Source organism: Streptomyces sp. NPDC043738, from assembly GCF_056436545.1.
In genome coordinates, this window is record NZ_JBWKCJ010000035.1 from 2,202 (window position 1) to 83,109 (window position 80,908).

At 72.0% G+C, this 80,908-nt stretch carries 67 protein-coding genes and 1 tRNA gene; 22 read left to right on the plus strand and 46 right to left on the minus strand.

Annotation, left to right across the window (positions count from 1 at the left end; genetic code table 11):
* Positions 1-122: 122 nt before the first annotated feature.
* The 23 genes from atpD to AC0680_RS32645 all read right to left on the minus strand — a co-directional run bounded on the left by atpD (position 123) and on the right by AC0680_RS32645 (position 25,706).
* On the minus strand, positions 123-1,565 hold the full coding sequence (gene atpD, locus AC0680_RS32535; RefSeq protein ID WP_384434153.1) for a F0F1 ATP synthase subunit beta: 1,443 nt from the start codon (positions 1,563-1,565) through the stop codon (positions 123-125).
* 5 nt (positions 1,566-1,570) lie between these two features.
* Positions 1,571-2,491 (minus strand): F0F1 ATP synthase subunit gamma, encoded by a 921-nt coding sequence (locus AC0680_RS32540; RefSeq protein ID WP_384488109.1) that lies wholly within the window; start codon positions 2,489-2,491, stop codon positions 1,571-1,573.
* A gap of 20 nt (positions 2,492-2,511) precedes the next feature.
* The gene (atpA, locus tag AC0680_RS32545) at positions 2,512-4,104 is read right to left on the minus strand and encodes a F0F1 ATP synthase subunit alpha (protein WP_384434147.1); all 1,593 of its coding nucleotides are present in this window, start codon (positions 4,102-4,104) and stop codon (positions 2,512-2,514) included.
* 213 nt (positions 4,105-4,317) lie between these two features.
* Positions 4,318-5,133, minus strand: coding sequence for a F0F1 ATP synthase subunit delta (locus AC0680_RS32550; protein ID WP_478635999.1), 816 nt, complete (start codon positions 5,131-5,133; stop codon positions 4,318-4,320).
* The gene (locus tag AC0680_RS32555; protein ID WP_384434224.1) at positions 5,130-5,678 is read right to left on the minus strand and encodes a F0F1 ATP synthase subunit B; all 549 of its coding nucleotides are present in this window, start codon (positions 5,676-5,678) and stop codon (positions 5,130-5,132) included. Before AC0680_RS32555 ends, AC0680_RS32550 begins: the two co-directional genes overlap by 4 nt.
* A gap of 58 nt (positions 5,679-5,736) precedes the next feature.
* Complete coding sequence (atpE, locus tag AC0680_RS32560; RefSeq protein WP_030414140.1) at positions 5,737-5,988, minus strand: ATP synthase F0 subunit C; 252 nt, start codon at positions 5,986-5,988, stop codon at positions 5,737-5,739.
* 77 nt (positions 5,989-6,065) lie between these two features.
* Positions 6,066-6,863 carry a F0F1 ATP synthase subunit A gene (gene atpB, locus AC0680_RS32565; protein WP_384434221.1) on the minus strand — a complete coding sequence of 266 codons (798 nt, stop codon included), beginning with the start codon at positions 6,861-6,863 and terminating at the stop codon, positions 6,066-6,068.
* A 279-nt stretch (positions 6,864-7,142) separates the two neighbouring features.
* The gene (locus AC0680_RS32570) at positions 7,143-7,580 is read right to left on the minus strand and encodes a hypothetical protein (protein WP_478636003.1); all 438 of its coding nucleotides are present in this window, start codon (positions 7,578-7,580) and stop codon (positions 7,143-7,145) included.
* Positions 7,581-7,868: 288 nt separating this feature from the next.
* On the minus strand, positions 7,869-9,206 hold the full coding sequence (locus AC0680_RS32575) for an MraY family glycosyltransferase (RefSeq protein WP_478636005.1): 1,338 nt from the start codon (positions 9,204-9,206) through the stop codon (positions 7,869-7,871).
* Between the two features lie 99 nt (positions 9,207-9,305).
* A complete protein-coding gene (locus AC0680_RS32580) occupies positions 9,306-10,694 on the minus strand; it encodes a serine hydroxymethyltransferase (RefSeq protein WP_478636008.1) in 1,389 nt (462 codons plus the stop codon).
* A gap of 119 nt (positions 10,695-10,813) precedes the next feature.
* A complete protein-coding gene (locus tag AC0680_RS32585) occupies positions 10,814-11,497 on the minus strand; it encodes an arsenate reductase/protein-tyrosine-phosphatase family protein (RefSeq protein WP_478636011.1) in 684 nt (227 codons plus the stop codon).
* Positions 11,494-12,141 (minus strand): L-threonylcarbamoyladenylate synthase, encoded by a 648-nt coding sequence (locus AC0680_RS32590; protein WP_393493337.1) that lies wholly within the window; start codon positions 12,139-12,141, stop codon positions 11,494-11,496. The genes AC0680_RS32585 and AC0680_RS32590 overlap by 4 nt, the downstream gene beginning before the upstream one ends.
* A 70-nt stretch (positions 12,142-12,211) precedes the next feature.
* Entirely contained in the window at positions 12,212-13,051 is an 840-nt protein-coding gene (gene prmC / locus AC0680_RS32595; RefSeq protein ID WP_384434218.1) for a peptide chain release factor N(5)-glutamine methyltransferase, read from the minus strand.
* Between the two features lie 113 nt (positions 13,052-13,164).
* Entirely contained in the window at positions 13,165-14,244 is a 1,080-nt protein-coding gene (gene prfA, locus AC0680_RS32600) for a peptide chain release factor 1 (protein ID WP_384434128.1), read from the minus strand.
* A 165-nt stretch (positions 14,245-14,409) separates the two neighbouring features.
* A complete protein-coding gene (gene rpmE, locus AC0680_RS32605; protein WP_136742604.1) occupies positions 14,410-14,631 on the minus strand; it encodes a 50S ribosomal protein L31 in 222 nt (73 codons plus the stop codon).
* Between the two features lie 164 nt (positions 14,632-14,795).
* Positions 14,796-15,920: an LCP family protein gene (locus AC0680_RS32610; RefSeq protein WP_478636018.1), complete on the minus strand. Its 1,125-nt coding sequence runs from the start codon at positions 15,918-15,920 to the stop codon at positions 14,796-14,798.
* Between the two features lie 390 nt (positions 15,921-16,310).
* Positions 16,311-18,353 (minus strand): transcription termination factor Rho, encoded by a 2,043-nt coding sequence (gene rho / locus AC0680_RS32615; protein WP_478636021.1) that lies wholly within the window; start codon positions 18,351-18,353, stop codon positions 16,311-16,313.
* Positions 18,354-18,727: 374 nt separating this feature from the next.
* A complete protein-coding gene (gene thrB, locus AC0680_RS32620; RefSeq protein WP_478636023.1) occupies positions 18,728-19,645 on the minus strand; it encodes a homoserine kinase in 918 nt (305 codons plus the stop codon).
* 342 nt (positions 19,646-19,987) lie between these two features.
* Positions 19,988-21,073: a threonine synthase gene (gene thrC / locus AC0680_RS32625; protein WP_468974526.1), complete on the minus strand. Its 1,086-nt coding sequence runs from the start codon at positions 21,071-21,073 to the stop codon at positions 19,988-19,990.
* Between the two features lie 8 nt (positions 21,074-21,081).
* Positions 21,082-22,374 carry a homoserine dehydrogenase gene (locus AC0680_RS32630; protein WP_384434112.1) on the minus strand — a complete coding sequence of 431 codons (1,293 nt, stop codon included), beginning with the start codon at positions 22,372-22,374 and terminating at the stop codon, positions 21,082-21,084.
* A gap of 160 nt (positions 22,375-22,534) precedes the next feature.
* A complete protein-coding gene (gene lysA, locus AC0680_RS32635) occupies positions 22,535-23,926 on the minus strand; it encodes a diaminopimelate decarboxylase (RefSeq protein ID WP_478636026.1) in 1,392 nt (463 codons plus the stop codon).
* A gap of 29 nt (positions 23,927-23,955) precedes the next feature.
* Entirely contained in the window at positions 23,956-24,984 is a 1,029-nt protein-coding gene (nrtL, locus tag AC0680_RS32640; protein WP_478636029.1) for an ArgS-related anticodon-binding protein NrtL, read from the minus strand.
* A 212-nt stretch (positions 24,985-25,196) separates the two neighbouring features.
* Positions 25,197-25,706, minus strand: coding sequence for a response regulator (locus AC0680_RS32645; protein WP_478636148.1), 510 nt, complete (start codon positions 25,704-25,706; stop codon positions 25,197-25,199).
* 245 nt (positions 25,707-25,951) lie between these two features.
* Between AC0680_RS32645 and AC0680_RS32650 the strand changes: the two genes are divergently transcribed.
* A tRNA-Arg gene (locus tag AC0680_RS32650) sits at positions 25,952-26,023 on the plus strand.
* 423 nt (positions 26,024-26,446) lie between these two features.
* On the opposite strand, the gene AC0680_RS32655 is transcribed toward AC0680_RS32650, so the two are convergent.
* The 4 genes from AC0680_RS32655 to AC0680_RS32670 form a co-directional block, all read right to left on the minus strand.
* A complete protein-coding gene (locus tag AC0680_RS32655) occupies positions 26,447-28,684 on the minus strand; it encodes an ATP-binding protein (RefSeq protein ID WP_478636032.1) in 2,238 nt (745 codons plus the stop codon).
* A gap of 189 nt (positions 28,685-28,873) precedes the next feature.
* Positions 28,874-29,497, minus strand: a complete 624-nt coding sequence (locus AC0680_RS32660; protein ID WP_478636035.1) for a DUF6879 family protein — start codon at positions 29,495-29,497, stop codon at positions 28,874-28,876.
* Positions 29,490-29,759: a hypothetical protein gene (locus AC0680_RS32665; RefSeq protein ID WP_478636039.1), complete on the minus strand. Its 270-nt coding sequence runs from the start codon at positions 29,757-29,759 to the stop codon at positions 29,490-29,492. Before AC0680_RS32665 ends, AC0680_RS32660 begins: the two co-directional genes overlap by 8 nt.
* A gap of 215 nt (positions 29,760-29,974) precedes the next feature.
* Complete coding sequence (locus AC0680_RS32670; protein ID WP_478636042.1) at positions 29,975-31,270, minus strand: cytochrome P450; 1,296 nt, start codon at positions 31,268-31,270, stop codon at positions 29,975-29,977.
* A gap of 875 nt (positions 31,271-32,145) precedes the next feature.
* Between AC0680_RS32670 and AC0680_RS32675 the strand changes: the two genes are divergently transcribed.
* From AC0680_RS32675 to AC0680_RS32700, 6 genes are all read left to right on the plus strand, one after another.
* Positions 32,146-32,526, plus strand: a complete 381-nt coding sequence (locus AC0680_RS32675; protein ID WP_478636045.1) for an SH3 domain-containing protein — start codon at positions 32,146-32,148, stop codon at positions 32,524-32,526.
* An 83-nt stretch (positions 32,527-32,609) separates the two neighbouring features.
* On the plus strand, positions 32,610-34,013 hold the full coding sequence (locus AC0680_RS32680) for an FtsW/RodA/SpoVE family cell cycle protein (protein WP_478636048.1): 1,404 nt from the start codon (positions 32,610-32,612) through the stop codon (positions 34,011-34,013).
* Positions 34,010-35,461, plus strand: coding sequence for a penicillin-binding transpeptidase domain-containing protein (locus AC0680_RS32685; RefSeq protein WP_478636051.1), 1,452 nt, complete (start codon positions 34,010-34,012; stop codon positions 35,459-35,461). Before AC0680_RS32680 ends, AC0680_RS32685 begins: the two co-directional genes overlap by 4 nt.
* A 51-nt stretch (positions 35,462-35,512) precedes the next feature.
* A complete protein-coding gene (locus AC0680_RS32690) occupies positions 35,513-36,001 on the plus strand; it encodes an HD domain-containing protein (protein ID WP_478636054.1) in 489 nt (162 codons plus the stop codon).
* Between the two features lie 78 nt (positions 36,002-36,079).
* Positions 36,080-36,967, plus strand: coding sequence for an ABC transporter ATP-binding protein (locus tag AC0680_RS32695; RefSeq protein ID WP_478636057.1), 888 nt, complete (start codon positions 36,080-36,082; stop codon positions 36,965-36,967).
* A 24-nt stretch (positions 36,968-36,991) separates the two neighbouring features.
* Positions 36,992-37,303, plus strand: a complete 312-nt coding sequence (locus AC0680_RS32700) for a hypothetical protein (protein ID WP_478636060.1) — start codon at positions 36,992-36,994, stop codon at positions 37,301-37,303.
* A 67-nt stretch (positions 37,304-37,370) separates the two neighbouring features.
* On the opposite strand, the gene AC0680_RS32705 is transcribed toward AC0680_RS32700, so the two are convergent.
* The gene (locus tag AC0680_RS32705; RefSeq protein ID WP_478636063.1) at positions 37,371-38,480 is read right to left on the minus strand and encodes a ferritin-like domain-containing protein; all 1,110 of its coding nucleotides are present in this window, start codon (positions 38,478-38,480) and stop codon (positions 37,371-37,373) included.
* 185 nt (positions 38,481-38,665) lie between these two features.
* Between AC0680_RS32705 and AC0680_RS32710 the strand changes: the two genes are divergently transcribed.
* The 3 genes from AC0680_RS32710 to AC0680_RS32720 all read left to right on the plus strand — a co-directional run bounded on the left by AC0680_RS32710 (position 38,666) and on the right by AC0680_RS32720 (position 40,707).
* Positions 38,666-39,592: an AurF N-oxygenase family protein gene (locus AC0680_RS32710; RefSeq protein WP_478636151.1), complete on the plus strand. Its 927-nt coding sequence runs from the start codon at positions 38,666-38,668 to the stop codon at positions 39,590-39,592.
* 73 nt (positions 39,593-39,665) lie between these two features.
* Positions 39,666-40,406: a TetR/AcrR family transcriptional regulator gene (locus AC0680_RS32715; protein WP_478636066.1), complete on the plus strand. Its 741-nt coding sequence runs from the start codon at positions 39,666-39,668 to the stop codon at positions 40,404-40,406.
* Between the two features lie 37 nt (positions 40,407-40,443).
* Positions 40,444-40,707, plus strand: coding sequence for a hypothetical protein (locus tag AC0680_RS32720; RefSeq protein WP_478636068.1), 264 nt, complete (start codon positions 40,444-40,446; stop codon positions 40,705-40,707).
* 13 nt (positions 40,708-40,720) lie between these two features.
* Here the strand turns inward: AC0680_RS32720 and AC0680_RS32725 are convergent, their stop codons facing one another.
* The 5 genes from AC0680_RS32725 to AC0680_RS32745 all read right to left on the minus strand — a co-directional run bounded on the left by AC0680_RS32725 (position 40,721) and on the right by AC0680_RS32745 (position 46,660).
* Positions 40,721-41,971 (minus strand): styrene monooxygenase/indole monooxygenase family protein, encoded by a 1,251-nt coding sequence (locus tag AC0680_RS32725; RefSeq protein ID WP_478636071.1) that lies wholly within the window; start codon positions 41,969-41,971, stop codon positions 40,721-40,723.
* Positions 41,972-42,068: 97 nt separating this feature from the next.
* Positions 42,069-42,644 carry a GTP-binding protein gene (locus AC0680_RS32730; protein ID WP_478636153.1) on the minus strand — a complete coding sequence of 192 codons (576 nt, stop codon included), beginning with the start codon at positions 42,642-42,644 and terminating at the stop codon, positions 42,069-42,071.
* A gap of 79 nt (positions 42,645-42,723) precedes the next feature.
* Complete coding sequence (locus AC0680_RS32735; protein ID WP_478636073.1) at positions 42,724-43,122, minus strand: DUF742 domain-containing protein; 399 nt, start codon at positions 43,120-43,122, stop codon at positions 42,724-42,726.
* A complete protein-coding gene (locus tag AC0680_RS32740; RefSeq protein WP_468974488.1) occupies positions 43,119-43,610 on the minus strand; it encodes a roadblock/LC7 domain-containing protein in 492 nt (163 codons plus the stop codon). Before AC0680_RS32740 ends, AC0680_RS32735 begins: the two co-directional genes overlap by 4 nt.
* A complete protein-coding gene (locus AC0680_RS32745; RefSeq protein WP_478636155.1) occupies positions 43,610-46,660 on the minus strand; it encodes a sensor histidine kinase in 3,051 nt (1,016 codons plus the stop codon). Before AC0680_RS32745 ends, AC0680_RS32740 begins: the two co-directional genes overlap by 1 nt.
* 482 nt (positions 46,661-47,142) lie before the next feature.
* Here AC0680_RS32745 and AC0680_RS32750 point away from each other — a divergent pair, with 482 nt between their 5' ends.
* Positions 47,143-47,988 carry a hypothetical protein gene (locus AC0680_RS32750; protein WP_478636077.1) on the plus strand — a complete coding sequence of 282 codons (846 nt, stop codon included), beginning with the start codon at positions 47,143-47,145 and terminating at the stop codon, positions 47,986-47,988.
* A gap of 462 nt (positions 47,989-48,450) precedes the next feature.
* Here the strand turns inward: AC0680_RS32750 and AC0680_RS32755 are convergent, their stop codons facing one another.
* Positions 48,451-48,954 carry a MarR family winged helix-turn-helix transcriptional regulator gene (locus tag AC0680_RS32755; RefSeq protein ID WP_478636080.1) on the minus strand — a complete coding sequence of 168 codons (504 nt, stop codon included), beginning with the start codon at positions 48,952-48,954 and terminating at the stop codon, positions 48,451-48,453.
* Positions 48,955-49,232: 278 nt separating this feature from the next.
* On the opposite strand from AC0680_RS32755, the gene AC0680_RS32760 reads away from it, so the two are divergent.
* Positions 49,233-50,093 (plus strand): lysozyme, encoded by an 861-nt coding sequence (locus AC0680_RS32760; protein WP_478636083.1) that lies wholly within the window; start codon positions 49,233-49,235, stop codon positions 50,091-50,093.
* 122 nt (positions 50,094-50,215) lie between these two features.
* Here the strand turns inward: AC0680_RS32760 and lon are convergent, their stop codons facing one another.
* Positions 50,216-52,672, minus strand: coding sequence for an endopeptidase La (gene lon, locus AC0680_RS32765; protein ID WP_478636086.1), 2,457 nt, complete (start codon positions 52,670-52,672; stop codon positions 50,216-50,218).
* 163 nt (positions 52,673-52,835) lie between these two features.
* The gene (locus AC0680_RS32770; protein ID WP_478636089.1) at positions 52,836-53,681 is read right to left on the minus strand and encodes a pentapeptide repeat-containing protein; all 846 of its coding nucleotides are present in this window, start codon (positions 53,679-53,681) and stop codon (positions 52,836-52,838) included.
* 182 nt (positions 53,682-53,863) lie between these two features.
* Here AC0680_RS32770 and AC0680_RS32775 point away from each other — a divergent pair, with 182 nt between their 5' ends.
* A complete protein-coding gene (locus AC0680_RS32775; RefSeq protein WP_478636092.1) occupies positions 53,864-54,367 on the plus strand; it encodes a YfbM family protein in 504 nt (167 codons plus the stop codon).
* A 101-nt stretch (positions 54,368-54,468) separates the two neighbouring features.
* On the opposite strand, the gene AC0680_RS32780 is transcribed toward AC0680_RS32775, so the two are convergent.
* Entirely contained in the window at positions 54,469-55,284 is an 816-nt protein-coding gene (locus AC0680_RS32780) for a rhomboid-like protein (RefSeq protein ID WP_478636095.1), read from the minus strand.
* A gap of 248 nt (positions 55,285-55,532) precedes the next feature.
* On the opposite strand from AC0680_RS32780, the gene AC0680_RS32785 reads away from it, so the two are divergent.
* The 4 genes from AC0680_RS32785 (at position 55,533) to AC0680_RS32800 (ending at position 62,271) form a co-directional block, all read left to right on the plus strand.
* Positions 55,533-56,285: a spermidine synthase family protein gene (locus AC0680_RS32785; RefSeq protein WP_478636098.1), complete on the plus strand. Its 753-nt coding sequence runs from the start codon at positions 55,533-55,535 to the stop codon at positions 56,283-56,285.
* A 73-nt stretch (positions 56,286-56,358) separates the two neighbouring features.
* Positions 56,359-57,099: a response regulator transcription factor gene (locus AC0680_RS32790; protein WP_238575264.1), complete on the plus strand. Its 741-nt coding sequence runs from the start codon at positions 56,359-56,361 to the stop codon at positions 57,097-57,099.
* On the plus strand, positions 57,096-58,208 hold the full coding sequence (locus AC0680_RS32795; RefSeq protein ID WP_478636103.1) for a sensor histidine kinase: 1,113 nt from the start codon (positions 57,096-57,098) through the stop codon (positions 58,206-58,208). Before AC0680_RS32790 ends, AC0680_RS32795 begins: the two co-directional genes overlap by 4 nt.
* A gap of 250 nt (positions 58,209-58,458) precedes the next feature.
* The gene (locus tag AC0680_RS32800; RefSeq protein WP_478636106.1) at positions 58,459-62,271 is read left to right on the plus strand and encodes a multifunctional oxoglutarate decarboxylase/oxoglutarate dehydrogenase thiamine pyrophosphate-binding subunit/dihydrolipoyllysine-residue succinyltransferase subunit; all 3,813 of its coding nucleotides are present in this window, start codon (positions 58,459-58,461) and stop codon (positions 62,269-62,271) included.
* A gap of 78 nt (positions 62,272-62,349) precedes the next feature.
* Here AC0680_RS32800 and fxsT read toward each other — a convergent pair whose 3' ends face one another.
* From fxsT to AC0680_RS32835, 7 genes are all read right to left on the minus strand, one after another.
* Positions 62,350-65,400: an FxSxx-COOH system tetratricopeptide repeat protein gene (gene fxsT / locus AC0680_RS32805; RefSeq protein ID WP_478636108.1), complete on the minus strand. Its 3,051-nt coding sequence runs from the start codon at positions 65,398-65,400 to the stop codon at positions 62,350-62,352.
* A gap of 112 nt (positions 65,401-65,512) precedes the next feature.
* Positions 65,513-66,688 carry an FxsB family cyclophane-forming radical SAM/SPASM peptide maturase gene (locus AC0680_RS32810; protein ID WP_478636111.1) on the minus strand — a complete coding sequence of 392 codons (1,176 nt, stop codon included), beginning with the start codon at positions 66,686-66,688 and terminating at the stop codon, positions 65,513-65,515.
* Between the two features lie 201 nt (positions 66,689-66,889).
* Complete coding sequence (locus AC0680_RS32815; RefSeq protein ID WP_478636113.1) at positions 66,890-67,108, minus strand: YxD-tail cyclophane-containing RiPP peptide; 219 nt, start codon at positions 67,106-67,108, stop codon at positions 66,890-66,892.
* Between the two features lie 109 nt (positions 67,109-67,217).
* Positions 67,218-70,634: an SAV_2336 N-terminal domain-related protein gene (locus AC0680_RS32820; RefSeq protein WP_478636116.1), complete on the minus strand. Its 3,417-nt coding sequence runs from the start codon at positions 70,632-70,634 to the stop codon at positions 67,218-67,220.
* Between the two features lie 5 nt (positions 70,635-70,639).
* A complete protein-coding gene (locus AC0680_RS32825) occupies positions 70,640-71,683 on the minus strand; it encodes an AAA family ATPase (protein ID WP_478636118.1) in 1,044 nt (347 codons plus the stop codon).
* Positions 71,684-72,069: 386 nt separating this feature from the next.
* Entirely contained in the window at positions 72,070-74,220 is a 2,151-nt protein-coding gene (locus tag AC0680_RS32830; RefSeq protein ID WP_478636121.1) for a VMAP-C domain-containing protein, read from the minus strand.
* Positions 74,220-74,639: a CU044_2847 family protein gene (locus AC0680_RS32835; protein WP_478636124.1), complete on the minus strand. Its 420-nt coding sequence runs from the start codon at positions 74,637-74,639 to the stop codon at positions 74,220-74,222. The genes AC0680_RS32830 and AC0680_RS32835 overlap by 1 nt, the downstream gene beginning before the upstream one ends.
* A gap of 153 nt (positions 74,640-74,792) precedes the next feature.
* On the opposite strand from AC0680_RS32835, the gene AC0680_RS32840 reads away from it, so the two are divergent.
* From AC0680_RS32840 to AC0680_RS32860, 5 genes are all read left to right on the plus strand, one after another.
* Positions 74,793-74,972 (plus strand): DUF6104 family protein, encoded by a 180-nt coding sequence (locus tag AC0680_RS32840; RefSeq protein WP_384434017.1) that lies wholly within the window; start codon positions 74,793-74,795, stop codon positions 74,970-74,972.
* A 182-nt stretch (positions 74,973-75,154) separates the two neighbouring features.
* A complete protein-coding gene (locus tag AC0680_RS32845) occupies positions 75,155-76,030 on the plus strand; it encodes a DUF4097 family beta strand repeat-containing protein (RefSeq protein ID WP_478636128.1) in 876 nt (291 codons plus the stop codon).
* A 1-nt stretch (position 76,031) separates the two neighbouring features.
* Positions 76,032-77,180: a PadR family transcriptional regulator gene (locus AC0680_RS32850; RefSeq protein WP_478636131.1), complete on the plus strand. Its 1,149-nt coding sequence runs from the start codon at positions 76,032-76,034 to the stop codon at positions 77,178-77,180.
* 448 nt (positions 77,181-77,628) lie between these two features.
* Positions 77,629-78,510: an SCO6745 family protein gene (locus tag AC0680_RS32855; protein WP_478636134.1), complete on the plus strand. Its 882-nt coding sequence runs from the start codon at positions 77,629-77,631 to the stop codon at positions 78,508-78,510.
* A 288-nt stretch (positions 78,511-78,798) separates the two neighbouring features.
* Entirely contained in the window at positions 78,799-79,002 is a 204-nt protein-coding gene (locus AC0680_RS32860; RefSeq protein ID WP_478636137.1) for a hypothetical protein, read from the plus strand.
* Positions 79,003-79,067: 65 nt separating this feature from the next.
* Here AC0680_RS32860 and AC0680_RS32865 read toward each other — a convergent pair whose 3' ends face one another.
* Positions 79,068-79,709: a HutD/Ves family protein gene (locus AC0680_RS32865; protein ID WP_478636140.1), complete on the minus strand. Its 642-nt coding sequence runs from the start codon at positions 79,707-79,709 to the stop codon at positions 79,068-79,070.
* Positions 79,710-79,712: 3 nt separating this feature from the next.
* Complete coding sequence (locus AC0680_RS32870) at positions 79,713-80,675, minus strand: zinc-binding dehydrogenase (RefSeq protein ID WP_478636142.1); 963 nt, start codon at positions 80,673-80,675, stop codon at positions 79,713-79,715.
* Positions 80,676-80,908: the final 233 nt, after the last annotated feature.

Genomic DNA, 80,908 nt, shown 5'->3' on the forward strand with positions numbered 1-80,908 from the left:
GTACAACCAACCCAAGGTGGCCCCTTGGGTCTCCACCTGCCTGTTGGGGGAGGTTTTGGGTCAAACACCAGTGGTCGCAAGGACGGGGGCCCCCCAGGGCCCCCCCCGATACCGTGCCGGGGTCAGGAGACGCCCAGCTCCTTGGCATTGGCCTTGAGGTCCTCGATGCCACCGCACATGAAGAACGCCTGCTCGGGGAAGTGGTCGTAGTCACCGTCCGCGATCGCGTTGAACGCGGTGATCGACTCGTCGAGCGAGACGTCCGAGCCGTCGACACCGGTGAACTGCTTCGCCACGTGGGTGTTCTGCGACAGGAACCGCTCGATACGACGGGCGCGGTGGACGGTGAGCTTGTCCTCCTCGCCCAGCTCGTCGATACCCAGAATCGCGATGATGTCCTGGAGGTCCTTGTACTTCTGCAGGATCGTCTTGACGCGCGAGGCGCAGTTGTAGTGGTCCTGCGAGATGTAGCGGGGGTCCAGGATCCGGGACGTCGAGTCCAGCGGGTCCACCGCCGGGTAGATGCCCTTCTCCGAGATCGGGCGCGACAGAACGGTGGTCGCGTCCAGGTGGGCGAAGGTGGTGGCCGGCGCCGGGTCGGTCAGGTCGTCCGCGGGGACGTAGATCGCCTGCATCGAGGTGATCGAGTGACCGCGGGTCGAGGTGATGCGCTCCTGCAGCAGACCCATCTCGTCCGCCAGGTTCGGCTGGTAACCCACCGCGGACGGCATACGGCCGAGCAGCGTGGAGACCTCGGAACCCGCCTGGGTGTAGCGGAAGATGTTGTCGATGAAGAAGAGCACGTCCTGCTTCTGCACATCGCGGAAGTACTCCGCCATGGTCAGACCGGCCAGGGCGACGCGCAGACGGGTGCCCGGCGGCTCGTCCATCTGACCGAAGACCAGCGCGGTCTTGTCGATGACGCCGGAGTCCGTCATTTCCTCGATGAGGTCGTTGCCCTCACGGGTGCGCTCGCCGACACCGGCGAACACCGACACACCGTCGTGGTTGTTCGCCACGCGGTAGATCATTTCCTGGATCAGAACGGTCTTGCCGACACCGGCACCACCGAACAGACCGATCTTGCCGCCCTTGACGTACGGGGTCAGCAGGTCGATGACCTTGACGCCGGTCTCGAACATCTCGGTCTTGGACTCGAGCTGGTCGAAGCCGGGGGCCTTGCGGTGGATGGGCCAGCGCTCGGTGACCTCGGCAGCCGCCTCCGGCTTGTTGAGGATCTCACCGAGGGTGTTGAACACCTTGCCCTTGGTGATGTCGCCGACCGGGACGGTGATCCCGGCGCCGGTGTCGGTCACCGCGGCCTGGCGGACCAGCCCGTCGGTGGGCTGCATGGAGATGGCACGGATCAGGCCCTCGCCCAGGTGCTGGGCGACCTCGAGGGTCAGGACCTTCTTGGCGCCGGCCTCGGCCGGGTCGGCGACCTCGACGGTCAGCGCGTTGTAGATCTCCGGCATCGCGTCGACGGGGAACTCCACGTCGACGACCGGGCCGATGACCCGGGCGACGCGGCCCGTTGCCGTGGCCGTTTCAACAGTGGTGGTCATAGTGGTCAGTCACTCCCCGCGGTCGCGTCGGCCAGAGCACTGGCGCCACCGACGATCTCGCTGATTTCCTGGGTGATTTCGGCCTGTCGGGCCGCGTTGGCAAGCCGCGAGAGCGACTTGATGAGCTCTTCTGCGTTGTCGGTCGCCGACTTCATCGCACGCCGCGTGGCGGCGTGCTTGGAGGCGGCGGCCTGCAGGAGCGCGTTGTAGATCCGCGACTCGACGTACCGCGGAAGCAGGGCGTCGAGGACGTCCTCGGCCGACGGCTCGAAGTCGAAGAGCGGAAGGATCTCGCCCTTGGACGACTCCGCCGACTCCGCGGCCGCCTTGTCGAGGGACAGCGGCAGCAGCCGGTCGTCGAGCGCCGTCTGCGTCATCATCGAGATGAACTCGGTGTAGACGATGTGGAGTTCGTCCACGCCGCCCTCGGCGGTGTCCTTCTGGACGGCCTCGATCAGCGGCGCGGCGATCGCCTTGGCGTCCGCGTACGACGGGCTGTCGGTGAAGCCGGTCCACGACTCCACGACCTTGCGCTCGCGGAAGCTGTAGTACGACACCCCCTTGCGCCCGACGATGTACGCGTCGACCTCCTTGCCCTCGGCCTTGAGCCGCTCGGTGAGCTGCTCCGCGGCCTTGATGACGTTGGAGGAGTAGCCGCCGGCCAGACCGCGGTCGCTCGTGATGAGCAGCAGCGCGGCCCGGGACGGCTTCTCCGCCTCGGTCGTCAGCGGGTGCTGGGTGTTCGAGCCCGTGGCAACCGCCGTCACCGCGCGGGTCAGTTCACTCGCGTACGGCGTCGACGCCGCCACCTGGCGCTGCGCCTTGACGACGCGCGAGGCGGCGATCATCTCCATCGCCTTGGTGATCTTCTTGGTCGCGGTGACGGAGCGGATGCGACGCTTGTAGACCCGGAGCTTGGCTCCCATGGATCAGGTCCCTTCCGTCGTCACTTGCTCGTGCCGGCCTGGGCGTCCTCGCCGAGCAGCTTGCCGTCCGAGGTCTCGAACTGCTGCTTGAAGCCGTCGACGGCCTCGGCGATGGCACCGATGGTGTCGTCGGACATCTTGGCGCCCTCGCGGATGCTGGTCAGCAGGTCCTTCTTCTCCCGGTGGAGGTGGTCCAGGAGCTCCCGCTCGAAGCGGCGGATGTCCTCGACCGGCACGTCGTCCATCTTGCCGTTGGTGCCGGCCCAGATGGAGACGACCTGGTCCTCGGTCGCGTACGGGGAGTACTGCGCCTGCTTGAGCAGCTCGGTCATGCGCTTGCCGCGCTCCAGCTGCTGCTTGGAGGCCGCGTCCAGGTCGGAACCGAAGGCGGCGAACGCCTCCAGCTCGCGGTACTGGGCGAGGTCCACGCGGAGCCGGCCGGAGACCTGGCGCATGGCCTTGTGCTGGGCGGAACCACCGACACGGGAGACGGAGATACCGACGTTCAGCGCCGGACGCTGGTTGGCGTTGAAGAGGTCCGACTCCAGGAAGCACTGGCCGTCGGTGATGGAGATGACGTTGGTCGGGATGAACGCCGACACGTCGTTCGCCTTGGTCTCGACGATCGGGAGGCCGGTCATCGAGCCGGCACCCATCTCGTCGGAGAGCTTGGCGCAGCGCTCCAGCAGACGCGAGTGCAGGTAGAAGACGTCGCCCGGGTAGGCCTCACGGCCAGGCGGACGGCGCAGCAGCAGGGACACGGCGCGGTAGGCGTCGGCCTGCTTCGAGAGGTCGTCGAAGATGATCAGGACGTGCTTGCCCTGGTACATCCAGTGCTGGCCGATGGCCGAGCCGGTGTAGGGCGCCAGGTACTTGAAGCCCGCCGGGTCGGACGCCGGGGCGGCGACGATGGTGGTGTACTCCAGGGCGCCGGCCTCCTCCAGCGCACCGCGCACGGACGCGATGGTGGAGCCCTTCTGGCCGATGGCGACGTAGATGCAGCGGACCTGCTTCTTCGGGTCGCCCGAGCGCCAGTTGTCGCGCTGGTTGATGATCGTGTCGACGGCCAGGGCGGTCTTGCCGGTCTGGCGGTCACCAATGATCAGCTGACGCTGGCCGCGGCCGATCGGCACCATCGAGTCGACGGCCTTGTAGCCGGTCTCCATGGGCTCGTGGACCGACTTACGGACCATGACGCCCGGGGCCTGCAGCTCCAGGGCGCGGCGGTCCTCGGACTCGATCTCGCCGAGGCCGTCGATCGGGTTGCCCAGCGGGTCGACGACGCGGCCGAGGTAGCCCTCGCCCACGGCGACCGAGAGCACCTCACCGGTGCGCTGCACCGGCTGGCCCTCCTCGATACCGCTGAACTCACCGAGGACCACTGCACCGATCTCGCGCTCTTCCAGGTTCAGCGCCAGACCGAGCGTGCCGTCCTCGAACTTCAGCAGCTCGTTCGCCATCGCCGAGGGAAGGCCCTCGACCTTCGCGATGCCGTCTCCGGCCTCGCTTACCGTGCCGACCTCCTCGCGCGAGGCCGCGTCCGGCTTGTACGCCTGGACGAAGTTCTCCAGCGCGTCCCGGATCTCCTCCGGCCGGATCGTGAGCTCCGCCATCTGGGTTCCCTGCTCTCCTTGTTGGGCCCGAAGTTACTTGCGGGGGTCTGGGGGATGTCCCCAGGGGGTTTCCGCCTACGGCCCAACTCGGGCCGCCGTCATGCTTGTGCTGGTCCCCGGGGCTTCTTTCCGGACCGCAGCCGGACCTCTCGGTCCGGCCGGCTGGCCCGGCGCCTGGCCGCCGGTTGTGCAGCTCTTGAGTTGGTGGCTGGGTCAGCCGGCCATCCGCCGGGCCGCCTCTTCGAGGCGCTCCGCGATGGTCCCGTTGATGACCTCGTCGCCGATCCGTACCTGGACGCCGCCGAGGACCTCGGGGTCCACGTCGAGGTTCAGGTGGATCTGCCGTCCGTACAGCGAGGACAGGGAGGCGCTCAGCCGCTCCCGCTGCCCGTCGCTGAGGGGCACCGCGGAGGTGACCACCGCGACCATGCGGTCCCGGCGGCTCGCCGCCAGCTTGGAGAGGGCGTCGAGCCCCGCTTCCAGGCTACGGCCCCGCGGCTGTGCGACAAGACGGATCACGATCCGCTCGGTGACCGGGTTGGCCCGGCCGCCCAGCAGCGAACGCAGCAGCTCCGTCTTGGCCGCGACCGTCGCGTTCGGGTCGGTCAGCGCACGACGCAGCTCGCCGTTGGAACCGACGATCCGGCCGAACCGGAACAGCTCGTCCTCGACGTCGTCGAGCCCGCCGGCCCGCTGGGCCGCGACGAGGTCGGCGCTGTAGGCCAGCTCCTCGATCGCGTCCGTCAGGTCGCGCGAGCGCGACCAGCGGGAGCGGACCATGCCGCTGACCAGGTCGAGGGCCGGTCCGCCGATCTGGCTGCCGAGCAGCCGTCCGACCAGTTCGGCCCGCGCCTCGCCGGCCTGCGCCGGGTCGGTCAGGACCCGACGCAGCGACACCTCGCGGTCGAGCAGAGCGGTGACGGCAGCCAGCTCCTCGGCGAGCTTCGCCGCGTCGACGGCAGTGTCGTCCGTCAGCGCGTTGAGCTGCTCGCGTGCGGAGGCGAGTGCCTCGCGGCTCGCTCCGTTCATCGGCCGGCCTCAGCCTTCGTCGTGTCCGACGCCGCCTGGGCCTCGAGCTCGTCGAGGAAGCGGTCGATGGTCCGGCTCTGCCGGGCGTGGTCCTCGAGGGACTCGCCGACGAGCTTGCCGGCCAGCTCGGTGGCGAGCGTGCCAACGTCCTGACGCAGTGCCTGCGCGGCCGCCTTACGGTCCGCCTCGATCTGGGCGTGACCGGCAGCGATGATCTCCTCACGCTGCCGCTGGCCCTCGGCGCGCATCTCAGCAATGAGAGTCGCACCCTGCTCCTGCGCCTCCTGGCGCAGGCGCGCGGCCTCGTGGCGGGCGTCGGCCAGCTGGGCCCGGTAGTCCGCGAGCACCTGCTGGGCCTCGGCCTGAATCGCCTCGGCGTCATCGATCCGGCCTTCGATCAGCTTCCGACGCTCGTCCAGAACCTTGTTGATGGTCGGGAGGAGCTTCTTGGCCAGGATGCCGAAGACGATGAAGAACGCGATCAGGCCGATGACCAGCTCCGGAATCGGCGGGACCAGGGGGTTCTCGGGAACCTCCGCCGCCATGTTCACCAGGGGCTTCACATCAGTGCCTTCCGTCTAAATGGGTGTCGATGTGGTTCGTTTACTTGAAAACGAAGCCCATGACGATGCCGATGAGGGCGAGCGCCTCACAGAAGGCGAAACCCATGATCTGGTTGGTGCGGATCAGGCCGGCGGCCTCGGGCTGACGAGCCAGGGCCTGGGTGCCGTTACCGAAGATGATGCCGACGCCGACGCCGGGGCCGATCGCGGCGAGGCCGTAGCCGATGGCGCTGGCACTGCCGGTGAAGGCGGTCGCGGAGGCGAGGTTGACAGTCTCGAGAGCAGCGGACATGCCGTTACTTCCTTCTCATTTCACGGACCGGTGGGGGTTGGCCACCGGACAGCTGTTGGGGCTGGGAGGCGGGGTGCTCAGTGGTGCTCGGCGAGCGCGCCCTGGACGTAGTTGCAGGCCAGGAGGACGAAGACGTACGCCTGGACAGCCTGGATGAAGAGCTCGAAGGCCGTCATCGCGAGGGTCATGGCGAACGAGGCGCCGGCGTAGACGATGCCGATGCCGTTCAGCAGGTACCAGCTGGCGATGGTGAACATCAGGATCAGCAGGTGGCCGGCGAACATGTTCGCGAAGAGCCGGACCGCGTGGGTGAAGGGCCGGATGATCATGTTCGACAGGAACTCGATGACGACGATCAGCGGCAGCACCCAGCCGAGCGACTTGTCATAGCCCGTGATGTTCTTCAGGCCGCCGACGAATCCGTGCTTCTTGAAGGTCAGGTAGACCCACAGGATGTAGACGATCGCCGCGAGGCCGATGGGGAAGGCGATGACCGACGTCACCGGGAACGCCATGACCGGGATGATCGACCACAGGTTCATGATCCACACGAAGAAGAACAGCGAGACCATCAGGGGGACGTACTTCTCGCCCTCCTTCTTGCCCAGCGCGTCATAGACCAGACCGCGGCGCACGAAGTCGTAGCCCGCCTCGCCGATCATCTGGAGCTTTCCGGGCACGACCTTGGCCTTGCCGAATGCGGCCCAGAAGAACCACACCACGACGACCGTGCTGAGCAGAGCCAGCAGCATCGGCTTGTTGAACTCGAAGCCGCCGATCGTGAAGAGGGGTTCGAATACGAACGAATGAAGACCCGGGGCCTCGAAGCCACACCCCGGAATGAGGAGGTGGCACTCCGTGTTGAAGGCGAGCATCGTTTCAGCACTCACCGCGGGCTCCTTCAGCGTGGCGCATGGGTACGGCAACCTCGTTGTGTCGGCGCGGCGTTGAGCCACGGAGCGGCACTGGACTGGTCTTACGGATTTGGGGGCGGACGGCCGGCGCTGGGCCGGGCCGGATCACAGGCATCGGCCGCGAGAACTGCCCGTTTCCTCGAGTGGAACTCGGGAGCTCAGCCGCCTGCGCCATCTGTGCCGCAGTTGGCACCGGACGATAGCAGGCCCGCATGAGGGCATTTATTTCGGCCCTACGTGTCACGTCGGCGACCCCGCCGTCTCCGCCTTCTTCGCGTCGGCAGAGTCGGGATCCACGTAAAGAATCTTCGCCTTCATATGGCCGCGGGTCTGCGCCGCGATCCACACGAGGGTCGTGCCGAGCAGGGTGAACGCAAATGCCTTGGTGTCGAAGAGGGTTGTGTCCTTGAAGACGATCAGGAAGACCAGCACGAACAGGATCTGCGTCGTGTAGAGCAGCAGCCCCATCATCTGGAACAGATCGGGGAGGTTCTTCGCGGTCTTCTGCAGGACAACCAGGCCCGCTCCCATGACGAGCATCACCAGCGCGGTGCCGACGACGGCGCCGATCGCTCCCTGCGCGCCCGCGACCACGGCGCTCACGACAACGGCGAGGACGCCGATGGCGAGCGTGGGCACAACGGCGTGAAGGAGTAGTCGGGCGTCATTCGACTGCATGGCGGCGCTCCGGCAAGGGGTGGGGGTGTGTCGTCAGGGACGAGCGTAGACCCGGCCTGAGGCGGAACCTGAGGCCCAAGGACAGTCGCACTACGGTCCTTCGGCTCTGTCGCCGGGTTTCGTGAACGGTATCACAAACTATTTGATGAGGTCTTTACCTGGTTCGTGTGGACCCTGTCACACCTGAGCGTGAACCTGCGCGTTGGTGCACTGACGGCTGGCTTTTTGTCTGGTATGGGGTCAACCGCCCCGGTTTTCGATGCCCGTTCGGGCGACCGGACGGCGGGATCAGCGGTGACTCCCCGCCCTCCGGCGATCCACGAAGCGTGATCGGTCGCCGATCGCGGTGGCCCCGTTGATGCCCGCCGGGACCGGCTCGCGCTCCTCCTCCGGCGCGTCGGCGCTCCCGCCGTCCGCCGCCGTCGCCGATGCCGCCGCCGTACGGGTGACCCTGCGGTAGCGGGGCGGAACCATCCGCTCCGCCCAGCGCGGCGCCCGCGGGGTGAAGCGCGGCAGCAGAAGCAGCACCAGGCCCACCGCGCTCAGCAGCACGATGCCCAGCACGATCCACATGCTGGCGTTGTTCGCCGAGTACGCGACCGCGCCGAACGCGATCAGCGCCGACCAGAAGTACATGATCAGCACGGCCCGGCTGTGCGAGTGCCCGATCTCCAGCAGCCGGTGGTGCAGATGCCCGCGGTCGGCCGCGAACGGCGACTGCCCCTTCCACGTACGGCGCACGATCGCCAGGATCAGGTCGGCGACCGGCACCGCGATGACCGTCAGCGGAAGCAGCAGCGGGATGTAGACCGGCACCATCGCGTGGGTGGCCTCGCGCAGACCGCCCGCCTTCAGGTTGAGCAGATCCGGGTCGACCTGGCCGGTCACCGAGACCGCGCCGGCCGCCATGACCAGGCCGATCAGCATCGACCCCGAGTCGCCCATGAAGATCCGCGCCGGGTGCATGTTGTGCGGCAGGAAGCCCAGGCACATGCCCATCAGAACGACCGAGAACAGCGTTGCGGGTGCGGCCGCCTCGATGCCGTAGCCGAACCACATCCGGTACGCGTACATGAAGAACGCCGCGGCGGCGATGCACACCATGCCCGAGGCCAGGCCGTCCAGACCGTCCACGAAGTTCACCGCGTTGATGGTGATCACCACCAGCGCGACGGTCAGCAGCGTGCCCTGCATCGGGGTCAGCGAGACCGTGCCGACACCCGGGATCGGGATCCACAGGATCGTCAGGCCCTGCAGCACCATCACACCCGCGGCGATCATCTGGCCGCCGAGCTTGACCAGCGCGTCCACGCCCCACTTGTCGTCCAGCACGCCGAGGATCCAGATCAGCGCCGCGCCCGACAGCAGCGCCCGCGGCTCGTTGGAGTTCTCGAAGACGCTCTTGAGGTTGGTCAGGTGCGAGGCGACCAGCAGGCCGGCGCACAACCCGCCGAACATCGCGATGCCGCCGAGCCGCGGTGTCGGCTCGCGGTGCACATCGCGCGCACGGATCTCCGGCATCGCACCGGCCGCGATCGCGAACTTCCGCACCGGCCCGGTCAGCAGGTAGGTGACCGCGGCCGTGACGCACAGCGTCAGCAGGTATTCACGCACGGGCTGCCCCATTGGTATAGCTGGCCATCACAGCCCCACACCCTATGCGTGTCCGCCCCCTGGCCGTGAATACAGGAGAAGACGTCACGCGTCAGCGGACGGTTCCCGCCATCATCCGTGATCGGGATAAGGCGGAAAGCCCCGGACCAATGCGACGGTCCTGGAGCGGGCCCCGCCGTCCTCCCACAGCGCCGCCACGATCAGCTCCGCGACCTGCCGCATCTCGGCCTCGCCCATCCCCTGGGTCGTCACCGCGGCGGTGCCCAGCCGCAGCCCGGTCCGGCGTGTCGAGGGCGTATCGGCGCAGGGCAGCGCGCAGGTGTCCAGCACGATCCCGGCGGCCGCCAGCCGGCCCCGGGCGGTGCGGGCGTCCAGGTCCAGGGGCGTGGTGTCGGCGGTGATCAGATGGGTGTCGGTACCGCCGGTGGTGATCGCCAGGCCCTGCTCGGCCAGCGCCCCGGCGAGCGCCCGGGCATTGGCGACGACCTGGCGGGTGTACCCGGCGAAGGCGGGCGTGGCGGCCTCCGCGAAGGCGACGGCCTTGGCGGCGATCGCGTTCATCTGTGCACCCCCTTGAGTGAAGGGGAACACCGCGCGGTCGATCCGTTCGGCCAGCTTCGCCCCGCACAGGATCAGCCCGCCGCGCGGCCCGCGCAGCACCTTGTGCGTGGTGCCGCACACCACATGCGCGTACGGGACCGGGCTGGGCGCCGCTCCCCCGGCGATCAGCCCGAGCGGGTGCGCGACGTCCGCGATCAGATACGCGCCGGTCTCGTCGGCGATGTCGCGGAAGGCGGCGTAGTCGATGTGCCGGGGGTAGGAGATCGAGCCGCAGACGATCGCCTTGGGGCGGCGGGCGCGGGCCAGCTCGCGGATCACGTCGTAGTCCAGCAGCCCGGTCTCCTCGTCGAGGCCGTACCCCGCGAAGTCGAACCAGCGGCCGGAGAAGTTCGCGGGCGATCCGTGGGTGAGGTGTCCGCCGTGCGGCAGGGACAGGGCCAGGACGGTGTCTCCCGGGCGCAGCAGGGCGGCGTAGGCGGCCAGTACGGCCGAAGACCCGGAGTGGGCCTGGACGTTGGCGTGTTCGGCGCCGAAAAGGGCCTTGGCGCGCTCCACCGCGATCCGCTCGGCGAGGTCGACGATCTCGCAGCCGCCGTGGTGCCGGGCGCCCGGATAGCCCTCGGCGTACTTGTTGCCCAGCGGGGAGCCGAGGGCGGCGAGGACGGCCGGTGAGGTGAAGTTCTCCGCGGCGATCAGCTGCAGCCCGTCGCTCTGCCGGGCGCTCTCACCGAGCAGTACGCCGGCGATCTCGGGGTCCTGGCTCAGCAGCGCGGCGAAGTCCGGCGCGCCGGCCGGGTGGGTGACTCCCTCACGGGCCGCGGCCCGGGCCCGCTCCTCGGCCGCCTGGGCCCCGCCGGCACCGGGGCCGGCGGCGGGCTCGGCCGCCGGCGCACGACCGGCCGGGGACTCGCTGCGGGGTGACGCGGTGGTAGCGGGCATCGCTGGCTCCGGGCCTCGTACGGGGACGTAGTCCCAATGTAGGCGCGGCACGGCGATCGGGCGCGGTGTGCGGTCACGTCGGGGCCGCTGCGGGCCCGGCATCCGCGCCCAAGGACCTGCTACGCCCGTGCGGGGACTCCCGTCAGGGCGGTGACGACCGGGTCCAGCGCCTGGTTGATCTCGTCGCCGATGGAGCGGAAGAAGGTGATGGGGGCGCCGTAGGGGTCGTAGACCTCGTCGGACTCCGGGGTGGGCGCCAGCAGCCAGCCGCGCAGCGCGGCGGCGGCGCCGACCAGCGCACGGGCCCGCTCGACCAGCCCGCCGTCCGGGAGGTCCGGGTCGGGCTCGGGCAGCGTGGCGGGATCTATCGCCCGCACCAGCCGGTTGAACTCCTTGAGCGTGAAGGTGCGCAGTCCCGCGGAGTGGCCCATCGAGATCACCTGCGCGCGGTGGTCGCGGGTGGCGGTGAGCACCAGGTCGGCACGGATGACGTGCTCGTCGAGCAGCTCCCGGCCGATGAAGCCGGCCGGGTCCGCGCCGTAGTCCGCCAGCACCGTGGCGGCGTGCGCCTCCATGGGGGCGCCTTCATGGCCCCAGGTGCCGGCGCTCTCGACGACCAGACCGCCGCTGTGGGCCCCGCCGAGGCGCAGTTCCAGGGCATGGCGGTGCAGCCGCTCGGTGATCGGCGAGCGGCAGACGTTGCCGGTGCTGACGTGGAGGATCCGGAAGGGGGGTGAGGGGGGTACCGGAGGGTGGGTGTCGCCGCCTGGTCCCGCTATGCCACGCCCCAGGGGCGCCATCAATTGGCCACCTCGAGCTCGGGTACCACCTTGCGCAGCTCGTCCGCGCTGATCGCGCCCTCGCGCAGCAGCACCGGGACCTTGCCGGTGACGTCGACGATCGAGGACGGTACGGCGGCGGGCGTGGGGCCGCCGTCGAGGTAGACGGAGACCGAGTCGCCCAGCATCTCCTGTGCGGCGTCGCAGTCCTGCGGGGACGGGTGGCCGGTGAGGTTGGCGCTGGAGACGGCCATCGGGCCGAATTCGGTGAGCAGCTCGATCGCGACGGGGTGCAGCGGCATCCGCACCGCGACCGTGCCGTGGGTCTCGCCCAGGTCCCAGGTCAGCGACGGCTGGTGCCGGGCGACGAGGGTGAGCGCGCCGGGCCAGAAGGCGTCGACCAGCTCCCAGGCCTGCTCGGAGAAGTCGGTGACCAGCCCGTGCAGGGTGTTGGGGGACCCGACGAGGACCGGGGAGGGCATGCCGCGGCCGCGGCCCTTGGCCTCCAGCAGGTCGCCGACGGCCTCCGCGCTGAAGGCGTCCGCGCCGACCCCGTACACGGTGTCGGTCGGCAGCACGACCAGCTCACCGCGGCGGACGGCCGAGGCGGCTTCGCGCAGACCGGTCGCGCGGTCCGTGGCGTCGCTGCAGTCGTATCGCCGTGCCATTACGGGACCTCCTCGTGCGGAACGAATACATCGGATGCGTCGGCTGCATCAGGCGTCAAGGCGGGACGCGTCATGGCGTCGCCCGGCGTGCGGTGGCGAAGCGGGGCCTGTTGTTGAGGTCGGGGTGGTCGGCCGCGTCGGCCCAGCCCCGCTCCTCGGTGAAGATCCACGGCACTTGTCCGCCCTGGGTGTCGGCGTGCTCGATGACGACCAGGCCACCGGGCCGCAGCAGGCGGTGTGCGGTCCGCTCGATGCCACGGATGGTGTCCAGGCCGTCCTGGCCCGAGAACAGCGCCAGCTCCGGGTCGTGGTCGCGGGCCTCGGGGGCGACGTACTCCCACTCGGTCAGCGGGATGTACGGCGGGTTGGAGACGACCAGGTCGACCTGCCCGTCCAGTTCGGGAAGCGCGGTCAGCGCGTCGCCGTGATGGAGAACGACGCGGGACCCCTCGACGTTCTTGCGGGCGTACTCCAGGGCCTCTTCGGACAGCTCCACGGCGTGCACCCGCGAGCGCGGCACCTCCTGCGCGAGCGCCAGGGCGATCGCCCCGGAGCCGGTGCACAGGTCGACGATCAGCGGCTCGACGACGTCCATGGCCCGTACCGCGTCTATCGCCCAGCCGACCACCGACTCGGTCTCCGGCCGGGGCACGAAGACCCCCGGCCCGACGTGGAGTTCGAGGTACCGGAAGAACGCCCGGCCGGTGATGTGCTGGAGCGGCTCACGTGCCTCGCGGCGGGCGATCGCCTCCCAGTAGCGGGCGTCGAAGTCCGCGTCGGGGACGGTGTGCAGCTGGCTCCGCTTGACGCCGTGCACATGCGCGGCGAGCTCCTCGGCGTCGAAGCGCGGCGAGGGCACGCCGGCGTCGGCCAGCCGCTGGGTGGCCTGCGCCACCTCGGCGAGCAGCAGAGACCGGGGGCTCGGCCCGCGGCGGGGCCGCTGGGGGTCGCTGTGCCCCCCGGGGGATTGCTGCACTGGGGTCCTCCAGCCGGTTCGTGCAGGGTCTTACGGGTGGTGCCGCCTTACTGGGCGGCGGCGAGCTTTGCGGCCGAGTCGGCGTCGACGCACGCCTGGATGACCGGGTCGAGTTCGCCGTCGAGCACCTGGTCCAAGTTGTACGCCTTGAAGCCGACGCGGTGGTCCGAGATGCGGTTTTCCGGGAAGTTGTACGTGCGGATCCGCTCGGAGCGGTCGACCGTGCGGACCTGGCTGCGCCGGGCGTCGGACGCCTCGCGCTCGGCCTCTTCCTGGGCGGCGGCCAGCAGCCGGGAGCGCAGGATGCGCATCGCCTGCTCCTTGTTCTGCAGCTGGCTCTTCTCGTTCTGGCAGGAGACGACGATGCCGGTGGGCAGGTGGGTGATGCGCACCGCGGAGTCGGTGGTGTTGACGGACTGGCCGCCGGGGCCCGAGGAGCGGTAGACGTCGATCCGCAGGTCGTTGGCGATGATCTCGACCTCGACCTCCTCGGCCTCGGGCGTGACCAGCACGCCGGCGGCGGAGGTGTGGATCCGGCCCTGCGACTCGGTGGCGGGCACCCGCTGGACGCGGTGCACCCCGCCCTCGTACTTCAGCCGCGCCCAGACGCCCTGTCCGGGCTCGGTGGCACCGCCGCCGCCCTTGGTCTTCACGGCGACCTGGACGTCCTTGTAGCCGCCGAGGTCGGACTCGTTGGCGTCCAGGATCTCGGTCTTCCAGCCGACCCGCTCGGCGTAGCGCAGGTACATCCGCAGCAGGTCGCCGGCGAACAGCGCGGACTCCTCGCCGCCCTCGCCGGCCTTGACCTCGAGGATGACGTCCTTGTCGTCGCTGGGGTCGCGCGGGACGAGCAGCAGCCGCAGCTTCTCGGTCAGCTCCTCGCGCCGGGCGTCGAGCTCCTTGACCTCGTCGGCGAAGTCCGGGTCGTCCACGGCGAGTTCGCGCGCGGTGTCGATGTCCTCGCCGGTCTGCTTCCAGTCGCGGTACGTCGCGATGATCGGGGTCAGCTCGGCGTAGCGCTTGTTGAGTCGCATGGCCTCGCGCTGGTCGGCGTGGACCGCGGGGTCGGCCAGCCGCTTCTCGAGATCGGCGTGCTCGCCGATCAGTTCTTCGACCGCCTCGAACATCGTGGGTTCCTCTGCTGGCTGGTGGCTGTGTCTCCCGGGGACTGCTGCTGCGGCTTCGCCGCGCCGCCCCCGGACCCCCGGCCGGACGGCTGGGACGACGAAACAAAGACGCCGGTCCGGTCACCCCAGGACAGGGGCGACCGGATACCGGCGCCTTGAGAGTCGCTACTTCTTGGCAGCGGCGGCCTTGCCGAAGCGGGCCTCGAAGCGGGCCACGCGACCGCCCGTGTCCATGATCTTCTGCTTGCCGGTGTAGAACGGGTGGCACTCGGAGCAGATGTCGGCGCGGATGCTGCCGCCGGCAACGGTGCTACGGGTGGTGAAGGACGCGCCACAGGTGCAGCTGACCTGGGTCTCGACGTACTCCGGGTGGATGTCGCGCTTCAAGGGATTCTCCTAGGTTTGGGAGTGCACCGGGTCGTGTCGCGGGTTACGTCACGTGAACCGGGGCCGACGGTCCAGTCTGCCAGGACTAGCCGTATCTCCCAAAACCGGGGTACGTGCCCGGCTATTCCCCGGCCGCTCCCGGGCCCCTCGAACGGCCCGTGCGGCTACTTCACGTAGTTGTCCGTGCCGCCCTTGTCGCCGGCCGAGCCCTTGATCGCGGACTTGGGGATGTCCCGGTCCTGCCGCAGCGCGTCCCAGACCTGCTTGCCCTGCTTGGTCAGCGGCACCACGCGGTCGGGATTGGCGGTGTCGTACGTCACCGGCAGCGTCACCATGTCGATGCTCTCGGACCCGATGGAGCCCAGGCTCTTGGCCAGCCCGGTCAGCTCACCGACCGAGTTGAGGTCGGTGTCGGTGGTGATGGCCTTGGTGGCCGTGTCGGCGACGTCGTAGAGCTTGGCGGGGTTGGTGAGCAGGCCGACGTTCTTGACCTGGTTCATCAGGGCCTTGAGGAACGTCTGCTGCAGCTGGATGCGGCCCAGGTCGCTGCCGTCGCCGCCGGGCACACCGTGCCGGGTGCGGACCAGGCCGAGCGACTTCTCGCCGTCGAGGGTGTGCTTGCCGGGCTGCAGATGCAGATGGCTGCTGTTGTCGTCGATCGCCTTGCTGGTGGTGATCTCCACCCCGCCCAGCGCGTCGATGAGCTTCTTGAAGCCGGTGAAGTCGACCTCGATGAAGTGGTCCATCCGGATCCCGCTGATCGACTCGACGGTCTTGACGGCGCAGGCCGGTCCGCCGACCTCGAACGCGGTGTTGAACATCGCCCGCTGCTCACCGGGGACGGTCTTGCCGTCCTTGGTGCTGCACTGGGGCCGCTCGATCAGGGTGTCGCGGGGGATGCTGACGACGCTGGCCTTCTTGTGGCCCTTGTAGACGTGGACGACCATCGCGGTGTCGGAGCGGGCGCCGCCCTCGTCCCTGCCGTAGTCGCCGTTCTTGCCGGCGCGGGAGTCGGAGCCCATGACGAGGATGTCCATCGATCCGTCGTCGACGTTCTTGGGCCGGTCGTGGCCCAGGGCGGCGTTGATGTCGACGCCCTTGAGGTTGCCGTTGAGCTTGAAGTAGACGTATCCGAGTCCGGCGCCACCGAGCAGTACGGCGCTGGTCAGCGCGCACAGCGAGATGGTCAGTACCCGGCGGCGCCGGCTGGGCGCCTTGCGCCGGCGGCCCGTGGCACGTATGCCGCGAGCGCGGCTTTCGGCCGTCGCGGTCCCGTTGCTGTCCGCCATCTGCTCCTCAGTCCTTGGTCGCTCGGCTACCCCTCGCCGCCGCCGTGCTGCGTGCTGTCACGGCCCGTTGCTCCTTGTCAGACGGGAGGTCGACGGGAAGGGTTGCACAGCGTTCGGTGAGCGAATTCTTAGAAAATCGCCGGGGCGCTCACGGACGGGGCGCGATGGCCGCCCCTCTCACCTGGCCTTTCGTCCTGTTTTCGGCCATGGCTGAAACGTTGCCTCGGGAGCGGATCTGTGCCGAAGGTCTCAGGCGGGGCCTGCGCGCGGGCCCCCGGACGCGACGCGGCTCACAGATCACCGGCCGCGGCGCACGCCGTACGGGGCACCCAGCACACAGCCCCCCTCACCCGTATGGGCGAGGGGGGCTGTGGCTACGGCGCCAGGGCGTCAGTCGTTGCCGTTGCCCGCGGTCGGCGTCGTCTTCTGGATCTGCAGCAGGAACTCCGCGTTGGACTTGGTCTGCTTCATCTTGTCCAGCAGCAGCTCGATCGCCTGCTGCTGGTCCAGGGCGTGCAGCACCCGGCGCAGCTTCCAGACGATGGCCAGCTCGTCGCTGCCCATGAGGATCTCTTCCTTACGGGTGCCGGACGCGTCCACGTCCACCGCCGGGAAGATCCGCTTGTCGGCGAGCTTGCGGTCGAGCTTGAGCTCCAGGTTGCCGGTGCCCTTGAACTCCTCGAAGATCACCTCGTCCATCCGCGAGCCGGTGTCGACCAGCGCGGTGGCCAGGATGGTCAGCGAACCGCCGTCCTCGATGTTGCGCGCGGCACCGAAGAAGCGCTTCGGCGGGTAGAGCGCGGTCGAGTCGACACCACCGGACAGGATGCGGCCGGAGGCGGGAGCCGCGAGGTTGTACGCACGGCCCAGACGGGTGATCGAGTCCAGCAGCACGACCACGTCGTGGCCCAGCTCCACCAGGCGCTTGGCGCGCTCGATGGCGAGCTCGGCGACGGTGGTGTGGTCCTCGGCCGGGCGGTCGAAGGTCGAGGAGATGACCTCGCCCTTGACCGACCGCTGCATGTCGGTGACCTCTTCGGGACGCTCGTCGACCAGGACGACCATCAGGTGGCACTCGGGGTTGTTGCGGGTGATCGCGTTGGCGACCGCCTGCATGATCATGGTCTTGCCGGTCTTCGGCGGGGCCACGATCAGACCGCGCTGGCCCTTGCCGATCGGCGCGACCAGGTCGATGATCCGGGTCGTCAGACCGCCCGACTCGCCCTCCAGGCGCAGTCGCTCCTGCGGGTAGAGGGGCGTCAGCTTCCCGAACTCCGGCCGTCCGCGGCCCTGTTCGGGCGCCACGCTGTTGACCGTGTCGAGCCGGACCAGCGCGTTGAACTTCTCGCGCCGCTCGCCGTCCTTGGGCTGGCGGACCGCGCCGGTGACGTGGTCGCCCTTGCGCAGGCCGTTCTTGCGGACCTGGGCGAGCGAGACGTAGACGTCGTTCGGGCCGGGGAGGTAGCCGGAGGTACGGATGAACGCGTAGTTGTCGAGGATGTCCAGGATGCCCGCGACCGGGATCAGGACGTCGTCCTCGGACACCTGCGGCTCGTTGCCGAAGTCCTCGCGGCCACCACGGCGGCCCCGGCGGTCGCGGTAGCGGCCGCGACGGCCCCGGCGGCCGCCCTCGAAGTCGTCGTCGTCGTCCCGGCGGTCCCGCTGGCGCTGGCCGCCCTGACCGCCCTGGCCGCCGTCGCCGGCGTCGCCCTTGCGGCCTCGGTCGCCACGGTCACCGCGGTCGCCGCGGTCGCCACGGTCACGCTGGCGCCGCTCGCCGCGCTCGCCCTTCTGCCCGCGGTCCTGGCGGTCGCCCTTGCCGGGCCGGCCCTCGCCGGTCTCCTGCGGGGCCACCGCGGTCTCGGTCTTGGCGTCCGCCTTGAGCTCGGTCTTCGCCTCGACCTTGGTGTCGGTCTTGACGTCGCCCGCGGTCTCGGGGCTGCCCGCGGCGGCGGTCGCCCGGCGCCGGCGGCGCTCGCCGGCCGGCTGCTCGTCGCTGACCGGCTGACCGGGGATGTCGATCTGCTGCTGGGCGCCGGCCTTGTCCGCGGCCTTGTCGGCCTTGGCGCCCCGCTCGGCCTTGTCCGCCTTGGCGGCGGGCTCCGCGCCGTCGTCGCCGGTGCGTGCCTTGGAGGTCGTACGGCGCTTGGGCTTGGTCTCGGTGTCGGCGGGCGCGTCGGCCTTGGCGCCGGCGCCCGAGCCGCCGGCCTGCCTCTCCTTGATGACCTCGATCAGCTGGCTCTTGCGCATCCGCGCGGTGCCCTTGATACCGAGGCCGGAGGCGACCTGCTGCAGCTCTGCCAGGACCATGCCGTCAAGGCCGGTGCCGGAACGGCGGCGCCGCGTGGTGGCAGGCGCGGCGGGAGCGTCCGTGGCGGGCGTGGTGGCACTGCCATCGGTGCGCGCGCCCATCAGATCGGTGGTGTCGCTCACGAAGGGTCCTTCCCTGGAGCGGGCGTCGGCCTGTCTGGCTCGGCGACCGGTTGTGCTGTCCGGCTGGGTCCTTGGTCTCGTGGACTGGGCCGGGGCGGTGGTCCCGCCGGAAGTGGCGGAGAAATCGATTCATTGGTTCCGGCGCGATGAGATGCAGAGTGACTCATGTCGTCACGCCGATTCCGGAGCAAGCTCGCTTCTGCTCAGGCAACTGCTCCAAGCAGTTTGGGAGGCTCCCGGAAGAAAGGTGGTCCCGAATGGGGACACGAAGCACAGCGCCACTGCGGCGTCTCGTACTCACTTGAGGTTAACACTACCGGATCCAACAAACATTCCCCCTCTCCAAGACCGGCAATCGTCGATCACCCGTGTGATCACCCGGCGAGCGGCAGCACACAGGCCCCTGCCGCGTCGAGGGTCAGCCGGTTGGCCGCCCACCCCTCACCCGCCAGCGCCGCGACCTTCTCGGCCGCCGCTTCCTCGACCAGCGCGAGCACCGTGGGGCCCGCACCGGACACGACTGCAGGGACGCCGTCCGCGCGCAGTCGGTTCACCAGGGCCACGCTCTCCGGCATCGCGGGGGCGCGGTACTCCTGGTGGAGTCGGTCCTCGGTCGCGGCCAGCAGCAGCTCGGGGCGCCTGGTCAGGGCCTCGACGAGCAGTGCGGCGCGGCCGGCGTTCGCCGCGGCGTCCACATGCGGGACGGTACGCGGCAGCAGTCCGCGGGCGGTCTCGGTGAGCACCGGTTTCCCGGGCACGAAGACCACCGGAACGATGGAATCGGCGGGATCCATCCGGATCGCCCGCGCGGTTCCGGTGTCCATCCAGGCGAGCGTGAAGCCGCCCAGCAGGCATGCGGCGACGTTGTCGGGGTGGCCCTCGATCTCGGTGGCCAGCTCCAGCAGCGCGGTGTCGTCGAGCTTCTGCTCGCCGCCTATGGTCACGGCGCGGGCGGCGACGATGCCCGCGCAGATGGCGGCCGAGGAGGAGCCCAGGCCGCGGCCGTGCGGGATGCGGTTGGCGCAGACGATCTCCAGGCCGCGCGGCTGGCCGCCGAGCAGCTCGAAGGCGGCGCGCATCGACCGTACGAGCAGGTGGCTCTCGTCGCGCGGCAGGGTGTCGGCGCCCTCACCTGCGATGTCGATGTGCAGCCCGGAGTCGGCCACCCGCACCACGACGTCGTCGTACAGGCCCAGGGAAAGACCCAGGGCGTCGAAGCCGGGACCGAGATTGGCGCTGGTAGCGGGGGTGCGCACCCGGACGGCGGCGGCGCGGAACGCGGGACCGGCCATCGCTCGATGACTCTCCTTGATTGATGCTGCGGTACTGCCCCGGAGCGCCGCGGCACCGAGATGCCCGGCCGGCTCATGGGGACTGTTCTGACCTGCCCTGAACACCACTGCGTTATGCCGTGGGGAGGGGAGTTGGCTGCCAGCCTATCGAAGGAAGGTTCTGTCGCGACATAGGGCGCACAGGAGGCGCACGATGCGTGTCGCGCGCCTTCCTGCGCCCCGGCACTGCCTTCGCCGGGCTTTGCAGCCTTTGCACAATTTGCAATGTGTGGGGTGACGGGACGCCGAGCGCCCCGTCACCGGGTGCCGTATGCGCAGGTCAGCGCCGTACGGCGGGAGGTGCTACGCGAGGCCGAGCCGCTCGGCCGCGGCGTCCGCGTCGATCGGGACCGTCACCGGCTGCGGCGCTCCGGCCACCGCCCAGTCCGGGTCCTTGAGGCCGTTGCCGGTCACCGTGCAGACGATGCGCTGGCCGGGGTCGACCTTGCCCTCCTCGGCGGCCTTGAGCAGGCCGGCGACGGACGCGGCCGAGGCGGGCTCCACGAAGACGCCCTCCTGTGCGGCCAACAGGCGGTAGGCGGCCAGGATTTGACGGTCGGTCACGTCGTCGATGAAGCCGCCGGACTCGTCCCGGGCGCGCTCGGCGTTCGCCCACGAGGCGGGGTTGCCGATGCGGATCGCGGTGGCGATGGTGTGCGGGTCCTTGACGACCTCACCGCGCACGATCGGCGCACTGCCGGAGGCCTGGAAGCCCCACATGCGCGGGGTGCGGCTGGCGATGCCGTCGGCCGCGTACTCCTGGTAGCCCTTCCAGTACGCCGTGATGTTGCCGGCGTTGCCGACGGGCAGCACATGGATGTCGGGTGCGTCGGCGAGCATGTCGACGATTTCGAAGGCGGCGGTCTTCTGCCCCTCGATGCGCACCGGGTTCACGGAGTTCACAAGTGCGACCGGGTAGTTCTCGGACAGGCCCCGGGCGAGCGTGAGGCAGTCGTCGAAATTCCCGTCGATCTGCAGGATCTTCGCGCCGTGCACCAGCGCCTGACCCATCTTGCCGAGCGCGATCTTGCCCTGCGGGACGAGCACCGCGCAGACCATCCCGGCCCGGACCGCGTAGGCGGCGGCCGAGGCGGAGGTGTTGCCGGTGGAGGCGCAGATGACGGCCTTGGCGCCCTCCTCCTTGGCGCGCGTGATGGCCATCGTCATGCCCCGGTCCTTGAAGGAGCCGGTGGGGTTGGCACCCTCGACCTTGAGGTGGACCTCACAGCCCGTGCGCTCGGAGAGCACCTGGGCCGGTACGAGGGGCGTGCCGCCCTCCCGGAGGGTGACGACCTCGGTCGTGTCACTGACCGGAAGCCGGTCACGGTATTCCTCGATGATTCCGCGCCACTGACTGCTTGTCTTGGTCACGGTGGAATTGGCAGACATGGGTTCCTTTACTCCCCTTCGACCCGCATGATGCTGGCGACACCGCGGACGGTGTCCAGCTCGCGCAGTGCCCCGACGGTCGACGACAGCGCCGCGTCGGCCGCCCGGTGGGTGACGACGACGAGGGAGGCCTCGCCGTCCTTGCCCTGCTGACGGACCGTATCGATCGATACGCCGTGTTCGGCGAAGACCGTCGCGACCTGCGCAAGAACGCCGGGCTTGTCGGCCACGTCGAGACTGATGTGGTACCGCGTGACGACCTCGCCCATGGGGCTGACCGGCAGCGCCGTGTAGGCCGACTCCCCGGGGCCGGTGGAGCCGGCGAGCTTGTTGCGACAGACCGCGACGAGGTCGCCGAGGACCGCGGAGGCGGTCGGCGAACCGCCCGCGCCCGGGCCGTAGAACATCAGCTGACCGGCCGCGTCGGCCTCGACGAAGACCGCGTTGTACGCCTCGCGGACGGAGGCGAGCGGATGCGTCAGCGGAATCATCGCGGGGTGCACCCGGGCGGTGACCGAGCCCCCGTCGGCGGCCCGCTCGCAGATGGCCAGCAGCTTGACCGTGCAGCCCATCCGCTTGGCGGAGGCGATGTCGGCCGCGGTGACCTCCGTCAGCCCCTCGCGGTGCACATCGTCGATGGTCACCCGCGTGTGGAAGGCGATACCGGCCAGGATCGCGGCCTTGGCGGCGGCGTCGAACCCCTCGACATCGGCGGTCGGGTCGGCCTCGGCGTACCCCAGGGCGGTCGCCTCGTCCAGCGCCTCGCTGTACCCCGACCCCGTCGAATCCATCTTGTCGAGGATGAAGTTGGTGGTGCCGTTGACGATGCCGAGCACCCGGTTGACCTTGTCGCCGGCCAGCGACTCGCGCAGCGGCCGCACCAGCGGGATCGCGCCCGCGACGGCGGCCTCGTAGTACAGATCCGCGCCGTTGGCCTCGGCCGCCGCGTGCAGCGCCGCGCCGTCGGCCGCGACCAGCGCCTTGTTGGCGGACACCACGCTCGCGCCGTGCTCGAAGGCGGTGGTGATCAGCGACCGCGCGGGCTCGATCCCGCCGATGACCTCGATGACGACGTCGATGTCACCGCGTTTGACGAGCGCGGTCGCGTCGGTGGTGACCAGCTCGGCCGGAACGCCGGCGCGCACCTTGTCCGGGCGGCGCACGGCGATCCCCGCGAGCTCCACGGGCGCGCCGATGCGGGCCGTGAGGTCGTCCGCGTGCGTCGTCATGATGCGTGCCACCTCTGAGCCGACGACACCACAGCCCAGGAGCGCCACCTTCAGCGGACGCGTACGCATCATTCGACCTCTGCTTCTCATCGATAAGCGATTTTCGGCTTGCTCGTGCACCAGCAGCCAGCCTGCTCATGCACCAGTCTCACGCACCGGACGGCAGATTCCGTCCGTCGTCCGGATGCCGAGACATTTATTTCATCCGGGGCCGGGCCCCGGCGATCCGGCCCTACCCGACATCCAACCGCAGGAGATCTTCCTCCGTCTCCCGCCGGACGATCACCCTGGCCTCGCCGTCCCTGACCGCCACGACCGGCGGCCGCAGCGCGTGGTTGTAGTTGCTCGCCATGGACCGGCAGTACGCGCCGGTGGCCGGCACCGCGAGCAGGTCCCCCGGCGCCACGTCGGCCGGCAGGAAGGCGTCGCGTACGACGATGTCGCCGCTCTCGCAGTGCTTGCCGACCACCCGCGACAGCATCGGCTCGGCGTCGGACGTGCGCGACACCAGGGCCACGCTGTACTCCGCGTCGTACAGGGCGGTGCGGATGTTGTCCGACATCCCGCCGTCCACGGACACATACGTCCGCAGGCCTTCCAGCTCCTTGACCGTGCCGACCTCGTACAGCGTGAAGGCCGTCGGCCCCACGATCGCGCGCCCGGGCTCGACCGACAGCCGCGGCACGCCCAGCCCCGCCGCCGCGCACTCCTTGCGCACGATCTCGCTCAGCGCCTTGGCGATCTCGTGCGGCTCGCGCGGATCGTCGTCCGAGGTGTAGGCGATGCCGAGCCCGCCGCCGAGGTCGATCTCGGGCAGTTCGATGCCGTGCTCGTCGCGCACCTCGGTCAGCAGCTGCACCACGCGGCGGGCGGACACCTCGAATCCCGCCATGTCGAAGATCTGCGACCCGATGTGGCTGTGGATGCCGATGAGCTCCAGACCGTCGAGCTTCAGGGCGCGGCGTACGGCCTCGGCGGCCTGCCCGCCCGCCAGCGCGATCCCGAACTTCTGGTCCTCGTGGGCGGTCGCGATGAACTCGTGCGTGTGCGCCTCGACACCGACCGTGACCCTGATCTGCACGCGCTGGCGCTTGCCGAGCCGCTCGGCGATGTGCGCGACGCGCACCATCTCCTGGAAGGAGTCCAGGACGATCCGCCCGACCCCGGCCTCGACGGCCCGGGTGATCTCCTCGGTGCTCTTGTTGTTGCCGTGCAGCGCGATCCGCTCGGCGGGCATCCCCGCCGCCAGCGCCGTCGCCAGCTCGCCGCCGGAGCAGACGTCGAGGTTGAGCCCCTCCTCGTGCAGCCAGCGCACGATGGCCCGGGAGAGGAACGCCTTGCCGGCGTAGAAGACGTCGGCGTCCGGCCCGAAGGCGTCCTTCCAGGCCCGGCAGCGCGCCCGGAAGTCGTCCTCGTCCAGGAAGTAGGCCGGCGTGCCGAACTCCTCGGCGAGCGAGGCCACGTCCAGCCCGCCGACGGTCACCACACCGTCGGCGTCGCGCCGGACGGTACGGGACCAGACACGCGGGTCAAGGGTGTTGAGATCGGCGGGCGGCCCGGCGTAGTGCCCTTCGGGCAGCACGTCGGCGTGCCGGGGCCCTGCGGGATGCGCGGAACGACTCATGGCGTGGAGATCCCCTCAAATTTCGTTCATCAGAGGTGTTCGGGAGCGGAGATGCCGAGCAGGCGCAGGCCGTTGGCGAGCACCGTTCCGCAGGCCTCGGCAAGGGCCAGGCGGGCGCGGTGCACGGCCGAGGGTTTCTCGTCCCCGACGGGCAACGGCACGAAGGCGTCGTGCCACCGGAAGAACGCGTCCGCCGTCGCCTCCAGATGCCGCACCACCCGGTCCGGCGCCCGCAGCCGCGCGGCGCTCTCGATGGCGGAGGGGTAGGTGGCGAGGAGGGTGTGCAGCGACTGCAGGCAGTGATCGGCGGGCCCGTCCGCGACGGTGACGGCCGCCGGGGCGCCCACCTCCCCCGGCTCGCCGGTGAACCCCAGCTCACGCGCGCCGCGCACCAGCGCCCGGGTCCGCGCATGGGCGTACTGCACCCGGAACCGCGGATTGCTCTCCCGCTGCACCACACGCTCGGGCACCCGCACCGGGTCATGGGCGGCGGGCCGCAGCAGGACCCAGCGGGCCTCGTCGGAGCCCAGCCGGCCGATGAGGTCGGCCAGCTCCCCGGGGACGGCGGACCGCGCACCGGCGTCGACGCCGGCGGCCGGACCCCGCGGCCGGCGCCCCGCCGCCGCCTCGATCCGCGCCAGCGCGTCGGCCACGACCACCTCGCGGGCACCGCGGCCGGTCGCGGTACCGCCCGTGACCGGGCCGTCCTCCGCGCCGCGGTCCCCGTACCGTTCCCCCTGCGCCAGCACATCCCGTACGAGCGCGGTCTGCGCGCCCTCGCCCAGCGTGAAGTTCAAAAAGCCCGGCCCGGCGATCTCGACCCGGGCGATCCCGGCGCTCCCGGCCAGCCGCTTCCGCAGGATCTCGGCGACCTCCCGGGCCGGCCGCCCCGCCGGCTTGGCGAGCTGCAGCGCGACGTTGGAGGCGTAGTCCCCACACCCTGGCCGCGGCGGCGGCTGCACAACGATCCGCGCCGGCACGGGCACGGAGAGCTCCTGCTCCTCCACGGCACCGCGCACGGAGCGCAGGACGGTACGGGAGAGCTCAGCGGGGGTCACGGGACAAGCGTATGGGAGAACAGGGGCATCCACGCGACCCGGTTTCGCCCTGTGGACACTCCGCGGGACCCACCCGCCCCCGCGAACACCGCGCGGCCGCCGTGCTGGGCCGGTACTCAGCCGCCGGGCCGGCCGGACCGAGCCGGGTCGGTACTCAGCCGCCGGGCCGGGCTTGCCCGATACTCAGCCGCCGGGCCGAGCTGGGTCCGTACTCAGCCGCCCGGGCAGACCACCGGTCCCGCTTCGCCGCCCCCCGCCTCCACCATCCCCGCCCGGCCCCGATCGCTCTCCCCGTCCTCGCCCCCGCCGTCTTCCTTGCCCATCCCGCCGCCCTCGGGCCCGCGCTCGCGCTGCCGGCCCTCGCGAACCAGCTTCCCCACGGTCCGCACCAGCTCGGTCGGCTCGAACGGCTTGGCCAGGAAGGCGTCCACCCCGACCGACTCACCGTTGTTCACCTCGCCCTGCGTGCACGCACTGACGATGGCGATCGGGATGTCCCAGGTCCGAGGATCGGAGCGCAGCCGGGCCGCGGTGCGCAGACCGTTGAGCCGCGGCATCACCACATCGAGGGTCACGACATCGGGTCTTACGTGGTGCACGACATCCAGACATTCGGCACCATCAGCCGCGGTCACGACCTCGAAGCCCTCCAGCTCGAGATTGACCCTGATCAACTGCCGGATCACCTTGTTGTCGTCGACAACCAGGATCCGACCGGACAAGCCAGGCACACCATGAGACTAGGGGCGCACCTGCGGCGCCGTCCCGGTTTTGCCCACTTCCGCCCCCATGCGAGGGACCTTTCCCCGACCCCCACCGGCACACCCCGCGCATGCGCTAGGGCCCCACCCGTCGGACCGCCTCCGGCCCCCTCCCCCACTCCCGCTCCCACTCCCGCAAATCCTGTTCATGAACACCCCATCAGAGCTGGTAGGGTTCTACCCGTCGCCGCACAAACAGCGGCAACGCCCCCGTAGCTCAGGGGATAGAGCAACGGCCTCCGGAGCCGTGTGCGCAGGTTCGAATCCTGCCGGGGGCACTCGCCACATCACCTACGAAAATCCGTAAGTGACCGGGGCGGATGCCGAAAGAAAAGGGCGGGAGTCAGTCTCACTGACTCCCGCCCTTTCTCGTTCCCGGTCGCCTTTCGCTTGATTGTCGGCCTGGAATGCGAAGATCCACTGCACTGCCTGGCGCCATCTGCCGGCTTCTTTCGGATAGAGAGCGGGTCGGCGACGTCCGTCACGGACGGCCACCTCGACATCCTGGGTCCTGCCCCTGGTGGACGCAGTCGGCCGAACGGAGAAATGGTCGCTCTCGCGCTCCAGTCCGATGTGCAAGAAATGAAGGAAGCGCTACGTCGCTTTCAGGCTGCCGTTGGATTTGGGCGGAGCTATATCGCCGTCGTCGATACGGCCCGCCTAGCGACGGGGATGGCTCCTGGCGAGTTGCGGCAATGTGTTCAGTCGTCGATGTCCGCGAGCTGCCTTTCCAAGCGTGCGCGTAAGTCCGCGGCTCGGGGATCGCCGTACGGCGTCAGGTGGATCAGGGCCTCGGCCCGGTGGGCGCGGGCTGCCTCGGGATCTCGTGGGTGGAGGGCGCTGGCCAGGTGGTCCAGCTCCACGGCGAGCTCCCACCCGGCACCGAGGTCGCGGTGGACGGCTGCGGCCTGACGGTGGAAGGCGGCGGCCTCGCCGTGGCGGTCCATCGCGGCGTATGTCCGCCCCGTGCCTCGCCAGGCCAGGGCTTCGCGACCGCGATCCCCAAGGCGCCGGTGGAGCATGGCCGATCGCTGGTAGGAGGCCAACGCGTCGCCGTGCTGCCCGGTGGCACGCTGGATGTCGCCGAGGCAGAGCAGCCAGAAGCCCTCCAGTCCACGATTGCGCAGGCTCAGCGCGATCTTGAGAGCCTCGTCGATGGCCTCACGGGCCGCCTCGTTCTCGTCCCGCTCTCGGTGGAGTTCCGCGGTGAGCCACAGGGCGTTGCCGACGCTCTGGCGGCTGTCCAGGGCGCGGTGAGCGGCCAGGGCCGCTCGGATCGCGACCTCTGCTTCCCGGAGGCTTCCCGCTTCCAGGTGGGCTCCGGCCAAGTTGGACAGGGCGGAGGCGGCCCAGCGGTCGCCGCTCATTTCGCGGAAGATGCTCAGGGAGTGCGCGAAGTGTGCGGCGGCAGCTTCGAGTCGACGGGTACGCAGGTGGATGAGGCCCAGGAGGTTGAGGGCGTGTGCCTCTTCCATGCGGTTCCCGGCTGTGCGGGCAAGAGCGAGGGCGCGGCCCAAGTAGTCCACCGCCTGGTCGAGTTGGCCGACCGATCGGTGGGACATGCCGAGCTGGTTGAGCAGCAGAAGCTGCCCGTTCGTGTCGTTCATGTGCTCGGCGGAAGCCAGGCCGGCGGGACCGAAGCCGAGCCAGTCCGCAAAGGCAGCGGAGGCGGACAGGGCATTCCACAAGGTGGCGGTCAGTTGCCAGGCGTGCTGGTGCAGTCCGGCCGCGGCGGCGACTCGTACGAGGTGCGGGAAGACGGCACGTTCACGCTCTGCCCAGTCGGCGGCGTCGTAGTCGGCGAAGGCCAGTGGCGGCAGGGATGCGGTCGTCCCGGGTAGCGGCAAGTGGTCCTCGCCGGGCTGGAGCCAGGTCTGTGCCGCGTCCGCTGTGTGCAGATACCAGTCCAGTGCGCGGCGCAGGGCGGCCTCGCGTTCCTCCGCCGGTTCCTCGTCGTGAGCCTGGTCGGCTGCGTAGGCGCGCAGGAGGTCGTGGAACTGGAAGCGGTCGGGGCCGCTCTGCTCCAGCAGATGGGCCCCGACGAGATCGTCCAGGAGCTGCCGGGCACGGCTGGGGGTGAGGCCGGCTAGGGCAGCGGCCGCGTGGAGCCCGAACTCCGGTCCGGGGTGCAGGCCGAGGAGCCGGAAGAGGCGACCGGAGTGCGGCGGCAGCGCACGGTAGGACCAGGCGAAGACCGTCCGGACGGCCTCGGGGTCCTCCTCGATGCCTGTGCTGAGCGCGTCCCAGAGCGCGGCCTCGTCGTGCAGGTCGGCAAGCAGGTCGTCGAGGCTCAGGTGCGGATGGCTTGCGGCGCGCTCGGCGGCTATCCGCAGGGCGAGCGGGAGGTGTGCGCACAGCCGGGCCAGTTCCGTGAGCTGGTCCGGGTCGTCTCCCGGGCGGTAGTCCCGTGTGACGGCCCGCAACAGTGCGACGGCTTCCGGTTCGGGGAGCGTACCGAGAGTGATCCGACGAGCGCCGTCCCGCACGGTGAGACCCGCCAGGCGGTTGCGGCTGGTCACCAGGACCAGGCTGTCCCCGCTGCCCGGAAGCAGCGGTCGCACCTGACCCACCGTGGCAGCGTTGTCGAGCACGATGAGCATCCGGCGCTCGGCGAGCAGGGAACGGTAGAGCGCGACTGCGTCGTCCACGTCCTGCGGTACGTCGGCCGAGGCCACGCCGAGTGCGCGCAGAAAGCCGCGTAACGCCTGCTCGGCGGTGACGGGTTCGCGCGGATCGTAGCCCCGGAAATTCACGAAGAGCTGGCCATCGGGGAAGCGGTCCTTGACCTGGTGGGCCCAGTGCAGGACCAGGGAGGTCTTGCCTGCCCCGGCTGTGCCGGCCACCACGTGCACGGACACCACGAGCCGACCGCCGCCCCGTCCTGTCAGGACGGCGTTCAGCTGACCGAGTTCGTCGGTCCGGTTGACGAAAGCGTGCACGTCGGCGGGGAGCTGCCGAGGAACAGTTCGGGAAGGGGCAGGTGCTCTCGACGTCTCATGGAAGTGGATGCCACCGGAGACACTCCCGGCCTGTACGACATCGCGGGACTCCCCGGAGAATTCATTGGTCGAGTCTCCGGACCGCCCGTTGGCTCCTGCCGGCGTGCCGGTGGCTGCGTCCCCTCTGGGTCAGGCCGCCGGGGGCGGCGGCAGCGGTGCGACGGCACGGTCGAAATAGGACGCGATGTCCTCCGCAGCCGCGTAGGCGCTGCGCACATATGCCGTCCACGGGTCGACGAGGTCCGGGTCGGTGAAGCGGATCGCACCGGCCGGTGCCCCGGTAGGGGTGTAGACGACGTGGAAGAGCACCCTGTCGTCCTGAATGGTCAGTTCCGGGAGCAGTCCGCCGACCTCCGCCGCGGCGACCGCCTCGGCGGGCAGGATCCGCACCCGCTCTCCGTACTCGGCGCTGATCCGAAGCGAATGCAGCTCCCACTGCACGTAAGGCGTCAGCGGCTCCTCCACCACGCGTACGCGGTGGAACGCCGAGCCGCGGGCCTCTTCGTCCGCTTGGATCCCGCGCAGGTTGTCACGGCCCTCCTCGAACAGGCGCAGCGCCGTGACCCAGTCGCCGCGCCGCAGCGCGTCACGCGACGGACTGCCCACCTCCTCGAAGTGCTGCAGCCGTTCGAGTTTCCATGAATTTCCGTTGCGGATGGCGGCATCCCGGGCACGGAAATCGCGCAGATACTCCTCGTTGTCGAGGCGCCGGCCGCGGTCCGCGGGGAGAGGCGGAATGTGGACGTCAGACATCGGGGATGTCCGGTTTCGCGGCGGAGAGCATGGTGCCGGGGATGACGACGAGTCGTTCGTCGGGGCCGATGGTCACGCCTTCGGGCAGGATCGGGGCGTAGTGGTCGGTCATATCGCGGCCTATGACGGCGATATCGCCGTTGCTGAGCTGCCAGATGTCCGGGCACTGCTCCCTGCCCTGGGAATTGCCCAGTTCTTCCGCCGACTTCCCCAGGCGTCTGACGAATAACGCCGACGGGTCGGATTCCCAGGCTCGGGCCACGACGTGCCACCTCCAGCTCCGCTGTCACGGAACGCCACCGGCACGATACCGTGCGGGACCGGGCGCGGGGAGTCTGCATTCGCGCCGCACGCGGACCACGGGGAGGACGCGCCGCCGGCCGCCCGCGGGCGGCCGTCGAGAGCGGGTGGTGATCCGGGGGAAGGGCGGCGGCGGCCGGGCCGAGCAGCCCGGGCGTCAGCCGACCAGCCCCGGCGTCAGCCGTCCAGGCGGACCGGGAGCGACTCGATGCCGTAGACGATCGACAACTTGCGGAAGGCCAGGTCCTCCGGCTTGGCGTCGAGGCGCATGTGCGGGAAGCGGCGGACCAGGGCGGGGTAGGCGGCGCGGAGTTCCATCCGGGCGAGTTCGGCGCCCACGCAGCGGTGGATTCCGTAGCCGAAGGCCAGGTGGGACGGGACGTTGCGGGAGGGGTCGAACTGCTCCATGTCCGGACCCAGTTTGCCGTCCCGGTCGGCGCCGCTCAGGGAGCACAGCACGACGTCTCCCGCGGCGATCTGCACCCCGCCGATCTCCAGGTCCTCGCGGGCGAAGCGCGGGAAGGCGACCTGTACGACGGTCAGGTAGCGCAGCAGCTCCTCGACATAGCGGTCGACGACGTCATCGCCGTCGTGGAGGGCCGCGAAGTGCTTGGGGTCCTGGAGGAGGACCAGGGCGCCGAGCGCCAGCATGCTGGCCGTGGTCTCGAAGCCTCCGGTCAGCACGCCGTCGGCCAGGCCCGCCAGTTCCTCGTCGCTGACCGAGTCGCCGTGCTCCTTGACGATCATGCCGAGCAGGCCGTCACCCGGATTCTCCCGCTGCTTCTTGACGATGTCCCGGAAATAGGAGAGCGATTCGGATATGGCGCCGAAGGACGCGTTCGCGCCGCTGAAAAGGTCGAAGCGAGCCGCGCTGAGGCGTTCGAAGTCGTCGCGGTCCTCGTAAGGGACGCCGAGGAGTTCGCAAATGACGAGGGAGGGGATGGGCAGGGCGAAAGAGTGGACGATGTCGACCGGGTCACCGTTTTTCCCCGCCGCTTCCATGGCGTCGAGGCGCTCCTCGACGATCTCGTGGATGCGCGGGGTGAGCCGGCCGAGGCGGCGCATGGTGAATTCGGGGGTCAGGAGCCGGCGGAGCCGGGTGTGCACCGGCGGGTCGGCGAATCCGAGGCCCCCGGGGTTCTGTTCGACGCCGGCGCCGGCCTTGCCGACGAGGTTGGTGAAGTCCGAGCTGAAGGCATTGGCCTTTCCCAGCACCGCCTTGACCTCGTCGTATCCGGTGACCAGCCAGACGTTGGCGGCTATCGGCACCGGAAGCTTGCTGATCGGCTCCTTGTCCCGGACGGTCGCCAAATCGCCTACGGGGTCGAGCCCCTCGCGACGCAGGGGCATCAGGACAGACTCGGGCAAGAAAGACATTCGAGACAGGTCGAAGCCTTTCTTCTGTGTTCTCGCCAGATACATGCGGCCGGCCCAGGCGATGATCCGGGAACGGAGAGTCGTCATGACGCTCATACTGCCTTTCGTCGAGGGGGACGGTCACCCGCACTCGGCGTCCCAAGGCGGCCGGGACAGCACGGGACCCACTCGGCGCGGACGGGTGTGTCGTACGCCATAGCCCCTCGCTTGCGGTGGTCATGGCGCGGGTCCATGCCATCAACCGGTGCCTTAGGTCGTCCGCATCAGCGTGACGAGTTCGGCCTTCTTCTATTCGGTCGGGAAGAGTTTACAAACTGCCATTGGCCGCGTTCACGGAACAACCCGGGTCGCCCCTGGGAGACCCCTGAGGCGACCCTGATTCCTCCCTTGGTCCGGCGTGGAGGGCGGGGCGGTGCCCGACGTGAACGCGCCGGGTGTGCGGAGCGCACGCGTGGCGGCGCTCGACGGCCGCGCCGGATGCGGGCGGTGACCACTCTTCGTGTCCGGCGGGCCGGGGCGTACGCGCCCGGGCGGGGATCCGGACCGCGGGCCGGGCGGTGATCCGGGTCCCTTCCGGACCGCGGGCCGGACGGCGCACCGGGCAGCGAGCCGGACGGTGGGCGGTGCCGGCCCTGTGCGCGCTCCGCATGACGAGAGAGATGCGTGAAGGCTGAACGGCGCTTCCGGCAACCGGACGCACGCCGGGCCGGGTGCGTCAACCGGGCGCTCGCGGGGGCGGGTTGACACGGGGACCGGGGCGCTACCCCCGAGTGCGACTGCTACGTACCGTGACAAGTTGCGGACCCTTCGGAGTCTCCTTAGCGTGAGATGAGTGCGAGGTAGGCGACAGGACGCGGCGCGCGACAGCGGTCCGCAGGCACCGATCCGTCCGTCCCGTTGACGCCCGGTAAACCCCACTCGTTTTCGACTCCCCCTTTTCGCAGGACTCTCCCTTTCGCAGGAGGAAGCGCATGTTTCCGAAGCGCATGTTTTTGAGGTCGAAGTCCGGCAGCTTCGCTCTGTGTGCCCTTTCCGGGGCGCTGGCCGGCGCCCTCACGGCAGGACCGGCACTGGCGGCGGGCTCCGACGGGGGTGACGGCGAGGGCTCCACCGTCCCCATGCGCATGGGCCGGGTCGTCGCCAAACAGGGCCTGGTGGTGCGTACGGGCCCGAGCACCCATTACCGCATCATCGGCTCGAAGCAGTACGGGACGGTCGTGGAGATCGCCTGCCGGGTCAACGGGCAGCGCGTCAAGGGCAACCCCGTCTGGTACAAGCTCGGCGACTCCTCGTACGCCTGGTCCTCGGAGCGCGACATCGTGCACGACGGGGACGAGCCCCGCTGGTGCTGAAGCGGGGCGGCCCGGCGTCGACGCCCCGAACGCCGTATCCGGCATAACGGAAATAGCGGCCGCCGCTTGCTACGTTGCCAGACATGACGGCAACGGCAGGGGCGGCCGCCACGGCGCGCCCGGCGGACACTCCTCCACCCTTGCCGCCACCGCCCGGACGGCGGGGAATCGAACTGGCCCTCCTCGTAGGCGCCGTGCTGATCAGCGTCTGCGGCTACGCCGTGGTGGGGCTGGCCAGGGGCCACGCCCTCCCGGGCGGTGCGGTCCGCTACGGCGCCGGGCTCGGCGGACTCGCGCTGCTCGCGCACTTCGCGGTACGCCTGCGCGCGCCGTACGCCGACCCGCTGCTGCTGCCCACCGCCGTGCTCCTCAACGGGCTCGGGCTGGTGCTGATCTTCCGGCTCGATCTGGAGACCCCGGCCGACCACGCCGCGCCCACCCAGCTGATGTGGTCGACGGTGGGAGTCCTGCTGTTCATGATGGTGGTGGTGCTGCTGCGCGACCACCGCACGCTGCAGCGGTACGCCTACCACTGCGCGGCGCTGGCGCTGCTCCTGATGGTCGCGCCGATCGCCTTCCCCGCCGTCAACGGGGCGAAGATCTGGATCCGTGTCGCCGGATTCTCGATTCAGCCCGGCGAGTTCGCGAAGGTGCTCATCACGGTCTTCTTCGCGGCCTATCTCGCCGCCAACCGCGGTGCGCTGGCGCGCGCCGGCCAGCGGGTGGCCCGGCTCCAGCTGCCCGCCGGCCGGGTGCTCGGGCCGATCGCCGCGATCTGGCTGATCAGCGTGGCCGTGCTGGTCCTGGAGCGCGACCTGGGCACCTCGCTGCTGTTCTTCGGGATCTTCGTGGTGCTGCTGTACGTGGCGACGGGACGGACCGGCTGGATCGCGCTGGGGCTGCTGCTGGCCGGGGTCGGGGCGGCGGCCGTCGGCACGCTGGAGCCGCATGTGCACGGCCGGGTCGAGGACTGGCAGCACCCGTTCGCCGGCATCGCGGCGGGCGAGGGGCCCGGTCAGCTCGCCCAGTCGCTCTTCGCCTTCGCCGCGGGCGGGGTCCTCGGCACCGGCCTGGGCCAGGGCCACTCGTCCCTGATCGGCTTCGCCATGAAGTCCGACTTCATCCTCGCGACCTTCGGCGAGGAGCTGGGCCTGGCCGGGCTCACCGCGCTGTTCCTGCTGTACGCCCTGCTGGTGGCGTGCGGCTACCGGGCCGCGCTGGGGCTGGGCGACGCGTTCGGCAGTCTGCTGGCCGTCGGACTCGCGGCGCTGCCGGCCCTGCAGGTCTTCGTCATCGCGGGCGGGGTGATGGGGCTGATCCCGCTGACCGGCATGGCCATGCCGTTCCTCGCGCAGGGCGGGTCGTCCGTCGTCACGAACTGGATCATCGTCGCGCTGCTGCTGCGGATCAGCGACCGGGCGCGGGCGCCCCGTCCGGAGGGGAGCGGGGTGGCGAGCGGCAGCGGCGACGGGGAGGCCGTCCGTTGAACCGCTGTATCCGGCACACCGCCGCGTTCTGCCTGCTGCTCCTGCTCGCCCTGCTGGTCAACGCCGCACGGGTGCAGATCGTCGAGGCGGAGCACTACGGCGCCAGCCCGGCCAACCGGCGGCTGCCGATCGCCCGTTACGCGGAGCCGCGCGGTGAGCTGCTCGTCGACGGCAGGCCGGTCACCGGGTCCCGGGACAGCCGGGGCCGGCTGCGTTACGAGCGCACCTACACCGACGGCCCGCTCTACGCCCCGGTCACCGGCTACTCCTCGCAGACCTACGGGACCTCGCTGCTGGAGCGGGCCGAGGACGGCATCCTCTCCGGCGCCGATGCCCGGCTCGCCGCCTTCCCCTGGTGGGACCAGCTGACCCGCAGCCGCCACCGGGGCGGCGATGTGCACACCACCATCAACCCCCGGATGCAGCGCGCCGCCTACGCCGGGCTGGGCGGCAAGAAGGGCGCGGTGGCCGCGATCGAACCGCGCACCGGGCGCATCCTGGCGCTGGTCAGTACGCCGTCGTACGAACCGGGTGCGCTGTCCGGCAACGGCGTGCCGGTCGGCGAGGCCTGGCGCCGGCTCAACGCCGCCGCCGAGCGGCCGATGCTCAACCGGGCGCTGCAGCAGACCTACCCGCCCGGCTCCACCTTCAAGGTCGTCACCGCGGCGGCCGCGCTGGAGAGCGGCCTGGTCACCGACATCGAAGCCCCTACGGACTCCCCCGACCCCTATCCGCTGCCCGGCAGCTCCACCCTGCTCGGCAACGCGGCCGAGGACTGCGAGGACGCCCCCCTCGTCTACGCCTTCCGGGCCTCGTGCAACACCGTCTTCGCGCGGCTGGGGACCGCGGTCGGGCTGCGCGGCATGGCGGCGACGGCCCACCGGTTCGGCTTCAACGACCGGTGGCTGCGCATCCCCTCGCCGGTCGCGCCGAGCACCTTCGACACGCGGATGGATCCCGCGCAGCTCGCGCTCTCCGCCATCGGGCAGTACGACACCGCCGCCACCCCGCTCCAGATGGCGATGGTCGCGGCGGTGGTCGCCAACGGGGGGCAGCTGACGCCGCCGTACCTCGTCGACAAGGTGACCGACGCCGGCGGTGTCATGGTCTCGGCCGGTCCGCAGCGGCCCACGCGCCAGGTGGTCGGCCCGGCCACCGCGCAGCAGCTCCAGGAGATGATGATCGACGTCGTCGAGCACGGCAGCGGCCGGCGCGCCGCCGTCGAGGGCCTGACGGTCGGCGGCAAGACGGGCACCGCCCAGCACGGTGCGCACAACGAGGGCACGCCGTATGCCTGGTTCATCTCCTGGGCGCGCGAGCGGGACAGCTACGAGCCGACGGTGGCGGTGGCCGTGGTCGTCGAGGACGCGGCCGCCGACCGCGCGGACATCAGCGGCGGGGGGAGCGCGGCGCCGGTCGCCCGGGCGGTGATGGCGGCGGCGCGATGAGGCGCGGCCCCGGCTGCGGCGCGGCCCCGGCAGCCGCGCCACAATGGCCGTATGGCCGACGCTCCCCCGCCCTCCTCCTCCGCCGCACCGGGCCCCGCCCCGCTGCTGTCCCTGGCCGAAGTGGAGGCGCTGGCCCGGCGGGCGCACTCGGGGCAGACCGACAAGGCCGGCCGCCCGTACACCGAGCATCTGGCGGCGGTCGCGGCGGGCGTGCGGGCGCGGGGCGGCAGCGACGAGCAGATCGCCGCGGCCTGGCTGCACGACGCGGTCGAGGACGGCGCGCTGAGCCGTGAGTGGCTGGCCGGCGCGGCGCTCGGCGAGGCGACCAAGGCGATGGTCCTGGCGGTCACCAAGCGGGCCGGTGAGCCGGTCGAGGAGTACACCGCGCGGATTCTGGCCACGCCCGGCGCGCTGCTGGTCAAGGAGTCCGATCTCGCGCACAACGCCGATCCGGCCCGGCTGGCCGTACTGGACGCGCCGACGCGGGAGCGACTGACGGCGAAGTACGCCCGGGTGCGGGGCCTGTTGGGACTTCGCTGAGCCGGCTGCCCTCCGGGCCGCGGGTCCGCACAGCGGACGCCCGGCCAAAAAGATGCCCTACGCAGCTACTCTGCGGCGATGACCCCTACAAAACCCCCGCGGCCCTCCCCCTCCCACCCGCGAGCGGCGCGCGTGATCGCCGCCCTGGAGGGCGTCGGCGTCCGCCGCCACACCACCGACCAGGTCATCCTCGACGCCGTCGACTGGACCGTACGGTCCGGTGAGCACTGGGCGTTGCTCGGCGCGAACGGGGCGGGCAAGACCACCGTCCTGCGCCTCGTCGGCGCGCTGATGTTCCCCACCGTCGGCACCGTCGAGGTGCTCGGCCACCGGCTCGGCTCGGTGGACGTCCGCGAGCTGCGCGCCGTCATCGGCCTGGTCTCCGGCGCGCAGAAGGTGCCGCAGGACGCGACCGGCCACACCGTCGTACTGACCGGCGCGACCGGGACCGTGCAGCCGCTGTGGCGCAAGTACGACGCAGCCGCCCGCGAGCGGGCGCACGAGCTGCTCGCCGAACTGGACTGCAAGGAGCTGGCGGACCGCCCCTACGGGGTGTGCTCGGGCGGTCAGCGGGCCAGGATCCTGATCGCCCGCGCGCTGATGGCCGACCCCTCGCTGCTGCTGCTCGACGAGCCGTTCAACGCGCTCGACCTGCCCTCCCGCGAGGATCTGATCGACGCCCTGCACCGGCTGGCCCTGGGGCGCCCGGAGTTGGCGACCGTGACGGTCACCCACCATCTGGAGGAGCTGTCCCCGGCCATCGGCCACGCCCTGCTGCTGCGCGACGGCCGGGTGCAGGCACGCGGCCCGGTGGAGGAGGTCCTGACGGGCGCGCGGATGACGGCCTGCTTCGGCCGCCCGATCGAGGTGTCCCGCCACGAGGGGCGGTGGCTGGCCCGGTCGGGGCGGCGGGGCCAGGGCCAGCTCCCGGTACCCGGCTCGGGCTACGGCAATCGGGCCGTTTAGAGGGCAGTGAGCAGGGAGGACCGCATGACCGCACCAGAGCTCCCCGATATGGGCGATCCGATCCCGCGGGAGGGGCTGCCGCCCTGGAAGCAGCGCTTCTACGAGCACGCGCTGGTGGTCATCGGGCTGCTGGCACCGTGGGTCTTCCTCTGGGTCGCGGCGGCGAGGAATCCGGGGCTGCTGTGGATTCCGGTGCTGAATCTCCTCGGTACGTATGCGGGGCTGTATGTCATGGCCCGGGGGTGGCGGGGCCAATCTCGCCGGATGTTCGCGGTGCTGGCCGCAGTGGTGGTGTGCTGGATCGTCTGCACGGAGTTGTTCCGGCGTCTGAATTGAGGGGCCGGAGAACGGGGCGTCGTCATCGACGCGGGGCGTCGGTGGGGCGCGCCCCGGCCCCGGCCCGTCAGCTCTCCGCCTCGCCCCGCGCGATCGCCTCCGCGACCTCCGCCGTGCGGGCCGCCTCCTCGGCGGCGAACCGCTCCGCGTCCAGCTTGTCGGCGAGCTCCTCGTCCTGGGCCATCAGCAGATCGAGGTTGGCGTCGCCCAGGTCGAAGACGCCCAGGTCCACATAGGCGCGCTGCAGGCGTTCGCCCCACAGCCCGATGTCCTTCACGCAGGGCACGATGCGGCTGAAGAGCAGCTTCCGGAAGAGGTGCAGGAATTCGGAGCGCTCGGTGAACTCCGCGGCCTCCTTGGGAGGAATGCCGAAGTTCTCCAGGACTTCCAGGCCGCGCAGCCGGTCGCGCATCAAATAGCAGCCCTCGATGACGAATTCCTCGCGTTCGCGGAGTTCGGCGTCGGTGAGCTGCTTGTAGTAGTCGCGCAGGGCCATCCGGCCGAAGGCGACGTGGCGGGCCTCGTCCTGCATGACGTAGGCGAGGATCTGCTTCGGCAGCGGCTTGTCGGTGGTGTCGCGGATCATCCCGAAGGCGGCCAGCGCGAGGCCCTCGATCAGCACCTGCATGCCGAGGTACGGCATGTCCCAGCGGGAGTCCTCGAGGGTGTCGGAGAGCAGCGTCTGGAGGCTGTCGTTGACCGGGTAGAGCATCCCGATCTTCTCCTGGAGGAAGCGGCCGTAGATCTCGGCGTGCCGCGCCTCGTCCATGGTCTGGGTGGCGGAGTAGAACTTCGCGTCGAGGTCGGGGACGGACTCCACGATCCGCGCCGCGCAGACCATGGCGCCCTGCTCGCCGTGCAGGAACTGGCTGAACTGCCAGGCGGTGTAGTGCTGGCGCAGATCGCCGCGGTCCTTCTCGGTCATCTTGCCCCAGTACTTGGTGCCGTACAGGGACATGGACTCGTCGGGCGTACCGAGCGGATCCTTGGGGTCCACTTCCAGGTCCCAGTCGATCCGCAGCGTGGCGTCCCACTGCTTGTCCTTGCCCTTCTGGTACAGCGCGAGCAGCCGGTCGCGACCGTCGCCGTACTCCCAGCTGAAGCGGGCCGCGCCGGAGGCGGGGACCTGCCACAGCGGGTCGCCGGGGTCCTGCACGTAGAGCTCTCGGGTCGACACGGACGCCTCCTCGGCTCGCCGAACGCCTTGCCCTGGACGGTGGTTGGCAGGCTCACACGTTCCTTACTCGCGGGTCAATAACTCGCGCACAGGGGATTGACGCCCTTGCTGACACGCAGTCTCATAAGAGCTGACCGCGGGTAACCCACTAGCGAGGTAGCCAGATGACGAGCGCGCCCAACGCCATGACCGCGACGGACACCGAAGTCCTGCGGGACGCCCTCGGCCTGCTCAAGGACCGGGAACAGGTCGCCGAGCGACTGCTCGACTCCTCCGCCAGGCACTCCTTCGACCCCGACACCGAACTCGACTGGGAGGCGCCCCTCGAAGAGGGCAAGTGGTTCTGGCCGCCGGAGCTGGTCTCGCTCTACGACACCCCGCTGTGGCGGAGGATGTCGCTGGAGCAGCAGCAGGACCTCTCCCGGCACGAGGCCGCCTCGCTCGCCTCGTTGGGCATCTGGTTCGAGATCATCCTGATGCAGCTGCTCGTACGGCACATCTACGACAAGCCGGTCACCAGTGCGCATGTCCGCTACGCGCTCACCGAGATCGCCGACGAATGCCGGCACTCCAAGATGTTCGCCCGCATGATCCAGCGGGGCGGTGCGCCCACGTACCCCGTCTCGCGCCTCAACCACAACCTCGCCCGGATCCTCAAGACGGTCTCCACCACCCCGGGCTCGTTCGCCTGCACCCTGCTCGGCGAGGAGATCCTGGACTGGATGCAGCGGCTGACCTTCCCGGACGAGCGGGTGCAGACCCTGGTGCGCGGGGTGACCCGGATCCATGTCGTCGAAGAGGCCCGCCATGTCCGCTACGCACGCGAGGAGCTGCGCCGCCAGATGGTCACCGCGCCGCGCTGGGAGCGGGAGTTGACCCGGATCAGCTCCGGCGAGGCGGCCCGGGTCTTCTCCGTCGCCTTCGTCAACCCGGACGTCTACACCAACGTCGGGCTGGACAGGCGGGAGGCCGTCGCCCAGGTGAAGGCCAGCGGCCACCGCCGCGAGGTGATGCAGTCCGGCGCCCGGCGGCTGACCGACTTCCTCGACGAGATCGGTGTGCTGCGCGGTGTGGGCCGCAGGTTGTGGCGCAGCTCGGGGCTGCTGGCCTGAAGCGCTCGGCATGCCCTGTCCGCGACCCGAGCAGGTGTACGAGCCGACCCCCGGGCCGGTTACGCTGCTGTTCATGAACGGCAGCGGCACCGCCCCAGCAGTACCCCGACCCGCCTATCGCAGGCTCAGCGTCGAGCAGCGCCGCAGCCAACTGCTCGCCGCCGCCCTCGGGCTGTTCGCCCAGCGCGCGCCCGAGGACGTCTCGTTGGACGACGTCGCCACCGCCGCCGAGGTGTCGCGGCCGCTGGTCTACCGCTACTTCCCCGGCGGCAAGCAGCAGTTGTACGAGGCCGCGCTGCGCAGCGCGGCCGACATCCTGGAACGCTGCTTCGCCGAGCCCGAGACCGGGCCGCTCACCCGGCGGCTGTCCCGCGCTCTCGACCGCTACCTGGCGTTCGTCGACGAGCACGACGCCGGCTTCAGCGCGCTGCTCCAGGGCGGCAGCGTCGTGGAGACCTCCCGTACGTCCGCGATCGTCGACGAGGTGCGGCGGGCCGCGGCCGACCAGATCCTGCGGCATCTGGGCGAGCCGGAGCCGGGCGTCAGGCTGCGGATGACCGTGCGCATGTGGATCACCGCCGTCGAGGGCGCCTCGCTGATCTGGCTCGACGAGCACAAGCAGCCCGCCCTCGACGAGCTGCGGGACTGGCTGGTGGACCACTTCATCGCGCTGCTGACCGCGACCGCGGCCCGCGACCCGCAGACCGCGCGGGTGACCCGGGCGGCGCTGAAGCTGGAGACCTCCGACGGCCCGGTCGGTGATCTGTCCCGGCGCATCCTGCCCATCGTCAGCGACGCCGCGCACCTCCTGTGACCAGCGGTTCCGCTCCGGTGGTGGAAGACTTAAGGGCGTGCGAAGCGAGAACACGCCCTTCGTCGGCGGACCCTTGGACGGCCGGGTGCTGCCGGTGCTGGTCGGCATGACCGGCCAGCCACCGAAGACCTATGAGATCCCGGTGCCCAACGACGACGGGCGGCCGCCGACGCTGCACCTCTACCGGCGCGTCCCCGCCCGTGTGAGCCGCCTGGGCCTGCCGAGCGGCTGGAAGTACGAGTACGTCCCCGAGGGGGGGCGGGAGGTCCAGGGCCGCCGGAAGTGGCCCTGGACCAAGTAGGGGCCCGCCGACGTCACCCGTGCGAGGCGAGGTAGGCCCGTGCGGCGTCCGGGTCGTAGAGGAAGTTCTCGAAGTCGGACGGGTCGTCGAAGCCGTTGGCGAAGCGGTCGGCGACGGGCTGGATCTGGCCGGCCGCGCCGATGACGTCCAGTACGTGCTCCGGCGGCGGGGCCAGCATCGCGTTGGTCCACTTGGTGACGTGCCGGGCGGTGTCCCAGTAGCGGTCGAAGGTGGCGCGCATCCAGTTCTCGTCGAACGGCTCCTCGCCGCGCTCCTCGATGGCGGCGAGGTAGGACGCGGCGCACTTGGAGGCCGAGTTGGAGCCCTGGCCGGTGATCGGGTCGTTGGCGACGACCACGTCGGCGACGCCGAGGACCAGGCCGCCGGAGGGGAGCCGGCCGATGGGGTTGCGCACGGTCGGGGCGTAGCGGCCGGCCAGCGTGCCGTTGGCGTCGGTCAGTTCGACCTTGGTGGCGCGGGCGTACTCCCAGGGCAGGAACTTCTCCATCAGCTCCAGCGTCGTGGCCAGGTGCTCGTCGGGGTCCTTGACCGACTGGAAGACGTCCAGCGGGCCGCCGGGGATGCCCTCCCAGAACAGGATGTCGGCGCGGCCGGAGGTGGTGAGCGTCGGCATGACGAAGAGCTCGCCGACGCCGGGGACGAGGTTGCAGCGCACCGCGTCGAAGTGGGGGTGCTCGGGGCGCGGGCCCAGGCCGTGGACGTAGGCGACGGCCAGTGCGCGCTGGGGGGTGTCGTAGGGGGAACGCGCCGCGTCCCGGCCGAACATGGACACCAGCTCGCCCTTGCCGGCCGAGACCAGTGTCAGGTCGTAGCGGCCGGCGAAGAAGTCCAGGTCGGAGACGGCCGCGCCATGGATGACCAGTTGGCCGCCGCGCTGTGCGAAGGTCTCCATCCAGCCGGCCATCTTGACCCGCTGGTCGACGGACTGGGCGTAGCCCTCCAGCGTGCCGACCCAGTCGACGGCGCGCTGCGAGCCGCCGGGCTCGGCGTGGCTGCCGGGCGCGGCGACCGAGACGCCCAGGCCCTCGATGCGCGGCGCCTGGCTCTCCCAGAAGTTGATCTCCAGGTCGCGCTCGTGCTGCAGGGCGGTGTCGAACATGCACTGGGTCGACATGACCCGGCCGGAGCGGATCTCGTCGGCGGTGCGGTTGGACATCAGGGTGACCTCGTAGCCCTTGGACTGGAGGCCGAGGGCGAGCTGGAGCCCGGACTGGCCGGCTCCGACGACGAGTATTTTCCGCATGGCGGCACTCTTCTCTGTTACTGCGGTGTTCGGGGGTGAGGCGTGGGGGGTGGGGCGGGGCCCGGCCCTCGGGGGTGGGTCCCGGGGCCGGGCCCGGTTACTCCGGCGCTTCCTCCAGCGCATGGCCGACCAGCGTGAGCAGCGAGGTGACCACCGTGGCCCGCCGGCGCGCGTCCATGATCACGACGGGTACCCGGGGCGGTACGGTCAGCGCCTCGCGGACGTCCTCGACGGCGTACTCCTCGGTGCCCTCGAAGTGGTTGACCGCGACGATGTACGGAAGTCCGCAGCTCTCGAAGTAGTCCAGCGCCGGGAAGCAGTCCTCCAGGCGCCGGGTGTCGGCCATCACGATCGCACCGATCGCGCCGCGCACCAGGTCGTCCCACATGAACCAGAACCGCTGCTGTCCGGGCGTGCCGAACAGATACAGCACCAGGTCCTGGTCGAGGGTGATCCGGCCGAAGTCCATCGCGACCGTGGTCGTGGTCTTCTCGGGGGTGGCGGTCAGGTCGTCGGTGTCCTCGCTGGCGCGGGTCATCACCGCCTCGGTCTGCAGCGGGGTGATCTCCGAGACCGAGCCGACGAAGGTGGTCTTGCCGACGCCGAAGCCGCCCGCCACCACGATCTTGGTGGCGACCGGCGCCCGCGAGCGGTCGGTCTGCCAGCTGTGCAGCCCCGCCTCGTCGGTTGCCGCCGCGGGCTCGGGCCGGTCCGCGGAAGGGACCGTCGCCGTCGAACCGGCCGATGTCGTGTCAGAGCCTGTGAAGTCCACCCAGCACCCTTTCCAGCAGCGCGCGGTCGGGCCGGCCGGTGGGGTGCCCGGTGCCGTAGACGCGAATCCTTCCCTGGTCGGCGAGGTCGCTGAGCAGGACCCGCACCACGCCCAGCGGCATCTTCAAGAGCGCGGAGATCTCCGCGACCGAGCGCATCCGGCGGCACAGTTCGACGATCGCCCGCATCTCGGGCATCACCCGCTCGGCCCAGCCGCCGCCGGTCAGCTCGCGCCGCTGTTCGGGGGCCTCCAGCGCGGCCACGAACGTCTCGACGAGCAGCACATGGCCGAAGCGGGTCCGTCCGCCGGTGAGCGAGTAGGGCCGCACCCGCGCGGGTTTGCGGTCCCCGCCGCGTATGGGGAGTTTGGGGTTGCTCACTGGGCGCTCTCCATCGACTTGCGCAGTTCGCTGCGGAGTTCGGGGGTGAGGACATGGCCGGCCCGGCCGACGAACAGCGCCATGTGGTAGGCGATGACGTTCATGTCGCAGTCCGGGGCGGCGTGCACACCGAGCAGCGAGCCGTCGCTGATCGACATGACGAACACGCTGCCCTCGTCCATGGTGATCATCGTCTGCTTGACGGCACCGCCGTCCATCAGCTTCGCGGCGCCCTGGGTGAGGCTGCCCAGCCCGGACACGATGGTGGCCAGGTCCGCACTGGAACCCCTGGGCCCTTCATCGCCGTCCGGCTGCGCCTTGGCGGCCGCGCGGTCCGGGTCGGAGCTGAGCAGCAGCAGGCCGTCGGAGGAGACCACCGCGACCGAGCGGATGCCCGGCACCTCGTCGACCAGGTTCGTCAGCAGCCAGTGCAGGTTCTGTGCCTGACTGCTCAGTCCTTTTCCTTGAGCAGTGGGCGCTTGCGCCATCAATCGCGTGCCTCCTCGGCAATCCGGCTCTCTCCCGGGGCCCCCGCTCCGTCGGTGTCGGTCTGTGGGATGGTCTGCTTCGTTGTGCGCTCCGCGATCTCGGTCTCGACCTCGCGCCGGCCGTCCCTCGCCCCCTGCTGGAATCCGCCCAGCCGGCGCCGCAGCGCCTCGGCACCGGCCGCACCGCTCTTGCGCGGGGCGGCGGGCGCCGGGCGCTGCGCCACGATGTGGGGCGTGCGCTTGGGCAGCCCCTTGGCCGTCCGCGGCTTCTCCGGCGCCGCGGCGGGTGCCGAGTCGGCGGCCTCGGCTGCCGCATCGTCCGCCTCGGGTGCCGGGTCCTTGGCTCCCGCGTCCTCGGCTGCCGGGTCCTTGGCTGCCACGTCCGTTCCGGGGCCCGTGTGCTGGTCCGGGCCGAGGGCGTACGGGTCGGCGGCCACCGGCTCGGGGCCGGACGCATCGGACGGCGCCGGCGGCTCGGCGGCCGGGCTCGCGTCGTCCTCGCTCCGGGTCTGCTCGTCGTCGCCGGCGCCGCCCTCGGCCGCGTCGATGGCCCGCTCGGCGGCGGCGACCAGCGGGTCGATGTCGGGGGCGGTGACCGGGTCCTCGGTGTCGGCGTCGGCGGCGGGCGCGGCCGCTGCCGGGTCCTTGCGCGGCACCCTGGTCTGCAGGGTGTTGGAGTTCGCCTCGGCGGCCGAGCCGGGCAGCGCGGGGGTGTGCACCGCCTCGCGCGGCGCCGTCGTGGCGGGCGACGGGGCCGGGCGGGTGGGCAGGATCGAGCCGGGCAGTACGACGACGGCCGTGACGCCGCCCTGCTTGGCGTCCCGCAGCTGGACCCGTACGCCGTGCCGGGCGGCCAGCCGCACCACCACGTACAGGCCAAGTCCCAGGGCCTCGTCGACGGTCTCGGAGGACGAGGCGGCCTCAACGTCCGCGAGCCGCTCGTTGAGCTCGGCCAGCCGCTCCCCGGTCATCCCTATGCCCTCGTCCTGGACCGAGAGCATCAGCTCGCCGCTCTCCAGCAGCCAGCCGGACAGCTCGACATGGGCGTCCGGCGGTGAGAACGCGGTGGCGTTCTCCAGGAGTTCGGCGACCAGGTGGCTGAGGTCGTCCGCGGCGAACCCGGCGACCTGCGAGTGCGGCGGCAGCGACTCGATGCGCACCCGGTCGTACCGCTCGATCTCGCTGACCGCGGCCCGCAGGACGTCGAGCAGCGGTACCGGGCCCTGGTGGCCGGTGCCGTGCTGTTCCGCGCCCGCCAGCACCAGCAGGTTCTCGCTGTTGCGGCGCATCCGCGCGGCGAAGTGGTCCAGCTTGAACAGCGTCTCCAGCCGCTCCGGGTCCCGCTCGCTCTCCTCCAGCGACTCGATGACGGCGAGCTGGCGCTCGACCAGGCCGAGGGTGCGCAGCGAGAGGTTGACGAACCGGCCGTGCACACCGGTCTGCGCGGTGGCCAGCCGCTCGGTGAGGTCGGCGACCTCCGCCTTGAGCGACGCGCTCTGCTCCTGAAGCACGTCTCGCTCGGCGACCAGCCGCTGCCGGCCGCCGACCAGCCGCTTGCGCTCGCCCTCCAGCTCGGCGGTGCGCCGCGCCATTTCGCCCACCTGGGCGTGCAGTGCGTTGACGGACCCGACGACGGCGGCGAACTCGTCGTTGCGGCCCTTGTAGCCGATGGGCTCCTCCTGCGCGGGGTCACCGGCCACCCGCTTGGCGCCGATCCGCAGCGCCGCCAGGGGCTGGGTCAGGGTGCGGGCGGCCCAGACGCCGGCGCCGACGGCCAGCAGCAGGCAGAGCGCCTCCAGGCCGATGCGGATCTCCAGTTCGGTCACATCGTCGTCGCGCAGGGCACCGAGCCGCTCGATGTCGGCGGTGGCCATGGCCGACTCCACGCCCCGCATCAGCCCGATGCGGGTGGTGAGGGTTTCGGCCACCTTCTGGCGGTTGAGCCGCAGGTCCGCGGCGTCCAGGCGGGGCTGGTCGGTCAGCCGGGTCAGATAGCGCTCGGCGGCGTCGACGTCGGCGCCGGTGACGGTGCGTTCGAAGCGGTCCCGGGCACCCTGGCCGGCGGTCTGCCGGAAGTCGCCCAGCGCGCCCTGGGCGCGGAGGTGCGCGACCTGGGCGAGGGCGGTCAGCCGGGGCTGGCCGCCGCCCGCGTCGAGCCCGGCCAGCAGCAGGGCGCGGGTGCCGGCGGCCTGGTCGGTGAGGCGGCCGAGGGCGGGCAGCGCGCGGGTGTCGGCGTCGGCGGAGTCCGCGCGGGCGGGGAGGTGGCGGGCGATGGTGTCGCCGATCGCGGCGAGCGCCTGGATGACCTCGGTATAGGAGTGGTAGACCCGCTCGGCCGATTCGGTACCGGACAGCGCCCTTTGACGGGTTTGCGGGAGGGCGGCCAGGAGCTTGGCGGCCGCCGCGTAGACCTCGGTGTCGCCCGAGGCGTCCTGGGCCTCGGTGCGCAGCTCGCCGATCTGCCGGTCGACGCGGGCGCGCTGGGGCTCGGTGGCGGCGGAGGCGTCGGCGGACACGGCGGAGTTGGCGGACACGGCGGCGTCGGCGTGGGGAGCGGCGGCGTTCCCGGTGCCGTTGGTAGCAGCGGCGCCGTTCCCCGTGCCGCCGGCTCCCGTGCCGTTGGCTCCCGCGCCGCCGGTTTGCGCGCCGTTGGGCTGGGCGCCGGCGGCCCCGCGGGTCCGGCTGCCGTTGACGCCGGATGCGCCGGGCTCGGCACCCGCGCGGCCGGCCGGGCGGGCGGCGCCCGCGGTCAGCGCGTCGCGCTCGTCCGCGAGGGAGTGCGCGAGGGCGATCGCCCGGGCGTTCAACTCGGCGAGGTCGACCAGCTGCTGGCTGTCGTGGGCGTTGTCGGCCGTGGCGGCGAGGCCGGGGGCACCGGCGCCGAGGACCGCGGCGGCGACCACGGCCACCGCCCCGACGAGCCGGTTGCGCACCCGCGCGGGACGCCGCCCCGAGAGGTCCTCCCCGCCCGTCGTGCCCGGACCCTTGCCCGGTCCCGAGACCGAACCGGCCGGTGAACCCGGCTTCCCCGCGCCGCCCCGAAGCCGCATCTTCCGCACCGCTGCTCGCATTCCTGTCTCGCCTGCCCACGCCGTATGGCGTCGCGGACCCGGTTCGCTCGCCGCTCGCGGGGCGGACCTGCGCGCACACCGCAGCAGCACACACTTCCGCGAGGGTAAACAGTCCGGCTCTGCGCGTCGCGATGGATGTCCTGGTCCCGCCCCTTGACCGGGCAACGACCCTTCCACCGGCGCCGCACAGTGGCCCGGCAACACATGCCTGGCCACCTGAACGAGTGAACATCACTCGGAGTTTGACCATCAACTTCCCGGCGCCGCCGATTTTCGCGGCAGACCCGCGCACCGGCCGGACGGGTTTGGAGATGCGTGCCGGTCCTGGAAGGATGCCCGCCCGCACGCCGCCGGCCCGGTGGTCCATACCTTCTGTACGCCGCTGACCTGCCTGTACGCCGACACCGCCGGCAGCGCCCGGTCAGCGGGGCGCCGACGGGCCCTCCGGCAGACTTGCGGCCATGCGCATCGAACTCGCCACCGAGCCGGGCGATCCCCAACGGCCAAACGAGGACTACGCATCGGTCGCCCTGCCGGCCTTTGGCCAGGGCGGAGTCATGGTCCTGCTGGACGGTGTGACGCCGCCCGCCGAGGACTACGGATGCGTGCACACGGTGCCGTGGTTCACCGCGCGGCTCGGCGGCGCATTGCTCGAACTGTCGGTTTCACGCCGGGATATGACACTCGCTGAGGTGCTGGCCGCCGCCATCTCGCGGACGGCCGAGGACCACCGCGACACCTGTGACCTTTCTCACGCTCGCACTCCGCAGGCAACCGTGGTGGCCGCACGGTGGTCCGAGGACACCGTCGAGCATCTCGTCCTCTCCGATTCGGTCCTGCTGCTGGAGCGGGTGGACGGCTCGGTGCACCCGGTGCTGGATCGGCGGCTGGACGAACTGCCGCCCGCGGTCCGCGCCCAGCGGGCCGCCGTGCGGGCGCTGCCCCGCGGCTCGGCGGAACGGGCCGCGGCGGGCCGCGCGTACGGCCGCGCGGTCGAGGCGCTGCGCAACGCCGAGGGCGGCTTCTTCACCGCGGCCGCCGATCCGTCGGTGGCCGCCCGCGCGGTGACCGGGAGCACCCCGCGCGCCGAGGTCCGCTCGCTGACCGCGCTCACCGACGGCGCGGGCCGCTGGGTGGAGGTCTTCCAGCAGGGTTCCTGGAAGGACTGCGTCGACCTGGTGGCCGAACGGGGCCCGCAGTCCCTCATCGACCGGGTCCGGGCGGCCGAGGCGGCGGACCCGGGGTGCGGGACCCATCCACGCGGCAAGGCCAGGGACGACGCGGCGGTGATCTACGCGGCGCCGTGAGCGGGGGCGCCGTGGGCGGGGGCGCCGTGAGCGGGGGCGCCGTGAGCGGGGGCGCCGTGAGCGGGGGCGCCGTGAGCGGGGGCGCCGTGAGCGGGGGCGCCGTGAGCGGGGGCGCCGTGGGCAGGGGCGCCGTGAGCGGGGGCGTCCTGAACGCGACGGCCCGAGCGGTTACGCCGTGAACCGTGGTGCCCTGCCCTGGAGCACCTGAACCGCGACGTCCCGAGCAGTGGCGCCGTGAGCCGTGATGCCCTGCCCTGGTGCACCGTCCGGGCATGCCCCTCGCCCGCACCACGTCCCGGAACTACCCACCGTCTCCCCGGCGTACGGGAATACCCCTCGCCCCCACCACGTTGTGGCCCCGCAGGGGGCGTTCGCATCCCCTACGGAATGCGTTCGACCACCCCTACCCCCTCAGGCCCCGTCTCCCTACCCTCGGGCCCCGCGCCCCCGCCCCGCCCTCGCCTACCCCTCCTCGCCCTCCTGCTCCGTGTTCAAGCGGTGCAGCAGCCGCGCCAGTTCGGCCACCTCCGCGCGGTCCCACGAGGCGAGCCGGCGCGCGTACTGGGCGCGGCGCCCGTTGCGGACGCGGGTGAAGCGGGCGCGGCCTTCGTCGGTGATGCGGACGAGGACGGCGCGGCCGTCGGCCGGGTCCGGCTCGCGGGCGACCAGCCCCAGCTTCTCCAGCGCGTGCAGCTGGCGGCTCATCGTGGCCTTGCCGACGCCGAAGAAGCCGGCGAGGTCGGTGGCGCGCTGCGCGCCGGCGTCGGCCAGCCGGAGCAGCAGCCCGTACGCGGAGGGCTCCAGATCGGGATGCACCTCGCGGGCCAATTCGCCGGACGAGGCCCGGGCGCGGCGGAGGAATACCGCCAATTCCCTTTCCAGGGCGAGAAATACGTGGTCCACACCAGTCGGCTCGCCGTCCGCCGCGGTACCGCCGGCTCCGGTGTTGTGCACGTCAGCGCCCATTCCCGCTTTCCTCATCTGAAAGTTTCCGCCCTCGGCGGCCGAAGCCGCAGCTCGGCCAGTATTTCGCAGGATTAGACCAACGGCAGCCCGGCAACCCTCTTTTGCCCCATCGGTCTACGCGCGTATCGTGATTTCTGGCATGGCCATACCAAGCGGCCCGGTCGGCGACAAGGGTTCCGCCGCGCGTCATGCACACCGCACCTCCGTGTCATCGCGTCTGCGTCATGCCGTCAGATCATCCCCCCTCAGGTCACCCACCGAGATCTCCGGAGACACGTATGACCGTGCTCAGATCCGGCCTCCCCCACCGCCCCGCACGCTCCCTCGCGACCGTGGCCGGGGCCCTTCTCGCGATCCTCGCCCTCCTCCTCGGCCTGCCCTCCGCCGCCGGCGCCCAGGCCCCGCGGCGCGCACCTGAACCCACCCACCCCGGACAGGACTGGGCCGGCTCGCAGATCGCCAGGCACGAAGGCACCGCGGTCGGCACCGCCCCGCCGGCGTCCTCGCTCGCGGCGTCCGTCGAGGGCGTGGACGTCAGCAGCCACAACGGCAACGTCGCCTGGTCGACGCTCTGGAACAGCGGCGTCCGCTTCGCCTATGCCAAAGCGACGGAGTCCACCAGCTACACCAACCCGTACTTCGCGCAGCAGTACAACGGCTCCTACAACGTGGGCATGATCCGTGGCGCGTACCACTTCGCCACGCCCAACACCTCCAGCGGCGCCGCCCAGGCCAACTACTTCGTCGACCACGGCGGCGGCTGGTCCAGGGACGGCAGGACGCTGCCCGGCGCGCTCGACATGGAGTACAACCCCTACGGCGCGACCTGCTACGGGCTGAGCGCGGCCGGTCTGGTCAACTGGATGAAGGACTGGTTCGCCACCTACAAGGCGCGCACCGGCCGGGACGCGGTCGTCTACACCTCCACCAGCTGGTGGAAGCAGTGCACCGGCAACTCGTCCGCCTTCGGGGCGATCAACCCGCTGTGGATTCCGCGCTACGGCTCCTCGGCCGGCGAACTCCCGGCCGGCTGGGGCTTCCACACCATCTGGCAGTACACCTCGACCGGCCCGACGGTCGGTGACCACAACCGCTTCAACGGCGCCTACGACCGGCTCCAGGCGCTGGCGAACGGCTGAGCACACCCGGCCGAGGGACCGGCGCGGGCGCAGGGCCCCGCCCAGGCCCGGGCCGGACGCGCGAACGGGCCCCTGCCGCACGGTCGGTGCGGCAGGGGTCCGTCCCGTTGGCCCCGCGCGGCTCAGGCCGCGAGGGGGATCTCCGGCACGGCGCCGTTGGACGCCGGCGTCAGCGCCAGCTGGAGGACCTGACGGACGTCCGCGACCGGGTGGACCTCCAGGGAGTCGAGGACCTCGGCCGGGACGTCGTCCAGGTCCGGCTCGTTCCGCTTGGGGATGATCACCGTCGTGATCCCGGCCCGGTGCGCCGCGAGCAGCTTCTGCTTGACGCCGCCGATCGGCAGCACCCGCCCGGTCAGCGAGATCTCACCGGTCATCGCCACGTCCGGCCGGACCTGCCGGCCCGACAGCAGCGAGGCCAGCGCCGTCGTCATCGTCACGCCCGCGCTCGGCCCGTCCTTGGGGACGGCGCCCGCCGGTACGTGCAGATGCACTCCGCGCTCCTTGAGGTCGGCGACCGGCAGTTCCAGCTCCGCGCCATGGGAGCGCAGGAACGACAGCGCGATGTGCGCGGACTCCTTCATCACGTCGCCGAGCTGGCCGGTCAGCTGGAGCCCGGACGCACCGGTCTCCGGATCGGCGAGCGAGGCCTCCACGTAGAGCACGTCGCCGCCGGCGCCGGTGACCGCGAGGCCGGTGACCACACCGGGTACGGCCGTCCGCCGCTCGGCCGGGTCCTGGGCGGACTCGGGGGTGTGGTGCGGGCGCCCCAGCAGCGGGCGCAGCTGCTCCGCGCCGACGGTGAACGGCAGCTCCCGCTCGCCCAGTTCGTGCTGGGCGGCGACCTTGCGCAGCATCCGGGCGATGGCCCGCTCCAGATTCCGTACGCCCGCCTCGCGGGTGTACTCGCCCGCCAGCTTGCGCAGCGCGTCGTCCTCCAGCGTCACCTCGTCCGGCTCCAGGCCGGCCCGCTCCAGCTGGCGCGGCAGCAGGTGGTCCCGGGCGATGACGACCTTCTCGTCCTCGGTGTAGCCGTCCAGCCGGACCAGCTCCATCCGGTCGAGCAGCGGCTCGGGGATGGCTTCGAGGACGTTGGCGGTGGCCAGGAAGACGACGTCGCTGAGGTCGAGTTCGACCTCCAGGTAGTGGTCGCGGAAGGTGTGGTTCTGCGCCGGGTCCAGTACCTCCAGGAGGGCGGCGGCCGGGTCGCCCCGGAAGTCGGAGCCCACCTTGTCGATCTCGTCGAGGAGGACGACCGGGTTCATCGAGCCGGCCTCCTTGATGGCGCGGACGATCCGGCCGGGCAGCGCGCCGACGTACGTACGGCGGTGGCCGCGGATCTCCGCCTCGTCGCGGACGCCGCCGAGCGCGACCCGGACGAACGTGCGGCCCATGGCGCGGGCGACGGACTCGCCCAGCGAGGTCTTGCCCACACCGGGCGGGCCGACGAGCGCGAGCACGGCGCCGCCCGCCCGGCGCCCGCCGCCCTTGCCGGAATCGCCGGGCGAGGCCGACTTCGCCCCGCCGCCGACCAGCCCTAGGCCGCGCTCGGCCCGCCGCTTCCTGACGGCCAGGTATTCGGTGATCCGCTCCTTGACCTCCTCCAGGCCGGAGTGGTCCGCGTCCAGCACCTGCTTGGCGCCGGCGATGTCGTAGGCGTCCTCGGTCCGTTCGTTCCACGGCAGTTCGAGGACGGTGTCCAGCCAGGTGCGGATCCACGATCCCTCGGGGCTCTGGTCGCTGGCCCGCTCCAGCTTGTCGACCTCCTTGAGGGCGGCCTTGCGGACGTCGGCGGGCAGATCGGCGGCCTCGACCCGGGCGCGGTAGTCGTCGCCCTCGTCCTCCGGATCGCCGTTCAGCCCGGCGAGTTCCTTGCGGACCGCCTCCAGCTGCCGCCGCAGCAGGAACTCGCGCTGCTGCTTGTCGACACCCTCCTGGACGTCCTTGGCGATGGACTCGGCGACGTCCTGTTCGGCGAGGTGGTCGCGCAGCGCCTCGGTGGCGAACTTCAGGCGGGCGACCGGGTCGGTGGTCTCCAGCAGCCGGACCTTCTGCTCGGTGGTCAGGAAGGGCGAGTAGCCGGAGTTGTCGGCCAGCGCCGGCACGTCCTCGATCTGCTGGACGCGGTCGACGACCTGCCAGGCGCCGCGCTTGCGCAGCCAGCTGGTGGCCAGCGCCTTGTACTCCGTGACGAGTTCGGCGACGGCCCCGGGCAGCGGATCGGGGACCTGTTCGTCGACGGTCGTGCCCTCCACCCACAGCGCGGCGCCGGGCCCGGTCGTGCCGGAACCGATCCGCACCCGGCCCAGGCCCCGGATCAGCGCTCCGGGGTCGCCGTCGGACAGCCGCCCGACCTGCTCGATCCGCCCGAGCGTGCCGATTCCCGCGTAGGTGCCGTCGATGCGGGGCACAAGCAGCACCCGCGGTTTGTTACCCGAGGTGGCGGCGGCCTGTGCGGCCTCCACCGCGGCGCGGACGTCCGCGTCGGACAGGTCCAGCGGCACCACCATGCCGGGGAGCACGACCTCGTCGTCGAGCGGCAGCACGGGCAGGGTGAGCGATGTGGACGTCGAAGCCATGATCTCCCCTTCGGCAATCAAGTTGAGCTTTACCCACTCAATGCAGGGAGGCGGGGAGTTGTTCCCCCGCACGCGTTCGCTGTGAGCGATCGGGACGGGGAGGGTGGCGGGGAGTGCCCGGCGCCTGCCGGTGCGCGGGACGGGGTGCCCGGGGAGCGTCCGGCTACCAGTGCGCGGGGCGGGTCAGGTTCTCGGGCAGCTTGGTGGCGGCGTTCCCCCGGGCCGCGTTGAGCTGGGACTGGGTCAGGAAGAGGGCGCCGGTGAGGTCGGCACCGCTCAGGTCGGCGTCGCGCAGATCGGCGCCGATCACATCCGCCCGGCGCAGATCGGCGCCCTTGAGGTCGGCGGCGATGAGGTACGCGCCGCGGAGGTTGGCGCCCTGGAGGTCGGCGCCCTTGAGGCGGGCTCCCATGAGGTCGGCGCCCCGCCGCTCCTTCTTGCGGCCCGGGACCTTGGCCCGTACGAGCTCGCTGGTGCGCAGCAGCAGGGCGTTGACCTCGCCCCGGTGGGCCGGTATGTCCAGCGCGGCGAGGTCCTCGGCGCTGCCACGGGTGAGGCGTTCGGTCTTCTCCAGCGCGGTCCGCAGGTCGGCGTGCACGGGGCGGGCGGCCCGCAGGGTGAGCGCCTCGGCCAGGTACCAGAGCAGTTCGTGCAGCTGCCGCATGACGGGGAACACGTCGAACATCTGCCGGGCGGTGCCCGGAGCCTGCCGCCAGTCCCGCCCGCCGAAGGTGACCTGGGAGACCTTCTGTCCGGCGCCGAAGCAGTCGAAGACGGTGCAGCCGGAGAAGCCGCGCTTGCGCAGATCGGTGTGGATGCCGCAGCGGAAGTCGGTCCGCAGGTTGGGGCAGGGCCGGCCGGCCTCCTTGTCGAGGGCGAAGTCCGCGGAGGCCGCGAACGGCAGCGCGACGCAGCACAGCCCGAAACAGCTGCCGCAGTCGGACTGCAGGCCCAGCTCGACAGTGTCCGGATTCGATTGCTTGCGCTCGGGCGCGCGGTCTGGGGACAAGGTGCGGTTACTCCTGCGGCCGGTGTGCGCCGCACGGGGCGGCGCCGGGAAAGGACGTCCATTCTCCCAGGCCCGGACGGGTGGCGCGGCTGGCCGGTTTCGCTCGCCGCGAGCCGCCGGCGGACCGCCAACGCGGCGCCGGCCGCCGGGCGTTGTCAGTGGTCGCCCCTAGCCTCGGGTCCATGAGCATGATCGGACAGTACGCACGTGTCACGCCCGCCGAATTCGACCGCGCCCTCGGCGATCCGGAGTGGGCGTTGAAGCTGGTCATCGGGCGGATGGAAGCGGAAGCCGGACAGCCGGCGGAGCCGGCCGCCGCGCGCTGCCTGGACGTCGACAAGGCCTGGGACGCCCTTGGATTCCTGCTGCGCCGGGCGGCCTTCCCGGTGGACATCGTGCACGGCGAGGGGGACATCCCGGCGGCGGAGGACTGGGGCTACGGCCCGCCTCGCTACCTCACCGCCGAGCGGGTGCGGGTCGCCGCCGAAGTGCTCGCGGGGATATCCGGCGCGGATCTGACGGCCGGCGTCGGCCCCGAGGACCTCGCCGAGGCGGAGGTGTATCCGTCGATCGTGTGGGAGCGCGGCGAGTCCCTGGACTACGTGCGCGAGCACTACGACGCGCTGCGCCCGTTCTTCCGCACGGCGGCGGACCAGGGGGACGCGGTGCTGGTCTGGCTCGGCTAGGCCGGGTCCGCAAAGTCCCGTTCGTCCGCCCGCAGGGGCGGGTCCGGTGGTCCGGCGCGGGCCGGCCCACCGGATGGGCGCGGGGCCCGGCGCGCCGGGGGTCAGTACGTCCGCACGCCCCGTACGCCCCGCAGCGCCGGATGCCCCAGGTCGCCGAGGAGCGGCCGGGGGCCGGTGCGGCCGGCGCGCCAGCGGCGCAGCAGGGGCCAGCAGGCCGTGCCCAGGGCGAGGGACAGCAGATGCCCCCAGTCGGTCATCGGGTCCAGGTAGGCGAGCAGATCGGTCAGTGCCAGGTAGCCCGTCCCGGCCAGCAGGGGCCAGCGCGCCCAGGCCGGCAGCAGGCCCGCGAGGGCTCCGGTGCAGGTCATCACGCCGAAGCTGATGCCGTAGTCGAGGCGGTGCAGGGAGCTCTCCGGCAGCTGCCCGGCGGCGACCGAGAAGGCCACCGGCACCTCGGTGGCGAGGGTGGCCAGCGCATGGCCGCCGAAGAAGACCGCGGCGGCGCGCAGCCCGCCGATGCGCCGCTCCAGTGCCGTCAGGACGAAGAGGAAGGCGAGGGCGTAGGCGGAGGTCACTCCGCCGGCTATCCACAGGGCGCTGGCGGCCAGCACCAGCAGGGGGGCCTTGGTCAGGTGGACGACGTCCGTGCTGGAGCCCCGCAGCAGTTCGGATACCAGCCGCGGGTCGGCGTGTTCGGCGAAGAGGGAGGTGGCGACGAGCAGGACGGCGTAGCCGAAGGTGAAGGGGGTGGCGGTGGGGGTGGGCAAGAGCCGCCACACCCGTCGGCGCAGCCGCTCGAAGGCGGGCCCGGCGCTCGCTCGGCGCAGCCGCTCGGCGGCCGGCCCGGCGACGGCTCCCGCGGCGTCGCCGGGGGCCCGGTCGGCCCGTGTCCCTCCGGCGGTTCCCAGCCAGCTCACTTGGCGGTCCCTCCCGTCCATGGCTCATCCGGTGAGCCACGCCCCATCTCCCCCCGGGCGGTGCGTGCTCGTTCTGCTGTGCACAACGTCGCGGACCACCCTGCCTGCTCAATCCATGAGGAAGCTGTGAGGGTGATATGCATCACATAAGGCAACTGCCGCCGCGGCCTCCGCGTCAGGGTTCCCGGCGCTCCACCCGCCCCGTAACGCGTTGCTCGGCGCGGCCCGGATTGGCCACCATGGGCGCCATGGCATCCGTTACTCCGCCGCAGACGACGGCCGGCCCCTCAGCAGCCCCCCGCACGATCGACCGGCGCGAGGGCCCGTACGGCGAGGTGGTGCTGCGGCAGCGGGCCGGGGCTTCCACCGGACCGGAAGGACCGGCGACCCCGGTGGTCTACGAGATCATCGCCAACGGCTGCTTCCTGATGGACACCTCCGACGGCCGGTCCGAGCGGCTGCTGATCGACGCCGCGCTGGACGCGCTCCCCGCCGACCGCGAGCGCCCTTCGGTACTGATCGGCGGCCTGGGCGTCGGCTTCTCCCTGGCCAGGGCGGCCGAGCAGCCCCGGTGGGGCCGGATCACCGTCGTCGAGCGCGAGGAGGCGGTCATCGACTGGCACCGCACCGGCCCGCTGTCGGCCGTCTCCGCGGCCGCGCTGGCCGATCCGCGCTGCGCGGTCCTGCACACCGACCTCGTCGCCCACCTGCACGGCGGGACCGGCCCCCGGGCCACCTACGACGCGCTGTGCCTGGACATCGACAACGGCCCGGACTGGACCGTGACCGACGACAACGGCAGCCTCTACTCCCCCACCGGACTCGCCGCCTGCCGCGACCGGCTCTCGCCCGGCGGAGTGCTCGCCGTATGGTCCGCGCAACCCTCGCCGGCCTTCGAAGCGGCCCTGCGAAATGCCGGATTCCACGAGGTACGTACGGAAGAGATCCCCGTTGTCCGAGGCGTCCCCGACGTGGTCCACCTCGCGCGGAAGGGCGCGTAGCCGACAGTCACACCATGCCCGTACGCTGCTGCCCAGCAGTACGCGACCACGCAGGGACATGCAGGGGCGGGCGATGGACCAGACTCAGACAACGCAGGGCGGCGCCGCCGCTGCCACGCCGGGCGCCCAGCGCCGGGTACTGGTCGTGGAGGACGACCCGACGATCGTCGATGCCATCGCGGCCCGGCTGCGCGCCGAGGGCTTCCAGGTGCAGACGGCCACCGACGGCCCGGCCGCCGTGGACACCGCCGAGGCCTGGCAGCCCGATCTGCTGGTCCTCGATGTGATGCTGCCGGGCTTCGACGGCCTGGAGGTGTGCCGCCGCGTCCAGGCCCAGCGCCCGGTGCCGGTGATGATGCTCACCGCCCGGGACGACGAGACCGACATGCTGGTCGGCCTCGGCGTCGGTGCCGACGACTACATGACCAAGCCGTTCTCGATGCGCGAGCTGGCCGCCCGGGTGCACGTCCTGCTGCGCCGGGTCGAGCGCGCCGCGCTGGCCGCCCACACCCCCCGCAGCGGCATCCTGCGGCTGGGCGAGCTGGAGATCGACCACGCCCAGCGCCGGGTCCGGGTGCGCGGCACGGACGTCCATCTGACGCCCACCGAGTTCGATCTGCTGGTGTGCCTGGCGAACACGCCGCGCGCGGTGCTCTCCCGTGAGCAGCTGCTGGCCGAGGTGTGGGACTGGGCGGACGCCTCCGGGACCCGTACGGTCGACAGCCACATCAAGGCGCTCCGCCGCAAGATCGGCGCCGAGCGCATCCGCACGGTCCACGGTGTCGGCTACGCGCTGGAGACCCCGCCCGCATGAAGCGGTGGCAGCAGCCCCTGCGCGGGCTGTGGCAGCAGGTCTGGGAAGCGTTGCGGCCGCTGGATCCGTACCGCTCCGTCAAGGCGGCGCTCGGTGCGCTGGTCAGCGTTTCGGTGATCATCACCACCCTGCTGGTGTTCGTCGCGATGCACTCGGCCACCGAGCTGCGAGTGATCACGATCTTCTCGATCATCGCCTCGCTGCTGCTCACCCAGTTCGTGGCGAACAGCCTGACCGCCCCGCTCGGGGAGATGACGGACGTCACCCGTTCGATGGCGCACGGTGACTACAGCCGCCGGGTGCGCTCGGCCCGCCGCGACGAGTTCGGCGACCTGGCGAACGCCTTCAACAGGATGGCGGCCGACCTGGAGGCGGTGGACACCCACCGCAAGGAGCTGGTCGCCAATGTCTCGCACGAGCTGCGCACCCCCATCGCGGCGCTGCGCGCGGTCCTGGAGAACGTCGTCGACGGGGTCTGCGAGCCCGATCCGGAGACGATGCGTACGGCGCTGAAGCAGACCGAGCGGCTGGGCCGCCTGGTCGAGCACCTGCTGGACCTGTCCCGGCTGGACAACGGCGTGGTGCCGCTGCACGCCCGGCGCTTCGAGGTCTGGCCGTATCTTTCCGGGGTGCTCAAGGAGGCCAACATGAGCCGGGGAGCCTCCACACTGGCCGGCTCGGGCACCCACACCCGAACGGACGTACACCTCCATCTCGACGTCTCGCCGCCGGAGCTGACCGCGCACGCCGACGCCGAGCGGCTCCACCAGGTCGTGGCGAATCTCATCGACAACGCGATCAAGCACAGCCCGCGCCACGGCCGGGTCACGGTGCACGCCCGGCGCGGCGAGGGTCCCGAGAGCCTGGTGCTGGAGGTGCAGGACGAGGGGCCCGGCATCCCCGAGTCGGAGCGCTACCGGGTCTTCGAGCGGTTCAACCGCGGCGGCCCGGCCCCCTCGGGCCCCGGCAGCGACGGCGGTACGGGCCTGGGCCTGGCGATCGCGCGCTGGGCGGTGGATCTGCACGGCGGGCGGATCGGCGTGGCCGAATCCGCACGGGGTTGCCGGATCCGGGTCACTCTTCCGGGGCGGGAGTCGACGCGCAGCTGACGCCCGCGTTGACGTTCGGTGACGTAGGGTCGGTGGTAGGAGCACTCATCCCATGGGTGCGACGGCGGTGAGTCCTACCCGCACACGGGCAAACTCCGTGTGTTTCCCGCCAAGTCATGCCCCGAAACCCCTTCGGGAATGTGACGTGCGCGACGAGTGGCCCTCCCGGACTGCACCAAAGGTCACAAGAGGCGTAGCCTTTATTCCCGCTGTCCACCACCTTAGGAAGCGGAAGAGGGCGGTTGCCGCCGTGTCGCTACAGTCCCCCAACAGCTCGAGCATCTCGACCGACCAAGAGGGGCAGGGCAAGAGCCCTGCTGCCGCGTTCGGTCCCAATGAGTGGCTCGTCGACGAGATCTACCAGCAGTACCTCCAGGACCCGAACTCGGTAGACCGAGCCTGGTGGGACTTCTTCGCCGACTACAAGCCGGGCGGCGCCACCGCGCCGAGCAAGCCCGCGGAGGGCACCGCCCCCGCGCAGGCCGCCCCGGCGCCGTCTGCCCCGGTCACGCCGCCGGCCCCCGCCGCGGCCGAGCCGAAGCCCGCGGCCCAGCCGGCCACCCCGGCGAAGCCGGCCGCGAGCGCTCCGGCCCCCGTCAAGCCGGCCCCGGCCAAGGCGGCTCCCGCCAAGCCCGCCGCGAAGCCGGCCGCCAAGCCGGCCGCCGACGGCGAGGCCCCGGCCGGGCCCGAGTACGTCCAGCTGCGCGGCCCCTCGGCCGCCGTCGCGAAGAACATGAACGCCTCCCTGGAGCTGCCGACGGCCACGTCCGTCCGCGCCGTCCCGGTGAAGCTGCTGTTCGACAACCGCATCGTCATCAACAACCACCTCAAGCGCGCCCGGGGCGGGAAGGTCTCCTTCACCCACCTGATCGGGTACGCGATGGTGCAGGCCCTCAAGGCCATGCCGTCGATGAACTACTCCTTCGCGGAGAAGGACGGCAAGCCGACGCTGGTCAAGCCGCCGCACATCAACCTCGGCCTGGCCATCGACCTGGTGAAGCCCAGCGGCGAGCGCCAGCTCGTCGTCGCCGCCATCAAGAAGGCCGAGACGCTCTCCTTCTTCGAGTTCTGGCAGGCTTACGAGGACATCGTCCGCCGGGCCCGCGACAACAAGCTGACGATGGACGACTTCACCGGAGTCACCGCGTCGCTGACGAACCCCGGCGGCATCGGCACCGTCCACTCGGTGCCCCGTCTGATGCCCGGCCAGTCCATGATCATGGGCGTCGGCGCGATGGACTACCCCGCGGAGTTCCAGGGCACCTCCCAGGACGCCCTGAACAAGCTGGGCGTCTCCAAGGTCATGACGCTGACCAGCACCTACGACCACCGGGTGATCCAGGGCGCCGCCTCCGGCGAGTTCCTGCGGGTCATGAGCCAGCTGCTGCTCGGCGAGAACGAGTTCTTCGACGACATCTTCAAGTCGCTGCGGATCCCCTACGAGCCGGTCCGCTGGCTGCGGGACATCGACGCCTCGCACGACGACGACGTCACCAAGGCCGCCCGGGTCTTCGAGCTGATCCACTCCTACCGGGTCCGCGGCCACGTCATGGCCGACACCGACCCGCTGGAGTACCACCAGCGCAAGCACCCCGACCTCGACATCACCGAGCACGGGCTCACCCTGTGGGACCTGGAGCGCGAGTTCGCGGTCGGCGGCTTCTCCGGCCGGTCCATGATGAAGCTGCGCGACATCCTGGGCGTGCTGCGCGACTCGTACTGCCGCACCACCGGCATCGAGTTCATGCACATCCAGGACCCCAAGCAGCGCCAGTGGATCCAGGACCGGGTCGAGCGCTCGCACAAGTCGCCGGAGCGCGACGAGCAGCTGCGCATCCTGCGCCGGCTGAACTCCGCCGAGGCGTTCGAGACGTTCCTGCAGACCAAGTACGTCGGCCAGAAGCGCTTCTCGCTGGAGGGCGGCGAGTCCGTCATCCCGCTGCTGGACGCGGTCATCGACTCCGCGGCCGAGTCGCGCCTGGACGAGGTCGTCATCGGCATGGCCCACCGCGGCCGGCTCAACGTCCTCGCCAACATCGTCGGCAAGTCCTACGCGCAGATCTTCCGCGAGTTCGAGGGCAACCTCGACCCGAAGTCGATGCACGGCTCCGGCGACGTGAAGTACCACCTGGGCGCCGAGGGCACCTTCACCGGCCTGGACGGCGAGCAGATCAAGGTCTCGCTCACCGCCAACCCCTCCCACCTGGAGGCCGTGGACCCGGTCGTCGAGGGTGTCGCCCGCGCCAAGCAGGACATCATCAACAAGGGCGGCACGGACTTCACCGTCCTGCCGATCCAGCTGCACGGCGACGCCGCGTTCGCCGGCCAGGGCGTGGTCGCCGAGACGCTGAACATGTCCCAGCTGCGCGGCTACCGCACCGGCGGCACGGTGCACGTCGTCATCAACAACCAGGTCGGCTTCACCGCCGCCCCGGAGTCGTCGCGTTCGTCCATGTACGCCACCGACGTGGCCCGCATGATCGAGGCGCCGATCTTCCACGTCAACGGCGACGACCCCGAGGCCGTCGTCCGCGTCGCCCGTCTGGCCTTCGAGTTCCGCCAGGCGTTCAACAAGGACGTGGTCATCGACCTGATCTGCTACCGCCGCCGCGGTCACAACGAATCGGACAACCCGGCCTTCACCCAGCCGCTGATGTACGACCTGATCGACAAGAAGCGCTCGGTGCGCAAGCTCTACACCGAGTCCCTCATCGGTCGCGGCGACATCACGCTGGAAGAGGCCGAGCAGGCGCTGCAGGACTTCCAGGGACAGCTGGAGAAGGTCTTCACCGAGGTCCGCGACGCCACGACGGCCCCGGCCGTCCCCGAGGTGCCGCAGCCCAAGGCCGAGTTCCCGGTCTTCGTGGACACCGCGATCTCCCAGGAGGTCGTCAAGCGGATCGCCGAGTCCCAGGTCAACATCCCCGACCACATCACCGTCCACCCGCGTCTGCTGCCCCAGCTGCAGCGCCGCGCGGCCCAGGTCGAGGACAACACCATCGACTGGGGCATGGGCGAGACCCTCGCCGTCGGCTCGCTGCTGATGGAGGGCACCCCGGTCCGGCTCGCCGGCCAGGACTCCCGCCGCGGCACCTTCGGCCAGCGCCACGCGGTCCTCATCGACCGCGAGACGGGCGAGGACTACACCCCGCTGCTCTACCTCTCCGAGGACCAGGCCCGCTTCAACGTCTACGACTCGCTGCTGAGCGAGTACGCGGCGATGGGCTTCGAGTACGGCTACTCGCTGGCCCGCCCGGAGGCGCTGGTCATGTGGGAGGCCCAGTTCGGTGACTTCGTCAACGGCGCCCAGACGGTCGTCGACGAGTTCATCTCCTCGGCGGAGCAGAAGTGGGGCCAGACCTCCGGCGTCACCCTGCTCCTCCCGCACGGCTACGAGGGCCAGGGCCCGGACCACTCCTCGGCCCGGATCGAGCGCTTCCTGCAGCTGTGCGCCCAGAACAACATGACCGTCGCCATGCCGACGCTCCCCTCCAACTACTTCCACCTGCTGCGCTGGCAGGTGCACAACCCGCACCACAAGCCGCTGGTCGTCTTCACCCCGAAGTCGATGCTGCGTCTGAAGGCCGCGGCGTCGAAGACGGAGGAGTTCACCACGGGCGGCTTCCGCCCCGTCATCGGCGACACCCAGGTCGCCTCCGGCGCGGTGGACGCGAGCGCCGTCCGCAAGGTCGTCTTCTGCTCCGGCAAGGTCTACTACGACCTGGAGGCCGAGCGCGCCAAGCGCGGTGCGAACGACACCGCGATCGTCCGCATCGAGCGCCTCTACCCGCTCCCCGGCAAGGAACTCCAGGCGGAGATCGCCAAGTTCCCGAACGCCGAGAAGTACCTGTGGGCGCAGGAGGAGCCGGCGAACCAGGGTGCCTGGCCGTTCCTCGGTCTCAACCTGATCGACCACCTCGACCTGGCCGTCGGCGCCGACGTGCCGCACGGCGAGCGCCTGCGCCGCATCTCGCGGCCGCACTCCTCGTCGCCGGCCGTCGGCTCCGCCAAGCGCCACCAGGCAGAGCAGGCCCAGCTGGTCGCGGAGGTCTTCGACGCGTAGGCGTCGCCGGCCGCCGGACCCACCGGTGACACAGTGGAAGGGCCCGTCCCCTCGGGGGCGGGCCCTTCCGCGTACCTCCTAGACGGGCTGCGGTTCGAAGTCCCAGTACGGGCGGCGGCGGCGCCGGGCGGACAGGGTGTGCGGGTGCTCGGCGCCCAGCGTCTCGGAGAGCTGCTGGATCGCCTCCTGCTCCAGCTTCGCCGCCTCCTGGCCGCGGCGGCGCAGCGCGCGCAGGTCCTCGGCCAGTGCCGTCTTCGCGGAGAGGGTCATCGGGTGGGTGTCGCCCAGCGTCGCCTTGGCCCGCTCCAGGGTGTCGCGGCCCAGTTCCACCGCGCCGTCCTCGTCGTCGACCCGGCTGCGGGCGGCGCCGGCGTTCAGCGCGCAGCCCAGCGTCCAGGGGTGGTCGGGGCCCATCACCTGGGTCATGCCGTGCAGGGCCCGTTCCGCGATGTCCAGCGCCTCGGCCGTCTCCCCGAACTCCCCGCGGACCAGTCCGACGTTCCCGCGGGTGCCGATGGTGTACGGGTGCCGCTCGCCGGCCAGTGCCTGATAGCGCTCGGCGACCTCCTCGGCCAGGTCCCGGGCGTGGCCGAGGTCGCCGTGCTCGCGCAGGAAGGTGGCGTGGTCGGCGCGGACCATCAGCGTCTCGGGGTGGCGCGGGCCCTGCACCCGGCGGGAGCGTTCGACGAGGTCGGCCATCAGGGTGCCGGCCCTGGCCACCTCGCCGGTGCGCCGCAGGCACAGCGCGAGGTTGTGCTCGGCGCGCAGGGTCTGCGGGGTGTGCGCGCCCATCACCTGCAGATGCAGCCGGGCGTTGAGTTCCTGGCTGGAGGTGGCGTCGCGGTAGCGGCCCAGCAGGCGCAGGGTGCGGGCGTGCGCGGTGCCCGCGTTGAGGGTGAGGTGGTGCCGTGCGCGCAGCTCGCGTTCCCGGAAGGCGAGCACCTCGCGGTGGGTGACCAGCGCTTCCTCGTAGCGGCCGAGCAGCGCGAGGACGTTTCCGAGGTTGTGCCGCGAGGAGAGGGTGCGGGGTGCCTCGGGGCCGAGCAGCTCGGTGTAGGCCCGCCAGACGGCGTCGAAGAGTTCGTGGGCCTGCTCGTACGAGCCCAGTGCGATCAGTGTGCCCGCGAGGCCGTCCTGCGCGCGCAGCAGGTCGGCGTCGGAGGCGTCCCGCTCGGCGGAGAGCTGGTCGACGACCGAGCCGCCGACCGCCTCGGCCTCGCGGTAGCGGCCGAGCCGGCGCAGCATGTTGGCGTGCTGGTGGGTGAGCACGAGCATGGTGCGCTGGGTGGGTTCGAGGCGGGTGCGCCAGCGGGACATGAACTGCTCGCACAGCCGCAGGCCGATGCGGTACTCGCCGCGGACCCGCAGGTATTCGATGCAGTTGAGCAGCAGCTGCTGGACTGCGGCGTCGGGGCTGTCGAGGACGCCGGCCGGCTCCAGATGCGGGATGAGCTCGGCGTAGCGCTCCCAGTAGCGGGTGTCGGAGGGGTTCTGCGGGTCGGCGGTGACCAGCACCCGGCAGGCGGTCGCGGCCATCAGGTCGCGCTCGTCCTCGGTCATGTCGCTGCGCAGGAACCGGTGGTAGAGCCGGTGCATCTGCGCGGTCTCCACGGCCGGGTCGGAGTCCTGGGAGACCTGGTAGTCCAGGCGTACGGCGGTGGATTCGGTCAGCCGGCGCAGCGCGGTGTTCCAGCTGATCGGCTCGGCGGCCAGATCGGCGAGGTGTTCGGGCAGGTCGCCGCGGCGGGCCTTGGCGAGCATCGGGACGGGGATGGCGTCCGGGGCGAAGAAGGCGAACAGCTTGAGGAGTTCGACCGCCGCGGGGCTGCGCTCGCGCAGGGTGTTGAGAGTTATGGCCCAGCTGGTCTGGAAGGCCATGGGGTAGTCGGAGGAGATCCGGATGCCGACGAGGCTGGGCTCGCCGCGCCGGATCAGTTCGATGTACTCCTTGGGGGACATCGGGTTGGCGTCGAGCCAGGCGGCGGTCTGGGCGAGCAGCAGCGGCAGGTCCTGGACGGCTTCGGAGAGCATGTCGGCCTCGACCGGCGTGAGCCGGGGGGCGCGGCGTCGGGCGTAGGCGACGGACTCGATGCGGGTGAAGGGCAGCACCTCGATCTCCTGGGCACTGCCGGACCCCGACCAGTCGCGGGTGAGGGTGGTGATCAGGACGTGGCCGCGGCCGTCGGGGATCAGGTCCTCGATCTGCTCCATGTCGTCGGCGCTGTCGAAGATCAGCAGCCAGCGGCGGTAGGGGCGGCCGACGCGCAGCGCTTCGTGGACGGCGCGGATGCGGTCGCCCAGTTCCCGGCCGACGGGCAGGCCGAGCCGGGTGGCGAGTTCGGCGAGCTGTTCGCGGGCGGCGCCGCGGTTGGTGGCGCTGATCCACCACACCACGTCGTAGTCGTTGCCGAAGCGGTGGGCGTACTCGGCGGCGATCTGGCTCTTGCCGACGCCGGAGGTGCCGTAGAGCGCGATCCGGGTCTCCAGCGGCGGGGCCGAGCCCACCCCGGGGCCGGCGAGCTTGCCGTACAGCTCTTCGAGTACGTGGTCGCGGCCGGTGAAGCGGTTGTTGCGCCGGGGGATGTTCCAGACCTCGGGCGGGTTGTTCGGGAAGCGGGGCTCGCCGGGGGCGTCCTCGTCCACGGTCCGGGCCGGTGCGGCGATGCCCAGCCGGTGCAGCACCCGGCGGTTGGCCTCGCGGGCGTCGAGGTCGCGCAGGTCGGCGGGGCGCAGCAGGGAGGCGGTGGCCGGCAGGCTCTGGGTGGCCACGCTCACCGCGGCGAACCGGTCGGCGTGCGGGGGCACCACCTCCCGCAGCGCGGCCGTCCACTCCTCCTGTGTCTTGGGGCCCAGCCGGAAGTACCAGTCGTCGAGCACGATCAGCAGCCGGCCCTCGGCCTCCAGCAGCCCCGACAGCTCCGCGGCCAGTGCCGTGTCCACCTGCGGGTCCCAGCGGAGCAGGGTCGTGCCGTGGCCCTGCTGCTCCAGCTGGTGGGAGATCCAGGCGGCCCACGGCCGGGCGAAGCCCGCGTAGCTGATGGTGATGTGCTCGCGGGAGCCGATGGGATGGGACCGACCAGAAGTGCCAGCAGAACCAGAAGAACCAGAAGAAATGGACTGATCGACCATGCGACCGTCTCCCTGAGATGCGATGGTGCGCGCGTGCGGAGGCTGATTCGTCGGGCACGCCCTGGCTCTTTCGCACGATAGCCCAAGTATCGCTCCAGATGACGACAGTGCGTCAGGTCATGTCACTGGCAGGCCAGTTGAGTGAAACGGCGGCGTCCAGGCGGGCGGCGACATGCCGGATCAGGCGTTCCAGGTCGGCGCAGTAGACGGACGGGTTGGCGAATCCCCCGGTGTCCGCGCGATAGCGGTGGGCGTAGTTGCCGCCGCCGCACACCTCCACCAGGGCGCAGGCCCGGCACTGGGCGGCGAGCCCGTCCCGGCCGCGCTGGCGGGCGGCCATGCCGGGGTGCGCCAGGGCCTGGTCGAAGGTGTGGTGGAAGACGTCGAGGCCGGTCGCGGCGGCGCCCTCGTAGGTGGACTTGAGCGAGTCGACCTGTTCGATGGCGCCGTCGGTGTCGACCACCAGGGCGACGACCGGCGAGAGGCCGACCGCCTCGCTGGAGCTGGGGCGGCCCAGGAGCAGGCCCAGGATCTCGGTGAACACCCGCACCCGGGGGCCGGGCCCGCCGTCCCACCACAGGTCGAAGACCGTGCACAACCAGTCGCCGTACGGCGTGCGGCCGGCGGGGCCCAGTGGGGCGGGCGGAGGGCTGGACCAGTTGGCGTGCGGCAGCAGGAAGTCGAGCGTCGGCGGGTCCAGTGCCCGCAGCGAGCCGTAGACCTCGGCCGGGTCGGCGGTGACGTCGATGGTGCACAGGATGCCGGCGAAGACGTCGGGCCGGTCGTGGAGCAGGCGCACGGCCCGGGAGGCCGCGGGCCAGGAGGGCCTTCCGGCGTGGTCGAGGCGGCGGCGGTTGAGGCCGGGGGTGCCGCCGTCGAGGCTGAGGCCGATCCGGATGCCCGCGGTGCCGAGCGCCTCGATCGTGTTCCGGGTGAGCAGGGTGCCGTTGGTCTGCACGCCGAACGCGGCGGTGCAGCCGGCGGGCAGTGCGGCGCGCAGGGCGGCGGCCTGGGCCAGGAGCGGGCCGGGGCCGGTGAGCAGCGGTTCCCCGCCGTGCAGATCGATGCGCACCTCGCGCAGCCGGTGGGTGCGGGCGTGCTCGGCGATGCGCAGGGCGGTCTGCCGGACGGTGGCCTCGGCGACGGTCCGCGGGCGCTCGCGCCAGCTGTGGTCGGGGCCGGTGTAGAGGTAGCAGTAGGTGCAGGCGAGGTTGCAGCGACTGTGGATCTTCAGTACGAACTGCCGGAAGGGCACGGCAGCGCTACGGCCGGTCTGCTCCCCCGCCACGGCGTCGCCCCCTGCCCCCGTCGGCCTTCGTCGAGGTACGGTCGGCGGCTTCCGATCGCCCGCTTCCGCCCGTTGTCTGGTTACTTGGCTCCGCGATCGATCGAGGAACCGAAATGCCCCGACAACTGGCCGGTTTCCTTGCGCGTTTGCCCAAAAACAACCTCCCGCGCGGCTGAACGGGGCGGGGACTCGCCCCGCCCGTCACCGCAGGAGTGCGCCCGGGCCGTCCTCGTAATAGGCCACGGCGTCCTTGCCCGTGGGCCAGTTGCGCAGCAGCAGCGCCGCCACCTCTCCCAGCACCGCGTGCTCCGTCCGGGCCGCCAGGGCGCCCACATCGATCCCGGAGAAATCCGGCAGCAGCTCGGCCGACGGCCCGAACGGGGCGGCCGCAGCCGGTTCGGTGCGGGGGGTAGTCGCCACGCTGCTCTCCTCTGGCCTGCTGGACGGTGGTGTTCCCGAACTGCTGTCCACAGAAACACGTCGGTCGGTGGACGGCCAGACGGCCGGCCGGGGTGGCGCCACCGGGCGCTCAGGCCGGGTCGGCGAGGGCACGCATCCGGGCGCGGGTGCGCTGGGCCTCGGGGCCGGCGGACTCGGCGGCGCGCTGCCACTGCTCCCAGCTCTCGCGGTAGGCGTGCAGCGCGGAGCGGGGGCCCGCGGTGACCTCCAGGACCTCGCCGCGGCGGTGGTGGGCGCGGGCGGCCAGCAGGGCGCTGCCGGCCCGGCCGGCGGCCGCGGCGGCGCGGCGGTAGCAGGCGGCGGCCCGGTCGTGCCGTTCCCGGGAGTCGAAGCGGCGGTCCAACAGCAGCTGGACATCGCCCACTTCGAGCCAGGCCTCGGCGCAGACGGCGTCCGGCACGTCCGCGCCCCGGGCGGCCAGCTCCAGGATCCAGTCGGCCTCGTGCAGATCGGCGAGCGAGGGCTGGCGTTCGTGGCGCAGCCGCAGGGCGCGGCCGAACAGCAGCCGGTGGTTGCCGAGGTCGGGGTCCTGCGGCCCGACCCTGGCCAGCGCCTCGCGCAGCACGTGGACCGCCTCGTTGGCCAGCCGCTTGCCGGGATCAGAGGGCGGCGCGGCGCCAGCCGCTCCAGTGGAGCCGGTGCTCGCACCGGGAGGCTCCAGCCGGGCGCGCAGCAGCAGCGCCGCGCCGCGTTCGGCGAGCAGCGCACTGTGCTCGGGCGAGTCGGGGGCGGTCAGGCGCAGCGCGGCCGCCAGGGCGGCGATCGCGGCGTCCAGGGCGGCCGGCGCGCCGGTACGGGTGTGGACGGCACGCTGGGCGGCGGCCGTCCGGCGCAGGCTGTCGGCCTCCAGGGCTTCGTCGCCCAGTGCGTGGGCCATCTCGCGGGCGCGTTCGAGGGTGGGCAGCACGGACGGCAGGCCCGCGCGGCCGTTCATCTGACGGGCCTCCGCCAGGTCGAGCAGGGTCTCGCAGACCAGTCGGTCGGCTCCGTCGCCGCGGCGGCGGAGCAGGACGGTGGCGGTGTCGAGGTCGTCGGCGGCGCGGACCGCGAGCGCGTCGGCGGGGCGTGCCCCTTCGGGGTCGTCGGCGGCCCGGCGGGCCTGGTCGAGCAGCACCCCGCCGCGGGCGGCGTAGACCTCGCCGGGGACCTGCTCGCCGCTGGGCCACTGGTCCAGCAGCGTGGTCAGGGAGCGTTCGGCCGTATCGAGGGGGTCCTCTGACGCGGGCTCCGCCTCGTCCACCGGGGTGCCGGGCACCTCGGGCAGGGCGGCCAGGCGGCGCAGGACTTCGGTGCGCAGCACCATGCTCTCCAGGACGCGGGGATCGAGCAGGCTCATCAGCCCGCCGGCGGTGTGCAGATGGTGGGCGGCGTCGGTGAGCGCGGCGCGTTCGCCGACCGGGTCACCGGCCAGGCGGCGCTCCCGGGCGCGGGCGTGGGCGACCCGGCCGAGCACGATCAGCGCCCGGGTGCGCTCGGCCTCCCCGGTGTCGTCGCCGTCGTCCGCCCCTTCCGCCGCCCGGGCGGCCCGCTCGGCCTCCTCCAGGGCGTCCGGCTGGCGCCACTTCGCCCAGGCGTGCAGCAGGGCGCGGGCGAGGTCGGTGCCGGCCTGCGGCCGGCGTTCGGCGGCGGCGCGCAGCAGGCGGACGGCCTCGACCAGATCGCGGACGGCGCGGTCGTGTTCGTAGCGCTCCAGGAGGGCGGCGCCTTGTGCGGCCGGGCCGTCGGGGACGTACGGCCGCCGGTCGGGCGGGCGCAGCGCGGGTTCGAAGCGGCGCAGTACGCGTTCGGAGACCCGGGCGAAGGGTTCGGGCACGGCGCGCTGGCCGGTCTCCGGCTCGCGGCCGCTGCCGGAGAGCATGGCGACCGCGACGGCCGGGAAGTTGCGGGCGCTGCGGCCGAAGGTGCGCTCGATGTAGAGCGAGCAGTGCTTGAGGACCAGGGCGGCCTCGCCCGCGCTGAGCCGGCCGAGCAGCTCGTCGCGCACGCCGGGCACGAAGTCGTACCACGGGCCGCCGGCGGCCTGCTCCCCCGAGGGCAGCTGCTCCGGCGCGAGTTGCGTCACCAGGCCGCTGAGCAGCACCTCCGCCAGCTCCGCCGGCCCGGTATGCGGCAGCATCGCGCGCTGGACGAGCTGGATGACGGGCAGGGCGAGCGGTACGGCCGAGAGGTGGACGGCCAGCAGCCGGGCGGCCGGCGAGGCCTGCCGTTCGAACTCGCCGACCATACGGGAGGGTGCGTCCCGCTCGGGCGCCGGCGGCGGTCCGGCCGGGGGCTCGGCGCCGTGGTCGGCACGGACGACACAGGCCGCGCCGCGCAGCGACAGACCGGCGTCGGCGGCGGCGAGCCGGGCCCAGGAGCCGAGGGCGGAGGGGGTGGCGGACAGGACGGGGACGGCGCGTTCGCGGGGCGTCGCGGACGGCGCGCCCGGTGCGGCGGCGGGCCGTCGGCGCCGTCGGGCGGGGGTGAAGTCGAGTGCCTGGTAGGGGCCTTGGCGGCGGACGAGGGTCCCGGCGACGGCGGGCAGCAGCGTGCGCGCCCACATCCGCTGGGGCAGCGGCTGGACGACGGCGAGCGGGGCGTCGGCCGCCCAGCGGTAGAGCAGCCGCTGCATCCGGCCGTCGCGCCACAGGGGGCCGGCGCAGTCGCTGATGACGAGGGTGAGGTGGTGGCCGGTGGGGTCGTGCAACTGGTCGGCGGGGCGCAGCCGCCGGCCGGGGCCGGGGGCCGCGGCGACGCCCACGTCCGGGCCGTGCGGGTGCAGGTAGTGCACCGTGACGTCCCGGAAGGCGCCCACCCGCTCACAGACCTGGCGCAGGTCGTGCAGCATCTGCTCCCAGACGGCCATTGAGGAGGAGCCGTCCATCAGCAGCCGCAGGGCGGCCGTGCGGCGGTGCACGCCGCGCAGCACCGGGATGATCATTTCGGCGTGGGCGGAGAGCTCGGCGGTGGCGGGCTCGTCCAGCCTGTGGCGCAGGGGGGCGGCCGGCGGGCGGTAGCGCTGGACGGGCCGCAGTGCGCGCTGGAGGGGCAGCAGCCCGGGGAAGGCTGAGGCGATCGGGACGGCGACCTCGCCGAGGCGCTGGTGGTCGGGGTCCGGCGGGCTCCCCCACTGCCCCAGGGGTGTGGGGGGTTCCCCCGTGTCCAGAGGGGGCCGCAGCTCCGCGACGCGCTGCCGGGCGGCTTCCTGGCTCGCGCCCCCGGTCGGCACCGCGAGTCCGTCCGCCGGCGCCGGCGCGCCGCCGTCCACCGCGCGGGGCGCCGATCCGGCCGGTCCCACCCGGAAAGTGGCCGGATCTGTGCGGTCGGGGTGGTCCGTGCGGTCGGCGCCGGCATCGGTCCGACCCTCGGCCGATGCCTCCTGCGGAGTGATCCACTGGGCGAGCCAGAGCGCGTCGGCCATCTGGCGGGCATCGGCGGGCAGCCCCGCCGCGGTCAGCCGGGCGACGAGCTCGTCGAGGGGACCTGGGCCGGGTTCCCCGGGGGGCACCGCACTCACCTCGTCCGATCGAGAGGCCGCATCAGCTCCGCCGTCAGGCGCCGTCGGGTCTCCTCCTCGTCCTGGTCCGTCCAGCCGGCCTGCTGTGTGAGGTGGATGGCGTTGAAGAGCTGGTCGACGGCGCGGACGTCGCCGGGCTCGCGGTCCAGGAAGCGGTCGATCACCGCTTCGTAGCGCTCCGCGGCGCCCTCGCCGAAGTGTGCCCGCACCATGGCGGCGAGCCGCTCCTTGTCGGGGACGGGGATGTGGAGGTGGATGCAGCGGCGCAACAGGGGTGCGGGGAAGTCCCGTTCGCCGTTGCTGGTGAGGACGATGAACGGGAAGGCGCGGCAGCGCACCCGCCCGTCGCGCACCGTCACCCGCGCACCGTCGTCGCTGAGCACCTGCACCTCGGGGGCGGATCCGGCCAGTCGCTCCAGCTCCGGGATCCTGAACTCCCCTTCCTCCAGGACGTTCAGGAGGTCGTTGGGCAGATCGATGTCGCTCTTGTCGAGCTCGTCGACGAGCAGGACGCGGGGCCGGTCGGCGGGCAGCAGGGCCGTACCCAGCGGGCCGAGGCGGATATAGCGGCCGATACCGCCGCCGGGTTCGTCCTCGGCGGCGGCCGACGACGCCGGCTCGGCCAGGCTCTGCCGGGCTATCTGGAGGTCCTGCAGGCGGCCGATGGCGTCGTAGTCGTACAGGCCGTCGCGGAGCGTGCTGCGGCTGACGACCGGCCAGCCGAGCACCCGGCCCAGGCCGAGTTCATAGGCGACCGAATGGGCCAGGGTGCTCTTGCCGCTGCCCGGCGCGCCGGTCACCAGCAGCGGTCTGCGCAGATAGAGCGCGGCGTTGACCAGCTCGCGCTCGGTCTCGCCGGGGCGGTGGTGGCTGGCTTCCCGATGCTGTACGCCCAGCCTGCGCTCGGAGGCGGGATCGAGGGCCGCGGGCGGCGCCACGGGAGGGCCGCCGTCGAAATCACGCCAGGGGGGTGGCGGCGGAAGGTGCTCAATTCCGTCGTGCGGTGCCCCCGCCCCACGGTAGATGAGCCAGTCGCTCACGTCGGAACTCCTCGTCGCCGGCCCGGCATCGGTCAGGAGCAAGGGTCAGGGAGGACCACCGGAGACGTCGGCATCCGCCCCGGCCTCACCCCGCGTCCGCCACGCACACTCACGCCATCACGTCTTCACGTCTTCACGAACAAGTCTTCCACGACGCTATGACAGTACCCATCCGTACGGAAGCGCACGGGGCGGTTTCCGGTCTCACGCTGGTGCGTCGGGGGGCGCCAAGTGCCACGTACAGGGCGGGACTTGCGGCGGCCGCCGCCAACGGGCCGATGCGTGACGACGCGAGCGGGGGCGCCCGGGGGCGGGCGCCTGGCGCGTGCGCGGCACACGCGCCGCACGGAGCGTCGCGCCGCCCCCGGGCGCGGCCCGGCACCGGTTCATCGCGGCGACGTCTGGGGCCGGTCGGTGAACAGTTGCGGTATCGGGTCCTCCGGATCGTCGTAGAGGAGCACCAGGTCCCGGGCCCAGTGCGCGCCCTCCTCGGCGGCCTCCGCGGCCTTCGCGCGCAGCTGCCTGACGAGCTCGGGGAGGCGGGCCACACCGCCGGACCCCTGGAGCAACTCCCTTACCCCGCGGTGGAACTCCTCGCAGGCGGCGTCGCACTCCCGCTCCTGCCCGTGGCCGCGGGCCGGCCACAGCCCGGCCGGGAAGCCGGTGTCCAGGGCGACGCCGACCGCGTCCCGCCCGACCCCGTCGGCGACCGTGTGGCACAGCGCGGGCAGCGCACCGTCGTCCGCGGTCTCCAGCAGCCGCCAGACCGCCTCGGCGGAGCCGGCGCCGGGGCGCGCGCCGGCGCCCGTGGGCGGCGGGATGCGCAGCGCCCGCAGCTCGGGGGCGGCGGTGATGCCCTGCCAGCGGCGCAGCCAGGCCGGATCGACCTGCTCGCGCCGCCCCTGGTCGCGCAGGACGACCGCGCGCCCGGGGCCGACCGGCCGCAGCCGGGCGGTGCGCCGGGTGGAGGCGGCGACCTCCCACTGGCCGACGGCGGTGTGCCAGCGACCCTCGGGGACGGCGACCTCCAGGCGTACGCGGGCGCCCGGTCCGGCGTCGCCGTCGGCGCGCAGCAGCCGCCCGCCGAGCCGGCGCAGCACCTGCTCCCGGGCCTGCTCGAAGGGCACTCCGCCGGCCGACTCCTGCACGTCCACGCGCAGCCACTGCCCCTGGCCGTAGCCCTCGCTGACCGACCAGTTGTACAGCTCGTGGCCGCCCTCGCCGTAGAAGAGCGGCTCGAACTCGACGAGTACGGAGCGCGGACGGCGGCGCACCGGCCCGATCCGCCTGCGGTCCTGCGGCTGCAGCACCACCGCCTTGGCCTGGACGAACTCCGCGAGCCTGGCCGCCTCCTCGCGTACCGCGGCGGCCTGCTCGCCGGGGACCTCGCGCACCTCGTCGGCGGTCAGCTGGGCCACGATCCGCAGATAGTGCACGAAGGCGCGCAGCTCCGTGTAGGGGTCGCTGCCCTGGTAGAGCGCGCCGTGGCCGTCCCGCCAGGTGCGCAGCGACCAGGCGCCGGGCCGCTCGCCGCGCTCCAGGACCTCGCCGACCGCGGCCTCCACGACCAACGGGTCGCGCGGTGCGGGCAGCCGGGCGAGCAGGTCCAGCGCCTGCAGCCGCTCCTGTACGCCCCACAGCCGGCCGCGGCCCGCCATGATCGCGTGCTGGGCGTCGAACCAGGTGGGCCCGGCGCCGGCCCGGCCGAGGTCCTGGCCGGCCCAGTGCCAGCGGTCGTGCAGGCCCATCAGCGCGTGGTACGGGTCGGGGCCCAGCCCCTCGGCTCCCGGGGTCAGATGCTCGGGGCCCAGCCCGCGCAGGGCCGTGACCGGCACCGCGAGCCCGACGTGGTCGTGCTGATGGCGGCCCTTGACGATGCCGACCACCTCGCCGCGGTCGCAGTCGAGCAGCGGCCCGCCGGAGGCCCCGGGGGTGACCCGGACATCGCTGCCGAACTGCAGGCCGCGGGCGTCACGGGCGCCGAAGCGGACGGCGATGAAGGGGTCCACGGGGCCGGCGGCGGCACCCGGGGGGCCGGCCGTCCCGTCGGCGCCGGGCACGTCGCGTACTACGCGTTCGCCGTTCCGGTCCGGGGCCGGCTGCTCGTGCCCGCGGAAGATGTACGCGTCCTCAAGGAGAGTCGCCGGCTGATCGCTCAACCAGGCGCAGGCGTGCTCCGCCTCGCCCTCCAGGAGCCGGACCAGGGCGAGGTCGGCGCGGGGCGCGGCGGCCCCGGCCGCCGGGTCGGGCCGGCTCATGTCGTACACCAGGCGCGCGGGCGACACCCGGCCGCCGAACGCGACGCCGAAGACCCCGTCCGGTCCCGTCTCGCGGCGCCGGCCGTCGCCGGCCGCGAGCACATGGGCGCAGGTCAGCACCCATCCCGGCGCGATCAGTACACCGCTGCCCCACAGCCGGGCCGCGCTCGCGCCGGGCGCGGCACGCAGCCCGACGGTGGTGCGTCCGGCGTGGTCGAGGAGCTGGGCGTAGCGGGCACGGTCACCGCGGCCGCCGGCCGGTGGCTCGGGGGGCGCCATCAGCGGCCCGAATCGTCCGGCTCCCGGCGGTCGGCCGCCTGCGTTCGGTGCCGCTGCCGCGGTGACGGCGCCCCGCCGTCGTGCCGCCAGGTGAGGGTGACGGAGAGATTGGTCTTGGCCTCGCCGTCCGCGAGCAGGGCGACGGCCTTGCCCGGCTTGGCCGACAGCTCCACGCCGAAGGTCACGCTGGTCTCGTCCGGCGCGACCCGCTCGGCGGCCTGGCGGACGCTGCTCGCGACCCCGCCGATCACCTCGCGCAGCCCCTCGACCCGGGCGCCGAGCGCGTCCCAGGCGCCGACGTCCTCGAAATCCTCGTCCGCGTCCTGCCCGCCGTCGAGCCCGGGTCGGTCCAGCCGGGAGACCCGGGCCCAGACCTCCGTGCCATCGGGCAGTTCGATGCGCTGTGCGCGATCTTGCATCACGGCCTCCTGCTCCCCCTGGACGGCAATTCCCCAATTGCCGCAGGACCGTTGACAGGTGATCAGGCTAGCCCTCGGTCGCCTGTGGCGCGAGAGGTCCGTGGGCCTGCCTATCCTGGCCGGGAATGTCCCATGACCCCTGGTGGAGAGCGCGTGTATTTCACTGACCGTGGCATCGAGGAGCTGGAGAACCGGCGCGGCGAGGAGGAGGTCACCCTCGGCTGGGTGGCCGAGCAGCTGCGCACGTTCGTCGATCTGAACCCGGACTTCGAGGTGCCGGTGGAGCGGCTGGCCACCTGGCTGGCACGACTGGACGACGAAGAGGACGAGTAGGGCGAGTAGCCGACGGGAGGGCCGCGCGGAGCCGCACCCCAAGGACGTCCCCCAGGGGACGCGACGCGTCCTATCGGGGTGACGTCAGGGTCGGCACTGCTTGACTTCCGCAAGCCGCGATATATCGTGTCTGGTGAGGACGCGATATGTTGCGTTGCATGGCTATCCAGGGGAGGCCAGGAATGTCAGCCCGGACCGAGTGGTCGCAGAATCCGATGCAGGTGGCCGAGCCACGCACACTGGAGTTCGCGGAGCCCCTCGACGCGCTCAACGTGCGCGTGGTCGGCGGCGCGGTCAACGTGGTCGGCACCTCCGACGGCAGCCCCGCCCGCCTGGAGGTCAGCGAGCTGCACGGCCCGCCGCTGACCGTCTCCTACCGCGAGGGCACCCTGACCATCGCGTACGAGGACCTCCCCTGGAAGGGCTTCTTGAAGTTCCTGGAGCGCAAGGGGTGGAACCGCCGCGCGGTGGTGTCGGTGACGGTGCCGTCCGGCACCCGCGTCGAGGTCGGCGTGGTCGGCGCCGACGCGGTGGTCTCCGGCATCTCGGCGCGTACGGACGTGCGCGGCGTCACCGGCCGCAGCACGCTCGTCGGACTCTCCGGCGAGGTGCGGGCCGACACCGTCTCCGGCAAGGTCGAGGTGCAGTCGCTCACCGGCGATCTGCGGTTCAACTCCGTCTCGGGCGATCTGACGGTCATCGACGGCGCGGGCGGCGGGGTGCACGCCGACTCCGTCAGCGGCGACATGGTCCTCGACCTGGATCCCGTCAAGGGCGCCGACATCCATCTGACGACGGTCTCCGGCGAGGTCGCCATCCGGCTGCCCGACCCGGCCGACGCCAGGGTGGAGGCGAACACCACGTCGGGCACGGTCTCCAACGCCTTCGACGATCTGCGGGTCAGTGGCCAGTGGGGCGCGAAGAAGATCACCGGCTCGCTGGGCGAGGGCACCGGCACCCTCAAGGTCACCACCATCTCCGGTGGTCTGGCCCTGCTGCGCCGCCCCGCCTTCGAGGACTCCCCCGCCGACCCGCCCGCAACGAAGGAGGCGCGCTGACATGCCGCCCGTCTTCGCCCATGGCCGCCTCCGGCTCTACCTCCTCAAGCTGCTCGACGAGGCACCCCGGCACGGCTACGAGATCATCCGCCTGCTGGAGGAGCGCTTCCAGGGCCTGTACGCCCCCTCCGCCGGCACGGTCTACCCCCGGCTGGCCAAGCTGGAGGCCGAGGGCCTGGTGACGCATGCGACCGAGGGCGGCCGCAAGGTCTACTCGATCACCGACTCCGGACGGGCCGAACTCGCCGACCGCGGTGGCGAGCTGGCCGATCTGGAGCTGGAGATCAGGGAGTCGGTCGCGGCGCTCGCCTCGGACATCCGCGAGGACGTGAGCGGTTCGGCGCGGGATCTGCGCCGCGAGGTCCGGGCGGCCGCCCAGCAGGCCCGCGCCCAGGCCGGCGCGGCCGGCGGGGCCGGGCGCGACGGCGGCGGGAAGAAGGGCTCCGCGGACGACGGCGCCGGCCGGCCGTTCCCGGAGGCCGCCGACTACTTCGACGGCGCGTTCGGCGACAAGGAGGCCTGGCGGCAGGCGAAGGAGGAGTTCCGGCGCGCCAAGGAGGAGTGGAAGGAGCAGGCGCGGCGGGCCAAGGAGGAGAGCAAGCGGGCCAAGCAGGACGCCCAGCGGGCCCGTAAGCAGGCCAGGGACGCACAGGTGTTCGCGCGCGAGGAGGTCCAGCGGGTCATCCGGCGCGTACAGGACCAGGCCCAGGAGGCGGTGCGGTCCGGCGACTGGTCGGGCGCGGTGCGCGAGGCGCTGGCCGAGGTGGCCCGCGAGGCCGGCCGCTTCACGGGCGACCGGTCCGGTGAGCACGCCGGCTCCGGGCCCGGGGCCGGCGCGGACGAGACGGCCCGGGTGACGGTCGAGCGCATCGACCTGGCCAAGGAGCACAGCGGGCAGGCCCCGTCCGCCGAGGCACCGCCGACCCCGGAATGGGTGAAGGAGCCGACCAGCGGCGACCCGGCCCGCGACTTCGACCGGCTGCTGGACCGCTTCCGCGACGATCTGCGGGACGCGGCGCGCGATCACGGCGTCACGGCCGAGCAGCTCGGGGAGTCCCGCCGGCGGCTGGGCACGGCCGCCGCGCACATCGGCGCGCTGCTGCGCCATCCCGAGCAGTACGCGTCGCCCCGTAGGGACCCGGACGCGTAGGACCGGACCGCCCGGACGGCCGGCGCGGGCCGGCCGGCCCGCGCGCCCTGGTCCCCCGTAGGGCCCGGCCCCCGTAGGGCCCGGCCCCCGTAGGGCCCGGCCCGCGGAGGCCGGGCGGTCGGGCAGTCAGGCAGCCGGGCGGTCGGGCAGCCGGTGACGCTGCGCGCAGGCGGCGCCCGTACGACACCGCGCGGCCCTGTCCCACCCGCCCCGTCGGGCGGCCGAAACCCACTCCGCCCCCAACGAACCCCCAACTACACAGAGTTGTCATCTTCGGGCTGGATTCACGCGGCGTAATCGGGGAAGGCAGTATTTCGCACGGCTTTTCGTCCGGCACCGGGTTCCAGGGAGCCCCAGCTGCCCGATTCCGCGGACCGACGGCCGTGTTCCGGACTACGACCCCCTCTCCCTGTCTGCGCACGCATCGTGAAGGCCATGAGGTGAAGCGATGTCGGAATACCACGCGGTCGCCCGCCGGATGTGGCACCTGCTGGAGCCACTGCACGCCGCGCTGTACTTCGCCCCCGAGGCCCGCCAGGTCGCCGCCGACCTCGGCTACGACGTCGGCTCCCGCTGGCCGAGCTACTTCGCCTGGCGTACCGCTCCGTTGGGCGCGGCCGGTCCCGAGCTGGTGGCCGCGACGTTCTACACCTTCAGCCCGCGCATGATCGCGCGGTACGTCCCGCAGATCTGGACCGTCGCGGAGCCGGCCAAGGTGCTCGACGCACGGCTGCTGGCCGTGGACCGCGCGCTGACCGCCCTCATCGGCCGCCGGCTGAGCGGCGCGCAGCTCGCCGAGGCGGCCCGGCTCGCGCGCCAGGCCGCCGAGAACGCCGGCGCGGCCGCCCGGCCGCTGGCCGCCGCCAACCGCGACCTGCCCTGGCCGGACGCCCCCCATCTCACGCTCTGGCAGGCCGCGACGGTGCTGCGCGAACACCGCGGCGACGGCCATCTGGCGGCGCTGCTGACCTGTGGGCTCGATCCGTGCGAGGCCCTGGTGTCGTTCGCCGCGATCGGCGCCGCGCCGGCCTCGGACTTCGCCGGGCGCGGCTGGAGCGGCCAGGAGTGGAGCGAGGCCCGACGCCGCCTCGCCGCCCGCGGCTGGATCGGCCCGGACGGCTGCGCCACCGAGCGCGCCCGCGAGGAACGCCAGGTGATCGAGCGGATGACGGACCGTCTGGCGGCGGGCCCCTGGCGGGCGCTGGGCCACTCCCGTGCCGAGCGGCTGGCGCAGCTGCTCAACCCCGTACTCGGCGCGATCTTCGAGGCGGGCTATCTGCCGCGCCACAACACCCTGGGCATCGGCGCGCTGAAGGTGGCCTACCCGTAGGCCCGCCCCTGCGCCGTGCGCACCGGCCCGGCGTCCCCGGTGACCGCCCCGGCGAGCCGAGGCCCGCCGGGCGCCCAACTCGGTCCGCCGGCAGGGCCGCTGGGGCACGCCCCGGGGCCGGACGGCTCGCCGGGCACGCCCCGGAACACCTCGACGGGCCACCGCACAGCGCTTTCTGACGCCGTATGTCACCACATGACACCGTATGCAGTATCCGGACGTGCGGGGTGCGCGGATGCGGGGTGCGATCGAGACGTACCCGCGAGCCCCACCCGATGGGAGATCATCATGCGTGTCCGTACCCTCGCCGCGGCAGTGGCCCTGGCCGGCGTGGCCGTTCTGGGCGGCGCCCCCCTCGCCGCCGCCGACGGCGAGTCCCCCCGCGACCCCTTCAGCGCGATCCGAGGGCACCAGTCCCCGCCGGCCGAGACCTGCCTGGCCGACATCTCCTTCCTCGTCGACCCCGGGGCCCTTCGCTGCGCCCAGCAGTGAGACATGCCGCCGCCCCGGCCCCCGCCTCGGGGCGCCGGGGCGGCGTCCGTTTTCAGGGCACGCCCTCAGGGCGCCCCTTCGCCACCGGACAGCGAGATCACCGCCGCCACACCGTCCGTCCGCACCTCGACCGGCAGCTGAGCATCCGTCGGCGACCCGGCGGTCAGCAGAGCGGCATCGAAGCGCTCCAGACGCACCGCGGAGTCAGCGCGCACATCGGCACCCAGCTCGGTGCGCCCCTCCAGCGCGACCACCATGACGGCCCGGTCACCACCGTCGCGGCCGTGAGCCGGCGACCGGCCCGTCGCCACCGTCCGGCTCCCGCGGACCATCTCCACCGTCGCCGCCGCGCGCCCGTCCCGGAGCATCACATTGAGGTTGACGACCGGACCGGACAGCAGCCGGCAGTCGGTGTCGGCCCCGCCGGGGAAGGGGAACGGGCGGTAGCGGCCCGGGAGGTGGTGTGCGGTGCCGTCCACCGTCAGCTCCAGACCCGCGCCGTCGACGACGGTCAGGATCCGCCGGACGCCGGGCAGCGGTGAGTACGGGCCGTCCCGGGTGACGTCGGCCAGGCTGACGCGCCAGGCGAAGGTGTCCCAGCCGGCGCCGGGCGGGTGGGCGGCGACCTCGCGGGTCACCCCGCCGCCGTTGCTCCACGGCGCGGCACGGCGCCCCCGCGCCCGCAGGATCCGCACGTCGGTCGGCAACGGTCAGACCGTCAGCACGATCTTGCCGAACAGGTCGCCCTGGGCCATCTTCGCGAAGCCCTCGCGCGCCCGGTCCAGCGGCAGCGTCGAGTCGATGACCGGGCGGATGCCCTTGGCGGCGCAGAAGCTGAGCAGCCCGGCCAGCTCCTCCTTGGTGCCCATCGTGGAGCCGACGATCTTCAGCTCCAGGAAGAAGATCCGGTTGAGCTCCCCGCTCTTGGGGGTGAAACCGCTGGTGGCGCCCGAGATGACCAGGGTGCCTCCGGGCCTGAGCGACTTGACGGAGTGCGACCAGGTGGCCGCGCCGACGGTCTCGATCACCGCGTCCACCCGCTGCGGCAGCCGCTCCCCGCTGGCGTACACCGCCTCGGCGCCCAGCTCCAGTGCGCGCTTGCGCTTGGTCTCGTCCCGGCTGGTGGCGAAGACCCGCAGGCCCGCGGCGGCACCGAGCACGATGGCCGCGGTCGCGACACCGCCGCCGGCGCCCTGCACCAGGACGCTGTCCCCGGGCCGTACGCCCCCGTTGGTGAACAGCATCCGGTACGCGGTCAGCCAGGCCGTCGGCAGGCAGGCGGCCTCCGCGAAGGACAGCTCCTTCGGCTTGGGCAGGACGTTCCAGGCGGGGACGGTGACCCGCTCGGCGAAGGTGCCCTGGTAGCGCTCGGTGAGGATGGAGGGCTTCTCCTTGGGGCCGACACCGTGTCCGGTCTGGCCGATGACGGAGTGCAGGACGACCTCGTTGCCGTCCTCGTCGATCCCGGCGGCGTCGCAGCCGAGGATCATCGGCAGCGACTCCTCGCTGATGCCGACCCCGCGCAACGACCACAGGTCGTGGTGGTTGAGGGAGGCGGCCTTGACGTTGACGGTCGTCCAGCCGGGGCGTACGTCGGGGGCCGGGCGCTCCCCCAATTCGAGGCCGTTCAGCGGCTGGTCACGGTCGATGCGGGCGGCATAGGCGGCAAACATGATCCCAACGTAGGCCGCGGCCGCGCGCTGCGGTACCACGTACGGGTGTGACACGCACCGCGCCGGAGCGACCGCGGACCGGCACCGCGCCGGGACGCGGGCGCCGCCGTCACACCGGCGCCACCACCGCGACGGGGCGGGGGGGGGCACGTCCCCCTGCGGGGGTAGGAGCGTTGAGGGCAGGGCAAAGAAACCGAGGGAGCGGAAGAACGCCTTCGCAAGCAGCGCTCGCC

What these genes read in the sequence shown, in the direction of transcription:
- AC0680_RS32555 (WP_384434224.1), bottom strand. Translation starts at nt 5,678, where the DNA reads ATGGCGGCGGAGGTTCCCGAGAACCCCCTGGTCCCGCCGATTCCGGAG.
- AC0680_RS32755 (WP_478636080.1), bottom strand. Translation starts at nt 48,954, where the DNA reads ATGGGCGCTGACGTGCACAACACCGGAGCCGGCGGTACCGCGGCGGAC.
- AC0680_RS32550 (WP_478635999.1), bottom strand. Translation starts at nt 5,133, where the DNA reads ATGAACGGAGCGAGCCGCGAGGCACTCGCCTCCGCACGCGAGCAGCTC.
- AC0680_RS32855 (WP_478636134.1), top strand. Translation starts at nt 77,629, where the DNA reads ATGTCGGAATACCACGCGGTCGCCCGCCGGATGTGGCACCTGCTGGAG.
- AC0680_RS32830 (WP_478636121.1), bottom strand. Translation starts at nt 74,220, where the DNA reads ATGGCGCCCCCCGAGCCACCGGCCGGCGGCCGCGGTGACCGTGCCCGC.
- atpA (WP_384434147.1), bottom strand. Translation starts at nt 4,104, where the DNA reads ATGGCGGAGCTCACGATCCGGCCGGAGGAGATCCGGGACGCGCTGGAG.
- AC0680_RS32870 (WP_478636142.1), bottom strand. Translation starts at nt 80,675, where the DNA reads ATGTTTGCCGCCTATGCCGCCCGCATCGACCGTGACCAGCCGCTGAAC.
- AC0680_RS32540 (WP_384488109.1), bottom strand. Translation starts at nt 2,491, where the DNA reads ATGGGAGCCAAGCTCCGGGTCTACAAGCGTCGCATCCGCTCCGTCACC.
- AC0680_RS32660 (WP_478636035.1), bottom strand. Translation starts at nt 29,497, where the DNA reads ATGTCTGACGTCCACATTCCGCCTCTCCCCGCGGACCGCGGCCGGCGC.
- AC0680_RS32745 (WP_478636155.1), bottom strand. Translation starts at nt 46,660, where the DNA reads ATGCGGCTTCGGGGCGGCGCGGGGAAGCCGGGTTCACCGGCCGGTTCG.
- AC0680_RS32850 (WP_478636131.1), top strand. Translation starts at nt 76,032, where the DNA reads ATGCCGCCCGTCTTCGCCCATGGCCGCCTCCGGCTCTACCTCCTCAAG.
- AC0680_RS32670 (WP_478636042.1), bottom strand. Translation starts at nt 31,270, where the DNA reads ATGAGCGTCATGACGACTCTCCGTTCCCGGATCATCGCCTGGGCCGGC.
- lysA (WP_478636026.1), bottom strand. Translation starts at nt 23,926, where the DNA reads ATGAGTCGTTCCGCGCATCCCGCAGGGCCCCGGCACGCCGACGTGCTG.
- AC0680_RS32680 (WP_478636048.1), top strand. Translation starts at nt 32,610, where the DNA reads ATGACGGCAACGGCAGGGGCGGCCGCCACGGCGCGCCCGGCGGACACT.
- AC0680_RS32630 (WP_384434112.1), bottom strand. Translation starts at nt 22,374, where the DNA reads ATGATGCGTACGCGTCCGCTGAAGGTGGCGCTCCTGGGCTGTGGTGTC.
- AC0680_RS32775 (WP_478636092.1), top strand. Translation starts at nt 53,864, where the DNA reads ATGAGCATGATCGGACAGTACGCACGTGTCACGCCCGCCGAATTCGAC.
- AC0680_RS32580 (WP_478636008.1), bottom strand. Translation starts at nt 10,694, where the DNA reads ATGCCCGCTACCACCGCGTCACCCCGCAGCGAGTCCCCGGCCGGTCGT.
- AC0680_RS32715 (WP_478636066.1), top strand. Translation starts at nt 39,666, where the DNA reads ATGAACGGCAGCGGCACCGCCCCAGCAGTACCCCGACCCGCCTATCGC.
- AC0680_RS32785 (WP_478636098.1), top strand. Translation starts at nt 55,533, where the DNA reads ATGGCATCCGTTACTCCGCCGCAGACGACGGCCGGCCCCTCAGCAGCC.
- AC0680_RS32610 (WP_478636018.1), bottom strand. Translation starts at nt 15,920, where the DNA reads ATGGCGGACAGCAACGGGACCGCGACGGCCGAAAGCCGCGCTCGCGGC.
- AC0680_RS32590 (WP_393493337.1), bottom strand. Translation starts at nt 12,141, where the DNA reads ATGGCACGGCGATACGACTGCAGCGACGCCACGGACCGCGCGACCGGT.
- AC0680_RS32675 (WP_478636045.1), top strand. Translation starts at nt 32,146, where the DNA reads ATGTTTCCGAAGCGCATGTTTTTGAGGTCGAAGTCCGGCAGCTTCGCT.
- AC0680_RS32835 (WP_478636124.1), bottom strand. Translation starts at nt 74,639, where the DNA reads ATGCAAGATCGCGCACAGCGCATCGAACTGCCCGATGGCACGGAGGTC.
- AC0680_RS32740 (WP_468974488.1), bottom strand. Translation starts at nt 43,610, where the DNA reads ATGGCGCAAGCGCCCACTGCTCAAGGAAAAGGACTGAGCAGTCAGGCA.
- prfA (WP_384434128.1), bottom strand. Translation starts at nt 14,244, where the DNA reads ATGTTCGAGGCGGTCGAAGAACTGATCGGCGAGCACGCCGATCTCGAG.
- AC0680_RS32695 (WP_478636057.1), top strand. Translation starts at nt 36,080, where the DNA reads ATGACCCCTACAAAACCCCCGCGGCCCTCCCCCTCCCACCCGCGAGCG.
- atpE (WP_030414140.1), bottom strand. Translation starts at nt 5,988, where the DNA reads ATGTCCGCTGCTCTCGAGACTGTCAACCTCGCCTCCGCGACCGCCTTC.
- AC0680_RS32725 (WP_478636071.1), bottom strand. Translation starts at nt 41,971, where the DNA reads ATGCGGAAAATACTCGTCGTCGGAGCCGGCCAGTCCGGGCTCCAGCTC.
- AC0680_RS32760 (WP_478636083.1), top strand. Translation starts at nt 49,233, where the DNA reads ATGACCGTGCTCAGATCCGGCCTCCCCCACCGCCCCGCACGCTCCCTC.
- AC0680_RS32700 (WP_478636060.1), top strand. Translation starts at nt 36,992, where the DNA reads ATGACCGCACCAGAGCTCCCCGATATGGGCGATCCGATCCCGCGGGAG.
- atpD (WP_384434153.1), bottom strand. Translation starts at nt 1,565, where the DNA reads ATGACCACCACTGTTGAAACGGCCACGGCAACGGGCCGCGTCGCCCGG.
- AC0680_RS32710 (WP_478636151.1), top strand. Translation starts at nt 38,666, where the DNA reads ATGACCGCGACGGACACCGAAGTCCTGCGGGACGCCCTCGGCCTGCTC.
- AC0680_RS32750 (WP_478636077.1), top strand. Translation starts at nt 47,143, where the DNA reads ATGCGCATCGAACTCGCCACCGAGCCGGGCGATCCCCAACGGCCAAAC.
- thrB (WP_478636023.1), bottom strand. Translation starts at nt 19,645, where the DNA reads ATGGCCGGTCCCGCGTTCCGCGCCGCCGCCGTCCGGGTGCGCACCCCC.
- AC0680_RS32575 (WP_478636005.1), bottom strand. Translation starts at nt 9,206, where the DNA reads ATGGGGCAGCCCGTGCGTGAATACCTGCTGACGCTGTGCGTCACGGCC.
- AC0680_RS32860 (WP_478636137.1), top strand. Translation starts at nt 78,799, where the DNA reads ATGCGTGTCCGTACCCTCGCCGCGGCAGTGGCCCTGGCCGGCGTGGCC.
- AC0680_RS32790 (WP_238575264.1), top strand. Translation starts at nt 56,359, where the DNA reads ATGGACCAGACTCAGACAACGCAGGGCGGCGCCGCCGCTGCCACGCCG.
- fxsT (WP_478636108.1), bottom strand. Translation starts at nt 65,400, where the DNA reads ATGGTCGATCAGTCCATTTCTTCTGGTTCTTCTGGTTCTGCTGGCACT.
- AC0680_RS32570 (WP_478636003.1), bottom strand. Translation starts at nt 7,580, where the DNA reads ATGCAGTCGAATGACGCCCGACTACTCCTTCACGCCGTTGTGCCCACG.
- AC0680_RS32795 (WP_478636103.1), top strand. Translation starts at nt 57,096, where the DNA reads ATGAAGCGGTGGCAGCAGCCCCTGCGCGGGCTGTGGCAGCAGGTCTGG.
- lon (WP_478636086.1), bottom strand. Translation starts at nt 52,672, where the DNA reads ATGGCTTCGACGTCCACATCGCTCACCCTGCCCGTGCTGCCGCTCGAC.
- AC0680_RS32690 (WP_478636054.1), top strand. Translation starts at nt 35,513, where the DNA reads ATGGCCGACGCTCCCCCGCCCTCCTCCTCCGCCGCACCGGGCCCCGCC.
- atpB (WP_384434221.1), bottom strand. Translation starts at nt 6,863, where the DNA reads ATGCTCGCCTTCAACACGGAGTGCCACCTCCTCATTCCGGGGTGTGGC.
- AC0680_RS32845 (WP_478636128.1), top strand. Translation starts at nt 75,155, where the DNA reads ATGTCAGCCCGGACCGAGTGGTCGCAGAATCCGATGCAGGTGGCCGAG.
- thrC (WP_468974526.1), bottom strand. Translation starts at nt 21,073, where the DNA reads ATGTCTGCCAATTCCACCGTGACCAAGACAAGCAGTCAGTGGCGCGGA.